Below are 115,343 nucleotides of genomic sequence, written 5' to 3'. Positions count from 1 at the left end.
TGGCGCGGCGTGCTAGCGGAGCACACGCCACCACTGAGAGCGGCGGCGAAGCGAAGAAGGCGGGCGGCGGGTGTTGGTTCAGCAAGAAGCGCAGTGGCGGAGCTTGGGGAGTGCTTCAACGCCAACAAGCAAAGCTGTGATAATTTGGGTACGCGGAGCGTGCTGGTGGCGCGCCGCGGTGCAACGACGACGGATGCCGGATGGCACTCTCACGCAGAAGATCGAGCTGCAAGAACTCGAAGAGCCGCTCCAGAAAATCCGGCAAATTCAAAGAGTTTCACAGCCATGCGCTTCACCATCCCGTCGGGTTTTTCGGATTGCTCGAAAACTGTCCTAATCTGTCAAGCCCAAGGGCAGATGGGGCACTAAGTCTTGGAGACGCAGGCGCAGGCTGGCGTTCGCTACGCGTTGGGCGCGGCGGCGCTCTTTGGAGCAAGCACTCCGGCAGCGAAACTGCTGCTCAAACATCTCTCGCCCTTAATGTTGTCTGCTTCCCTGTACCTGGGAGCCGCCATCGCTCTCTCGGCCTATCGCTTGCTCGGTTGGTCAGCTTCGCGCGAGACGCCAATAGGTCGGGACGATATTCCCGCGATCGCCGGAATCATCTTCTTTGGCGGAATTCTCGGACCGGTGCTGATGCTCTATGGTCTGCAACGAATCTCGGCATTCACCGGGTCGCTTCTGTTGAATCTCGAAGGCCCGTTTACGGCACTGATAGCCGTTGGCCTTTTAGGCGAACACCTCGGTACCCGTGAGAAGCTTGCGGCCACGGCGATCATGCTGGGCGGAATGCTGGTCAGTCTTGAGCCCGGTTACTTAGGTGGCAGTTGGCTAGGTGCAGTAGAGGTCGCGGGAGCGTGCCTAAGTTGGGGCGTCGATAATAATCTGACGCGGCATCTTTCGTTGCGCGATCCGGTTGCGGTCGCCCGTATCAAGACCTCCGCCGCCGGCCTGTGCGTGCTGGCGCTGGCCCTCTTGCACGATGGCGCGAGAATACCCGCACTGACGGCCTTGTTGCTTGCCGGCTGCGTGGGCGCCCTCTGTTATGGCCTCAGCATAACTCTGGACGTCAAAGCGCTTCGGATGCTCGGTGCGGCCCGGGAAGCCGCATACTTTGCGACAGCTCCTTTCGTTGGAGCTCTGTTTTCGCTGGTCGTGTTTCGTGGGCTCCCCAACCCATCTGAACTCGCGGGGACAGTGCTGATGATTGCCGGTGTACTGGTTTTAGTGCGCGAAAAGCACGCCCATTTGCACCCGCACGAAGCAATGCTCCACGAACATCTCCACGTGCACGACGACCATCACCAGCATGAGCATGACGAGGTCGTCGCCGAGCCACATTCGCATGCACACGTACATGAACCATTGACCCACGCTCACTCTCACACCCCCGATCTGCACCACCGCCACCGGCACTGAACTGATCGAAGGTCTTCATCAACGCCGTTGGTGGGCGTCTCCAGCAGCCGCTCGACGCGTCGGAAAGAAGCTACTTCGGCTCTGTGATTCACTTGATGCACAGGGGGCTTGCAATTGTATCGACGAACGCCGATCTTGAGCCTATGGCTGAGAGGGGCGAACCGCGCTGGCTGCTGCTCATCCATCAGATCCCACCCAAGCCGGACTACTTCCGGGTCAAGGTCTGGCGTCGCCTGCAAAAGATAGGCGCCGTCGCAATCAAAAACTCGGTCTATGTCCTGCCGAAGAACGATCAGGCGCTTGAGGATTTCCAATGGACGCTGCGCGAGATCACGGAAGGTGGGGCTGAGGGTTCGATATGCGAGGCCGATTTCATCGATGGCCTGTCGAACGATCAAGTCGAGGTGCTGTTCAGAGCCGCACGCGATGCGGACTACGCGGCGATCGCAGAGGAGGCGCGCGAGCTCGCGCGGGCGCTGCAGCCGCGCAGCAAATCCAATGTCGATCACGGACCGAGCCTGCAAACTGCGGTTGAACGTTTACGTCGGCGACTTTCCGAAGTGGTTGCGATCGATTTCTTCGATGCCCTCGGGCGCCAACCTGCCGAGGGGCTAGTTTCCGAACTGGAGGCGCGCTTTGGCGGGGCCGCGCGGGAGCAGCCGGCTTCCCGCGCCAACGCCGCGGAGTTTCGAGGCCGCGTTTGGGTGACCCGCAAGGGCATCCACGTGGACCGTATGGCGTCGGCGTGGCTGATTCGCCGCTTCATCGACCCGAAGGCGGAGTTCAGGTTTGTGGCTGCGCGAGGTTATCGGCCACAGAAGGACGAGATCCGCTTCGACATGTTCGAAGCTGAGTTCACCCATCAGGGCGACCGGTGCACCTTCGAGGTTCTACTCGAGCGAATGGGGCTGGGCACGGCTCCGCTGCGAGCGATCGCCGAAATCGTCCACGATATTGACTTGAAGGATACAAAGTTCGGGCGCCCCGAGGTCGCAGGCATCGATCGGCTCATTACCGGCATATGCACTGCTCACAAAGATGACGACACCAGGCTCGTGCGAGCCGTCGCACTCTTCGATGATCTCCACGAATCGTTTGCAAGACGGAGCCGATAATGTTGCAACGCTTACCAGGCGTGCTTCTCGCGGCTGCGCTTTTCTGGACGACGGTTGCTCGAGCGCAAACGCCCGGCGATCAGCTTCAGCAACCTCTCACGCTCAAAGAAGCTGTCAACTACGCGCTCGCGCACCATCCCCGCCTGCGCACCCAAATCGGGCTCGAAGAGGCGGCAGCGGCGAAACTCGGCATAGCGCGCTCGGAATATATACCCACAGGCTACGTCGGCCTTCAGGAAAACCGTGCGACCGGAAACGTCGTGCCGGGCGCGCACTTCAACATGGAGGGGATCCCGCCGATCGCCGGTCCGCCGCGAGACCGCGTATTCGACTCCGGAATGTGGGGTAGCACCGCGGGCCTTTCTCTCTCGTACGATATCGCCCATCTGACGCAGAAGATGGCGCTGGTCGACGCTTCCTTGGCCGACCGACGCAGCGCGCAGGCTGGTGTCGACGCAGAAGCGCTATCGGTGGCATTTGGCGCGGCGGATGCATTTGCAGCGGCGGTCCAGGCCGACCGACAACTCGCAGCAGCACATGCTGCGCTCAAGCGAGCACAAGTGTTCCAGAACACAGTGGATGCTCTGGTTCGCAGCGGTCTGCGCCCTGGTGCCGATGCGGCACGCGCCGCGGCTGAGACGGCCGCCGCCGAGCGGAATCTGATCAAAAGCGAAGAGCAAAAGGGGCTCAGCGAAGAGCAGCTCGCAGAGGCCTTGGGAGCGGCGGGCGAACCCGTTCAGATCGTGCCTGGCCGGTTAGCTACCCGACTCCCGCCTGAGGAAGCGTCCGCGGTGTCCATTTCGGTTCACAATCCGTCAATCGTATCCGCTGAACAGTCCGTCCATGCCGCGCGCGACCGCGAGCACGCGGCAATCCTCGAATATATCCCCCGAATCGAGATAGCAGCGGCACTGTTTGGCCGTGCTAACGGATTGTTCACCGGTGGCGCTAACCTGGGTTTCGCCCAGGGCGTCGTTCCCGACACACCGAATTGGGCGGCCGGAGTGGTGATCACCATACCGATCCTCGAATACCCGGCAATTCGCGCGCAGGCCGATCTGGCCAAGGCTGAAAAGAAAATAGCGTCAGCCCACCGCAGCGAGATCGTTCAGCAGATTCAGACCCAGGTTGATTCGGCCCGCACTATCCTGAAGGCCGCTTTTCGAACCGCAAAAGAGACGCAAATCGAACTCGACTCAAGCCATGCGGCGGTGGAGCAGGCGGAGGCCAGATACAGGGCGGGGCTCTACGGTGTCGATCCGGTGGCGGAGTCTCTTCGACTGCTCGCGCAGGCGGAGGCAGACGATGCCGTAGCCCGGGTCGAGGTCTGGCGCGCGAAGTTGTTGTTGGCGCGCGCGGTTGGCGACATGGGGCCATTGCTTAAAAGCATCGATGAAGCGACCAGGGAGAATCGTTAGCGATGTGGCTGGTGAGGTTGGCGCTTAGACGCCCGATCACAATCGTGGTCCTCGCGTTCGCGACCATCCTCGCGGCCTGGCTCGCGATCCGGAGGGCTCCGGTCAACATTTTTCCGAGTCTCGGCGTGCCCGTGATCTACGTGGTCCAGCCGTACGCAGGCATGACCCCGAGCCAGATGGAGAGCTACTTCGTCACCTACTACGAGTATCACTTCCTTTATGTCGCCGGTTTGGAACGCATCGAATCGCAATCAATCCAGGGCGCCGCGATGCTCGAGCTGTACTTTCGTCCGGGCACCGACATGTCACAGTCGATGTCGCAGGTGGTGGCGCTGACCTTTCGGGCCACCGCCTTCATGCCCGCCGGAACACTGCCCGCATTTATTCTGCGCTACGATGCTGGTTCGATCCCTGTGGGGCAGCTGGTTTTTTCCAGCGAGACGCGCGGCCAGTCCGCGATCCAAGACCTTGCGCTTTATCGCGTCCGCCCGCTCCTGGCGACACTTCCCGGGGTTGCCGCGCCGCCGCCGTTCGGCGGCAAGGTGCGCACGATAGTGGTCGACCTCGACCCCAACCGTATGCAGGCCTACCGCGTGTCGCCGCGCGACGTGGCGGCCGCGCTTGCCAAGGCCAACCGCACGCTTCCTTCCGGCAATGTACGGGTCGGAGATTACGCGGCGATCGTTTCCGTTAATGCGGTAGTCAGAGATCCTCGAGAACTACAAAACGTGCCGCTGCGCACCGGCGCCGGGCCAACGGTGTTCATTCGCGATGTTGGGCGCGTGGTTGATGGCGCGGACGTTGTCTATCAAAGCGCGCTGGTGAACGGCAGGCGCACAGTTTACATGCCGGTAATCATGCGCGCTGGCGCCTCGACGCTTGATGTTGTGAACGCCGTAAAGGGCGCTCTGCCGAAGATGCGTGCGCTTATACCGCCTGACATTCACATCGGATTTGAGTTCGACCAGTCGATCTACGTTAAGAGCGCGATCACTGACCTGATGTTGGAGGGTATCCTCGGGGCCTTGCTTACGGGCCTGATGGTTTTGGTCTTCCTGCGTGATTGGCGCTCCGGGGTCATCGTCATCCTGACCATACCGTTTTCGATTCTTGCAGCCGTGGTGGCGCTCCGGCTTGCGGGCGAATCCATCAACATCATGACCCTCGGAGGGCTTGCGCTGGCGGTCGGGGTTCTGGTCGATGAAGCCACGGTTGCGATCGAGAACGTCCACGCACACCTGGCACTCAAGAAAAAGCCTGCGCGAGCCGTTATCGATGCGATGGCGGAAGTTATTGAACCGCGCTTTCTGGCGATGCTGTGCGTCCTGGCCGTCTTCATTCCCTCGTTTTTCATGGTAGGCATCGGCCGTGCCCTGTTCCCTCCGCTCGCGCTGGCGGTGGGGTTTTCGATGATTGCCTCCTATCTGTTGACTGCCACCCTGTTGCCGGTGCTGACCGTCTGGTTGCTTGCGAAAACCGGTTGGGAAGAGCGAGACGAAGAAACTGTCTTTGCCCGTTGGCAGGATCGCTATTCCGAGCTCGTGCGGCGCTTTGTCGCCAGCCCGCGACTTGCCGTCGGGACCTATGCTGCGATATCGCTGCTCGCCCTGCTTGTGATCGGTGAAAACCTTGGGACGCAGCTGTTTCCCGTCGCGCAAACCGGCCAGTTCCAGATTCGGATCCGGGCACCCGCCGGCACCCGATTGGAGCGGACAGAGGATATCGTGCGCCAGGTCGACCGCATCATTCGTCAGGAGGCGGGCGACCAATCCGTGCTTATCACACTCGCTACGGTCGGCAATGCCCCTTGGGAATACCCCATCAATCTTATTTTCTTATGGAACGGAGGACCGCAAGAGGCCGTTCTGCTTGTGGCCTTGGATAAGGACGCTGCGCTCTCCATACCTGCGCTTGAGGAAAGATTACGGAGCAGGCTTGCCCGGCGCCTGCCCGATGTGAGGTTCTCGTTCGAATCGGCGGACATAGTATCTCAGATCCTCAACCTCGGTTCCCCGACCCCCGTAAGGATTACGGTGTCCGGGAACAATATCGCGGAAGTCCGCGGCTTCACTGCGAAGATAGAAACCGCGCTCAGACAGATTCCTTCGTTGCGAGACGTTCAACTGGCGGAAGCGCTGGACTATCCGACCGTCGACGTTGAGATCGATCGAGTCCGAGCCGGACAACTCGGCGTCAATGTCGATCAGGTGGCCGCATCGGTGGCCGACGCGACATCCTCGAGCCTGCTCATCAGCCCGAGCTTCTGGATCGATCCGAAAAGCGGTGTCCCGTATCGCGTTGGGGTCTTTGTGCCGCAACACCTGATGGCGTCCGCTGACACACTGCGCCACCTGCCTGTGATGACCGACGGCGCTCCGCGGCCCCTGATCGACGATGTGGCATCGCTGGCTCCTGGGAGGAGCTTTGGTCAGATCGACCACATCAATAATCAGCGTACTCTCAGTGTGGTGGCTAATGTTGAAGGCGGCGACCTGGGCCGTGCCGCCACCGCGATCGAGCGAGCGGTCGCGAACGTTGGAGCCCCTCCACGCGGCGTTACGGTCGCTACGCGCGGCCAGATAGAGCAGATGCTGTCCACGCTGGCGAGCCTGCGCGAGGGTCTATTGCTCACGATAGTTGTTATTCTGCTGCTGCTGGCTGCGACCTTCGAATCGCTCCGCGATTCGCTGGTTGTGGTCTCGACGATCCCCGGCGTGCTCGTCGGCGTCGTTCTGACTCTGTTCCTTACCGGCTCAACCCTCAACATTGAGTCTTTTATCGGCGCGATAATGGCCATCGGCATTGCGGTGGCTAACGCACTCTTGCTCGTGACGTTTGCACGCCAGCGCCGGCGCGACGGAGACGCCGCGGCTCTCGCGATAGCCGCCGCGGCCCACGGACGCCTGCGCCCGATTCTTATGACTACGCTCGCCATGATCGCGGGCATGATTCCGGTGGCATCGGGACTTGGCGCAAGCGGCACGCAAACTTCCCCTCTCGGGCTCGCAGTGATCGGCGGCCTCGGTGCCTCGTCGTTTTCAACCCTCTTTATTTTGCCTGCGGTGTTTGCCCTGCTCTCCGGGAAAGGACCTGCAAAATCTGATTCACTCGATCCCGACGATCCGGAAAGCGTCAACTACGACGGCCGTGAATCATGAAGCGTTGGCTTGCACTGTTGATGATGCTTCTCGCCGCTTGCGACCATTCCGCCGCTCCGGGCGTTCGTCCGTCCGACGCAGCAAGTGCTCCACGAGCGGTGGAGGTCGTGGTCGCGGTTTCGCGGAGAATCTCCGTGACCGAAGAGCTTCCCGCCGAGCTCGTTCCCTGGGAGGTCGTCGCGATCTATCCAAAGGTGCGCGGCTTTGTTGCAGAAATCCCGGTCGATCGCGGCTCGATCGTTCATCGGGGACAGCTGCTCGTAAAGCTCTCCGCACCCGAGTTGATTGCTCAAACGGCAGAGGCAGAGGCGGCTCTGCGCAGCGACCGATCGACCTACGGACGGCTGCTCGACGCCTCCAATACCAAAGGGGCCGTATCCGAAAATGAAATCGAAATATCGCAACAGATTGTGGCGGGGGACCGGGAGCGGGTCCGTTCCTTGAAGTCGCTGGCGGACTATTTGGTAATCACGGCACCTTTCGATGGTATTATCACCGAACGCAACGTACATCCCGGCGCGCTGGTGGGCCCGCCGGCAGAGCCGCTCGCCAGCGCTGTTCCGATGCTGCGCATTGAGCAGATCGCGCATCTTCGGCTGACGGTCCCAGTGCCCGAAGCGGACGCCGGCGCGGTTAGCGCGCGCGCCAAGGTGACATTCCATGTCAGGGCGTATCCGGGTCGCGAATTCTCGGGGACCATCAGCAGGGTGTCACACTGGGTTGACCCGAGCACGCGCACGATGGCTGTGGAGGCTGATGTCTATAACAACGATCACCTGCTCGATCCTGGAATGTTCGCGCAAGTCCTGTGGCCGATTCGGCGCCAAACGGCATCGGTGCTGGTTCCTGCTTCGGCCGTGGTCGAAACCGCCGACGGCGTTTTCGTGGAAGTCGTTGAAGCGGGGCGGGTGAAGAGAATTTCTGTCCAACGCGGTAAAGCCAGCGGCGAGTGGGTCGAAGTGTTCGGGTCTCTCAATGCCGGCGACCGGGTGATCATGCACGGGTCAGAGGAGCTCGTCGACGGCGCACACGTGATTTGTCGCGAGAGAAACGCGACGAAAAATCCCGGATGATTCGTAGACACCGGCCGCGACCCGCGTATCGCGTCATTTGAGAGATGAGGATCTACCGCTCCCCCTCGGGCTCGCAGTCCTGGAGTCAGCTGATCTTGCTGCCAGTTAGGAGACAGGGACGGAGCCCAGCGGTCAGACGCTGACAGTGGTCCCGCGGTAGTAGTGCCGCAGGATTTCAGTGTAGCTCCTGCCCTGGTTGGCCATCACGGCGGCGCCGAGCTGGCACAGGCCGACGCCATGGCCCCAGCCGGCGCCGCTCAGCAAGAAGCCGCCCGCCTGTTTGTCAACGACGAAGGCGGAGCTGTAAAGATGGGTGCGCGATAAAGCCCTGCGAATCTCCAGCTCCTTGCCGATGATTACGTAATCGCGCTCGCCGACGAGCTTCAGCCGATATATTCGGCCTGACGGCCCGCGCGCGAGCGCCTCTATATCGCGAATGGGGCCGAGGTTAACCCCAAGCTTCGCCGCGACCAGATCGCCGAGTTGCTCGGGCGTGTACGTGACGTGCCAGCGATAGAAGTCGCGGGTTTCCTGATCGAATCCGGGCAACACACGCGCCAGCAGTTCCGAATCGCTGGTATTACAGTAAGCGGGCGGGCTGGAGCGTATCCATTTTTGGGGATCGCAATCGTACGGTGGCGCCGGGCCATCACGAACTGATTCGAGATAGGGAATATCTTTCTCTTCCCAGGCGGTCGCATAGCGCTCGGTGATTCCGCCACAGCATTTGGAAAATCGCGCATCGCAGATAGCGCCATCATAACGAAGAAACTGGCGGGCGGTCGCGCGGGCCGCGTCGGCCGCGGCGGCGGAGAACGCCTTCGTGATACCCTGGTAGCGTTGGCAGTGATCGTCGGCGCAGACGTCAAAGTCGGCATGCGCCTCGCGGCCGGACCAGCGAACGATTTCATGTGAATCGGAAGAGGAAGTGTGCGGTTCGTGAACGCGCTGCGGGCTTGACTTTGGAAACCATAGCCAGCTGCGTGAAATCACCGCATGCGCCTTAAGCAGTTCGAGCGGGCAGGACGCGCTCATCTCGGAGGAGATCACGCTCGTTACATACTCCTCCAGATCCACATCGTTGATTACCGTCAGGCCGCCCTCTCGCTTGACCAGGCGCAGAGCCCCCCGAAATGCTTGCCGCTCCTTGCGTTCCCAATGAAATCCGATTCCGATCGTGACGTCATCAAGCATGAAGGCGCAGGCTGACGGATCGGACGGTGTGAGAGTGACCTGAGAAGTGAACCGATGGCGTCCCGGTCCGTACGTCCTGGCGGAATGATCGGTGAAAGTGCCGAGCAATTCCACTTCGACGGCCGGCCGCTTTTCGACCAGCCCGACAGAAACCCTCATCGCTCGCCCTCCAGCCGCGCCGCAACTTCCCGAAATTCGGGGTCGGGCAAGGTTATTTCGCGGAAAACCGAAGCGATGGCATCGCCGGTGATTCGCCTGAAATCGTCCGCCAGCGGGACTACGAATATTCCGCACAAATCGATCGACGCGGGGCTCACCGTCAGTTCGCCTGTATAGAAAACTTGCGGCCGATGTTTCCGTCGCGGAAACAGATACGCAACCCATTCTCCGCCTTCACGAAAGACCGCCAGGTTGAGGAGCGGTTCGGTCCGTCTGCCGGTCGCTTGTGCAAGTAGTTCGATGGCATGATTCATCCGATCGATCAGCGCGGAGCGCTCTGAACCGCGAAGCAGAAGTACATTCCTCACGTAATGCGGCACGGTCGGGCCGCGCATGCCGGCGGTATCCTTCTCGATTGGAAACAGTGTCCGCGCGCCCGCCTGGAAGTGCATATGGTCCGGCGCGGAAGCTCCGCATTCGGGCCCGTTGTAGATGACGAAATAGCCGGCGAGGGCGGCGGCAAGGTCCAGCATAGCCCCGAGACTGTCCGCGATACGCTGCGCGCGATGCTCCGCGTGCGAGATCGTCAAATGACGATCCACGATCGGAAACGGATTGCAGTAGATCGTGAAGTTCTCGTCGAATCGCACACCCTCTTCCTCCGGAGGAAGGTTCTCATCGCACAGGAAACAGCGGCGCTTTGCCACCGACACCGGATCGACCGGCGCGGTAGTGCTGCCCACGCGATGGGGAATGTGGCGGACGAAGACGTCGAACCGGCCGATCCGAAGCCGTCGCGTCTCGGCGCGCGCGAGACCCTTCAGGGCCTCTGCGAGCAGCGGCCAGGTCCGCGCCTGGCGCTCAAACAGCTTCTCTATCTGATTGACCATTCCCGCGTGCGGGCTTGAATTTCGATGCTGCGCAGCCAGTCCTTGTAGAGATCGTATCGATTCGCGATCTCCCGCGGGAGCGCGCTGTCGCTATTGCCTTCCCAGCGGCGGCAGAGATAAAGGGACTCATAAACGCGGCCGACCTCGTAATCGCGGCAGATGCGTAGCGCTACCGCGTAGTCCTCTCCATAGCTGACGTCGGGGAAGCCGATGCGGCGCACAATCGAGGTATCAAATGCGCGCGGCGCGCCGAGGCCGTTTATACGCAATGCATTGTTTCTGCCGTTTTCGCGGGTCCATTCGCGGTGATCCACCAGGCCGGGCGGCAGCTCTTTGAGTGAAAAATCGACCACCGTGTAGGAGCCCACTACCATCGCGTAGGGGCCTGCTTCCAGTTCTGCGACGATCCGGCTGAGCGCGCCATCGGTCGCGTACAGGTCGTCGGAATCGAGCTGGATGGCGTATTTGCCGCAGTGCTCTGAATAGATTGCCTCGTTCCAGCATCCGCCGATACCAAGGCCGCGCCGCTTCGGAATGATGTGCTTGAGCCGCGAGTCGCGGAGGCTGCGCAGGATCTCGGTCGTTCGATCGGTCGAGTGATTATCGACAACTATCACGTTGAATTCGAAATCGGTCCGCTGGCTGAGCACACTGTTGATGGCATCTCGAATGGTACGCTCGCGATTGCGGACCGGTATGACGACACTGGCTGTCACCGGAAAGCTTTCGCGCGCGGCGGGAACCGCCTGAAAAGCGGGCGGTAGCCATGCGCCGATCCGCTTTAGATGTGCGGTCGCAATCCGCTCCATTTCGATCTGGTAGTCGCGATTGCGCGGATCCACATAGTCGAATTGCTTCTGAGCCGCGGCGGATGTATCCGCGAGCGACGTCGCGTACAACGGCTCGGGTATGTGCACGACAGGGGACGTTTCCGAGATCCTCAGGCGCAGGTCGTAGAGTCCTCCCCATTTCCAGCAGCCGTCGAGCCCGGCATGCCGGGCCGCCTCAACTGAAATGGCGACTAACGGACCGAAGTCGAAAGTGTCGCGGATGCTTCCCTTTTGATAGTCGATGTGCGGATGGCCGAACGCGTCGGCGTAGACCCAGCCGGCCCCGGTCTCGCGCAGCACCTGTATCGCGCGATCGAACATGCGCGGGGCCGGGTCAACAGTCACGCGCGGGTCGCCGATGAAGAGGACGTCGGAATCGGCGTGGTCGAGGAGCTGTTGGATGGTCGCGGATGTGTAGTCCTTGGGGTAGACGATTGTCACGTTCGGCTCCGGCCCGCGACTGGCTTGGCTGTTTGCGCACGGGTTGATCGCGACTGTCGCCGCGGCGCGCGAACCGCGCCCAGTGGGCGTGCCACGATAACGCCGGCCATCCGGTTCTCCCTAAGGAATTCGCCCAACGGTTGTTCAACGACACGGCCACGGCTGCGCGACGCGTGACGCATCATAAGTCGCCCGCCCTGTCGCACGACGATACCCGCATGAAAGACGTCAAGATGTTTGCGTGTGGAGACGAAGAAGATAAGGTCGCCGGTATGCAGAGGGCACGGGGGACGGCGAAGCGCGTGCTTAGGCAGAGACCTTAGGCGGATCCGCCGGGCAGGAAGGTCCGAAAGAATATTGAGAGTGCGCGCCGTTTCTACTGTACGAACGGCGGGCATTGAAAGCGTGCGTAGTATACCCTGCCGTTGATTGTTGCGAATCCAGAACGTCATATAGTGGTTGCGCCGCTTCCATTCTATACGGCCCTGCTCATAGCGGATCCTGCGCAGCCATTTGACAAAATCGGCTGGTGTCGCGGAGCGCGCGAGCGCCAGGACCGTCTCGAGGTACGTGACGCAATCGAAAGCGTCGAGGGATGCGGTGAACACCTCGGGGGTGTCAGCGGATCCGATCAGAGGATCTGACTTGTACGCCCGCCCGAGCAAGCGCCGGGAGAGAGCGTCGATTCGATCTTCGATGCCGCGATAAGGCCCGGCTTGCAACAAGAGCTGCTCCACCCGGCGCCGGTCAGGAGCTCGCGGTCGTGCAGGCTTCATCGAAGTAAGGCGAGCTTCGCAGCGATCGAGAGCTATCATTCGGGAGCCGGCGGCTCAAGCAGCAACGCGAACCCGCGAGGGTCATGGAAATCCGGCCGTTCGCCCCAGTGGCGAAGCGCCCAGTAGGAGATGCCATCGGTGGTTTCGATCACTGCCGAGAGGCCGACCCGAAGGAAGGCGTGCGGGTGTGTGAGCCGGAGGAAATCGAGGCGAACGACCGCGTCGAGCTCAAAGCTGCCTGGAGCGGAGCGGATGGTAATGTACGGTTGGGATGTAGCGTTCGATATCGAAGATCGGTCGCGATAGTTGCGGTAGGCGTAGGCGGCCCACTCGCAAGACGGCGCAAAGTTGAACTCGTGATAAGCCGATTCTCCGGCGGCCGCGACGAAGGCTTCGAAACAGGTGCGCCGCCACAGCTCCATGCCGATCCGCGGCGCGACCGGTGAGGGCAGCCGAATGCGAGCGAGATCGCCGTCCAGACGAAACGTCATTTGGAGCTCGGCGGCCAATCGGCGCGCGCGCGCCCCGACGGCGCGCACAGCTCCGGGCTGCGCGGAAGGGTGGCACTTGAGCCCGATCCAATCTTCAACGGCCATGATCGATGGCGACACGAATTGCGATCAGGAGACGCCTGTCGCAGTTCATCACCTGTCGCTGTCGCGCTTGAGTACCTCGATGATTCGCTCGCGATCCACCGCGATCCTGACCCCTGCGCGTTCCTGCTGAAGCAGCATCGCGGCGCGCGAGTCGCGCTCGCCCCATCCGCGATTGAGGGCCTCGGTCAATTCGTCCCACGCCAGATTTGCCATCGGCATCGGCACGTTCAGTTCGCGCCCGAGCGCGGTGGCCAGCGAGACGTCCTTATGTGCCAGGCGCAGCGCGAAGTCCGGCGGGTCGTAGTTCGCGGGCAGAAAATGCCGCCGCAGTGAATCAAACGTGCGCGTCCTGCCCAGTGCGCCTTGCCGCACGGCTTCCCACAGCGTCAGCGGCTCGACGCCGGCCTTAACGCCCATCGTGAAAACTTCCGACAGTGCGCGATTGAGCATGTAGCCCGCGCAGTTATGGACCAGCTTGGCGACGGTGGCGGATCCGATTGGGCCGACATAGCGCGCGCGGTCTCCGATCGCGTCGAGCACTGAGCGATGATGGTCGAAAATACTCTGTTCGCCGCCCACCCAGATTGCTAGCCTCCCGGTTGCGGCGCCGCTCGGTCCGCCGCTTACCGGCGCATCGAGCATGTGCGCGCCGCGCGCGGCGAACGCCGCATGGATCCGCTGCACCAGGCCGGGAGAGTTCGTCGACAGATCGAAGTAGGCGCTGCCGCGCACAGCGCCGGCCAGGATGCCGTCCGTGCCGAGCGCAACCGCCTCAACGTCGGCCGGCAGCGGCAGCGAAGTGAATACGACGTTGCAGGCCTCGGCCACCCGCCGCGGCGTATCGGCCCATCGCGCGCCGGCCTCGAGAACGGTGCCGGCGGCGTCGCGGCGCAGGTCATTGACCATCAGGCGGTAGCCGGCCTTCTGGAGATTGGCAGCCATCCTGGCGCCCATCGTGCCAAGCCCGATGAAACCGATCTGCATGTGGCGCTCTTCGTCGTTCCCGTGCATCGTGACGGAGTTGCTATTTCTCGAAGACTTCCTTTGCGACGAACGCAGCGGTCATAGCGGTCGGCCACCCTGAGTAGAATGCCAGGTGAGTAATCACCTCCGATATCTCGTCCTTGGTCAGGCCGTTGTCGAGTCCGCGGCCGATATGAATGCGGAGCTGCTCGGGACGGTATAGCGAAACCAGCGCCGCGATGGTGATGAGGCTGCGGTCGCGCTTGGAGAGCGCCGGGCGCTCCCACACGTCGCCGAAGAGGACATTTTCGGTAAGCTCGATGAGCTTGGGAACTACGTTGCGGACTTTCTCCCGGGGGGACGATGCTTCAGCCATGATGTTTTCCTCCGTTGCGGGGGCGTCGCCGACAAATCTTCAAGAGAGGACGCCTGATCGCGACACTTCTACCGCCACGCTATCCGCGGCACAAGCCGGGCCCCGGGTGCAACGTTGCCGACGACGCGGAGAGAGCTGCCGCCGACGCCCCAAAAGCGCCCCGCCGCGGGCAACCCATATGCGCGCGCTTCTGGTATAAAGACGAAGGCGAGGCGTCCGGGGATGCGGGCGCAGGCGGCCCCGAAATTCTCCGCCACGGAGGATTGGGAACATGGGCGAAATTCTCGCTGTCGGTCTCACTCACTACCCGCCGCTGGCCGGTCGCGACGAGGCGATGGCGACAATCCTCAAGCAGATGCTGCGCAACCCTGCGCTGCCCGAAGACAAGCGCCGGGTGGAGAACTGGCCGGCCGCGATGCGCGAGGAGTGGGACGACGACGGGGGCGCGCGTGCCGCGCGCCGCCATCGCGAGGCGATGCTCCCGTGGTTCCGCAAGCTGCGCGCGCGGATCGACGACTTCAAACCCGACTTCATCCTGATCTGGGGTGACGACCAGTACGAGAATTTCCGCGAAGATGTGATACCGCCTTACTGCGTGTACGCCTACGACACAATCGAGTTCGCCCCGCGCGGACAGAACGTGTGGAACGAGCCGGCAGACAAGAAATTCTGCGTACCGGGTTATCCAGTGGCTGCCAAGCGCCTCGCCGCCGGACTGCTCGAGGCGGGGTTTGACACCGCGTACGCCTACAAGCCGCTTCATCACTCGTTAGGCCACGCCTTCGCCAACGCCATTTTCTACCTTGACTACGACCGCACAGGATTTTCCCACCCTTTGGTGCCGTTCGCGATCAACTGCTACGGCAGGCGCGTGGTGGCCCAGCGCGGTGGCCTGCCCGTGTTCGATCATCCGCCGAGCGAGGCAGATCTTGATCCGCCCTCGCCCTCGCCGCGGCGGCTTTTTGACCTCGGCGCGGCAACGGCGAAGATCCTTTCGGCGAGCCCGTGGCGCGTCGTGCTGATGGCGTCGTCGAGCTGGTCGCACGCCTTTCTCACCGCCAAGAATCATTTCCTTTATCCCGACATCGCGGCGGATCGGATGCTCTACGACGCTCTGCGCACCGGCGATTACGATGTGTGGAGAAGCCGCAGCCTTGAAGCGATCGAAGACAGTGGTCAGCACGAGGTCCTCAACTGGATGTGCCTGGTGGGCGCGCTTGCCCAGTTGAACCGGCGCCCGGCCGAGATCGATTTCGTCGCGACCTGGATCTTCAATTCGTCGAAATGCTTCATGGTGGCGTGAACTGTTAACCGCTGCGGCGCGCGGCGCCCGCCGTGCGCCGGCTGGAATGAGTCGGCAGGAGGTGCTGAGCGATGCTAAAGCCGATTCTCTCGGCCGATTCGCACGTCACCGAGCCGCCCGACGCTTATCCGTCGCGTATCGATCGCCGCTTCAAGGATCGCTCGCCGCGAATGGCGCACGACGCGCGGCGCGGCGACGTCTATCTGATCGACGGCATCAACCGGCCCATCTCGGTCACTCTGCTGTCGGCGGCGGGAGTCGATCCTGCCGAACTGCCTGCGATCGAAGCGCGCAACCGCGGCTGGCTGCAGCCCGGCGGATGGGATCCCGAGGAGCGCATCGCCGCCCAGGAGCGCGACGGCATCGCGGCCGAAATCCTCTACCCCAGCGTCGGCATGCTGCTGTGCAAGCATCTCGACTTCGACTATCGCAAGGCGTGCATGGATGCCTACAATCTGTGGCTGGCGGAGTTCTGCGCGACCCACCCCGAGCGCCTCATCGGCGTCGGCCAGGTGTCGCTGCGGACGGTGGACGACTCGATCGCCGAGGCCCGCCGGATAAAGGAACTCGGCCTGCGCGGGATCATGCTGCCCGGATGGCCGGCCGAGGAGGACTACGACAGCAAGCTTTACGATCCTTTCTGGGACGCCTGCGTGGACCTCGACCTGCCGCTGACCTTCCATCATCTTGCCGGCCGCAGGGATCCCAACGAGCCGACCGACAGCCCCTACGCGGACGGCAATCGCGGCGTCAACACCAGGCTCAACGGCTGGATGAACCTGGTGCGCGGCAACCAGGATTTGCTCGCGATGTTCGTCCTCGGCGGGGTGTTCGAACGCCACCCGCGGCTCAAGCTGATCTGCGCCGAGGCCGACGCCGGCTGGGCGCCGCATTTCACCTACCGGATGGATTACGCATACAAGCACCATCGCCATCACATCAGGACCGAACCGCTTTCAAAACTGCCGAGTGAGTATTTTCATCAGAACATTTATCTTACCTTCCAGTGATCCTCGTCCGCGGCGAGGACGGCGCCGTGCGCGTGCTCCTGAACACCTGCACTCATCGCGGAGCGATGGTGTGCCGCCAGCCGTGGGGCAATGCGCGCAGCTTTCAGTGCCCCTATCACGCATGGACGTTCAGTACGCACGGCGACCTGATCGGAATACCGGGGGAGGATTCCTACAGCGCGGCCTTCGACCGCAAGGAAATGGGACTGGCGCAGCCGGCGCGGGTGGGCAGTTATCGTGGATTCATCTTTATCAACTTCGATCGTTCAACTCCCGGGCTGACTGACTATCTTGCCGGAGCTAGAGAGTATCTTGACCTTGTGTGCGATCAGTCGGAGTCGGGAATGAAGGTGGCCGACGGCGCGCAGGCATACAGCATCCGCGCCAACTGGAAATTGCTGGTCGAGAACAGTTTCGACGGCTACCACGGGCTGCCGACCCATCAGCGCTACATGCGTTTCCTTGAAGAAACCGGGGTCGATCTCAAGGGCGGCCTGGCACGGCGGCGCCAGCGTGCCGCAGATCTCGGCAACGGCCATGCGGTCATCGAATACGAAAGCCCGTGGGGACGGCCGATCGCGCACTGGGTCCCTGCCTTCGGCGAGCTAGCAAAGGCGCGGATTGAACAGACGCGCAGTCGCCTCGAAGGCCGATTTGGGACGGAACGCGCGGCGCGAATGTGCGAAACGAGCCGCAATCTTGTCATCTTTCCCAATTTGGTCGTCAACGACATCATGGCGATCACCATCCGCACCTTTTTCCCGGTCAAGCCCGACTACATGGAGGTCAACGCGTGGTCGCTGGCGCCCGCCTACGAGCACCCCGACGACGCCGCGCTGCGGCTGGACAACTTCCTGACCTTTCTCGGACCAGGCGGATTCGCCACGCCCGACGACGTGGAGATGCTGGAGACCTGCCAACGCGGTTTTGTCAACCGTGAGGTCGGATGGTCGGACATCTCGCGAGGGATGGAGCGCGAGCGTCCGTCGGTGTCCGACGAACTTCAGATCCGAGTGTTCTGGAGGCGCTGGAACGAGCTGATAACCGCTCCGCAGACGCGCCGCGCGCGGCGCGCCGCCTGAGCGCGATGGGAACCCAAGCCACCCGCCAGGAGGTCGAGGAGTTCCTTTACGCGGAGGCCGCGCTGCTCGACGAGTGGCGGCTGGAGGAATGGCTCGAGCTGTTGACCGAGGACGCTACCTACCTCATTCCGCCGACCGACCTTCGCGGCGGCGATCCCACCAACACACTATTCATCCTAGCCGATGATATGGTACGAATTCGCTCGCGGGTGCGGCAGTTGCTGGGCAAGTCTGCGTGGGCCGAGCAGCCGCATTCGCGCACGCGCCGGATAGTGAGCAACGTCCGGATCGTCGAAAACGGCGCCGATAGTATCAGAGTAACCGCGAACTTTGTGGTTTACCGGATGCGCTACGAGCTGGTCGACACCTATATCGGCCGCTACGAGTACAAGCTCGTGCGCCAAGGCGAGCGGCTCAAGATCCGAGAGCGCAAAGCGATCCTCGATCTCGAAGCGCTGCGCCCCCACGGAAAGGTCAGCTTCATCCTGTAGCGCGATCGCCGCGCGGCGCCCGCGCGCCGCAAGGGAGAAGCCGCGATGCACGCCATCGATATGCACAACCACATGATAGCGCCGGAGGTGATCGCGTTCCTCGCGCGCGAGGGCGAGCGCTACGCGACGCGGATCGTCGAGCGCGACGGCCGTCGCTTCTTCCTGATCCGGGAATCCGCGCTGCGGCCGATCGACGGTCCCCTCTCCGACGCCCCGGCGCGCCTGGCCGACATGGAGCGCGAGGGGATCACGACGCAGGCCGTCTCGTGCGTACCGTTCCTGATGTACCCGGAGGTCGCGCCGGATCTGGGAGCGGCGATCGCACAGGTTAACAACGATGCGCTAGCTGCGATCGGCAAGCGCAGTCCGGAACATTTCGTTCCGCTTGCGTCGGTTCCGTTGCAGAATTCGCCGGCCGCGGTCAAGGAGCTGGAACGCGCGGCGCGAATCGGGATGCGCGGAGTCGAGATCCCGCCCAGGGTTGGAGCGCGTCAGCTCGACGAGCCCGAGTTCGAGCCGTTCTGGGCGGCAGCGGAAGCGCTCGGGATGGCCGTATGCATTCATCCGTTCGAGGCCGCCCCGCAGGGCGCGCTCGCTCGCTATTTTCTGGGGAATCTGGTCGGCAATCTCTATGACACCGGCCTGGCGGCGGCGTTGCTGATCTACGGCGGCGTGCTGGAACGGCATCCGGCTCTGCGCGTGGTGCTGTATCATGCCGGCGGCGCGCTGCACGCGGTCCTCGGTCGCCTCGACATGGGCTTTCGGCTCGTGCCCGAGTGCCGAAAGGCGATACCGCGGCCGCCTTCCACCTATGCGAGGCAGTTCAGCTTCGACATTATCGCGCATAATCGCGCGATGCTCGCGCATCTCGTGAACGCTTGCGGCGCCGAGCGCTTCGTGATCGGCACTGACTATCCGCTGCCCGCCGGCATCGCTCATCCGATCGCCGAGGTCAAGGCGCTCGGGCTGGAGCCCTCCGACGAAGAAAAGATTCTGAGCGGCAATGCCCGCCGCCTGCTGTCTCTCCCGGCAAAATAGGGAAAACCGAAAAATGCAACTGAGCTTCGGCACCAACCGCTTCCACTTCCTCGACCCGCACCGGCTGATTCAGTCGTGCAAAGAAACCGAGGCTGCCGGATTCGACCATCTGTGGTTTCCCGACAGCCAGCTCCACGCCGGTGATGTTTTCGTCAATCTCCTGACCGCCGCGCAAAATACGGAGCGCGCTCATGTCGGCACGCTGATAGTCAATCCGGTGACGCGGCATCCGAGCGTCCTCGCCGCGAGCATCGCCGCCGTCGATCGCTACGCGCCCGGACGCGTGATGCTCGGTGTCGGCGCGGGTGACACGGCCGTGCTTCAGGTCGGGCTGCGGCCCGCGCGGCTGGCCGGGATGGAGCGTGCGGTCACAATCGTGCGAACCCTGCTCGCCGGCGCGGCCGTCGAGCTGGGTTGGAGCCGGCCGTCGCGGCTAGACCAGCCGCGCGCGGTGCCGGTGATCGTTGCGGGAGGCGGGCCGAAGATGCTGCGGATGGCGGGCCGCAGGGCCGACGGCGTGGTGATGCGCGTCGGCACCGACCCCGAACTGATCGAGTGGGCCCACGCCGAGTTTTGCGCGGGCGCGCGCGAGGCGGGCCATGATCCGGCGTCGCTGTTCGTCGCGCTGCATTTCCATACCGTGCTCACCGACGACACAGCGCTGGCCGCGGCGCGCGGTCGCGTGATGGCGGCGGGCTATTACGAAGTCAATCGCGGGCTGTGGGACCGCCTCGGACTGAAATGGCCATGCGCGCCGCTTGAGGAAATCTTCAAGAGCCTGTGGCCGGACTTCCATCACGCCAGCGACATGGCGCTGGCGGCGCGGATGGTCGCGGAAATTCCGGTCGAGATCGCGCGGCGCTTCTGCCTGATGGGCAGCGGCGCGGAGGTGCGCGATCAGCTGGAGCGAGTGCTGGCGCGGCTGTCGTTTGCGCCCCGCCATATCATCCTTCAGCCCAACCTGCCGGGCGCGGCCTTCATCGCCGCCTGCGGCCGCGACGTGATTCCGGCCTTTCGCTAGGCGCGCTCGGATGGCGGCGCGCAGGCGGCGTGCCGGATGCTTTGCCCGCCCACGCGCATCTGCGTAGGCTTCTCCGTATGGATACGACCGCGCTTCGCACTCACGTCGAACAGTTGTGGGATCGATCGATCCTGGGTGAGCTCACCGAGTACATCCGTATTCCCAACAAATCGCCGGCCTTCGACCCCGAATGGCAAGCGCACGGGCACATGGAGCGGGCGGCGGCACGTTTCGCCGATTGGGCGCGGCGTCATGCGCCGGCCGGCGCGACGGTCGAGATCGTGCGGCTTGAGGGGCGCACGCCGGTGCTCTTCATCGACGTCCCCGGCAGTTCGGCCGATTGCATCCTGCTATACGGTCATATGGACAAGCAGCCCGAGATGACCGGGTGGGGTGAGGGGCTGGGGCCATGGGAACCGGTCGTGCGCGGTGAGCGGCTTTACGGGCGCGGCGCGTCCGACGACGGCTATGCGATGTTCGCCGCGCTCGCCGCGCTTGGCGCTTTGCGCGCGCAAAGCGTCGCGCACGCGCGCTGCGCGATCCTGATCGAGTCCTGCGAGGAAAGCGGCAGCTACGATCTGCCCCACTATATCGACCATCTCGCCGGCCGCATCGGGAGCCCCAGCCTCGTGATCGCACTGGATTCGGGTTGCGCCAGCTACGACCAGTTGTGGTGTACGACCTCCTTGCGCGGGCTCGCCGGCGGTACGCTCACGGTCGAGGTGCTCAGCGAAGGTGTGCATTCGGGCGACGCCGGCGGTGTCGTGCCCGACAGCTTCCGCATCGTGCGCCAGCTCCTAAGCCGAATCGAGGACGAGACGACCGGCGCGGTGACCCAGCGCGAGTTTCACGCCGAGATCCCAGCTGCGCGGCGCGAGCAGGCGCAAGCGGCGGCAGCCGCGCTGGGCAGTTCGTGGTATGAACGGTTTCCGTTCGTCGCCGGCGCCCGCCCGCTGAGTTCCGACCCGGCCGAGTTGATTCTCAACCGCACCTGGCGGCCGGCGCTCGCGGTTATCGGCGCCGACGGCCTGCCGCCGCTGGCGAGCGCCGGCAACGTGATGCGTCCGATGACGGCGCTGAAGCTTTCGCTGCGATTGCCACCGACATGCGACGCCGAGGTCGCCGCGCAGCGCCTCAAGACGCTGCTCGAACATGACCCGCCTCACGGCGCGCGGGTGAGCTTTGTACCCAACTGGGCGGCCAACGGATGGGACGCGCCGGCGCTTGCACCGTGGCTAGGGCGCTCGATGGAAGAGGCGTCGCGCGCGTACTTCGGCGCGCCGCCCGCCTTCATGGGCGAAGGCGGAACCATTCCGTTCACCAACATGCTCGGCGAGCGCTTTCCCGACGCGCAATTCCTGGTTACCGGCGTGCTCGGCCCGCATTCCAACGCTCACGGTCCCAACGAGTTTCTGCATATTCCGACCGCCAAGCGCGTGACCTGCTGCGTGGCCAAGGTGATCGCGGATCATTTCCGGCGTCGCGGTGGATGATCCTCGAAAGCCGCTGCACCGCTCGCGATTTGCCGGGTAAGAACGGAGACGGTATACCCGAACGTGCGATCGTGCGTGGGCGAGGCGGATGACTGCCGCACGATGGCGGCCTGAAGTCGTCCGGACGTCCGAGGAGAACGACCATGGCAGGAGCTGCTGAAAGATCGATGGAAAGCGCGGCGCGCGAGTCGGCCGCCGCGGGCGCCCGGATCTCCGGCGGCAACCTCGTTGCCAAGGCGCTGCGCAACGAGGGCGTCGATACGATCTTCACGCTCTGCGGCGGCCACATTATCGACATCTACGACGGCTGCCTCAACGAGGGCATCCGGATAATCGACGTCCGCCACGAGCAGGTCGCGGCGCACGCGGCCGATGGCTACTGGCGCGTCAGCGGCAAGACCGGATGTGCGGTCGTCACCGCGGGGCCAGGAACGACCGACGCGGTGACCGGCGTGGCCAACGCGTTTCGCGCCGAGAGCGCGATGCTGCTGATCGGAGGGCAGGGACCGCTCAGCCAGCATCGGATGGGCTCGCTCCAGGATTTGCCGCACGTCGACATGATGCGCCCGATTACGAAGTTCGCGGCTACGGTGCCCGCGACCGAACGCGTCGCCGACATGGTGAGCATGGCCTTTCGCGAGTGCTACCACGGCGCGCCAGGCCCATCGTTCCTGGAAATCCCGCGCGACGTCCTCGACGCCACAGTGGACGCCGCCAAGGCGCGGATTCCCGCCCCTAACCGCTATCGCGCCTCGACCGCGAGCGCGGGTGACCCGCGCGACATCGAGCGCCTCGCGGACATCCTGGTCAAGTCCTCGCGCCCCTGCGTCCTGCTCGGAACGCAGGTATGGACGTGTCGGGCGAGCGCGGCGGCGGCCGAGTTCTGCCACCGGCTCAACCTGCCGGCCTACATGAACGGCGCCGGTCGCGGCACGCTGCCGCCCGGCGACCCGCATCATTTCCATCAGACCCGTGGTTACGCGTTCGAGAAGGCCGACGTGATCGTGATCGTCGGCACGCCGTTCGACTTCCGAATGGGCTACGGGCGGCGACTGCGCGCGGAGGCGACGGTGGTCCAAATCGACCTCGACTACCGCACCGTGGGCAAGAACCGCGACCTATCGCTCGGCCTGGTCGGCGACGCAGGCGCGATCCTCGCCGCGGTCACGCAGGCTGCCAGCGGACGCGCCGACAACGGCGCGCGCCGGCGCGACGGTTGGCTCCGCGAGTTGCGCGAGCAGGAGCGCAAAGCGGCCGAGGCGATGCGCCCACGTCTACTCTCCGATGCGCGACCGATTCATCCGCTGCGCCTGGCGCACGAGCTGAATCAGTTCCTCACCGAGGACACGATCTTCATCGGCGACGGTGGCGACGTGGTGACCTTTGCGGGCGGCGTGATCCAGCCCAAGGCGCCGGGCCACTGGATGGATCCCGGACCGCTCGGCACGCTCGGCGTCGGCACGCCGTTCGCGATGGCGGCGAAGCTGGCGCGGCCGGAGAAGGAAGTGGTCGGCCTGTTCGGCGACGGCGCCTTTACGCTGACTGGATGGGACTTCGAGACCTGCGTGCGCTACAACCTGCCGTTCATCGGCGTGATCGGCAACAACTCGCACATGAATCAGATCCGCTATGGGCAGACGGTCAAATACGGCAAGGAGCGCGGCGAGGTCGCCAATCGCCTGGGCGACGTGCATTTCGACGAGTTCGCCAAAATGCTCGGCGGATACGGCGAGGAGGTGCGCGAGGCGAAGGATATCGCGCCGGCGCTGCGCCGGGCGCGCGAGTCCGGCAAGTGCGCGCTCATCAACGTGTGGGTCGATCCCGAAGTTTACGCGCCGGGCACGATGAACCAGACGATGTACAAGTGACGGCGCGCGGAGACTTGCGAGGCGAGCGATGGAAAAGGCGTTGACGGGAGTTCGGGTCCTCGACATGACCCACGTGCAGTCGGGCCCGAGCTGCACCCAGATCCTGGCCTGGCTCGGCGCCGACGTGATCAAGGTCGAGATGCCGGGGCGCGGCGACATCACCCGCACGCAACTGCGCGACTTGCCGGGCGTCGATAGCCTGTATTTCACGATGCTCAACTGCAACAAGCGCAGCATCACCCTCAACATCAAGGCCGAGCGAGGCAAGCGCATCCTCGGCGAGTTGATCAGGCGCGCCGATGTGCTGGTCGAAAATTTTGGCCCCGGCGTGCTCGAGCGCGAGGGCTTCGGATGGGAGCGTGTGCACGAGCTTAACCCGCGCATGATTTACGCGTCGATCAAGGGCTTCGGCCGGGGGCCGTTTTACAATTCCAAGGCCTATGAGACGATCGCGCAGGCGATGGGCGGCGCGATGAGCACCACCGGATGGGAGGACGGCCCGCCGACCAGCACCGGTGCGCAGATCGGCGACTCCGGTACCGGCATCCACGCCGTCGCCGGGATCCTCGCCGCGCTCTACCAGCGCGAGCGCAGCGGGCGCGGCCAGCGGGTGGAGGTCGCGATGCAGGACGCGGTGCTCAACCTGTGCCGGGTAAAGATGCGTGACCAGCAGCGGCTCGCACATGGGCCGCTGACGGAATATCCCAACCGCAGCTTCGGCGACACGGTGCCGCGCTCAGGCAACGCGTCCGGCGGCGGGCAGCCAGGAGCGGCGCTGCGATGCCATCCGGGCGGCCCCAACGATTACTGCTACGTGATCATCCAGCCGCAGATCTGGCCCGCGCTCGCGCGCACGATCGAACGCCCCGAGCTCGCCGCCGATCCGGCCTACGCAACCCCCGAGGCGCGGCTGGGCCATCTCGACGAGGTCTTCGGCGTCGTCGAGGAGTGGACGATGCGACACTCCAAGCACGAGGTGATGCGCGCGCTGATGGAAGCCGACGTGCCGTGCGGGCCGATCCTCTCGATGAAAGACCTGATCGAAGACCGCGCGCTGGCCGAGCGCGGGCTGATCGTCGAAGTTCCGCATCCCGCGCGCGGCTCGTTCAAAACCGTCGGCTGCCCGATCGTACTGTCGGACAGCCCGGTCGAGATCGAACGCTCGCCGCTGCTCAGCGAGCATACTGCGGAAGTTCTGCGCGAAGTGATGGGCTACGGCGAAGCGGAGATCGAGAAGCTGCGCGTCGAAGGCGTAATCTGAACGACGCGCGGCCGCCGCCGCGCGCGGCGGGTCAGAACCGCATCGCGCGCGGCGTATCGTCAGGCGGCAGGCTGCGCGGCAGGATCGCCCAGAATATGCTCCCCTTGCCGGGTTCGCTCTGGACGCCGACCCTGCCGCCTTGGGCCTCGACGATACGCTTGGTCAACGCGAGGCCGAGGCCCGTGCCTTGGTGCCGCTTGTTCAGGCCCGAATCGAGCTGGCGAAATTCAGTGAACAGATGCTGGATATCGGCGGGGCTGATACCTTCGCCGCAATCCTCGACTTCGAGCCGGAACCAATCCTCGCCGTGCGGGCGCACCCGAACCGTGACGCAGGAGCCGTCACTCGCGAACTTCAGCGCATTGGAGAGGTAGTTGTAAAGCACCTGCTTGAGCCTAGCCGAGTCGACCATCAGGCGGCCGAGCTCGGGTGCAACCTCGGCTTTGACGCGGATGCGCCGCTGGGCCGCAATGCCGCGCAGTACGCCCTGCACCTCCTCGATTAGCTCGACCGGCGCCGTCGCCTCGGGTGCGAACTTCATCCTGCCCGCTTCGACCTGGGCCAGGTCAAGGAGATCATTGATCAGATGCAGGAGGTGGCGCGCGCTCGAGAGGATGTTGGCGAGACTCTGATCGTACTCGGCGGAGCCGGGCGTGATGCGCCCTTCATACAGCAGCTGGGCAAAGCCGATGATGCCGTTGAGCGGCGTGCGGACCTCGTGCGACATGTTGGCGACGAAAGCCGACTTCAGCCGCGACGCCTCCAGCGCCTGATCGCGCGCGCGCCAGTTCGGCCTGCACGCGCTTGCGCTCCGAGATGTCGCGCACGGTGCTCGAAACCAACAGGCCCTCGTCGGTCGCGAGCGGGCTTAGACTGACCTCGACCGGGATTTCGACCCCGTCGCTGCGCAGCGCGAAGAGCTCCATCCCGCCGCCCATCGCGCGCGGCTGCGGGTCCTTGAAGTAGTTATCGCGCAGCTCCACGTGGCGGCGGCGAAAGCGTTCGGGTAGCAGGACCTCAATCGGCTGGCCAAGCAGTTCTTCGCGCGAATAGCCGAACAGCCGCTCGGTCTGCCCGTTGACCAACACGATCGCGCCCTGCGCATCGACGATGATCATCGCGTCCGGCGCCGACTCGACCAGGCCGCGGAAGCGGGTTTCCGCGCGCTCGCGCTCGGCCACCTCGCGCGCCAGCCGGCGGTTGGCCGCCTCAAGCTGCGATTTGCTGGGCACGATCAGCGCGCGCAGGCCGACCGCCATCAGGACGGTCGCGCAGGCGAGCAGCGCGGCCAGCCACAGCGGCAGCGGATAGCGCACCAGGTCTGCGGCAGACTCCCACATCACACTCATCCCAAAGAGCGCCTGCGCGACGCCCTCTCCAGCATTGCGCGGCACGCGCACCGACGCGACGTGCGGCGGTCGCGATGCCAAGCTGGGCAGAAGTATGGGAAAGGCGGGGGCGCTTCGCACAGCGCGGCGGGAAAAATCGCGCTTAGGCGGCGCGCCGCAAACGAGTGGGCACAATCCTGAGCTTCAGTGCGGTGGAGGCGTGTTGGCGAGCAGCGCCGACCATCCGAGCACTCCCACCACAAGCGCGCACTCGATCCCAACGTTGCGCAGCAGCGGATACAGCGCATCGGCGTCGGCCGTTCGCGCGGCCAGGCGGTACCGATTGTAGGCGCCGATCGCGATTACGACCGCCACGGTGGCGAGCTTCACGAGCAGCGTCCGCCCATAGGCCGCGTACAGGTAGCGATGCGGGTCGAGGCCGAGCGCTTCATAAGCGTTGAAGCATCCGGTTGCGACCAGCGCCGCCACGCTCCATCCGGCCAGCCGCGAGACGCGCGGTACGGTCTGATAAAACCATCGTTCAGGCAACGGATGCGGTACGCATCCAAGGCACAGCCCCGCAAGCGCGCCCAGCCACATCCCGGCCGCCACCTCGTGCACGAAATAGAGCGCGACGGCGGCCATGCCGCGGTCGATCGCATGGCTTCCCAGCGCGCGCATCAGGAGCATCGCCGCCACGATCAGGAAGAGCAGGAGCAGCCGGCGCGCGCCGGCGCCGGGGATCCACGCGAAGACCGCGAGCGCGAATGCTGCGCCCATCCGCCATGCCCACAGTCGCCCCGCGTGGGTGTGCCCAAGCACCAGCGGCATGTAAGCGACCGCCGCGCGCATCGATACTCCCGCCATGTCGGCCGCCGCATTCGCAAAGGCGAGCGGCGAAAGCGCAAGAGCGGCAAGCGCGAGCCATCGCGCGAGCGTCGCGATGCGGCGACCGGCCGCAGCGCTCGCCGAATCGTCCGCCGGCGCGATTATCAGGGCGAAGGCCGCAGTTCCGAAGATCGCGATGGTGCAGGCGAGCAGCGGCCATTCAAAAAGCGCCGCCTCGCCCATCGGGCTCATCGCGCCCATCGCGTCCATCCCGTTCACCGCCGCTCGCCTGCGACCGTACCTGCGACCGTAAAGGTGTACGAGCCTTCGCTGCGATGGCCGTCCTCGGCCAGGACTGCCCACTTGACCGTGTAGTCGCCGGGTCCCAGCGGTTTGAGCATCACCACCAGCTGACGTCGATTTGCCGTCACCCGAGGCTTGCTCGCGGTTTCATCGTGACCGGCGTCGTCGAAAACCATCAGCGTCGCGAACAACGACTCGATCGGCGCATCGAAGGTGATCGCCACTTCTGAAGGCGGCTTGGTGAACGTTGCGCCGACGCGGGGCCGCTCTACGGTCGGAAAGGCATGAGCGCCGGCCCGGGCGGGCACGAGGAGAGCGCCCGCGAACAGAGCGCCTGCGAAGATTGAAAGCGCGCGCGCGTTCACATTGGCGTCCAGTTGGCCCAGGGAAGGATATCGTCGATGAACAGGTCAACGAGGCCGATCAGGGTCGCCTGGTTGTCGCGGACCGACGCGCGGTTGAGCGCGAACCGGGTCGCCACGCTAAGCTGGAGGTAACGGCCCATGAATGCAATTCCAGGAGTGATGAGAATCTCAGGGAAGGGTTCGCCCGGCGGTCCCGTAATCAACTGGTCGTAGTTGAACTCGGTGTACACATACAGATTGCGCAAAGGCCATCGAAGCCCGATATCCTTCACATGGTTGCTGAGATACGGCAATGAGTATTCGATCACGTTGTCGGCAAACATTTCGTGCCACGCGGCTCCGCCCAACGCCGGAACGTATCCGACGTCGCCTTGGAACCCGAACGGCCGCAGGTACTTGAGCAGCCCGCGGTTCGGCAGGTCGCCCCATCCCTTGGCCCACAGAAGCACCGGACCCAGCAGGGTGTGATTCTGTTCCTCGGTTGACGGGCTGCCCGTTGGCAGAACCAGCGCGGCTGCCAGGGAGAGCCGTAGTTGGTGCTCGGGCACCGTGAGGAACGCCCACTTGGGAAAAAGTTCGAGACCCTCGAAACCGCTCAACGCCGCTTCGCCGCGGGGCGATAAGTGGCTCCACCCGCTTCCGATCTCGAGGCTGACCAGGGGGCTGTCGGCAGGCCAGAACGCCGTATCTTCGGGAGCGTTGATCAAAACCTTCTCCAGCGAGAAACCGAGCGAAAACTGACGCCCTTCCCTGGTCCACAAGTACTGCGGCCTGAGAATGTCGAATTCATTTTTGGGATTCGCATCCTCCGCGACCATCGGTTCCAGAAATGTATAGTCGCCCACCGTGCCATGGGCGAAAACACGCGCCGGCATTGCGCTGACGATAAGCGACAGGAGGGCGCAAAGGCGCCTCATTGATCGTTCCTCCGCAAAGGCGGTCACGCCGACGGCCGTGCCGCCGCACTCGTGTACGGGCGCAACGCGCGGACCCGCGATTCCGGGCCCACGGTTGATCGTGACTAAAAGGGTTACGCTCTTAGACGCGCGCTTTTGGGAGGCGGTGGATCGGGTGCGTCGGCAGTGCGCGCGCGCAGCGTCGGAGCCGGCGCGCACGCGCGGCCGCGTTCCGGCAACCAGGCATTTGTCGCCGGATGTACGGTCATCACCGCCAGCATCGGAGCCGGCGAGCGGTCGAAGCTGTGCAACGGATGGCAGATATTAATCGTGAAGGCGGGCGCGCCGTCGCGGACCACGGTTACGCCAAGCATCAGTGGCATCCCGCCGAGCAACACCGCCAAGGCGAGCACGACCGCCGCGGTACGATCGGGGCGGGCGAGCTTCAAAACAGCGCCCTCCCACGCTTGAGGTCGGAAACCTTTATCTGCGCGGTGTTTCCGCGCTCGCTAAGCGGCAAGCTGACAGGCACGCAGGAGGCCTCGCCCTCGGTCATGTGATCGATTGCGTAGCGGTTGCCGCACAGGCGGCAGATGAGCATGCCGCCGGCGACCTCGTAGCCCTGATGGAACTTGAAGCACTGGCGGCAGGCGTCGAACACCGAGCGGACCCTACCGTCGCTGCCGCGCGCCAGCAGAAAACGCAGCCGCTCCCCGGCGTCGTCGCGAAAACAGAACCGCACAGCCTCGCCCCGCACCAGGCGCGCGAGCGAAATCGTCAGGACGGCGTCGCCGTGCACTTCGGCGCATCGCGGGCGCAGGGCCGGCAGCGCCACAAACGCGAGCAGCGCCGTCGCTGCGAACGCTCCGAGGACCAGCTTTTTCCCGCCCCGCTTTGGCATCGACTTTCGACCAACCTTTATCCTTGCCGCGGAAAAAGCAAGGAAGCAACGTTCGACGCAACCCGTTCAACCGCGAAGCGATACGCGAGGCCAGAGGTGCGCGCCCGTTGACGGCGACCATGCTGGCGCGCCGGCCGTCGGGCTGGGCGAAGCGACGGGCTTGAGGCCGACCTCCGTAGCCAGCCCCAGCCGCCGGCTCATCGCGATCGCGGCCTTCGCCCAATCGATCGAGGCGTCGAGCTTCTCCGCTTCGGCAAGCCGGCGCACGTGGTCCATCTGCACGGACTTGCGCGAGTAGACGTCGCGATGGACTTCGAGGAAGATTCGGCCGTCGTCGAGTAATCCCAGGATCACCGGCTCGTAGATTATCTGCCCGCTCTCGCCGAGGCCGACGGCGTCGAAGAGGGCGCTCGCGTGCTCTGGATGCAGCCGGATGCAGCCGTGGGTGCGAAAGTCGTAGATCGATTGCGGCGCGATCGTGGCGTGGATCCCGACCGCCGGGATGCTCAGTGCGAGGTAACAGTCTCCCAGTGGGTTTTCCGGACCGGGCGGTACGCTTTTCTTCACCACCTTGCCCAAGCGCGCCATTTCGCGCTGAATCGACACCGGCACATGCCAGGTGGGGAATTCTCGCCGCTCGAGCACTTCGAAGGGGCCGCGCGGCGTCGGCCAGTCGGGTTTGCCGACGCTCACCGGATAGGCGCCGGCGACCTTGCCGCGGCGAAAAAAGAACAGCATCCGCTGCGGCACGTTGATCAGGATCCCCTCGCTTAGGGCAAGCGGGATCAGATGGCGATTGTCGATTTGCAGGGTCTGGCCGGCGATCAGGCGCGCGTTGGCGCGCAAGCCGTTGAGCTCGGCGAGCACCGCCGGATCGATACCGTAGTGCGAGCCGATACTGCGCAGCGAATCGCCGCGCGCGACCGTGATCTCGAACCGGCCTCCGGTGAGATAGCGTGCGAGCGGCGGCCGGATCGCCGCCTGCAGCAGCGGTGTAGCCGTGGAGCGCGCCGCGGGCGTCTGAGCCGCGCTCGGCGTTCGGACGCCGACGGGGGAGTCGACCGCGGCCGGCGTCTGTGCAAGCGCCGGTGCGCCCATCGCCAGCAGTGCAAGCGCCGCCGCGGCTTGTGCCCGTCCTGCGAGCCTCGCCGCTCGGCCCCGAGCCCTCCCGCGAAAAACGCGTATTGCTTCGTGCGGGCGCATCCGCCAGGCCCGCTTCGTCAGTGGCTCATCACGGAACCGCCGCCCGCGCCCGAGCGGTGTAGCAGGAAGCACCAGGGTGCGACGAAGACGAGCACTATCGCCATCATCCGGTAGATATCGTTGTAGGCCAGCAGCCAGGCCTGCGCCTGGAGTGATCCGTACAGCATCCCGAGCTGCTGATGCTGGCCGCTGATTATCTGGTTCAGATAGTCGAAGCGCGGCGCGCCGGGCATCGCCAGATGATCACGGCTGATCCGCCAGGCATCGAAGATCGAAAAGTGCTGCACCAGGTAGGTCTGATGGACTTGCTCCTGTGCGGTGAGCATGTTGCTTACGGTCGAAACGCCGAAGGCGGCGGCGGTGGTGATCACCATGTTGAACAGGCTGGACGCGAAGCCCATCCGCGCCGCCGGGATTTCAGTGAGCGACGCCGCGGTCAGAGCCGGAAACACCGAGCCGAGGCCAAAGCCGAAAATCAGGATCGGCACCAGGAGATTCAGCATTCCGACCGACAGGTCCCAGTCGGCCATCCGGAACGCCGCCCATCCCGCGATCAGGAAGCCGCCGACCACGAACGGGCGGGTGTCGACGCCACGGCGCGAAATCTGGCCGATGCTGACCAGGGCGACGATTGCGCCGAGTCCGCGCGGCGCCACCGCCAGTCCCGACATCCACGCGTCGTAGCCCATCAGCTCCTGGGTGAAGAGCGGGTTGAGCAGGTTGATCCCGAAGATCACGAACGATTGCGCGGCGGTGAGCAGCACGCCGAGCACGAACGAGAAATACCTGAACACCCGCAGGTCCAGGATCGGTTCGGCGCAGCGCAGCTCGTGGATCGTCAGCGCCACCGCCGCCAGCGCCGAGCCGGCGGTGAAATAGCGCACCCACGGCGCGGCAAACCAGTCCGAGCGCTGGCCCCGATCGAGCACGATCTGGAGCAGCCCGATCGCGGCGACCAGCAAAGCGATGCCCAGATAGTCGACGCGGCCGCGGCCGCGGCGCTCGCGCAGATGCGCCGGGTCGTGGACGAAGCTGGAAACCATCAGCAAGGTGAGTGCGCCCGCGGGAAGGTTGATGTAGAAATTCCAGCGCCAGCTCCAGTGGGTGGTAATCCAGCCGCCCAGCGTCGGCCCGAGAATTGGACCGACCAGGATGCCGATGCCCCAGGTCGACATCGCCAGCGTATGCTCGGCGGGCGGAAAGGTTTCGAGCAGGATCGCCTGCGACAGCGGCATCATCGCCGCCCCCGCCGCCCCCTGGAGCAGGCGGAAGACCACCATCTGGCCCAGGCTCTGGGCCACGCCGCAAAGCCCAGAGGCGGCGACAAACATCGTGACCGAGAACAGGAAGTAGCGCTTGCGCCCCAGGCGCGCCGCAACCCATCCCGTCATCGGGATCATGACCCCGCTCGCGACCAGGTAGCTGGTGACCACCCAGGTGATTTCGTCCACGCTGGCGGCGAACGAGCCCTGCATGTAAGGGAGCGCGACGTTTACGATCGAGCTGTCGAGCACGGTGAGAAACGCGCCCAGCATCACCGCGCCCGCCACCAGCCACTTGTGCGGGTGGTACTCGTCGGCGCGCGGCGTGTTGCTCAGCGAAGAAGCGACCATCGCGCGCGCGGCCTCAGACCTGGATAAGCTCGATCACGGTGCCGTCAGGATCGGTCAGGCAGACGAAGCCCTCCGGGCCATTGGGCGTGTCGAACACCTGCGGCTCGGAAAGAAACTGCACGCCGCGGGCCTTGAGTTCCTCGTAGTCGGCGAGCAGGCTCCTGGTGCGCAGCGCAATACGGCAGATACCGGCGTGAAACAGATGCGGGTAGGCACGCCCTTCGGTGGGCGGATTCTTCCATTCGATCAGGTCGAGGCGAGTCGCGCGCGGATTGTCGCCCAGGATCATCAGCACCGCGCGCCCACGGCATTCGCTCGCGCCCAGTCCGCGTGCCATTTTCCGATTGCCGCCCTCGCCGAGGTCACGGATCACGCGAAAGCCGAGCGTCTGGTAGAACTCGAGCGAGCGCTCGAAGTCGGTGACGTTGATGTTGACGTGAAAGATCGACCGGATGTTTGGCATCGGCGTATCTCCCGCTGGCGGCGACGCCCGGCGCGCTTGTGATCGCGGACCCAAATCGCACTATACTGCGCTCGAGCATCGGCGCGCCAAGAAAAGCAACCCAAGGCGGCGTCCGGGTTTTCCCACCTCGCTGCAGGTGGGTGAGGTGCTCGCGCCGCGCCTTTGATGAGGAGGGTTCATCAGCGATGCGACTGGTCAGCTTCGAAAGCGAAGAGAAGCGCGAGCGGCTGGGCGCCGCCGCCGACGGCCTGATCGTCGATCTCAACCTGGCCTGCCGCGCGGCGCTCGCGGCGCGCGGCGAGCGGCGCGCCGCCGAGCTTGCCGACGCCGCGCTGCCGCCGGCGATGCTCGCCTTCCTCGCCGCCGGCGAGCGCGCGATGGGCGCGGCGCGCGAGGCGCTCGCGTATGTCGCTGGGATCGGCCGCGCCGCCGCGCTGGAGCGTGGAGTAGCGCGCGCGGCCGAAGGGGTGCGCCTGATGGCGCCGGTGCCGCGCCCGACCAAGCTCATCCTGGTCGGTCTCAACTACCGCGACCACGCCGAGGAGGCCGGGCTCAAAATTCCCGAGGTGCCGACCTTTTTCTCGAAGTACCCGAACTGCGTCGTGGGTCCCGGCGAGGCGATCAGGATTCCGCGGGTCTCATCGATGATCGACTACGAGGGCGAGTACGCCTTCGTCATCGGCCGCGGCGGCCGCGACATCCCGCGAGAGCGTGCGATGGAATATGTCGCCGGCTACACCATCCTCAACGATGTGAGCTGCCGCGATTACCAGATGCGTACCGGGCAGTGGATGATCGGCAAGACCTTCGACACGTTCGCGCCGATGGGGCCGCACCTGGTGACGCGCGACGAAATTCCTGACCCGCACAACCTCGAGCTCGCGCTCTATCTCAACGGCCAGCGCATGCAGCACTCCAATACGCGCAACCTCATCTTCAAAACCGAAAACCTGATCGCGTTTCTCTCGCAGGTCTTCACGCTCGAGCCGGGCGACGTGGTCTCCACCGGCACCCCTTCAGGGGTCGGCTTCGTACGCAAGCCGCCCGTCTTCATGAAGCCGGGTGACCGCGTGCGAATCGAAATCGAGGGCCTCGGCGCGCTGGAAAGCCCGGTCGAGGCCGCGTAGCCGCCGGCTCGGCGCCGCCGTGCCGCGCGGTCTTCTCCGAGCTAACCAGGGAAAGCGCTAGGCTTGCGCGCAGAGGCGGGCGGAGTCCTGGCCGGCAGCCGCTGAAACGATACGCGAGCTGTCAAGCGCCAGCCAGTATACCGAAATGTAGGCGAGCAGCACTGACAATGTGAGCCCTTGGCCAATCCATACCCAGGCCCGAAATGCGCTGTCGGTCGGCATGGCTCCCATTGTGACATACAAGGCGATCGTCAACCCGTAACTAACTATCATCATTCCAATCGCTCGGCCGCTGCACATTCCTTGATTTGCTGCGGCGACGAGTTCGCCGAAGGGGATAAAGAGCAGAACCAGGTAGTGCGTCCAAGCCATCGGTGAAAGCAGGATCGCAGCTACTATCCACACCGAAAACCCAAAGCGATGCGAGGAAAGTGTCGCTTTCGCAGTGAAGGCCAGCAGGGCAAACTCCGCGGCGCCGATTGCCGCGTAGCGAAAGAACTCCAGCCAGTTGCTGAGTTTCATACCGAAACAATACCAAAAGAAGCGAGAGACGAATGTGTGAAGAGTAACCGTCGCCGGGTTTGCACCGAGTCGGGTAGCGTAACCGATGCCTTGAATCCAATTTTCACAGAAACCGGTTCCCAGCACTAGAACAGTTACAAGGGCTATGATCGTAAGGAAGGCCACCTCAGATGCGAATGCGCGCCATCGACCCAGCAGCAACAGATATGCAGATAGCGCCAGTGGATATGCCCGGAGGGCACCCGCCGAGGCGAGCAGGGCGCCGGCGGTCGCGTCATTACCATTCTCCAGGCACAGGAGCATTAACACGAGCAGGATCAAAACCAGCAGTTGCGTCTGAGCCGTCAAGAAATGTTCCGCCAGCGGTGGGTAGAGCAGGATCAGCGCGCCCAACGCAGATGCGCCATGGCCGCTGCGCTGAAGGAGCAGGAACATGGATACACTGAGCGCGATGATACTCAGGGCAAACCAGATCCAATAGGCCACCTGAGGCGGAAAATGCGTCAGCGGTTCAAACGCCAGAAGGAAGGTTGGCGTATAGGGTAGCTGAGCCTGATGTTTGATGTGAAGTTGAAGCCTTTGTGCGAGCGGCTCCAGATTCCCTGTGTAAGGACTGACGCCCGCACGCACCGCAGTGGCCGCAGTGTAATAGAGGCTGAAGTCAATGTCGGTCACTCGGCCGGGCAACAACGTGAAGATCCAAACGAGATGAGCTATTGCGAGAGCCCATAGGAACGCTACGATCGCGGGGTTTGTCAGGGCGGAGGCCAGGCCTCGGAGCGAGATGCCGCGTCGTGCCGCCTCTGGGTTGCCAGGTGGCTGACGCACCAGCGGGTTGCCCGCAGCCTTCCTCATTGCATCCCCTCTTCGCACTTCCTGCAGTCGAGCGCGACGCCGAGGCGGCTGTGGCGGCCGTGCTCGGTGACCACCCACGGACGATTCTGCCAGGGCGGGCGATGGCGCACGTGCTGGGTATGGCCGCATTCGAGGTCGGCCACCCAGTCGCCGTCATCGTCGCGATGGAACCCGACGATCTTCTGCCTCACGCGTCGCCCCGGCTCAGGATCCGTTCAGCGGCCGGTCACTCGCCGACCTTGGCTGCAGTGGGTTCGTCGAAGATCGATTGCTGCGCGGGAACGCTTTCGTCTTCGGCCGCTTGGAGTTCAGCGGGGCTGAACAGGCCGTCGCGTTCGGCGTACGGTTTGAACTTCGCGTAGAGTTCGACGAGCTTGGCCTGGTAGTACTCCACGTTCTCGTCGGGATGCGCGGGGTCGTATTCGCTCGCAAGGCGCGCCGCCGCGGCGACCTTGACCCGCGGCCCGCGGCCGGTGACGTAGTACGATACCTGGTCGCCGCTCAGGTAGGGCCGTTCGGCCTTGAGCGCCAGCTCGTAGGCGGCCGACACGTTACGCCGTTTGCCGCCAATCTTGTCGCGATAGACCTCGGGCGAGTCCTGCAGGGTTTCGGTCTTCATCAGGTCGCGGATTCCCAAGGCGTGGCGCGCCAGGCGCTGATGGTAGTCCTGATGCAGCGCAGGGAGGTCGCCGCCGCGCCCCTCGAGCAGCAGGCGGAACATCGCTTCCATGAAGCGGCGCTGGAATCGTTCCAGTCCGCGCGAGCGCAGGCCCGAGCCGCGAATCGTCATCTCACCGTCCTCTTCGAGCAGCACGTAGTTCTTCATCTTGTAGCTGAACATCGCTGGGTAGCGGCCGTCGACTTCGAGCCGCGCGCCCTCAGGCATCGCGGCGCCGATCCTTCCGATCAACTCCTGCGCCGCAGTCTCGTCATCAACACCTGAGGGCGCCACGAAATAGATGCCGTCGGTGTCCACTTCGATCACCTGGGCGCCGGCGGCCTCGAGCGCCGCGACCGCGGCCTGGATGAGCTCGCGTCCGCGGCGGGTCACGGCGTTGGCCTGGACGAAGTCGTTGAAGTGGCCGAGCGCAAAGCCGAGATAGCCGTAGAACGAGTTAATCAGGATTTTGAACGTCTGCTGAAGGGCTTCGAGGTTGCGCCGCGCGGCGCCGTCGAGCTCGCGCACCGCCGCCTTGGCCTGGACGCGGAAGCTGCGCAGGTCGCCGAGCATCCTGAGGAAGACGCCGAGGCGGTCGCCCGCCGGCGCGTGCCCGTAATGCAGCATCAGCGACGGATAAAGTGAGGTCACGTCGCAGTGGAGCACGCGCCGCGCCACTCCGCATCGGCGGACCTCGGTGTAACCGCCCATCACTTCGCTCGGCGGCTGCGGCAACGGAATCGAATGGCGCCGTGCCAGATACGCGCGCATCATCAGCGCGTCGATCTTGGTCGCGTTCCCGCGCAGGACCACGTTCTGGTAGGAGTAGGGGAAAATCTGCGCCTGCACGAAGTAGCTCGGCGCGAGCAGCTCGGCGAGCGCGGCCGTCTCGCGCACGTCGTCGGCGGCGTAGGCGTACAGCTCCTCGGGCCGGTGGTCGAAATATTCGCTGATCCGGGCGGGATCGATATAGACGCGCTCGGGCGCGGCGATCCGAAAGTGCTGCGCCAGCTCCTTGAGGCCGAAGCCTTCGAGTTCGCGGCTCGCAATATCGTAGTGCTGGGCGAGAATCCAGGTGTCGACGATGCTGCGGCCGGGAATGTCGTAGCGGCGGTAGGCGATCGTGCGCTCGGCAATTTGCAGGCGCGAGGCGCGCGCGCTCATCTCGCCGCCGCCACGCCCCAGCGCGAGGCGCACCCGATGGCGGCGGGCGCGCGCCTCGAGGTATTCGAGGTCAAAGCGGAAAAGGTTGTGACCCTCGATTACGTCGGGGTCGCGCGCGGCGACGATCCGCACTAACTCCTCGAGCATCGCGCGCTCGTCCATCCGGTCGCCGCGCAGCACCTGCTCAAAGCCACTCGAGTCGCGCAGCGCGATCGCGATTATGCGGTCGCCGTCGCGCGCGGCGGAAGGGAACTCGAAGCCCCGGCTGATGTAGGTTTCGATGTCCAGCTGCATCCGGCGCAGGTCGCCGAACTCCATCCCGATGAAGAACGTCGCGCCGGTCAGGATCAGGTACTGCTCCACCGGGTCGGCGAGGATCAGGTAGGGCGCGTCGGGCGCGCCCGGCGACTTTCCGGTGGCCTTGCGCAGATGGCGGCGCGCGGCATCGAGCGCATCGGTGCGTTCGAACGTCGCGAGCCATCGCAGCGCGAAATCGCCGGCGAGGCGCTCGAGCTCGTGCGGCGCGCGCAGCCCCTTGAGCATCGCGGCGTCGGCGAGCAGCGCGAAGAGCTTGATCGGGCGGCGCTCGTGGACCAGCGCGCCGCCGCTGCGGCGGAAAATTTCAAGCGCGCCCGGCGAGGCAACTTCGATGGCTACGATTCCTGGTTCCGCCGGGTCGCCGAAGAGCAGCCGGTTGTCGTAAAACTGCCGGCTTATCTCCTGATAATGGCTCATCGCGGACTTCCGGAAAATTGTGGATCGCGCGCGCCGCCGTCACAATCACCCGTAGAGCGCGCGGCCTCGCGCATCAGCGCCGCTCCGGTCGCTGTGACTGCCGTTTCGGCCCCCGCGGGCGTTCAGATTGCGCCCAACCATCCCAAGCCCACGATAAACATGATGTACGCGATCCCGCCGGCCATCAGGGTAGGCGTGCCGAGTTCGCCGTCGCGCAGGTTGACCCATAGCAGCGCGGCCGAGGCGATTCCGATCGCACCGCCCAACAGCTCCGGCCCTGTCAGCCGCCACGGGGTGAAGGCGAGCCCGAGCGCCACCGGGATACAGCTTTGGAAGACCATCGCACCGGTGATATTGGCCAGCGCCAGGTTGTCTTTGCTTTGGCGAATCCAGACCACCGCGTTGTACTTTTCGGGCAGCTCGGTGGCGAGCGGGCTCAGAATCAGCGAGAGCACGCCGGGGCTCACATTTGCGTGTTCGGAAAGAAAGATGATCTGTTGAACGAACTCGCGCGCGCCAAAAAGAATTGCGACGACCCCGATCACCACTTGCGCCGCGACTGGCGGATTACGCGGATTTAAAGGCTCTCCGCGCAACAGCAGCTCCAGGTACAGCCCGTGCTCGACCTCGCTTCCGGCGTCGCGCGCGATCCGCAGCACCACGGCGGCGTAGCCGACGTAAGCGACGAGGAGCAGCGCGGCGAGGAGGTAGCGCACGTTGAGCCCGAGATGCACCACTCCGACCGCCAACCCGAGCATGAAGACCGGGAGGAAAAAGCCGATGTCGCGCCGGGCGTCGATACGCGGGACACGCAGGGCAATCCGTCGGCGCCGGTCGCGGAAGGCCAGCGCGGCAATTCCCATGACGAACAAAGCAATCGTCGAGAGCATCAGCGGCGCGCCGATAATCGCACCTACCCCGACCTCGCTATGGGCGCCGGGCGCCCCGCCCCCCATCACCAGCGCAACGGCCGGAATCAGCGTTTCCGGCAGGGCGGTGCCGACGGCGGCTAGCAGGCTGCCCACGGCAGCCTCGGACAGGCGCATCCGCTCGCCGGCCCATTCCACGCCATTGGTGAACATTTCGGAGCCGGCAAGGATTACGACGAAGCTCGCGAGCAGAATTACGATATGGGCGGGCAACCGAAGCTTCCTTGCGCGATTTTCCCTTTGGGAGTCTGGGTAACCAGGTCCGAGAGCACGACGTATGAACTTTGCAGGAAGTCGGCAAGGCGGGCAACGTCTGTCCGGACCTTTGCTACAAGCTAGCGCCGGAAAGAGAGGGGGCAGTGCGAAGCGGCGCGCGAGGTGTTACCTTTATAAAGAGTGGGCTGGGAGATGAGTGGCGATAGGCGGTCGGGGAAGTCGCATGGGATAAGTCCCCGTTTTGACATCGATATCGACCGTCCATATAATAAGTTACTTTGCCTGAATCGGTCTCTCCAAATAGCGCCGTTGTGCTAAAGCGGCTTATCGCGCCTGCCCCGGGGCTCCGACTGAGCGTATGGGCACCGATGGACCGGCGGCGGTGGACGCCCCGGACGGACCCGTAAACGAAGATGAAGCAAAAGTACGAAGGTAAGGACCTTCAGAGCCTGGTCGATCTCGGCCGTGAGCAGGGCTACCTGACGTTCGAGCAGGTCAACGACTTTCTGCCCCAGGACGTCGCCTCGCCAACCGATCTGCGTGCGGCCCTGGAGAGCTTCGAGGACATGGATATCAAGGTCCTCGAGGAAGTTCCCGCCGAGAGCGCCGAGGCCGAACTCGAAGCCGAGCCCGAGAAGGAGGCCGACGAAGAGGCGGCCGAGGCGCTGAGCGATTCCTCCGATCCCGTGCGCCTGTACCTCAAGGAGATGGGCAACTTCCAGCTCCTTTCGCGCGAGCAGGAGGTTGAAATCGCCAAGCGCATCGAGGCCGGCGAGCAGGAAGTCGAGGAGGAAGTTCTCAAGTCGCCGGTCACGCTGGACTTTCTGATTGACCTCGGCGAACGGGTAGAGGCTGGCGAGGCCGACCTGCGCGACATCTTCGAGGAGTCCGAAGAGCCCGCCGACAGCGAGGAGGAGCGCGGGCCGGAGGCCAACGAGAAGCTGGTCAAGAAGCTGCACGACGCCACCCGCAAGCTCAAGGACCTGCGCGGCAAGCTTGAAGAGATCGAAGAGGAGCTGCGCGCGCGGCCGGGGCCGCGGCGCAAGCCCAAGCTGGAGCGCCGCTATGCGCGGCTGCGCGAGCGGGTCAAGGCGACCTTGCTCGGGATGGGGCTTTCGCGCCACGTGCAGGACGCCGTGATCGCCGAGATGCGCCATCAGCTCGACCAGTACAATCAAGCCCACCAGATCATCCAGCATTACGAGGAAGCAACCGGCCGCTCGCGCAACCAGCTGCTCAAGGAAGCGGCCGAGGCCGAGGACCGCCGCCACCTGCTCAAGGTCAACGGTACGCGCGAGAACCTGCTCGACATTGCGGCGCGTCTGCGTGAAGCGCATCGCACGATGAAGGCGATCGAACGGCGGGTGAAGGCCAGCGGCGACGAGTTCGCGCACTCGCTGGAGACCATCGCCGCCGGCCAGGACAAGAGTCGACGCGCCAAGAAGGAGCTGACCGAGGCCAACCTGCGCTTGGTGGTCAGCCTCGCCAAGCGTTACACCAACCGCGGTCTCGGTTTCCTCGACCTCATCCAGGAAGGCAATATCGGCCTGATGCGCGCGGTGGACAAGTTCGAGTATCAGCGCGGCTACAAGTTCTCGACCTACGCGACCTGGTGGATCCGGCAGTCGATGTCGCGGGCGATCGCCGACCAGGGCCGCACCATCCGCATTCCCGTCCACATGGTGGAGACGATCAACAAGCTGTTGCGTGTCACCCGGCTGCTGGTGCAGCGGCTCGGCCGCGAGCCCGGCCCCGAGGAGATCGCCGAGCAGATGGAGATGCCGCTGGACAAGGTCCAGAAAGTTCTCAAGATCGTCAAGGAGCCCATCTCGCTCGAAACCCCGATCGGCGACGAAGAGGAAAGCTCGCTCGGCGACTTTGTCGAGGACGAACTGGCGCCGTCGCCGGTGGAGGCGGCGATCCAGGGCAATCTGGGCGAGCAGACGCGCAAGGTGCTGGCGACGCTGACGCCGCGCGAGGAGCAGATCCTGCGCATGCGCTTCGGGATCGGGCAGAAGACCGACTACACGCTGGAGGAAGTCGGCAAGCAGTTCGCGGTGACGCGCGAGCGCATCCGCCAGATCGAGGCCAAAGCGCTGCGCAAGCTGCGCCAGACCGGGCGCTCGCGTAACCTCGAAGGCTTCATGGAGCGCGAATAGCGCCGGTAGCTGCTCCCCGCAGCAACCGCCTCCTGCCGCGCTCAGAGCGGCGGCCCGCCATAGACGGTGAAGGTTATACCGTCGGCGGTTACATTCAGCATGACTTCGCGTCGCTTGAGCAATCGCGCAAGCTCGGGATACAGCGCCAGCGCGGCGCTGTAGTCGCTGCCCGTTACAGCGAAAACCTTTGGCGCGCGTTGAAGCCGCGCCACCGCGCGCTCGAACTCGGCGGGCAGGGTTTCGTAGGGAATAAGATAGGCGCCGAGCGGTGGGGCGAACTCCTCGAACATGATCGCGGCGCATCCCTGGAAGCTCACCACCGCGGTGCCGTCTCCTGCGCTGGCGGCCAGGACTTTCGCCCACGCCGCGCGCTCCGCGTCCGAAGCCCACAGTCCGCCGGTTGGCCGGTCCGGCGCGGTCGAGCGCCAGTCATGGATTGCCATCTCTACGTGCGCGGAATTGCCGACTAACGCCAACAAAGCAAGGAGAGCGGCAATTCGACCCGCCGTCGCACCCGAGAGGCTCGTCGCCCCCGCACCCATCACCAGGATATAAGAGTAGTACTCCCACGAACTTGCTCCGCCGAAAAACTCGGTGATGAATGCCAAGTGGAGCAGCGCGCAGGTGAAAACGAATTCGTCGGCGGGGCTGGGCGTGCGGCCGCCAAGCATAGCCCCTCCGAGGCGCCAGCCGGCGCCGACCCCCGCTAGCAGCAGCCAGACGGATGCCGCTATCCAGAAGCCGGAGATTGTCAGGAGGTAGAAATCTATTCCCCCTCCCGGGTGATACCAGAGGCCGCGGCCGCCGCTGAGGACCGAGCCGTAGCCGAAAAACCTGTAGATCGCGCGGCCCGAGGTAGGAAACAGCGTCCCGATGAGCGACGGGACGCCATAAACTGCCGCGAGAAGCGCCCCCAGGATGGCGCCGGTCGCCGCGGCGGGCGCGAGCGCAGCCAGCATCTCGCGCCAACGGATTCGGGTGCTTGCTGCGCTGTCGCCGCGCGATGCCTCCCTCGCGATTAGGAGCAGCATGATAAAGCCGTATACGTAGCCCATGCTCGGCTTGACCAGGCAGGCGGCGGTCGCCAGCGCCAGCGCGCGCGGTCGGCGGCCGGCCGCATGTTCGGCCAGAGCGTTGCAGAGCACCGATGCCTCCAGCGCGTAAATGAAAGACTGGTAAGACGGCAGAATCGCAAACGGGAGTGCGGTGACGACCAGAGTCACGCCCACGACGCCCAGGCGCATCGCGCTCACGAACCGCGCCATCCCCCATCCAGCGGCAAGCCCGCACGCAAGCATCGCCAGCTCGTCCGCTCGGGGGCTGAGTCCGAAGAGGTAGAACCAGCCTTGGCCAACGAGGATTGCCAGCAAGCCGTAGGGATAGCCGAAATCGACGGCGGGGCGGCTGCCGTGTGCGGCGAGATAACAGACGGTAAGAAAGCTGCCGCGGTCGCCGAAAGCGTAGGCGTTGAAATTGAGGTCGAGCGGCAGGCGGATTATCGCGAACAGCGCTATCACCGCGCTGAACAGCAACCAAAGCTTAAGAACGCTGCGGCGCCGGGGCGCCGCGGCCCACAGCGCTTCGACGAACAGCGGCTGGCCGCCCGCCGCGATCTCGCCGCCCGTCACTATCCCCTACCTCGGTCCGCGCTAGCCGATTGCCTTGGCCGCGCGCAGACGCGCCAGTTCGTCAGCGCTGAAACCCGCCGCTGCAAGGACCTCGGCGGTATGCTCGCCGAGCAGCGGCGGACGGCCGACCCGCCCAGGCGTCGCCGATAGCTTCACGCCGAGTCCGGTAGTTTTGATTTCCCCGTGCACCGGATGGGCCAGGCGGAGCAGCATCTCGCGCGCCGCGGTCTGCGGATGGTTGAACATCTCCTCGATCGTCAGGATCGGGCCGGCTGGGATGCCGCTGAGGTTGAACAGCTCGATCCAGTGATCAGCCGGATAGGCCGCCAGCGCATGGTTGATCTCGGCGGTCAGCGCCGCGCGGTTTTTGATTCGATGGCCCAGCGAGTCGAAGCGCGGGTCGCTGACAAGCTCGGGCCGGCCGATTACCTCGGCCAGCATGCGCCACATCGCATCGTTGCCGCAGGCGATATTGAACGGACGATCGGCCGCCACATGGACGCCGTGCGGAGCGGAGAGCGGATGGTGATTGCCGGCGGGGCTGGGCGTACGCCCGGTGTCGAAATAGATTCCCGCTGACCAGGTCAGCACGCTGACAATCGCTTCGAGCAGCGAAGTCTCGACGCGCTGGCCGCGGCCGCTGCGAGCGCGCGCGTGGAGCGCGAGCAGGATGCCCTGGGCGGCGAAAATCCCACCGAGCAGGTCGCAGATCGCGATCCCGACCCGCAGCGGGCCGCTTTCCTCCGTTCCGGTCACGCTCATCAGCCCGGAGAACCCCTGTGCAATCTGGTCGAAACCCGGGAAATCGCGCATCGGGCCGCTCGCGCCGAAGCCCGAGACCGAGCAGGTGATGATGCGCGGGTTGCGCGCCGCTAGTGCGTCGTGTCCCAAGCCCATCGCCTCCATCACGCCGGGCCGGAAGTTGTCAATCACGACGTCGGCATGATCGACGAGGCGGAGCACAACGTCCCGACCAGCAGGATGCCTGACATCAATCTGGACGCTCTTCTTCGAGCGGTTGGTGCTCATGAAGAAGTAGCTGTCCCTGCCGCTGTAACCGCCCATCTCGGCGCGCGCGCCAATCACCGGCTCGATCTTGAGGACTTCGGCGCCGAAATCGCCGAGAATTTGCGTGCAGAACGGTCCCGCCAGGTAGCGGGTCAGATCGATCACCGTGATTCCGGCAAGCGGGGCGGTTGCCTCAGGCATTGTTGACCCACCTCATCTCGGACGTGCGGCACTCAATTCCAGCACGACCATATAGGAGGCCAGGCGCGGGCGAAAAGGGGACCGTTTGGAAGCCTCCCGATTGGCGACGCCTGGCACGGCAGGTGCTTATCGATCTGGCTGTGGGCCGCGATACTTCCGGCGGGTGCACGCGCAAGAACTCAAGCTTATCCGAGGACGAAACCGCCTTAAGCAAAAGGCGTCTTAGTGTATAAGTAAGAGGACGGTTTCAAGCCGTCCGCGCCCGTCGGATAGGCCTCCGGATTAATAATGACTTTTCCCCTATCCAAGACCGCCCGCAGGCTCGTGATGGTCGTTGTGCTGGGCCTGGTCGCCGCAGCCTTCTACCTGCTGCGCCGCGACGGCGGCGAAACCCGCTACGTGACCGCAGCAGCGACGCGCGGTCCGGTGGTCCGCAGCGTGAGCGCGACCGGCACCGTCAACCCGGTCATCACGGTCCAGGTCGGCAGCTACGTGTCCGGGCCGATCCAGGCATTGTACGCGGACTTCAATTCGCCGGTTAAGGCGGGCCAGCTGATTGCCAAGATCGACCCGCGCCCGTTCCAGGTGAAGGTTGATGAGGCGCGCGCGGCGGTCGCCAACGCCCAGGCACAGCTTAAGAAGGACGAGGCCGACCTCGCCTACAAGAAGCTGAGCTGGGAGCGCAACGAGCGGCTGGCACGGGAAAACGTCGTCTCGCAGGACATCGCGGACAACGCCCGCAGCGTTTATCAGCAGGCCGTGGCGCAGGTGGCGCTGGACAAGGCCAACATCCAGAACCAGCAGGCGCTTTTGCAGGAGGCCGAGGTCAACCTCAACTACACCAACATCATCTCGCCGGTTGACGGCACGGTGGTCTCGCGCAACGTCGACGTTGGCCAAACCGTCGCCGCCAGTTTCCAGACCCCGACCCTGTTCCTGATCGCCAAGGATCTGACCCGGATGCAGGTCGATACCAACGTCAGCGAATCCGACATCGGTGGCGTCCTTCAGGGCGCGACCGCCAGTTTCAAGGTTGATGCCTTCCCCGACCGCACCTTCGCCGGCACCGTGGGCCAAGTGCGCCAGGCGCCGATCACGGTACAGAACGTCGTCACTTACGACGTGGTGGTCAACGTGCCCAACCCCGAGTTGCTGCTCAAGCCCGGAATGACGGCCAACGTGACGATCGTTATCGCCAAACGGGATAATGTGCTGCGTGTGCCGGTCGAGGCGCTGCGCTTTTCTCCACGTGGCGCCGAGCGAACCGCGACCGGCGCGTCCGGTCTCGCGCTCGTCGACCGCGGCGCTACCAACCGCGAGGATGCGGCCGGCGCCGGCCATGAGCCGGCGGGCGGCGCTGCGGTCGGCTCGGCCGAGCCAGTCGGCAACGCTGCACGCGTATGGAAGTTCGACGGCGGACGGCTGATCCCAGTCGCGATCCGCACCGGGCTCGACGACGGGGTCAACGTCGAGGTGCTGGGCGGCGACCTGCGTGAACGCGATAGCGTGGTGGTTGACGAGACCGGCCCCAGCGTGCGGCCGAAGACCACCACGCTGCGCTTTCCGCATTAGGCTTGCCAAGCCGCGATGTCGAAGGTCATCGAAGTCGCCGGCGTCACCAAGACCTACCGGGTGGGTGAGGTCGAGGTGCGTGCGCTGCGCGGGGTGGACCTCTCGATCGAGGCGGGCGAGTTCGTCGCCATCATGGGCGCGTCGGGCTCGGGCAAGACCACCCTGATGAATATCCTGGGATGCCTCGATCGGCCCGACAGCGGCCGCTACCTGCTGGAAGGCGTGGACGTGGCGGCGCTCGGCGACGAGGAGCTGGCCGCCGTACGCGGCCGGCGGATCGGTTTCGTTTTCCAGAATTTCAACCTGCTCGCGCGCGCCAGCGCGCTGGAGAATATCGAGCTGCCGCTGTTCTATTCGCGATGGAGCGCCGAAAGCGAAAGGCGCGCCCGCGAGCTGCTCACGACTCTGGGTCTGGCCGGTCGCGAGAGCAACCATCCCAATCAGCTCTCTGGCGGCCAGCAGCAGCGCGTCGCGATCGCGCGCGCGTTGATCAATCGGCCCGCGATCCTGCTCGCCGACGAACCGACCGGCAACCTCGACTCGGCCACCTCGGTCGAGATCATGGAGTTGATCCGCCGGCTCAACCACGAACAGCGGATCACCGTGATCGTTGTCACCCACGATCCCGATATTGCGGCCTACACCGACCGCGTCGTCACTTTCCGCGACGGCCATATCGTCTCCGACGAGCGCCGCACGGCGCCAGCATCGGGCGCAGCGCCGGCGACCACAGCGCCCGCCGGCGCTTCACGCAGCGCCGAATTCGCGTCCGGCGGCGCGCGCGGCGAGGCGTGGTCATTCGCCGCGATGGCGCTGGCGGCGGCGGCGCGGGCGCTGCGGCGCAACAAGATGCGCGCGGCGCTGACGATGTTGGGGATCTTTATCGGGGTGGCGGCGGTAATTGCGATGGTCGCAATCGGCGATGGCGCGCGTTACGCGGTGCAGCAGCAGATCCAAAGCCTCGGCACCAACATGCTGGTGGTGCTGCCCGGTGCGACCACTTCCAACGGCGTGCGTGCCGGGCTTGGCAGCACTTCGACCCTGACAGTGGCCGACGCGCGCGCGATCCGCAAACAGATACAAGCGGTTTCCGCGGTCAGTTACGCGGATCGTCAGGTCGCGCAGGTCGTATACGCCGATCAGAACTGGAGCACCAGCATCAACGGCGTTACTCCGTCCTACCTCACGATCCGCGACTGGCCGGTGGTCCGCGGGCGCGGCTTTACGGTCGAGGAGACCCATACCGCGGCGCCGGTATGTCTGCTCGGCCAGACGGTCGCCAACAATCTCTTCGGCCAAGGCGTTGACCCGATCGGGGCGACGATCCGAATCAAAGGCTTTCCGCTGCGTGTGATCGGCGTGCTCGGCGTCAAAGGCCAGTCGAACTGGGGCCAGGACCAGGACGACGTGGTGCTGATGCCCTTCGATACCGCCGAACGTAAGGTGCTCGGCGCCTCGCAGGTCAGCGCAACCATACCCGCGACCACGACCGGCGCGAGTAACCCGGTGCTCAACCCGTATGTCGGAGTGCCAACTACCAACGCCAACAGCACGGTCTACCAGTCGGCCACCACCATCATCAGCCCCTTCGGCAGCCCGCCCAAGATCTCCGGCATCGTCAACATGATCTACCTTAAAGCTGACAACGCTCAGGACGTGGCCGCCGCGCAGGCCCAGGTTACCCAGCTGCTCCATCGCCGGCACAATATCCCGCCCGGCCAGGACGACGATTTCACCGTGCGCAGCCTGAGCGAGATCGCGCAGGCCTCCGAGAGCGCAAGCCGTGTGATGACGCTGCTGCTGGCCGCGGTGGCGTCGATCTCGCTCATCGTCGGCGGTATCGGGATCATGAACATCATGCTGGTCTCGGTCACCGAGCGCACGCGCGAGATCGGGATCCGGATGGCGGTTGGGGCGCGCCGCGTGCATATCCTGCTCCAGTTCCTGGTGGAGGCGGTGCTGCTGAGCGTGCTCGGCGGCGGGGCGGGCGCGCTGTTGGGCATCGCGGTCTCGGAGCTTATCTCGGCGCTCGCCGGATGGCCGACGCTGGTGTCGCCGGCGGCAGTCGTCGGCGGGTTCGTTTTCTCGGCCGCGGTCGGCGTCTTCTTCGGTTACTATCCGGCGCGGCAGGCCTCGATGCTGCGTCCGATTGAGGCGCTGCGCTACGAATGACATAGCCGCGGCGCGGGTGTTACGATGCGCTATCTCGGCGCGCGGAGGACACGGCTGTGCCAGTGATGCGCATCGGACACGTTTCGGTCCGGGTGACCGACCTCGAAAAAGCCCGCGACCACTACGCCAACGTCGTCGGCCTCTACGAAACCCATCGCGACGCTGACGGCACGACCTGCTACAAGGCGTGGGACGAATGGGATCGCTACAGCCTGATCCTTACGCTTGGCGAGAAACCCGGCGTGAACTATATCGCCTACAAGGTCGAGCGCGACTGCGACCTCGACGCGATCGGTGAGAAGGCGTCAGGGGCGGGCGCCGCGGTCGAGCTGCTGCGCGCCGGCGCAATCCCCTTCGTCGGCCGCGCGCTGCGCATCGCGCTGCCCTCCAGCCACAAGCTGGTGCTGTTCGCCGAAAAAGAGGCGGTCGGCAAAAACGTCGGCACGCTCAATCCCGACCCGTGGCCGGACGATCTGAAGGGCGCGGGCGCGATGCATCTGGACCACTGCCTGCTGGTTGCGGAGATCGAGCCGGCGCAGGGGATCAATCGGGTCGCCGACACCTGCCGCTTCTTCATCGAGGTTCTGGGGTTCCAGCTCACCGAGCAGGTGATGGTGGGGCCAGGCAATTCGATCCAAGCGGGCGCGTTTCTCTCGTGCTCGAGCAAGCCGCACGACATCGCGATAATCGGCGGTCCGCGCCCGGGCTTCCATCACTTTGCCTATTACCTGGATAGCTGGAACGACGTGCTGCGCGCGGCCGACGTGATGTCCAAGCACAGGGTCAAGATCGACGTCGGCCCGACCCGTCACGGAATCACCCGCGGGGCGACCATCTACTTCTTCGATCCGGCGGGCAACCGCAACGAGACCTTCGCCGGACTGGGCTATTTTGTTACCCGGGACATGCCGACGATCACCTGGACCGAGGACCATCTGGGGCCGGCGATCTTCTACCACGGCCGCGCGGTCAATCCCGCCTTCACCGAGGTTTACACCGACGCCACGTGAGCGAGGGAGTTCATTCCTTCATGTCCAGGAGTTTTGTCCCGGCGGGGGGGCGGAGGACGGTCGAGAGCTTCCTACTGACATCCTGTTCCGCGTCGTCCTCATCTTCGCTTCCATCGATTAGTCAGTCGCTGGCTCCGTCGCCAACTCGTTTATGGCAGCCTCACCTGGAGCGAGAAGATCAGGGCTTAGCTTCAGCACCTTGTTGAATTCGTGGAGCACAAGCACGCTTAGGAACGGCAGTTCCGAGGTGTGATCGATCGGTCCGACGCTCGCGATTCCCATCGCGAGGAAGTTGTTGTTGTCGATCAAATCTTCCTTGTAGGGGCCGTGCGGCTTCTTGCGGACGAAGTAGGAGTAGGCGACGTCGGAATTTACCCGAGTCACCACCGAATCCTGCGCCAGGGATACCAGCGTGACGGGGAATCTCGGCACGAAGTGATAAGTATCGGCGGCAACAATCTGGGCGTACAGCGGATTCGTCGGGTCGCGATTCATCAGCGCCTGTGCGTAGGTATCAGTCATCAGCGGCGTCACCGCATTGTTGCTGGTGCTCCATCCGGTCTGGGTTGCCAGCGCGTACGCGAGCGTAAGCACCACCGAGTCATACGGCGTGGGGTTCTGAGGCGCTGTGAAATAGAGTCCGTCGAGATTGTCGCCCGCGCCGCATTCGCTCGTCCCTGACGGGCAGTTATAAAACTTGTCGGCCAGGATTTCCGTCGGCACCACCCCGGAGTAACTTCCGAAGCTGAGCACCAGGTACGCGCTCAGATAAGGCTTGCTCAATGCCGAGACGGTCGGATTCAGGGAGAACCACGGATTGTTTGTGCTCGAGATATTGTCGAACAGGTAAGGCAAGCCGGTGCCCGACAGATCGAAGAACCCCGACATCGGCGCGGCCTTGCGCAGCTTGACGTTTAGGACCGACTCATAGCGCGGATTGGCCTGCATCAGATGCGCCGCCCGCAGTGCATATGCACCGCCTTCGGAATAGCCCGTGATCAGGAGCGGCAGCCGCCGCTTGATTTTGTACGCCGATCTGAGGTAAGCGCGCGCCGCCTTAAGCATCGCCATTCCGCTCTGCGCGTTCTCGCGCGGATAAATCACGTATGGATGCACGTGCGCGAGGTCATCGCCAAGCCCGATGTAGTCGGGCATCACCACTATGTATCCCTGCGAGGCCCATACCGCTGCCATCAGGATACTGTCGGTGTATCCGGCGATGGTATCAGTCGGCGTGAAAGTCGAAGGGACGTTGCTGCGCTGGACGGTTGTGCCGTGAAAATAAAGAATGATTCCCTTCAGGCGGCGGTGTGCGATTTCCGGGATTTCGATCCCGCCTGAAACCGTAACCGGACTGCCATCAACGTTGATCGCGCCGTAGTCGATTTTGACCGCGTCGATCGCTTCAATTCCAAGTGGATTGTTACCGATCGGATTCGCATTCAGGTTGAAGTTCCCGAATTCGGGAACATCGAGATTGGCGATGTTGGCTGCGCACTCCTGACTGGTTAACTGATTGCAGATGAGTTGAGCGTAAAAGCTGTCCAATCCGACCGAGCCGGGCGTCGTCGCCGTCGGGTAAGACGTAACAGGCTGAATGCTGATGAGGTCGCCTTCGCCATGGGTACGGTCGAACGGGAAAGGATAGCTCGCGTAGGACTTTCCCCCGCACGCCGTAATCAGAACCGCAACCAGTGCTATCGTGGAAAGAACCGCTCGACTAGGCGCCCACCGATCACATCCGGATCCGAATTCCACCCTGGTTCCCCCCGCGTATGCTTCATTCTTTACTCAATTATCCCAAACGGTTCGTTTTCGAGGCCAAAGCAGATTTTCATAAACATCTGCGGATTGGCAAGCGCAAAGAATCATCCCGGTTTTGGCTCTGAGCAAGGTTGCATGGGGCGGAATAATCAGCGCGCGAAGTGCTCCTCCGCCAGCGGTAACAACGGCCCCCCAAACGACCGCAAGCCGTCCGCCACTCCGCACCGCGCTGGCTCTATTTCTTTTCCTGGATGCCGCCGCCGAGATCGGGCTTGTCCGCGAGCTCCGAGGCCGGGCGATACTGCGCGCTCGGCTTGACCGGCGGGTTGCGCGAGGGGTCGATGTGCGGCAGACGAGAGCCGCGCCTGGCGGCGGCGTCGATCAGCGCCCGATCGGGACGCCACGGCTCGTCCTCGGCGTTGCGCACGAAGGTGCCGCGGAAGTCGTAGCGCATCCAGTATACCACGCGCATCGCAGCGCCTGCCGGGTCGTCCTTCAGATGCGTGTACAGCCATCGTTCGTTGAAGCGCACGCCGTTTTCCTCCTGCGTGCGCGGCTCGTCGAGGCTGCCGTCAGTGCGATCGGGCGTGCCGAGAAGCGCGACGATCGCATTGCGCGCCGGCGCCCGGTCGCGCTGCGGGCGGTCTTCGCTCATACCTCGAAGCTCTCCGGGAAGGGGCATCGATGCTCGGCGATGTGCGCTTCGAAATCGGGGCGGAACTGGTTAAGGAAGGCGCGCGCCGCCCACGACGCGCCGTCCGCGAGCGCGCAAATGCATTTGCCGTCCATAAACGCGCAGCAGTCGGCGAGCGTCTGGAGGTCCTGCGGCTCGCCCTCGCCGCGCTCGATCCGGCGCAGCATCCTGTAGGTCCACCCGGTGCCCTCGCGGCACTGGGTGCACTGCCCGCAGGATTCATGCTCGAAAAACCGCGCGACCACCAGCGCCGCACGCACCATGCACGTGCGTTCGTCCATCACGATCACGCCGCCGGTGCCGATGAGCGTGCCGGCGGCGCGCAGCGATTCGTGATCCATCGCGACATCGATCTGGTCGCCGCGCAGCACCGGCATCGAGACGCCGCCGGGGATCACCGCCTTTATTGGGCGCCCGCCAGGTACGCCGCCAGCGTAATTGTAGATCAGGTCGCGCAGTCGCACGCCCAGGCGCAATTCGAAAACGCCCGGGCGGTTGACGTGCCCGCTCACCCCGAACAGGGTGTGGCCGGCGGCGTTCTTGACGCCCTCGTCGAGAAACCATTGCGCGCCGCGCATCACGATCGTGGGCACGTGCGCGAGCGTCTCGACGTTATCGACCGTGGTCGGCTGGCCCCACAGCCCGGCGGTCGCAGGGAACGGCGGGCGCTTGCGCGGCTGCCCCTTCTTGCCCTCCATCGACTCGAGCATCCCGCTTTCCTCGCCGCAGATATACGCGCCGGCGCCTTGCTGGATCGTGATGTCGAAGCGGCGGTTGAAGCCGAGCGCGCGCTCGCCAACGATGCCGGCCCGGTAGAGCTCGCGGATTGCCGCGCTCATCCGCTCGAAGGGCTCGACGTACTCGCCGCGGATATAGATGAAGGCGGCGTCGGCCTCGATCGCCATCGCGGCGATCATGATCCCCTCCAGGGGCAGGAACGGGTTGCGCTCCATTAGCTGGCGGTCCTTGAAGGTGCCGGGCTCGCTCTCGTCGGCGTTGACCGCGAGATAACGCGGGCGTCCGTCACGCGGCGGCATGAACGACCACTTGAGCCCGGTGACGAAGCCGGCCCCGCCGCGCCCGCGCAGGTTGGCCTCGCGCACCAGCGCGACCAGGTCCTTGGGCGCCATCTCGCTCGCCTTGCGGACCGCCTGGAACCCGCCGTGCGCGCGGTACTCATCGAGCGTCAGCCAGCACTCGTCGGCGCGCGGCAGCAGGTAGCCGACGACGCCGTCGCCGACGCGCGAGATGATCGGCGCGCCCCGGCGCGCGGCGCGCGCCGCCTCGGGCGAGGCGAGCAGCGAGGCCGTGTACTCGGGCGTGACGTTTTCCAGGTACGGATTGCGGTTGACCTGGATCACCGGCGCGGTCGCGCACGAGCCGAGGCATTCGACCTCGACGATTGCGAAGCGGCCGTCGGCGGCCGCCGTGCCCGACTTGATTCCGAGCCGGCGCTCGAGCTCGCGCACGACGCCGCGCGCGCCGCGCAGGCAGCAGGGCAGGTTGGTGCAGACCTGGAAGACCGCCTGGGCGCGCGGCAGGTTGTAGAGCGAATAGAACGAGGCGACTTCAGCGACCTCGTTGGCGCGCATCGCAAAGATCGCCGCCAGCTCGGCGAAGACGCGGCCGTCGAGCCCGCCCAGCTCATCGCGCGCCAGATGGAGCGCCGCGAGCAGCGCGCCGCGCGGATTGGGAAAGCGCGCGATCTCCGCGCGGATCTTCGTTTGCGTTTCGCAAGACAGACCCATTGCACTTCGCGGCCGCCGCTCAGCGGTCGCACTCGCCGCCGATCATGTTGATCAGGTCGAAGGTCGGCACCACGTCGGCCAACATCCCACCCGTGATCATTTTCTCCAGCGCCGACATGTTGGAAAAGCTCGGCGAGCGGCAGCGGCATTTGTACGGCTTGCCGGTGCCGTCGCTCACGATGTAAAAGCCCAGCTCGCCGTTGGCGCCCTCGACCGCGTGATAGACCTCGCCCGGCGGCACGATCCCGCCCTCTGTGACCAGCTTGAACTGGTCGATCAGCTCCTCCATTCGGTTGAACACGCGCCCTTTGCGCGGCCATCGCATCCGCGGGTCGTCGCAGTTGACCGGGCCGTCGGGAATCTTCTCCAGGCACTGCATGATCATCCGGCGGCTCTGGCGCAGCTCCTCCAGCCGCACCAGGTAGCGATCGAAGTTGTCGCTGTGCTGGCCGACCGGAACATCGAAGTCCAAATCTCCGTACACCAGGTACGGATGGACGCGGCGAACGTCGTAGGGCACACCGCCCGCGCGCAGCAGCGGGCCGGTGACACCATGCGCAACCAGCTCGGCTGGCGCCATGTAGCCGGTGCCCTCGACGCGCTCGCGGAAGACCGGATTCTCCGTCAGCAGCTTGTCGGCGTCCTCGAGCAGCCGAAGCGAGCGGTCGAGCCGCTCGGTCGCGAAGCTCGTGAAGCCCGCGGGCAGGTCGGCAAGCACGCCACCGATACGGATGTAGTTGGTGGTGACGCGTGCGCCGCACAGCGCGTCCAGCAGGTCCATCATCAGCTCGCGCGCCTCGAGTAGGTAGAGAAAAGGCGTCATCGCGGCGAGCTCCAGCCCCATCGCGCCCAGGCACAGGTAATGGTCGCTCATGCGCGAGATCTCGCCCGCGATCACGCGGATGAAGTCGCAGCGCGGCGGCGTTCGCAGATCCAACAGCTTCTCCACGGCCATGCAGTAACCGATGTTGTTCAGGATGGGCGAGCTGTAGTTGAGGCGGTCGGTGTAGGGGATGTTCTGGTAGTAGTAGCCGCTCTCGCACTCCTTCTCGAAGCCGCGATGGAGAAAGCCGACCTGGATGTCGGCGCGCGCCACGCGCTCGCCGTCGAGGTCGAGCACCATCTTGACCGTGCCGTGGGTCGCGGGATGCGACGGCCCGAACTGCAGCCGCATCGGCGGCGTGTGCAGGTCGGACTGGGCCGGCGGTGCGGCAGGCGCTTCAGTGCGGGCGGCGCGGTTGGTTGGCTCCTGGTCCGGCATAGGGCTGAATCGGCTGCTCGTCGTGCTTGGCGTAATCCTTGCGCAACGGATGGCCGACGAACTCGTCGTAGAGGTAGATGCGGCGCAGGTCGGGATGGCCGCTGAAGCGGATGCCGTAAAGGTCGAAGGTTTCGCGCTCCAGCCAATTGGCGCCGGGCCACAGTTCGCTCAGCGTCGCGATCGTCGGGTCGTCGTCGGGCACCCGGCATTTGACGCGGATACGATGGAGATGGCGGGTGGAGACGAAGTGATAGACCACGGCGAAGCGCGGCTCGCCGCCGCGTGCAGGGAGGTTGACGCGGTGGCGCCATTCGCCGCGCCGGCGAATCAGGTTTTGCCTGCGGTCCCAGACCTCGGGCGCGTTGCGGAAATCGTCGGGCTGACCGAAGTAGTCGATCGCGGTGATGTCGAGCAGCATGTCGAAGGCGAGTTCGGGCGAGTCGCGCAGCATCCGCGCGGCCGCGACGATGTTCGCGCGGGCGACGTGGATGCGCTCGTCGCCGCGAAAGCTGCGATGCTCGACGACCAGCGCTCCGAGCCGCGCGATCACCGCCCGGAGCAGCGCGGAGGGCTCGGGGAGCGCCTGCGCCTTGGCGGGTTTCTCTTCAGGGGCGGTCATATTGGTTGCGCAGAAAATCCAGCCGTGTCCTGAGCTGCGCCTCCGGCACCAGCAGATCGGCTTTGTGCCAAAGCGAGCCGCGTCGCGAGTAGCTGGCGATCTCGACCTGCCGGCTCATCACGATCGCCTCCTCCGGACAGGCCTCCTCGCACAGGCCGCAGAACATGCATCGCGACATGTCGATATCGAACACCTCGGGGTAGCGTTCGACCTCATCGGCGGTCTCGGCGGGGTAAATCGTGATGCAGGTGGTCGGGCAGGCCCATTCGCACAGCCCGCATGCCACGCAGCGCTCCTTGCCGTTTTCCATCTGCACCAGCACCGGCATCCCGCGCATCGCGGGCGGCTGGACGAAGCGCTGCTCGGGAAAATGAATCGTGAAGTCCTGGCGGCCGCGCATGAAGCCGAACAGGTTGCGCATCAGGTGGAGCGAGGCCACCCACAGTCCGACCAGCACTGCCCATAGCGAGCGCGGGCTGACGAGCGCGGGCGCCGGCCGTGCGACTGTTACAACTCGTACCGCCATCAGCTATCCATCAGCACGCGCCGGTCGCGCGCGCCTCGACGAGCGGGCACTGCGCGTGGCTGCACGCTCGTCGAGCCTGCCGCCTGCTATGCGGCGGCGCGTTTTACGCGGGCGAAGGGCGCGCGCTAGTCGCAGCCTGTTCGCCCGTGGCCTGGCCCGCCTTGGCCGGCAGCCATCCGCCGCGCACCGCCAGCATCGCAGGAATAAACAGTATCATGCCCGCCGCCGCGACCCACATCCATGAGGCCCATCCGTAATGGCCCGTGACATAAGCAAGGATTGGGCCGGAGATAGCGATCCAGCCGCGGTAAATCAGCTGAAAGAACGACCATCCACTCGCCTGGAGCGCCGGCGAAATATCCTCGAGCAGCTCGGAGTACTGTGCGCACCAAGGGATGAAGGCAAAAGCCACCAGACCGCCGAGCACAAACATCACTGCGGCCAACTCGAAGTGCTGCAGCGGGTTCGAGAACGTTCCAATCCACCAGACCAGCACCGCAAGCGATGCGACGGTGCCGATCAACACAAGCGGCTTGCGAATTCTCAGCCAGTCCGAGAGCAATCCGGCGGGCACAAGCATGAAAAGATTGAGCAGCCAGAAATACGAGGCCATCTTGGCTGCTTCCGCGGGACTATAGTGGAAGGCGCGCGTGAACATCACCGGGAAAAAAGTCTGACTCGTGATCGGCAGGGTGAGGAACCCTACGCATCCGACCACCAGCACCCACACCTCCCAGCGGCTGAGCAATTCCCTGAAGGCGGCGCCACCGCTCGCCGGAACCTCCATCGTCTCCTTGCGAATGTGCTCGGTGGACGATGCCGCAGCTGTCGACTCGCTCTCGACAATGGTAAGTCGAAGGTTGGGATGCAAATCCTTAAGCCATAGCAGCACGGGAATATACATCAGGATCGCAAGAATCCCCATTATCCAGATCTGCGACTGCCACGTGCCAAAGATCGGTAACGTCAAACCGCTTATGAAATTCCACAGAAAAATGCAGCCGACCGCGCCAACCGTGAGTAGACCAAAGGCGGCGCCGCGGCTGACCCGCGGCGACATGTCGCGTGTCAGGCCTCCCAGCGCGCCCCACATCAGGCCTGCGACCAGGTTCATCGCCCCGCGGATTATCACGAAGGTCCAGAGATTGACCATCACGAGGTTGAGGAAGGTGAGCACGATGATCACGGCCAGGCAGACGTCGATGACGATGATGCGGCCGTGGCGATCGGCGAGCGGCCCGCCGATCATCGCCGACGCGCCCGAGAGCAGCACCGCAAAAAGCAGGAACAGGCTGAAGTCTTCAAGCGAAAAGTGCAGTGTTGGAATCCACAGCGGCAGCAGTGGCGCAAACTGGAATTCATAGAACGAGACGATTGTGGCCAGCACCGTGAGCAGCAGCATGCCCCAGCGATGCGCGCCGACCGGATAGGTCTCCAGGGTGCGATGGGTTGCGATGTAGCCCTTGAGACCACCCTGCTGTGCAACTGGTGCGGTCGCCATAGTGTCCCCTTGCCTGCCTGTTAGAGCCGCCATGCCTGCGCACGGCGCGCCGGTTTCCCATTCGCCGACCGTCAGCGTGCGTGCGCCATCACCGCGCCCCGCGCCGCTGCGCTCGTTTGCCCAAGAGTGCGTCAATTGATCCTCCAACGGCAAGCAATTTCGTTATCGTCGGGCGCTTCTTCGGCAGCGCTGCGCATCGCGCGTCGCCGCATCCCAACGTCAGGACTACTCCGCGACACCGCGGAGCATGGCGCCCGAGGCGCCTAACATTTCCAGCGAAAGTCCGGCGAAGACCGGATGCGAGCCGGCGATGAACTTCCAAACCGCCTCCGGCTTGAAGCGCGGGCGCTGCTCACCGTCGAACGCGCCGAGCAGGTGGGTGAATATGTCGCCGTCCGTCAGCCACCCCGGCGGCGTATCGATCGCCTTGAAGATTCGCTGCACGCGCCCGGCATGATTTGTGAACGATCCGTCCTTCTCGGCGAAGGTCGTCGTGGGAAACACCACGGTCGAGCGCGTCAGGCGCGGATCGACCCGCAGGCCGTGCACGATCAGCACTTCGAGCGGCGCAAGCAGCGCGTCGAGCTGCGCCGGCGCGAGCGTGTCGAGCAGGTCGCCGGAGCAGAGATAGAGGCCCTTAAGCCGGCCGCTCTCGGCGGCCCCCGTCAGCTCTCCCATCCCGTCGTCGGCGCCGTTGACCAGCCCCATCTCGCGCACGCCGCGCGCGTTGGGCGCCTTCTCGGCCTTGAGCAGCAAGCCGTCGGCCTTGCCGCGCCGCACCGCCATCGCGACCGTGCCCGCGCCGAACGTGCGCACCAGTTCGCCGAAGCGGAAATTTTCCTCGTTGGTCAGATGCGGCGAGGCAACTGCGCCCAGCGCGTCCGCGCCGTGGCGCGCCTTGAGCGCGGCGAGCGCGTCGGCCGCGCATTTGAGCGCGTCGTCCCATGACACCGGGACGAGCGCGCCGGCGCGCGCGATCATCGGCGCGCGCAGCCGTCCGCCGTCGTTGACGAAGCGATAGTCGAGCCGTCCCCAGTCGCACATCCAGGTGTCGTTGACGGCGTCGTTGCGCCGCGGGAGCAGCCGCCAGATACGGTTGCGGTACTCGCCGATCATGATGTTGCAGCCGTTGGCGCAGCCGGGGCATACGCTGGCGGTTTCCTGGAGGAACCAGACGCGGATCCGGTGATGGAAGTCCTTGCTCTCGAGCGCGCCGACCGGGCAGATGTCGGCGGTGCAGATCGAGTAGTCATTGTCGAGTCGGCGGTCGTAGATGTCGAGCACGGAGCGGTCGCCGAGATTGAAGATCGCAAGCTCGCCGGTCTTGCTGACTTCGCGGCAGAAGCGCACGCATCGGCGGCACAGAATGCAGCGTTCCTGGTCGAGGAGCATCCGCTCGCCGATGTCGATGCGCTTTTCGTGCTTGCGCCGCGGTTCCAACGTGCGCGCAAACCGGCTTCCGAAGCGCATCGAGTAGTTTTGCAACCAGCACTCGCCGGCCTTGTCGCAGATCGGGCAGTCCAGCGGATGGTTGAGCAGGAGCATCTCAAGTACGCCGCGGCGCGCCAGCGCAACTTCGGGGTCTTCGGTCTGCACGACCATCCCGTCGCGCACCTGGGTGTTGCACGAGATCTGGAGCTTCGGCATGCCCTCGATCTTGACCTGGCACAGCCGGCAGCTGCCGTCGATGCTCAGCTTGGGGTGGTAACAGTAATGCGGGATGTCGAGCCCCGCATCGAGCATCGCCTGCAGCAGCGGCGTGCCTTCGGGCGCTTCGATCGCGCCTCCATCAACCGTCACGCGCGCCAACTTCGGCGCGCTAGTCGAGCTTGCGCCCGCTGCCATGGAGCTTCTCCCACAGATGGGGCCGGCGGTCGTTCTGGACGCGGTATTGCAGCTTGATCAGCGCGTCGAGCACGGCCTCAGGCCGCGGCGGGCATCCGGGAATATAGATGTCCACCGGGATGACGCGGTCGATTCCCTGGAGCACGGCGTAGTTGTCGTAGGGCCCGCCCGAGCTGGTGCAGGCGCCGAACGACGCTACCCATTTCGGTTCCGCCATCTGCTCCCATACCCGGCGCAGCACCGGCGCCAGGCGCTGCGTGATGGTGCCGACGACGAACAACAGGTCGGCTTGGCGCGGAGTGAAGCGCGGCAGCGCGGCGCCGAAGCGGTCGATGTCATAACGCGGTCCGGCGACCGAAAAATACTCCATCCCGCAGCACGCGGTGACGAACGGATAGGCGAAGAACGAGTACTTGCGTGCCCATTGGATCGCGTCGTGCAGGCGGGTGAGCGCGAACACGTCGGGAAAGGCCGCGCTCTCGTCAGTCAGCGAATGGCGCGCGACGGCGCCGCGCACCATGAAGGCGGAAAATCTGCGCGAGCGTCCAGCCATCGCGGAACTTTCCCGTGTCCGCCGCGCGCGTTCCCCGGCCGGGCGCGCGGCCGTGCCACAAGGATCAATCCTCTCGCGATCCGCCGCCGGGGGCAAGGGCGACCATGCTTGGCACACGGGACGCTCCCGGCATCGGCTCCCGCAGCGCAAGCGGCGCGAAGGTCTCGGCGGTGATGATCGCGAGCGTGCGCCGCCATCGTTCCGATTAGCGCGCAATAGACCCTGCGCGGGAAATCCTGGCCGTGCCAGGCCGGATGCTCGCAAAGTTTGAGGATGTGCGCCCGCACCGCACTGCAGACACGCACGCATCGGCTTGCTTCATGCGCGGCGCTGTTAAATCTTTGATTGAGCTGGGACCTGCCTGCCTTGCCTTCAGGAGTCGCAGAGGTGGATCATCATCGGATCGTTGCCAGGCTGCTCGGTGCGTTGCTCTTGTTGGGAGCCGGATTCGCGGCCGGCATTGCGACCGTCCGCTTCGGTGCGAACCCGGCCAATGCCGGCGACCACGCAGGCGCGACTATCACGGCGGGCCACGACGCGCCCGACATGGGCGGGGGCGCGGCGGCGCGCCGCACGCCGGTAGTGCTCGCGGTCGACAAAGCGGCACCGGCGGTGGTGAACATCTCAACCGAGCGGACAGTCGAGGTCCAGCCGTTCATTTTTGAGGACCCGTTCTTTCAGCAATTCTTCGGCCAGTTCATGGATCCTCGCGCCTTCGAGCCGCGAAAGGCAAAGCAGACCTCGCTCGGCTCGGGTCTGATCGTCTCGCCGGATGGGCTGGTTCTCACCAATCGTCATGTGATCCTGCGGCTGGCGCAGATCCGAGTGCAGCTCGCCGACGGGCGTACCTTCGACGGTCAGTTGGTCTCGCTCTCGAAGAACTACGATCTGGCGCTGATTCGAGTGAAAACGGAGCAGCCGTTGCCCGCCGCGGTGATGGGCAAGTCGAATACCCTGATGATCGGCGAAACCGCGATCGCGATCGGCAACCCCTTCGGGCTCTCGCACACGGTAACTGTGGGTGTGGTCAGCGCGTTGCATCGGGCGATCCGTGAAGCCGGCTACGGCGATCTCATCCAGACTGACGCCGCGATCAACCCGGGCAACTCGGGCGGCCCGCTGCTGAATGTGGTGGGCCAGGCGATCGGCATCAATACCGCGATCTACGCCCAGGGACAGGGGATCGGCTTCGCCATTCCGATCGATCGCGCGCGGGAGTTCATCAAGGAGTACGAGGAATCGCTCCATGCACGGGCCGGTGAAATCCTCGGCACCGATCGATTCGGGCGCGGCTTGACGGCTGGCTAGCGGATGATAATAATTATCATCCGGTAGGCGGAGCCAAACCGGTGGGCGGCGCAGCGGCCGCATCGCGCGTGCTGCGCCGGCTTCGGGCGGACGCTCCGGGGCGCCGCCGGCGCACCTGTCGCAGCGGCGAAACACACGCATAACGGGAGAAACGAAACGATGAAGAGCCTGAAGGGAACCAAGACCCACGCCAATCTCAAAGAAGCCTTTGCGGGCGAGAGCCAAGCCAACCGTCGCTACCTGTACTTCGCCAAGATCGCCGACGTCGAGGGCCAGCCGGAAGTCGCCGGACTGTTCCGCGACACCGCCGAGGGCGAAACTGGCCACGCGCACGGCCATCTCGACTATCTCAAGCAGGTCGGCGATCCGGTGACCGATCAACCGATCGGCGACACCCTGCTCAACCTCAAGTCCGCAGTACACGGCGAAACTTACGAGTACACCAACATGTACCCGGGAATGGCGAAGGTCGCGCGCGAGGAAGGTTTCGGCGAAATCGCCGACTGGTTCGAGACCTTGGCCAAGGCCGAGAAGTCGCACGCCGGGCGCTTCCAAAAGGCGGCCGACACCCTCTAAGAGGCGGACTTGCGCAATTACGGCCCGCCGGCGCTATGCGCGTTCGGCGGGCCGCCGCTTCCTTGGCGGCCGGTGCGCCGATACCGGCCGCAAGTTAGTAGTGCGCCCACAGGGCTTCAGCCTGTTAAGCAAACTATGAGCGGGTTTCGATGAGTCGTATCCAGGCGCGGCCAACCGACGGGCTCTCCTACAATCCCAACGAACCCAGGTACTGGGAGCCCGACAAGCTTGCCGGCGAACTCGAGCGCGTCTTCGACATCTGCCACGGATGCCGGCTGTGCTTCAATCTGTGCCCGTCGTTTCCGGCGCTGTTTGAGGCCATCGATCGGCAGAGCGGCGGCGACGTGCGTGCGCTGAGCGAGGCGGAGCGCAATCGCGTCGTCGATCTGTGTTACGGCTGCAAGTTGTGCGAGGTGCGCTGCCCCTACACGCCGCGCGACGGGCACGAGTTCCAGCTCGATTTCCCGCGCCTGATGCTGCGCGCGCGGGCGGTCAGGGGACGCGCCCACGGGCTCGCTCTGCGGGAGAAGATGCTCGGCAATCCTGACCGCCTGGGCAAGCTGGGCAGCACGTTTCCGGCGCTTGCCAACTGGGCCTGCCGTAATCCGGTGCAGCGTGCATTGATGGAGAAGCTGCTCGGGCTGGCGCGCGGCAAGCGGCTCCCCGACTTCGCCGACGAAACCCTCGAGGCGTGGCTCAGGCGCACCGGGATTCCCGCCGCGCCGGCCGAGCCGGCCGCCAAGGTCGTGCTCTTCCATACCTGCTTCGTCAACTACTACAACCCCGCGCCCGGGCGCGCCGCGGTTGCCGTGCTGGCGCGCAACCGATGCACCATCGCGTCGCCCGCGCAGAATTGCTGCGGGATGCCGGCGCTCGACGGCGGCGACATCGCCTTTGCGCAGAAGCTCGCGCGCGCCAACGTCGCGGCGATGCTGCCGCTGGTGCGCCAAGGCTACAGGATCGCCGCGATCAATCCGACCTGCTCGCTCATGATGCGCCGGGAATATCCGGAGCTGCTCGACAATGCCGAGGCGCGCGAAATTGCCGCCGCCGTCGCTGACACGAACGAATTGCTTTATGCACTCAGGCGCGAGGGTAAGTTCGACCGCCAGTTCCAGACCACGCCGGGTAAGGTCGCCTACCACGTGCCGTGCCATCTCAAAGCGCAAAACATCGGCTTCCGCTCGCGCGACTTGATGCGCTCGATTCCGGGCGCGGAGGTCGTCACGGTGGACGCCTGCACCGCGCACGACGGCACATGGGCGATGAAGAAGGAATTTTTCGAGCTCTCGATGAAGTGGGGCGAGAGGGCGTTTTCAGGGATGCGGCAGGCCGAGGCGCAGGTGATGGCGACCGACTGCCCGCTGGCCGCGATTCAGATCGAGCAGGCGATCGGCACCCGCCCGCTCCATCCGCTGGAGATCCTGGAGCGCGCCTACCGGAGCGACGGTTTCGCCCAGGCGGTAGCGCCGCCGGCGCCGGTAGCCGCCGAGGAGTGATCGTGTGAAGCCGATAAGCGCGCATGAAGTTCTGCCGGTCACGGTCTACGACCGCGTGCGCCGCATCCTGCGCCCGTTGTGCATCGCGGAAAAGGATCGTCGCCGGCTGGCCGTCGGCGAACATCTGACCCTGCTGTTCGAGAACGAGCGGACTGTCTGGTACCAGATCCACGAAATCCTGCGAGCCGAGCGGATCTTCGAGGACGCCGCGGTCAACCACGAGATTGCTACCTACAACGAGCTGATGCCCAAGCCGGGCGAGCTGGCGGCGACCTTGCTTATCGAGTACGCCGACGCGGTCGAACGGGACGCGGCGCTGACTGCGTTGGTCGGCCTCGAGCGCCACTTTTGGATTGTGATTGACGGGCAGCGTGTCGGCGCCCGCTTCGATTTGCGCCAGATGTCACCGGACCAAATAAGCTCGGTGCAGTTCATCGCCTTTCCGGTCGGCGGCGTGGCCGACGCGGACCGTTTCGGCGCGCTCGCCGCCGCGGGCAGGGTCGCAATCGAGGTGGACCATCCTCACCTTGCCGCGCGAGCCAAGATCGATGGGGCGCTGGCCACGGCGCTGGCGGCCGAGTTGCGTGGCGAGTAGCGGGGGATTTCGCCGCCGTTCAGGCGGCGGCGAGGCTGGCCGCAAAACCGCTCATCCGGGCTGCTCTATCCGGTCGCTTCAGTCCAAATTGGCTGAATAAAGCCGAGATTTCCCCGATATTACAGGCCTCCTCAAAAAGGGGGGAAGGCTTCAGGCGTCTTACGCGGCGCCGGCTTCTATTGCCTCATATGCCTTCTCCAGATAAAGTAATTTATGTTTAAAGAGTCTAAAGATGGCATATCCGATTCAATACCCGCCTGGACGCTTGCCAGTCAAGGCAAAAATATGAGCATTATGGGTGCTCCTTGCACAAATTGTCCGCATATTGAGTGTGCGGAACCAGATTGAAGAGCAGAAATGCTGACAGGCGCGTTCGGCACATCGAATCGCCCGCTGACGGTAGAGAATTTCCAGAGCGTTAGCTGATGTTTCCGACCACCGCCGCCAAGGTCCTGATCTGCGCAGCCGCGTCGTTCGGCTTGGCCGCTGCCTTGACTCCCTTGGCGAAGCTGGTTGCGCGGCGGTTGGCCGTCGTTGCCGAACCGAGCGAGGAATCGGGTCATCCAGAAGCTACGCCCGTTCTGGGCGGCGTCGCCATCGTTAGCGCTGTGATTGCGACATTGGCGATGACGGGGGCGCTACCGCCATGGATGGCGGCCGGGATGCTGGTGTTGCTGACGGTGGGCGTCGTCGATGACAAAATGGCGCTGACGCCCTCGCGCAAGCTGGCGCTGGAGTTGGTCGTTGTCGCCGGATTTCTGGCCTTTGGCCCTCCGCCGCCCGAGGTCACGCGCTGGCCGCTGTTGAACCTGTTGGGCGCCGGCTTCTTCATGACGGCGGTGATCAACGCCTTTAACCTGATCGACGGCCTTGACGGTTTGGCCGCCGGGGTGGGAATTGCGGCGGCGGGAGCGATCGGGGTGGCTGCATGGTGGTCGCAAGACACCGGTCTGGTCTGCGCGACGGCGGCCGCCGCGGGCGCCTTCGCCGCCTTCCTGCTCTTCAATTTCCATCCCGCGTCTATCTTCATGGGCGATTCGGGCGCGCTGCCGATGGGTTTTCTGCTCGGCGCGATGGCGCTGGAGGGTTCGGCGCTCCAAGCCAACTCGCATCTGTCCAAGGCGGTTTTCCCATTGCTGGTGATGCTGGTGCCGCTGTTCGACACCAGCATCGTGACGGTGTCGCGCGCCGCTACTGGCAATCCGATCTCACGCCGCGGCCTTGACCATTCGCACCACCGGCTGCTGATGCTCGGGCTGACGGTGCGCCGCGCGGTGCTGGTGAGTTGGGGCTTGGCCGTGGCCGGCGCGCTGTGCGCGGCGGCGGTCACGCTGCTGAACCATGCCTATCTGCTGAGCGCGCTGCCGTGGGTGAGCGCGGTTATTGCCGTGATCGGTCTGTTCATGGTCGATCTCACGTTCGACGGGCGCGCCCCGGCGGTGGCGTACAGCTATCTGCAAGGCGGCGCGCGCTACCTGCTGAGCCTGGCCTACAAGCGGCGGCTGGCCGAGGGCGTGCTCGATTTGGCGCTGATTCCGGCCGCTTACTTCGGCGCTTCGCTGCTGCGGCGCGACTTTTTGATCAATGATGCGCTGGTCGGGTCGATGATCCGGAGCACGCCGTTGCTGCTGGTGGCGACCTACGGCGCCTTTGGATTGACCGGAGTTTATCGCGGGATCTGGCGTTACGCCGGTCTCGCCGACATCATCCGCTTCGCTAACGGCGCGCTGCTCGCCGGTATCCTGCTCGGATTGGCGACGCTGTTCGTGCCGATGGAGATTTCGGGCTCGATAATCGTCCTCTACGTCATCCTGCTGTTCAACCTGTTGGTGTTCACCCGGCTGTCGTTCCAGGCGCTGCGGCGGGCGATCGCGCTGTTGGCGATGCCGACCGAGCGCGTGTTGATTGTCGGAGCCGGGCGGACAGGCGAGGCGGCAGTACGCTACATCTTCTCCGGCAGCGACCGCTGCACCCGCCTGGTTGGCTTCGTCGATGACGACGCCTTCAAGGAGGGCAAGCTGGTCCACGGCCATTGCGTGCTGGGTCCCATCGACGAGCTGGAGCGGATCTATGCGGCCACCGGGTTCCATCGCATCCTGATCGCCACCGACGATGTCGGCGAAGAGCGGCTGGCAACCGTAGCGGAGTTCGCCAACGCCCGCCATCTGCCGATCGAGCGCTTTTCAATTGGGGTCAGCCAGTTCGTCGCCGCCAGCAACGCTAGCGGTGCTTCGGCCCGCCGCATGCCGGCGGCAGTCGCCCCTTCGGCGCCCGCGATCTAGCGCCACTGATGGCTTTTCCCACGAGCTGTTCGGCGCCTGCGGGCCGGCGCTGGTCTGGACCCCGCCCTTCTGGCATGGTGATCGAGGGCATGGAGCCGACCACGCAGGACGTGCGCCCGGCGGGGGCGCCGCTAACGTCTGAAGGGGGGTCGTGCGACGGCTATGAACCGGGCGCGTAAGCCGGTCAGGGTAGTGCCGAAGGGATGGGGCCGCGAAGTATGGATCGTCAACGGCGAGCTTTACTGCGGCAAGATTCTCGAGATTCGCAAGGGCAAGCGCTGTTCGCTGCACTTCCATAAGCTCAAGACGGAGTCGTTCTACCTGCGCGCCGGGCGCCTGCTGGTGCGAGTCAAGGAGTCGCCCGCTTCCGCAGTCATCGAGGAATTCGAGTTGCAGGCGGGCGAGTGCATGGACGTTCCGCGCGGGCTGGTCCATCAGATGGAAGCGTTGGAGGACGCCGAGCTGTACGAGTTCTCCACCCAGCACTTCGACAGCGACTCGCACCGCCTGGTCCCGGGAGACTAGGCCGGCGCCGGCGGCGGAAACCACGGACGCGGACCACATAGCATGGCAAAAGTCGCGCTGATTACCGGGGTGACCGGGCAGGACGGTTCCTACCTGGCCGAATTACTCATCAAGAAGGGCTATGAAGTCCATGGGATGGTGCGGCGGACTTCGAGCTTCGCTACCGGCCGCATCGACCATTTGCGCCGCGGCTTCGGGCCGCTGGCGGCGGGGCCGCTGGAGCTGCACTACGGCGACCTCGGCGACGGCACCGGGATTCGCGCGATCGTCGAGCAGGTGCGCCCCGACGAGGTTTACAATCTCGCCGCACAGTCGCACGTGCGGATTTCCTTCGACCAGCCCGAGTACACCGCCGACGTCGTCGGCCTGGGTGCGCTGCGCCTGCTTGAGGCGATACGCGACCACAACAAGCGCCACGGCCGCGCGGTGCGCTATTACCAGGCGGGCTCTTCCGAGATGTTCGGGCGGGTGGCCGAGGTGCCGCAGCGCGAGACCACCCCGTTCCATCCGCGCAGCCCTTACGCCTGCGCCAAGGTTTATGCCCACTGGCAGACGATCAATTACCGCGAGGCCTACGGCCTGTTCGCTGCCAACGGGATCCTGTTCAACCACGAATCGCCGCGCCGCGGCGAGAACTTCGTCACCCGCAAGATCACCCGCAGCGCCACCCGCATCAAGCTCGGCCTGCAGGACAAGCTCGCGCTGGGCAACCTCGACGCGCGCCGCGACTGGGGCTTTGCCGGCGACTACGTCGAGGCGATGTGGATGATGCTCCAGCAGGAGCGTCCTGACGACTACGTGATCGCCACCGGCGAAACCCACTCGGTGCAGGAGTTCCTCGAGCGCGTCTTCGACCGCCTCAAGCTCGACTGGCGCAAGTACGTCGAGACCGATCCGCGCTACCTGCGGCCGGCCGAAGTCGATCTTCTTCAGGGCGACGCGGCGAAGGCGCGACGAATCCTGGGATGGCGCCCACGGGTGAACTTCGGTCAGCTGGTCGAGATGATGGTGGACGCCGACCTCGAAGTGGCCCAGCGCGAGCTGCGCGCTCGCGGCCAGTAGCCCGCCTTTCTTCTCTTCACGTCGGCTTTGAGCGGCCGCTCGCGTGTCAGGTGCGGGAAGCGCGCACTCAGGCGACCCCGTAGCAGCGGGCGGCGCTGTTCAGTGAGTGAGCGCACCGATCTCTCGGGCCGCGCCACGGTCGAGCGATTGCTTACAGAACATTGAGTCCGTGTGCACCGGTTTCGCAAATCGGTAGCAGGAACCGACTTATCTCGGCTATAGCGCGCTTTGAGTTAACGTGGCGCTTCGGCTAATCTATAGTGTCTAACTTCGGTCGCTCCCATGCGTCAACGCATTGAGAGGTTCTCCTTGTGACTCGCGCAAAGAGCGAAGTTGAAACCGGCGATACAGATGCCAGAATTAGGCGCGCTGGCTCCCTGAACTCGGCCAAAACCGACTCCGTCGCTCCCATCAGCCAGGACTTCCTTCTTGGGAACACCATGATCGGGTTGGAACGCATTCGCGCTCGCCTACTCGATCTCACAAATCGGAACAAGCTGCTGAATTTTCGGCACACCTTGAGATCTAGCCTGTCGATCGTCGGTGTTCCTCCAGACGCTCTTTTCGACGCGCTGCTCGACGGCACTCCAATCTCATTCAAATCCGTCCCCGAGCCAAAGGGCGCTCCGCCGAAACCGAAGGTCGTAGACCACGCGAAGCAGCTGGGGCTTCCGGTCTCTGTAGACCTGCCTGAACGCTCGATGCTGCCCGTCGTTCCGGGACAGCGGGTCAGGCGAGTTCAGACCCTCCACTACCCTGAGGAGCTTGAAGCAATTCTCCGACGCATATCTTTTGCTGCCAGAACGGCAATCGAGGAGTCCGGAACGAAGTTGCTGCATCTTATCTTCGGATTTCTGGAATGGTACGAGAGCGATAACTCCAATCAATCTCGTCTGGCACCGTTGCTACTGGTTCCCGTCACTATCGAGAGGGCAAAGGCAGCTCAAGCCTCGGCTAGCTTCGCGTTCGAGATCACTTATTCCTTTTCAGATCAGATCGAGGAAAATCTTTCTCTACGCGAGAAACTGAAACGCGAATTCGGATTCGATATGCCTACACTCTTGGATGGGGATAGTCCGGAGAGTTACTTTCGCAAGTTTCAGGGTATACTGGCTGCGAAACCGCAATGGCGACTGCGCCGACGGGTTACTCTTGGCTTGGTTTCATTCGCGAAACTCCTAATGTTCAGAGATCTCGATCCGAAGACGTGGCCCAAGGAAACAGATCTCCTTGAACACCCGCGCATAAGGGACTTCTTCGAGGGAACCAAGGGAAGTGATGCGTCATTCGCGGAGGAATATGACATCGATGCGCTGGAGGATCAGGGCAAGGCTCCCGCGCTGATACATGATGCCGACAGCTCTCAGCATAGTGCGTTGGTCGATGCCATTGATGGAAAAAATCTCGTCATCGAAGGGCCACCTGGCACAGGCAAGTCACAGACCATAACTAATTTGATCGCGTCCACTCTTGCTCAGGGCAAAACGGTCTTGTTTGTGTCGGAGAAGCTCGCCGCACTCGAAGTTGTGCGTCGTCGGCTCGATCAGGCCGGTCTCGGAATCTTCTGTCTGGAACTTCACAGCCACAAAACCGACAAGCGAAAACTGCTGGATGAACTAGAGGAACGCCTCGCCGCAAAGAAGTGTTTCGCTGAGCCGAAGAATTTATCGGAAAAGAGAAAGTTGCTTCTGGACGCTAAGAGGCAGCTTCTGACATACGCCAGACTGATCAACGCGCCCTTTAGCGCGCTCGGCTGTACTGGCTTTGATGTCATATGGCGTCGTGAAAGCTGTCGTCAGGCGCTTAGGTTTGATCCCACGCTGGTTGAAAGCATTAAGCTCGAGCGAGACAGCAGCACTCGCTTATCTAAATTCGACTCCGATCGCGCTCTTCTCGAAGTGTACGGACGGCAGCTACGCGAACTGAACCGAAGGTTCCCGGACCTCCAGAAGCATCCTTGGCGACATATCGCGAACGCCGACCTTAGTTATTCGGGTGAGCAGCAGCTCTGTGCCAGGCTGGCTGAAATCCACTCTCGCTCTAAGTTTCTAATAGAAGCGACGGGGCGCCTGACACGGACCACCGGTATCTCTCTCAACGGCTCGTTAGAGGCGATCACCCGCTTGGTCGAAAAGTGCGAACGACTTCCGGACGTGCAGGCCGGTCCTACGAGAGCCATACTAAGTGTCATACGGAGTGCGAAGGACGAGGCGCAGGTGCGTTCTTTCGTCGACGACGTGATCGAATGGAGAAAACGTTACGCAGCGCTACGCGAGCGGCTGCCAGCGATTCAAGAGCAGCGTGACCCCAAAGTGTTTGAACCACTCCGGCTCGCTTGCTCGCAAGCGATTCAATTCAGGCTGGGACACCTGGATGGATTGGCACTCGCTACTCTAGCTGACGCAGCCGAGGCCGTTCATAGAGCGATGAGATCGACTGGTGTACTCCATCGCGAGTTGTTGGCTCGCTGGCTCCTGGTTTGCGAACGTTCCGGCGCGCTGTCTCGGCTGGTCGGCTTCAGTTATAGAAAGGCCAAACGCGCCTTCAGAAGACACTTCATCTTGCCACCGCGAGCGAGCGGTAAGGTAATAACCGACACGTGCAGAAAAGCGCTTGATGTTTTAAACGCTGTGAGCGAAGAGCGTAAGTTGCCGTACCAAGGTCCCCTTTCGTACGACGAAGTGGGAACCCTTATGGAAACGGTGCACAATATTACGGCAGCGTTCAACCGGTTCAATGTGAGTTCCGGGCGGAACAGTGTTGATGTTCTGGCCGCAATTGACGCATTTAGCTTACACTGCCAAACAGCCGCCGCCCTTGCTGAGCACCCTGCTCGACGGTTGATTGGGAAGCAATTTCAAGGCCCAGACACTGACCTAGCGATAGTGTCAGGAGCGCTGAATGCAATTGAGGCGATCAAACGTCAAGAGATACCTGAAGCCCTCAGATCATGGCTTCTCGCTTCTGACACTGACACCCGTCTTTTGTCGCTCGGAGAGGAATTGGCAACGCTTCGGGGGCAGGTTCGCGCCCTCGATGATGCTCTCACGGCATTCGCGAAATTGGGACAGCTAAATCCCAGAGCTTGGTGGGGGCCCGAGCCCTTGACGCTCGCAGGGCTCGAACGAACGGCGGAGGCTGCCCTAAGGAATACCGATAGCTTGTCAGAGTGGATACAGTGTCAGCGGAGCCGAAAAGAACTGCAGGCGGCCGGGCTCAGTGCGATAAGCGACCTGGCTGAGTCAAAGGTTATCGGCATCGAAGATATGATTCCTGCGTATGAATATATCTTTTACAACACTCTGGCGCGTCAGTTGACGAGGGGCTATCCGGAACTCCTGCAATTCTCGGGCCTTCGACAGAACGCCGTTCGAGAGCGCTTTGTTCAACTCGACAAAGAGCTAATCGAGCTGAACAGACAAGCGGTCGCGTTGCTTGCTAGCCGGCGCCTTGTTCCACCGGGTATCCAATCCGGACCTGTTGGGCAGCGGACGGAATTGTCACTCATAAAGCAGGAAATCGGCAAAACCAGGCGGCACATCCCGATACGACAACTCGTTCAGCGAGCGGGTCGCGCCCTTCAAGCGTTGAAGCCGTGCTTCATGATGGGGCCGCTCTCCGTCGCGCAGTACATAACACCGGGCCATCTTAAGTTCGACTTGGTTGTTATGGACGAGGCTTCGCAATTGAAACCCGAGGATGCAATGGGGGCCATTGCGCGCGGCAGCCAGCTAATCGTTGTTGGGGATCCCAAGCAGTTGCCACCTTCCACGTTCTTCGAGAGGCAATTCGACCCGGATCCGGACGAAGAACCATCGGCGGAGAAGTCCGTCGTGGAGGAGCACGAAAGCGTCCTCGATGTTGCCGCAACGCTCTATCAGCCGATGCGCCAGCTTCGGTGGCATTACCGTTCGCGCCATGACAGCCTGATTGCTTTTTCTAACGCTGAATTTTACCGTAACCGACTTCTGGTCTTTCCTTCCCCGATGTCCAAAACGGCGCACACTGGCATTCAGTTCAGGTACATAGCAGATGGTGTCTATGAGGCTGGGCAGGCAAAGTTCAATCGACAGGAAGCCGAACGGGTCGTGAATGCGGTTCTTAATCACCTTCGGAGTTGCCCCGAATTGTCGCTTGGCGTCGTCGCTTTAAATCACCAGCAGCGCGAACTTATTGATGACCTTTTGACGGAGCGAACGCGACACGACGAAATGGCCCGACTCTTCTTTGAACGGCAAAAGGAAACGGCCGAGCCGTTCTTTGTCAAGAATCTGGAGAACGTCCAAGGAGACGAGCGGGATGTTATCTTCATATCCGTGACCTATGGGCGTGACAAGCATGGAAATTTGTTCCAGAGGTTTGGCCCGATCAACCTTGCGCAAGGCCCGCGGCGCTTGAATGTCCTCTTCACACGAGCAAAACATCGGGTCGTGGTTTTCTCTTCGATAGACCCTGACGAACTTCGGACGGATAGTTCGAGCCCACCTGGGGTTGCGATCTTGAAGGCCTACCTCCGCTATGCCAAGACGGGACAGCTTGAAGCCGAGAAGTTGTCGGAGGTGCGACAACCGCAGAGCGATTTTGAGATCGCCGTAGCCAACGCGCTGAAGCGGCAGGGCTTTGAGTGCGAATCGCAAGTGGGGGTGGCGGGGTTTTTCATCGATATTGCGGTGAGACATCCGCAACAACCGGGCTCCTTCATTCTTGGCATAGAATGTGACGGAGCAAGCTACCACTCCGCGAAGTCGACCCGCGACCGCGATCGGCTTAGGCAGATGATCCTTGAGAATTTGGGTTGGGCCATTCACCGGATCTGGTCTACTGACTGGTTCACGAACAGTAGGCGCGAGATTGAGAAGGTCACTGACCTTATCCGTCAGCTTTCCATGCGGCCGCGCTTTGCCAACGCATCGACCGCCCTGCCGGCGAGAGCAGAAGATGACCGCGGTCAAGTACGCTGATCACGGCTCTGTCCGTAGAGGGCGCAGCTCGGGAATTTTCCGAGGCGACGGTGCCCTGTTGGCAGCTAGTCAGCTACTTTCGCACGTGTCCGAGCGAGCTGGTGGCGTTTTCTTGCAGGTTCCGCCACTGAGCTGAGCTAACGCCTGAAGTCGGCGAATATCCGGGCAGGTTGCCCGGGGATTTCCCGCACCCACCGACATCAGCGCGGCGGGTCGGCTCGCTCTGCCTCGACGCTTCGCGCTGGTGTTCGCACGGCGCGAGTTGCCACCAATGGACATGATTAACTGCACGGTCTTGCACGCCCGCCCAAGCGCCAGCCTCAGTTGCTCAAGGGACTAGCTCCCTTGCTCAATTCGGGTCCTGCTGACCGATGAAGGTGAAATTGTCGAGCCAGGATGGCCTCACAAATTCACACTCTCCTTTGTCTGCGCCTTCGTTGACGGCGAATCCGCGAGGCCCACCGATCCGGCATAGATGCAGGGCCCACAACAATTACGACGCGAGCCTAGCGTCTTCGTTTAACATGCTGGGGCGAAGCCCAGTGGCTGCGCGCGTCATCTTCGATCTGGTCGAAATGATGGTGGACGCCGACCTCGAAGTGGCCCAGCGCGAGCTGCGCGCTCGCGGCCAGTAGCCCGCCTTTCTTCTTGTCACGTCGGCTTTGAGCGGCCGCTCGCGTGTCAGGTGCGGGAAGCGCGCACTCAGGCGACCCCGTAGCAGCGCGCGGCGTTGTCGCCCATCACCTTGCGGCGCGACGCCTCGGGCAGCGCCGCGCAGTGCTCGCGCAGCTCCTCGACCGCGCCCGGAAAGGTGCAGTCGTAGTGCGGATAGTCCGAGGCCCACATCAGGTAGTCATCTGCACCCAATTCGGCAGCGGTCCCAAGTGCTATATCGTCCGGCTCGCACGAGCAGAAGCACTGGCGGTTAAAATATTCGCTCGGTTTGAGCCTCGCCTTCGGCACCATGAAGCCGATCTTTTCGTAAAACTCATCGAGCCGGGCGAGCCAGTACGTAACCCACATTCCGCCGGCCTCCAGGAACGCCACGCGCAGGCGCGGATGGCGCTCGAGCACGCCGCCGCAGATCAGATCCATGCACGCCATCTGCTGCTCCAGCGGATGCGAGATGATCATGCGCTGGAAGAAATCGCGGTAGCGCTCGAAGCCGGCGGTCGGCATGTCGCCGCCGACGGCGCCGTGCAGCGCGATCGTGCAGTCGAGCTCCTCGGCCTCGCTCCAGAAGCGGTCGTAAGCCGGGTCGCTCAGCAGGCGCTCGCCGTACGGATTGGGCCGCACGGCGACCGCGCGCACGCCGTGCTCGCGGACCACCCGGCGCATCTCGGCCGCCGCCGCCGCGACGTCGAACAGCGGCACGGGCGCGATGCTGTAGAGCCGGTCACGGTAGGGCCGGCAGAAGTCAGCCATCCAGTTGTTGTAGGCGCGACAGGCCGCAATCGACAGCTCGATATCGCGCAGCGCGACGTAGCCCAGGCCCAGCGAGGGGAAGAGAAACGAGACGTCGATCCCTTCGGCGTCCATGTCCTTGATGCGGGCGTGGGGGTCGTAGCTGCCCGGACGCAGATCGTCCCAGCTTAACTTGCGCATCCGCTCGGGGCTGAGCCCGCCCGGGATGCACATCGCGGCGGGGAAATAAATTCCTGCGCGGGCCCAACTGCCGGCCCCGAAGCGATCGATGCCCTCGGCGTCCTTGATGATCTTCGGGATGCGGTCGCGGTAGGCCGGCTCGACGTATTCTTCCCACAGGATGCGCGGCTCGACGATATGCCCGTCGGCGTCGATGATTTTCGCCATCGTGCCTCTTCCTGCCTCCCAGATTTCGGTTCTGCCCCGCAAACCCTTCTAACCATCAACGGGGCCGATTTTGCAAATTGCCGGAGGCATCGCTTTGTTGTCGCTTGACTTGCGCCGCGCGGGTCTATATTTAACCAATCAGTTATTTAACTGAACGGTTCAATGCAGCCACGATCCGACTCTTTGAGTGCCACCTTCGCCGCCCTTGCCGATCCGACCCGGCGCGCAATCCTCGCCCGTCTCGCCTCGGGCGAGGCGTCAGTGACCGAGTTGGCCGAGCCGTTCGCGATGAGCCTGCCGGCCGTCTCCAAGCATCTCAAGGTGCTCGAGCGCGCCGGGCTTATCGCGCGCGGACGCGAAGCGCAGTGGCGGCCGTGCCGGCTGGAGGCCGCGCCGCTCAAGGACGTCTCGGATTGGCTGGAGCACTACAGCCGCTTTTGGGAGGAGAGCCTCGATCGCCTTGCGGAATATCTGAACGAAATGCAGACGGAAAAGTCGCAAACGAAGGCAAAAGGTCGCCGCGGCCAGGCCGGAAAGAAGCGATCGGAGCGCTCCGGATGGAGGTCAAAATGAAAACGGTGGATCGCGTAGCGCCGCAAGCCGGCGACGTAATCGTGATGGTCGGCACGGTCAAAGGCGCCTTCATCTTTCACGGCGACGGCGAGCGCCGCGAATTTCGCATCGCGGGCCCCTACTTCAAGGGTCAGTCGGTCTATGCGACGGCCTGGCTTCCCGATTCACGCACCCCGCGGATCCTGATGGCCAACCGGAGCGAGCATTGGGGCGCGGTCGTCAGCCAGTCGGACGATTTCGGCGCAAGCTGGGAGGAGCCGGCCGAAGGCAACATCCGGTTTCCCGCGGGCAGCGGACTTTCGCTCAACTCGGTGTGGGCGCTGGAAGCCGCGCCGCTGCTGGGCCCGGATGTAGTTTTTGCCGGCGCGGACCCCGCCGCGCTGTTTCGTTCCGACGATCGTGGCCGGACGTTTCATCCTGTCGAGGCGCTGCTCAACCATCCCGAGCGCCCGTACTGGGTGCCCGGCTTCGGCGGGCTGTGCCTGCATACGATCCTGCCCGATCCGGGCGACGCCCGGCGCATGATCGTCGGCATCTCTGCGGCCGGCGTTTATCGCACCGACGATGGCGGCAAGTCGTGGATGCGGCGCAACAAGGGCGTGCGGTTGGAGGGCGGCCCGCCGCATGCGCCGCATTTCAGCCCGCAATGCGCGCACAAGCTGCGCTACGACGCGAAGAACCCGGCCCGCGTCTATCTCCAGAATCATCCGGGCGTCTATCGCAGCGACGACGGCGGCGACACGTGGATCGACATCGCTGCCGGCTTGCCATCGCAATTCGGCTTCCCGCTGGTCGCCCATCCGCGCCGCGCCGCTACCGCCTGGGTGATTCCGCTCGAATCCGATCGCTTCCGTGCGCCGATCGAGGGCGCGATCAAGGTCTGGCGTACGCGCGACGCAGGTGCGTCGTGGGAGCCGCTGGGCGACGGACTGCCGCAGCGCCATGCCTACTTCTCGGTCCTGCGCGATGCCTTCGCCGCCGACAGCCTCGGGCCCGCGGGACTTTACTTCGGTACGCGCGGGGGGCAGCTGTTCGCCTCCCCGGACGAGGGCGAGAGTTGGCGCTCGATCGCCGACTGGCTGCCCGCGGTGCTGTGCGTGAAGGCCGCGGTGGTCGCCTGAGCGGCGCTGTGCGCTTTCATCTGCCGGCCGCGTTGCGCCAATGGGCGGGCGGAAGGGAAACTGTCGAGATGGCGCTGCCGGCAGGCGCGCGCGCGACGATCGTCGAGGCATTCATAGCCCTCGGCCGCGACTATCCGGGCCTCCGCCAGCGCGTCCTCGACGACCAGGGCAATATCCGTCGCCACGTCAACGTGTTCGTTGACGGCGAGAACGTTCGCGTCGCGCAAGGCGGAGCGACTCAGGTCAGCGAAGCTTCCGAGGTGTGGATTTATCCCGCACTTTCGGGCGGATGAGCGAGGGTTCCGATGTTCAATCACAGCTATCGCGGCGCCGATTTTGAGCTATGGAATCGTGGTGGGACGTGGTTTTGGAGCACGATCGACCGGCGTGGTAATCGCGGTTCGATCGGCGCCGCCGCCAGCAAGGCGGAAGCGGTGCGCGACGCGCGCCGCTCGATCGAAGAAATCCCCGATTTTCGAGCCGTTCCAGTGGTCGGCTGGAACGGCTGCCTGGCGAATCTTGCGTACCATCTCGCTTCTCTGGACCGGGCGGCTGCCTGATGCAGCGCCCCGAGATTTCAATCGCATCGGAGGGCAAAGAAATGAGCGCACAGACGGCTGTTACGAGCAAATCCGCGGACCGCGAACTCGTCATCACGCGCGTCTTCGACGCGCCGCGGCGCCTCGTGTTCAAAGCCTGGACCGAACCCGAGCACATGATGCGCTGGCGGGGACCTAAAGGCTTCACCGTCAGCGTGCTCGATCACGAGCTTCGGCCGGGCGGCGCCTACCGCATCCATATGCGCTCGCCGGAGGGCACCGACCATTGGCTGCGCGGAGTCTATCGCGAGATCGTCGAGCCTGAGCGCCTGACGTTCACCTGGGCGTGGGAGGACGAGCACGGCAAGCCGCGCCACGAAACGCTCGTAACGGTAACCTTCGCGGAACTCGACGGCAAGACGAGGCTCACCCTTCATCAGGCGGTCTTCGAATCGGTGACCGCGTGCGACGCGCATCGGGCCGGTTGGTCGAGCAGCCTCGAGCGCCTGGCCGACTTCCTGGCAAGTTCCTGATTTGGAGTTCGGGCAAGGCAAAGGGGGATGGAAAATCTGCGCGCGTACTGCGCGGGCACGGACGTGATGACGGCGGTCGGCGCGCAAGACGCGGCACGGTTTGGCGAGTTGCCCGCCAACGTCGCGCCGCTGTGCGCAATCGTCCAGGGCCTGCTGATCCATCGCGACCTGGCGCCGCTCCGCGCGGCATACGAATCCGGCGACCGGTTGCGCGTGCCGCCGGTGGTTTTCAACGCGCTGCGCAATACACCCGAGGCGATCCCGCGCTGCGCCGCACTTGACCCGGCGGGCCGCAATGCGAGCCCTCGTGGGGCCGCCTTATGCTCTGGCCGGCCGCCCGATTACAGTGGCGTTGAAAATTCGCGCGCGGAGCGCTCGCGACACCCGCGCCGACAGGGGGATGCCGATGGACGGTGCCGGAGTGATCGCGCTGTGGGCCGTGCTGTTCCTTGCCGGCCACTTCGTCCTTTCCGCCGGGCCGGTGCGCGCGGCGCTAGTCGGCGCGCTCGGCGAGCAGCCCTTTCGCGGTATCTATTCGCTCGTGGCGCTGGCGACCTTCATCCCGCTGGTCGTCGTGTTTGCCTATCACAAGCACGCGGGTGTGATGCTGTGGAACCTGCGCGGGGCCGTTCCGATACGATGGCTGGTATGGGTGCTGATGCTCGCGGCGCTGGTGATTCTCGTCGCCTCGTTCATCACGCCCAACCCTGCTCAGATCGGCGCACCGGCCGGCCCCGACGCCGCCGCGCCGCGCGGCATTCTCAAGCTTACGCGCCATCCGAGCTTTGTCGCGTTGGGCCTCTTTGGGATTGCGCACATCCTGATGAACGGATGGGCCGGTGATATCGCTTTCTTCGTGACCTTCCCGGTGCTTGGCATCGTCGGCGGATGGCATCAGGACCGCCGCAAGCTGCGCGAGATGGGCGAGCGCTACCGCCGTTTCGTCGAGCAGACCTCGTTTATGCCGGGTGCAGCGCTGCTCAGCGGGCGGCAGCGATGCGATCGGGCGGCAGACATCCCCTGGCTGGGCGTCGCGATCGGGGTCGCGGCTTTCGTCGTGCTGATCGCGCTTCACCATCCACTCTTCGGCGGCTATCCGATGGGCTAAGCCGCTTCGACCAGCCGCACGAGGGGCGCTTGTTCAGTCGATAGCGATGCCGAAGAGGCGGGCGGCGTTGGCGCGGATGCGCTCCGCGAGCGCCGCGGGATCGGCCCCGCGCAGCGCGGCGAGGCGCTCGAAGGTGCGGCGCACGTACGCCGGTTCGTTGCGCTCTCCGCGATGCGGTTCGGGGGCGAGGTAGGGCGCGTCGGTTTCGACCAACAGCCGCTCCTCGGGCACGGCTGCCGCCGCTTCGCGCACTGCGCCCGCGCTCTTGAAGGTCAGGATTCCGGAAAACGAAATGTGGAAGCCGAGCGCAACGAACTCGCGCGCGGCGGGGGCGTCGCCGGTGAAGCAGTGGATAACGCCGCCGGCCGGCGGCATCCCCGCCTTGCGCACGATTTCGCAAAGCCGCCGCTCGGCATTGCGGCAATGGATGACCAGCGGGCGATCCAGCACGCGCGCGAGCTCCAGATGGCGGCGCAGCGCGCGCTCCTGCGCTTCGGCCGCCGAGTGCATGTAGTGAAAGTCCAGACCGCTCTCCCCGATCGCGACCACGCGCGGCGAGCGCGCAAGCTCCGCGAGCGCGGCGATCCGGGCATCGTCACAATCCGAGGCGTTGTGTGGATGGACGCCGACGGCGGCGAAGACCTGCGGATGGTGCTCGGCGATGGCGACCGTCAGCCGGTCGGCTTCGAGCGTGTCGAGCGCGCCCACCGCGACGATCGGCCCGACCTCCGTGGCGGCGGCGCGTTCGAGCACCGCGTCCAGCTCGGGATAGAGCCGTGGGTCGGCCAGATGGCAGTGGGAGTCGACAATCCAGCTCATCGAATTCGCCGGTCCATTTGCCGCGCGATCAGCTTTCGACCAGGACTTTGAGCCCGCGCGTGGCGAGCGCATCGCGGATGCGCTCGATATGGTCGTGGCCGCGCGTTTCGAGCTCGACGGTGACCCGCGCGCTGCCGATCCGGACGTCGCGCCGCGTGCGATCGTGCTGGATCGCGTGCACGTTGGCGCCCTGCTCCGCGACCGCCGCCAGCAGGCGTCCCAGTTCGCCCGGCCGGTCGCGCATCTCGACCGTCATCCTCACCAGCCGGCCGGCCTTGGCCAGTCCGTGCCCGATGATCCGGTCAAGCAGGTTGACGTCGATGTTGCCGCCGCTGGCGACGATTACGACCCGCCGCCCGGCGAGCTGCGTGCCGAGCTTGAGCGCACCCGCCAGCGCAGCCGCGCCCGCGCCCTCGGCGAGCAGCTTCATCCGCTCGAGCATCAACAGCACCGCCTCGCCGATCTCGAAGTCATCCACGGTAACGACGCGGTCGATGCGGTCGCGGATGAGCGCGAACGGGAGGCGGCCGATCCGGCCGGTCGCAAGCCCGTCGGCGATCGTATCGACCGCCGTCGGCACCGTCGCGGGCGCGCCGCGGCTGAGGCTTAAGCTGAGCTGCGCCGAGCCCGCCGCTTCGACCCCGATAAGCCGGGCGTCGGGCGCGCGCGCGGCGAGCGCGACCGCCATCCCCGCAATCAGGCCGCCGCCACCTACCGGCACCAGCACGAAGTCGGGCGTAAGCTCGTCGCAGATTTCCAGGCCGATCGTGCCCTGGCCGGCGATTACGAACGGGTCGTCGTATGCATCAACGAAGAGCGCGCCGGTGCGCGCGCGGATTTCCTCGGCCGCGCGCCGCGCCTCCTGGTAATCGGCACCCGCCAGTTCGACCGTTTGGCCGTAGCTGCGCGTCGCCTCGATCTTGGCGATCGCCGCCGTGGTCGGCATCACGATCGTCGCGCGCACGCCGGCCCGCGCGGCGGCGTAGGCCAGCGCCTGCCCATGGTTGCCGGCCGAGGCGGCAACCGTGCCGCGCACGGCCTCGTCCGCCGACAGCGCAGCGATTCGGTTGTAGGCGCCGCGAATCTTGAACGAGCCGGTCTTCTGGAGATTCTCTGGCTTGACGTAAACCTCGGCGCCGAGCATCCGGCCAAACGTCGCGCTCTGGATTAGCGGTGTGGGCTTGACAACTCCCTTAAGCCGCTCGCGCGCCGCCTCGACGTCTTCGATTCTTACAGTTGCGGGCGTTTCCGGGCTCATCGCAGGATGCACGTCAGTCTGGCTTCGCAATGCGCCGAGGCGCCCGGGTCAGCGGCGACGGTTGCGCGGTGCAAAGCGCCGCTCGCTCGCCGCGCCGAACGCGTTGCCCTCGAATTCGACCTGGCGGCACTCGCCGCTTTGCCAGTCGAGGTCGAGCAACAGGTAGCGTAGGGCGCGGCGCTTGGCCGCGTTAATCAGCGAGGCGACCTGTTCGGGATCGACCGGGTCGATGGTGGCGATTTCGGCAACTTCGAGATGGCTCGTGGCGACGAAGCGGCGCGCGCGCTCCTCGCTGGAAAAGCCGAGGATGCCCGCCCACGACGTCCCTTCCTCCTGAAAGACGATCAACGCGCCGGCGGCGTCGAGCAGCAGATGCAGCTCGGATGCGGGGAACGCGCTCAAGCCGCCTCGATCCGCAGCCGGCCCGCGCGTAACTCGCGCGCGCGCTCGCGCACCAGCGCGGGGTAGGTGTAGTAATGCTCGCCGCTCAGGGCAAGGAAAGAGTCGAGATCGACGCCCTCGAGGTCGAGCTCGCCGATCGCCGCCTCGGCCTCGGCGCGGCCTGCGGCCCGCACGAGCGCGTCATAGATCGCGCGCGTCTGCTCGGAAAGGAAATCGTCGCGCGACGGCAGCGCGCCGGGCCCGAGTTTGCCGTTGTGGTAGTTGTCGAGGATGAAGCGCAGCGCCTTGAGCTCGTGCCGCAGCACGTCAACCTGTTTGAGCGTTTTCGCAGCCATCAGCCGATGAGCTTATCGCCGCCACTTAGGTCAACTCAACGCGCCGGGACTTTGCCCGGCGGTTTGGGCGTCGGTGCCGGCCGGTCGGTTGCCGGACCGGCAGGGACACCCGCCTTAGTGAAATCTCGGAGTCGAAGTGGCGGCAACCGCCCAAAGCGCGCCGCGTCTATTCGTTGCGGGTCAGGCGATGGACGGTGCTGAGATGGCGCAGGGCCTCGCGCTTGCGCCCCATCGCCTCGTACAGCTCGGCGAGGTTGCGGTGGGCGGCGAGCGAGAGTGGATCGCATTCGACGGCGCGCAGGAAGCTGGAAAGCGCGTTCTGGATCTCATTGCGCCGGCGATAGAGCAGCCCCAGCCGCACGTGGACGTCGGCGTTGGTCGGCACGATCGCTGCCGCGCCGAGCAGCGCGCGCAGCGCGCCCGCGAGGTCGCCCTCGCGTTCGAGCAGGCCGGCGAGGTCGATGTGCGCCTCGAAGTTGCGTGGCTCGCGCCCCAGGAGCTCGCTGTACAGGGTGAGCGCGCGCAGGGGGTCGCTCTCAGCCAGCCGGCGCGCCTCCTCGAAGCGTTCGCGCACGCGGGCCGGGCCGAAGCGCTCCTCCACTCTGCCCGACGCCGGCGCGGCGCCGAAGCCAAGCAGCATCTGGCCGCTCGCCACCTCGACCATCACGCCGCGGTCGCGCACGACGATCTGGCCGTCGTGACTAACCAGGCGCAACGAAGTCAGCGGGCGGGCGCCCCCGAACATCCCGCGCGCCCGCTCCAGGCACCGGCGCATCGGTTCCATCCGATGGCGGTTGGGCAGCAGCTCCTTGGCCAGGCGCATCACCAGCAGGTCGTCGAAGCCGAAGCGCATCTGGCGCCCGCGCGTGAGCGGCCGGATGAGCGAGTGCCTGACCCAGTAACGGATGCGGTCGGGGGAAATCGCCAGGATGCGCGCCGCGGCGCGCGTCGAGAAGGTATGCGAGCGCTTAATCGCCCCCTCGTTCGACATCCCCGCCACGCGCCCGAGTATAGAAAGTTCGCCCGCCGCGGCTCAATGCGGGAGGCCGCGATTTGTGAACAGCACGGCTGTTGAAATGCCGGGGAAAACTGCGCGCGCCGCTTCGGACTCCCCGTGCTAGTCGCCCAGCTCCTTAAGCGTGCGCACCATCCGCACCGCCGCCTCGACCGCGTTGCGCACGTTGTCGATCCGGTCGAGCGCTTGCTCGCGGGTCATCCCAGGGCCGGTTATCCCGAGCCCGACCGGCTTGTCGAACTGGAGCGCCAGCTCGGCGGCGGCACGCGCGGCAGCCTGGGCCACGATCTCGTCGTGACCGGTGTCGCCCTTGATCACCGCGCCGATGATCACCACCGCGTCGACGTCCTTGCGCCGCAGCAGCCTCTTGATCGCCGGGCCCATGTCGAAAACGCCGGGCACATGCACGACGTGGCTGACCTCGGCGCCGAGGAAGGCGCAGTGGCGGCGCGCCCGCTCCTCCATCGTGGAGGTCACGTCAAAGTTGAACTCCGACACTACCATCGCGATCTTCACGTGCTCGCGCTCCTCTCTTCCAGATGGATCGCCTCGCGCACTTCGACTCCGCCCGCGCGCAGGTAGCGCTTCAGCTCCGGGATCGTGGCCTCGCCGTAATGCACGATCGAGGCGACGATCGCGGCGTCGGCGCCGCCCGCGGTGAACGCCTCCAGCAGATGGCGCGGCTCGCCGGCCCCGCCCGAAGCGATGACCGGGATGCCCACGGCGTCGGCGATCCTCCGCGTTATCTCGAGATCGTAGCCGAGCTTGGTGCCGTCGTTGTCGATCGAATTGATGCACAGCTCGCCCGCGCCCAGCCGCTCGCCCTCGCGCGCCCACTCCAGCGCGTCGCGGCCGGTGGGCAGCCGGCCGCCGTCGATGATGACCTCGTGGCCCGAGGGCAGCCCGGCGCGGCCGGTGCGCTTCACCTGCATCGAGAGCACGATGCACTGGCTGCCGAAGGCGCGCGCGCCGGCGGTGATCAGCGAGGGGTCGCGCACCGCGCCCGAATCGATCGAGACTTTCTCGGCGCCGGCCAGCAGCACCGCGCGCATGTCCTCCAGCGTGCGGAGCCCGCCGCCCACGCTGAACGGGATAAAGATTTCGCGCGCCACCGCGCGCACCACCTCGAGCATGATCCCGCGCCGCTCGTTGGAGGCCGTGATGTCGTAAAAGACCAGCTCGTCGGCGCCCTGCTCGTAGTAGTAGCGTGCCATCGCCACCGGATCGCCAACGTCCACGTTGTCGAGAAACCTGACGCCCTTGGTGACCTTGCCCGCGCGCACGTCGAGGCACGGGATTATCCGCTTGGCAAGCATCGCTCAGAACCGCTGCCGGCAGAAGTTGTCGAGCAGGCGCAGGCCCGCCGCACCGCTCTTTTCGAGATGAAACTGGGTGGCGACAACGTTGTCGCGCGCGAGCGCGGCGCAGAACGTCACTCCGTGGTCGCTCGTCGCGATCGCAAGCGCCGGATCGTCCGGGATCGGGTAGTAGGAGTTGACGAAATAGAAGTGGGTGTTGTCGGGGATGCCGCGGAAGACCGGATGTGCGCGGGTTTGGCGCACCCGGTTCCATCCGATCTGCGGGACCTTGAGCGGGCGGCCGTCCACCGCCACTGGAAAGCGCGCCACGCGCCCGGCGATGATTCCCAGGCAGCGTGCGTCGTCCTCCTCGCTGCGGTCGAGCAACACCTGGATCCCGATGCAGATGCCCAGAAACGGCTTGCCCGCGCGCGCCACGTCAGTGCGCAGGGCCTCGTCGAGCTTGAGCGCGCGAAGATTTTCCATCGTCGCGCCCGCCGCTCCGACGCCGGGCAGGATGACGCGCTCGGCGGCGCGCACGCGCTCGGGACGGTCGGTGATCTCGCACGGGTGGCCGAGATGCTCGAGTGCGCGCGCCACGCTGGTCAGGTTGCCCGCCTTGTAATCGACGATCGCGATCATCGCGCCACCGGACCTTGCATCATAGCCTGCCCGCGCCGCCCGCGCGACAGCGCCGGCCGGGCGGGGCCAAAGCGGTATAGATGCTCAGCCGCGGCGCAGCGCACGGCCGGGGCGGGCCGCGGTATGGCGGCCGTCGCGTACCACGGCGACCCCGTTGACGAAGACGTGCGCGATCCCATTTGGGTGGCGCTTGGGCTCGTGGTAGGTGCCGGTATCGACGACCGTCGCGGGATCGAAGACGACGAGATCGGCGAACGCGCCGGCGCGAATGACGCCGCGCTCCCTGAGCTCGAACTTCGCCGCCGCCATCCCGGTCATCCGATGCACCGCTGCTTCCATCGTCAGCAGTCCCGCCTCGCGGGCGTAACGGCCGAGCACGCGCGGGAAAGTGCCGTAGAGCCGCGGATGGGGCTTGCCGCCTAGCGGAATCCCATCCGAGCCGATCATGGTCGTCGGATGGCGCATCACCGCGCGCACGTCGCCCTCGTCCATCAGGTCGAGGATCGCGATCGTGCGGCCGCGCTCGTCGGCGTCCACCTTGCGCGCGGCGTCCTCAGCCGGAAGGCCGAATTGCGCGGCAAGCTCGGCGATCGTTTTCCCCTCGTACTCGGGATGCGCCGGTGCGGAGGCAATCAGCACGCGTTCGGGCTCGACGCGCGCGACGCCGCCGCGGTCGCCCTGCGGATTGAGGGCGTTGTTGTGGATCACGGCGGAGAGCACGGTGCTGCCCGAGGTGTAAGGATATTGGTCGGCTGTGACGTCGAGGCCCCGGGCGCGCGCCTCCTCGATGAGCGCGAGCGAGTCGCGCACCCTGCCCCAGTTGCGCCGGCCGGCGGCCTTATGATGGGAGATCTGGACGCGCGCGCCGGCTTCGCGCCCGATGCGGATCGTCTCGCGCACGGCGTCGAGCAGACCGCTCGCCTCGTTACGCATGTGGGTGGCGTAAAGCCCGCCGGCCGCGGCGGCCTCGCGCGCCAGTTCGATTATCTCTTCGGTCGCCGCGTGGCGTCCCGGTTCATAGATGAGCCCGGTGGAAAGCCCGACCGCGCCGGCCTCCATTCCCTCGCGCACAATCGCGCGCATCGCGCTCAGCTCGCCGACGCTCGGCGCCCGCCGCGCCATCCCCGTCACGGCCGCGCGCACCGTGTTGTGGCCGACCAGCGCCGCGACGTTGAGGCTCGGCGGGTCGCGATCGACCGCTTCGAGGTAGCCGCGATAGCCGCGCCATCCGGCGAGCGCCGCCTCGCCGAAGAACATTCCAAAGTGCGCGCGTACCGCGTCGTACGGCGCTGCGCCCATCCCGCAGTTGCCGACGACGTCGGTGGTCACGCCCTGCATCACTTTGAAGTCCATCGCGGGCGTAGTGAAGACGGCGAAGTCGTCGTGGCTGTGGACGTCGATGAAACCGGGTGCAAGCGCAAGGCCGCGCGCGTCGATCTCACGGCCCGCCGCGCCCTCAATTTTCCCGAGCGCCGCGATGCGGTCGGCGCGGATCGCGATGTCCGAGACGAACGGCGGGGCGCCGGTGCCGTCAAAAACCGTCGCACCGCGGATCACGATATCGTAGCGCTCCCAAGTCATGGCGAATTCCTATGCGCGTGCGAAGCGCCCCGGCGAAAGCACGGCTTCGCTGACGCCTGAAGCGGCGAGGTCGCGCGGCACCCCGCGCCCGAGCGCGAGACTTGCGCCAAGCCGCCCCATCGCGGGCGACGTTTCAATCCCGTAGCCGCCCTGGCCCGCGAGCCAGAAGAAGCCCTTCACCTCGGGATCGTAACCGACCACCGGGCATCCGTCGGCGACGAACGAACGCAGCCCCGCCCACTTGCGCTCGATATGCACGATAGGCAGCGCCGCCGCGCGCTGGATCCGATTCACGGCTATCGCCACGTCGAGATCGTCGGGCTGCACGTCGCACGGCTCCATCGGCGTCTGGTCGGCGGGCGAGGCGAGGAGCCGGCCGGCGTCGGGCTTGAAGTAGAAATTCTCGCCGACATCGATCACTGACGGCCAGTTGTCGATCACAACACCGGCGGGCGGCTGAAAGATAAACGCCGTGCGGCGCTTTGGCACCAGCCCGACCGGGCGCGCGCCGGCCAGCGCGGCGACCTTGTCGCACCATGCCCCCGCCGCGTCGATCACGACCGGCGCGGCAAAGTCGCCCGCCGCCGTATGCACGGTCCACGTATCGGATTTGCGCTCGAGCCGAAGGAGGTCGGCGTTCGTGACCAGTGTGCCGCCGCGCGCACGCATCCCCCGCAGGTAGCCCCAGTGCACGGCGTGCACGTCAATATCCATCGCCTCGGGATCGAGCACCGCGCCCGCGAGGTAATCCTCGCGCAGCACAGGGACTCGATCGCGCGCCTCGCTCGGGCTCAGCCGGCGCACGCCGGAGATGTGCCGCGACGCTTCGCGGAACGATTTGTCGAGCGCGGCTAGCTGGTCGGCGCGCCCGATCACCATCATCCCGCGCGGCGCCAGCAGCGGGTATTCGGTGAAGTCTTCGGGCGGACCGAGGAAGAAGGGCTTACTCGCGCGTGCGAGGGCGCGGATAACGTCGGGGCCGTGGGTCTGCACGAAGAGCGCGGCCGAGCGGCCGGTCGAATGATAGCCGGGCTGGCTCTCGCGTTCGATCACCAGGACCTTGGCACCGGCGGAGAGCGCGTAGCCGGCCGAGGCGCCGGCAATTCCGCCCCCCACGATGATGAAGTCGTAGTTGTCCATTCGACGAGGCTGGCTTGCGCCGCGCCGCTTGGGCGCGCGCCGCGCGTGGTTCTCTTATCGCGCCGCGCGGCTCGCCGGATCAAGCGAGCGCGGCGCGATTAAAGAACGCTTCGCGGATGCATAGCCGGTTACCGGCTTCGCTTGCGCGAAGCTGTTCGAGACCCGTTGACTCCGTTCGCGTTGCTCACTTCGCTCAGGGTAGCACCCGGCAACCGGTGGAACTCAGTCCTCGCTTCCGAACTCTTCAGGATAGAGGAGGAGCAAGTCGGCGCCGAGGTTGCGGACCAGGAAACGCTGCGCCGCCGCCATCGTGCGCTCCAGACCGCGGCCGCCGACAAGCCAATGGCCGCGGCCGGGCACGACCGCAGTCGCCGCGCCGATCCGTTCGGCCAGACGAGTCGCGTGTTCCAGAGGCACGAACGGGTCGGAATCTCCGGTCACGATCAGCCGTGGGACGCCGCGCGGGGTCGGCTCGAGACGCACCCTGCCGCGCACGACATCCATCGCCGCGCGCGCGTCGTCCGCTACCAGAGCGCGCACGAGCGCCTGGCGCTGGAACGGTTCGGCATCGGCCATCAGATGGAACAGCGCGGCGCCGCGCGGCGGCGCCAACGCGCGGCCCAGCCACAGCGCGCGCCAATTCGCCGCGCGCATCACCAGCCGCGAGCGCACTCCGGGCAGCATCGGCGCGATCGCAACCGCGGCGCGCACCGGCGCGAGCTCCGCGGCCTTGAGCGCGAGCAGCCCGCCCAGACCGTGCCCGACGAGGACAACGTCGCGGCCCAGTGCGCTGAGCGCCTGTTCAAGGCGCGCCGCAAGGCCCTCAAAGCCTCCTCGCCTGGCGGGCGCGCAATCGAACGCCGCGCGCAGGTCGGGCGTATAAACTTCCCATCCGAGGCTTGCTAGATAGCCGCGCAGGACCGCGAGATGGTCTGCGGTGGTGAACAGCTCGGGAACAAGCACGATGGGCCAGGCGAACTTCAGCGGTTCGGGCCGTTCGTATTCGGCCGGGAAGCGACCAAGCCGCGTGCTCATCGGATCAACGTTGCGCCCGCGAAGCCGCCTGCGGCAAGCCGCGGGTGATACGAGCGACAGAAAAAGAGAGGGCCCCTTTTCAGGAGCCCTCTCCGGTTACGGGGCCAACTCACCCCGGCTTATCCCAGCAGCAAGCCCGGCATCTTTAGCCAGCCTCCGGAAAATCCGGAGGGAAAGCCTTTGGCCCTTACTTCTTCTTCTTCTTGCCAGCCTTCTTCTTCATACTCGTCTTGAGCTTCGATTTGGACTTGGTCGCAGAACTTCTCTTCTTAACTGGCATAGACACCTCCTTCACGATCGCCGCTGCGGGACAAGCACCTCAAACCCTTCGGCGGGCCTCCTCGCGGCCCCTGCCTGCGAGCGGATTATAAGAATGCATCGGATCGAGATCAAGAGAATCGACGATCATTTATAAAGAAATTTTAAAACGGCAAGAAGCTTTGCCGCGCTTCGGCTTTCGCCGGATTAAAATGCCGTTCATTCATAAGCGGCCTTGAAGTTCGACGCAAGCCTTTTTACGATGGCCTCCGTGCGACGCTTAAGCCGGTTTGTGCGCCGCGAGTGGCTGTCGCTCACGCTGGCCGCCTGCGCGGCGCTACTCGCCTTGGACGTCGTCTTCGCCCCACTGGGCCTGCGCGATCTGCTCGCCCTGCGCGCCGAGCGCGGCCGGCTGGAGGTCGTTCACGCACGGTTGCTCGAATCCAACGCCGCGTTGAAGATCAAGCTGCGCCGGCTGCAGGGCGATGACCGCTACCTCGAGCGGCTCATCCGCAAACAGCTCGGCTATGCGCGTTCCGGCGAGATCGTTTACCGCTTTGCCGCGCGCGCGGACACGCAGTAGCGAGCGCCCGCCGCGCAAGTGGGCCCGGTCTGACGCGCGCATCGGCGTTGCTCGCTTGACTGCCGCGCCTGCATGCGGTTTCCTCATCCGCACTCCCTGGCGAGCAGACCCGATGGAAATTCCGCAAGCTTCTCCGCCAGCGGCGTCGGCCGCGACGCCCGGCCGCGCGGCGCGCCTGGTCCTGTTCATCACGGTCTTCTTGGATCTGCTCGGCTTCGGCATCGTGATTCCCTTCCTGCCGATGTATGCAGAGCGCCTGGGAGTCGGCGCCGGCGCGATCGGCCTGATTCTCGCCGCGTACTCGGCGATGCAGTTCATCTGTGCGCCGCTGCTCGGGCGGCTCTCCGATCGGATCGGGCGGCGTCCGGTGATCATGGTCGGCCTGTTCGGTTCCTCGCTGAGCTACGCGATTTACGCCTTTGCGGACTCGTTCGCCGGGCTCTTGATCTCGCGCGCGGTGCACGGCGCGTGCGCGGCGACGATTTCGACCGCGCAGGCCTACGTCGCCGACACTACCGAGGAGGCGAAGCGTGCGCATGCGATGGGAATGATCGGCGCGGCGTTCGGGTTGGGCTTCGTGCTCGGGCCCGCGCTGGGCGGTCTGCTTGGCGCAAGCAGTCTGCGCCGCCCCGTGCTGTTCGCCGCTGCGTTGACGTTTGCCAACTTGATCTTTGCGGCGGTGCGCCTGCCTGAATCGCATTGGCAGGACAGACACCCGCAGCCGCACCGAGCTGTGGCAGGATGGCGGCCGCCGCTTTTGCGCAGTCTCCAACGCCATCGCGCCATCGCGCCCTTGCTGGCGGTCGCCTTTCTGCTGACATTCGCGATTGCCGCGCTGGAGGCGACGTTCGCGCTGACGGTGCCGGCCGTTTACGGCTATGCGGCGGCGGGCGTCGGCGGGTTGTTGGCCTTCGCGGGCCTGACGCAGGCGTTTGCGCAGGGCTACCTGATCGGCAAACTGGCACCGCGCACCGGCGAATCGATTCTCCTGGCTGCAGGCGCAGCGTTGCTTGCCGCGGGGCTCGCCCCGTTCGGAAGCTGGCCTTCGCACACGGCGCTCTATGCGATGCTGGTGCTGATCGCGTTCGGCTACGGATTCGGCAGCACCGCGGCCGCCGCGCTTATCTCGCGCCGCACCGGCCGCGAGCTTCAGGGCGAAGCGTTGGGGCTGAACCAGTCGGTGCTGTCGCTCGCGCGCATCGTGGGGCCGCTGGCGGGGGGAGTCCTGTACCAGGCGATGGGGCCGGCGGCGCCTTATCGGGGCGCCGCCGTGGTGGCGGCCGTGGCGATGGCGCTTGCGCTTGGGATGGGCCATAGTCGAGCGGTTTGAGAGAGGAGCGGCGCGATGGTCGTCAAAGGGCTCATCGGATGGGTGATCGTGTTCCACCTCTTCGGCGTCATCATCTGGGTGGGCAGTCTGCTGCTGATCGAGTCGATGCTCTCGCTGGTGAGCGAGGAGGTCGGCGCGGCACGCGAGCGAATCATCCTCATCTCGCGCCGGCTATTCCAGGTGGCGTGCAATATCGGCGCGGCGGCGACGGTCTTCTTCGGGATTCTGCTGATGCTGCTCGAACCGGACGCCCTGATGATGGGCTGGCTGCACGTCAAGCTGCTGCTGGTCGCCGTGTTGCTCTACCTTCACTACCGGCTCTACCGCCGCATCATGAAACTCGAAAACGATCCGGCTGCCGCCTCGGCGCGGGAATTCAAGATCGCGCACGGGATCGTCAGCCTGCTCCTGCTGGCGATTCTAGCGCTCGCGGTGCTCAAGCCGTTCTAGCGCAGTGCGACGCATGCTCGTCGGCTGCGCACAGGGCTCGCGGCAGCGGACCGAGCGAACGCGGCGTGCGGGGTTAGCGGCGGACTTGGAGGACGCGGCCGCTCGCGCGCAGGCCTTCCAAGCCGGGAATTTGGCGCGGAATGCGACGGTTGATTCTTGGCACGATCGGGAACGGGTTGCGGAATTGCAGGCAGCGGCCGTCGAAGGACTCGTAGCTTACGGCGGTTGCGACCTGCACCGTCATCTCGAGCGCCAGGCCTTCGAGCACCATCGGCTGGGCCCACACCTCGCTGCCGTCCAGCGCCCGGGTATATTGCGAATTGATCGGGTCGCCGACGCGGGAGAAGTTCTTGTACAGGAAAGAAGTGTCACGCGGCTTGATCATTACATAGGCGAGGATCGCGCGAGCATTGATCAAACCCCCAAGGATAAAGCCCGCGTGGCGCGCGATTCGCGCCGCGCCCGGCGCCAGCGCCCACAGCTCGCCGCACTCGACCACGCTTTCGGGCGCCAAGTAGCTGAGGTCGGGGCGCGGATAACTTTGTGGAAACATCGCCAGGTTATGAATGATGAAGCCGCCGAGCATCTGGTCCGGCTCCATGCCTTCTTCGTCAAACAGCGCCCAAACCTGGCCGTAAGTCAGGTGAATTTCACCGAGCACCGACAGCGGAGTTTCGCTGAAGCCGAGGCCCTTGGAGGCGCGCGCGCGCGCCAGGCACTCGGCGAATTCGCGTCGCTCGGTGGGCGTGGTTTGAAGACGTAGTTGCACGGCGTGCTTTCAGGTTTCCTTGGCCTGAAACGTTATCTATGCAGAATTCTTTTTAGCCTAATGTTGCGTGTTTGCAAAGGCTTTTGATGCGACTTAGCAACCTTTTGGTCGCCTAGAGACCTATTTCCCCACTATTTTCGCGGATCTTTTTCCGGGCACGCCCGTTGCTCAAAGCCTCGATTGACGGACCAGGAGCCCGCCATGCGCCGGATTTCTCTGCCCTTTCACGCCAACACCATGGACGGCCACGACGCTGGGGTGGACTCTAACCTGAAACACACACTGGCGGACAACGCCTGGGCCGTGTTGCTGGCGCGGGTCGGGATCGCGATCATTCTCGTCTCGCAGCCACTCTTCATTATCTCCGAGTTACGGCTGGAGGGCGCGGGCGGCGTCGACCCGTTGCTGCTGACCGGGTTCCATCTGTTCAATTTCACCGCCGCCCTGATCGGCCTGAGCCTGAGCTGGACGCGGCGCTTTCACGATCATTGGCGGGCGGCGCTGTTCAGCCTGTGCTCGATGATCATCCTGAGCTCCACCGTGCTCAGCATCGCAACCCCCGGCGGTCGCCACGAGGCGCTGTTCGTTTCGCTCCTGCTCATCATGCTGGGCACCGCGCTGCTGGTGCCGTGGGAAGCGCGCTGGCAGTTCGCGATGGGCTGCGTGAGCGTACTTGCACTGGGTGCCAATACGGTGTTGGCGCACAATCCCGACCCAAACGCGCTCTATCATTGGCTCGGCCTGGTAACCGCGGCGTGCCTTGCGCAATGCGCGACGGCGTTCGGTGTGCGCTACCGCGAACGCACCCAGCAGTACCAGTCGTTGCGCGAGCGCGAGGCGCAGCTGAGCGAGAGCGAGGAAAAGTTCCGCCGCGTCTTCGAAACCAGCTCCGACGTGATCGTGATCACTGCGGTGGCCGATGGCAGGATCCTCGACGTCAATCAGGAGTTCGTTGACCGCACTGGTTACAGCCGCGAGGAAGTCATCGGCCGCAAGCCCTCGGAGCTCGACCTCTGGGTTGACCCAGAACAGGTCAAGATGCTCTCGGCCGCAATCAGGGCGGCCGGTTTCGTGCGCAACGTCGAGGGCAATTTCCGGATGCGCGACGGGGAGCCGGTCAACGCCCTGATCTCCTCGGTGCAGGCGCGGATCAACGGCCAGGATTGCGTGATCAGCGCGCTGCGCGATGTGACCCAGCTGCACAAGGCGCACGAGGAACTCGTCGCCGCGCGCGAGGCCGCGCTGGCTGCTTCCGAGGCCAAGACCCAGTTTCTCTCCTGCATGTCGCATGAGATCCGCACCCCGCTCAACGTTATCCTCGGCTCGGCCGATCTCCTCGCCGAAACGCCGCTGGTCCCCGAGCAGCGCCATTTCGTCGAGCGCGTCGTCAAGAACGGCGCCACCCTGCTCGAGCTCCTCAACAGCATCCTCGACCTCACCCGCGTCGAAAGCGGCCAGCTCAGCCTCGAAGAAACCCCCTTCGATCCGGCCGAGGTGGCCGAACGCGTCGCCGACACGCTCGCGATCCGCGCCAATGAAGGCAAGGTCGACCTGGTGGTGCGGGTGGCGCCTGACGTTCCGGCCACGGTGCTGGGCGATTCGCTGCGCCTCAACCAGGTGCTCACCAACCTGGTGGGCAATGCGCTCAAGTTCACCGAGCGCGGCGAGATCGTGGTCACGGTCGAGCGCGACCGCGACAGCGAGGCGGGGGGCGCGCTGCGCTTTGCGGTGCGCGACACCGGCATCGGCATCCCGGCCGACAAGCTCGAAAGCATCTTCTCGCCTTTTGCGCAGGCCGACTCCTCGACCACCCGCAAGTACGGCGGCAGCGGCTTGGGGCTGGCGATCGTCGAGCGCCTGGTGCGCTTGATGGACGGGCGGGTGTGGGTCGAAAGCGAAGTCGGCAAGGGCAGCACGTTCTATTTCACGGCCCGCTTCGCGCTGCCCGAGGGGGCCAGCGACGCCGCGGTTCAGCCCCGCAGCGACGCACTCAGGGGCGTCCGCGTGCTGGTGGTGGACCACAACCCCACGTGCAGGCTCTCCGCACGGGACATCCTCGCCGCGCATGGTGCCGAAGTGACTGAGGCCGCCGACGCGGGCGCGGCGCTCGAAGCTATCGGCCAGGCGGCGCGGACCGCGTCCGGCGGCTTCCAGCTCGCGATCGTTGATTTTTCTCGCCCCGAGGCCGGCGGTTTCGAATTGGCCTGCCGGCTGGGCACGCGCAGGCAGCGTTCGGCCGTTCCAATTGTCGCCGTTCTTGGCGCGCACGAGCTTTCCGCGGGCTTCGCGCGCCTGCGCGAGATTGGCCTCGAACACTACGTGGTCAAGCCGCTCAAGCGCTCCGACCTTCTGGCCGCCGCCCTCGCCGTGAGCAGCAAACGCCCCGCCGACGGCGCGACTAAGGCGCGGGATGACGGGAACGTCGTTAAGCCGGCCGCCGCCGGGACAGCGCACGCGCTGGCCTCCGCAGTGCAGGAACCGGCCGCCACAATCGTGCCGCCGGTCCTCGATGGCGCTGCTCCAGCCAAGCCCGCCGATCCGCCCTGCCGCATCCTGCTCGCCGACGATTCGGTGGACAACCGCCTGCTCATCCGCGCCTACCTCGGCAAGACCGGCTATGGCCTGGATGAGGCGGAAAACGGACAGGTCGCCGTGGAAAAGCTCAAGAGCCGGCGCTACGACCTGGTCCTGATGGACATCCAGATGCCGGTGATGGACGGTTACTCGGCGGTGCGCCAGATCCGGCAGTGGGAGCGCGAGAGCGGCGCGCGCCATACCCCGATCATTGCGCTGACGGCTTCGGCCTTCGACGAAACCGTGCGCAAGGCGGAGGAGGCGGGATGCGACTCGCATCTCGGCAAGCCGCTCAAGCGGGCGACGCTCCTGCGCGTGATCCGCGAGACCGCGCTCGAGAACGCGGATGAGCAACCCGCCTCGGCGGCGGCCTGAGCATCAGCGCCCGGCGCTGCCGTCGAACGCGCGGTCGGCCGCCTCGAGCGACTTGCCGCGCGCGATCTCGTAGCCCATCGATTCGAGGATCGTCTCGAGCGCGTTGAGGATGAGCATCACGTTCTCGCGCCGTGACGATTCGCCCATCAGGCCGATCCGCCATACCTTGCCGCGAAAAGGCCCCAGTCCGGCGCCGATCTCGACGTTGAAGAGTTCGAGCAACTGCGCGCGCACCTTGGCGTCATCGATCCCGGCGGGCACGCTGACTGCGGTGAGTTGCGGCAGGCGGTAGCCTTCTTGAGCGGCGAACTTGAGGCCCATCGCCGCGAGCCCTGCCTGGAGCGCGGCGGCGTTGGCGCGATGGCGCGCGAAGCGCGCGTCGAGCCCCTCCTCGATCACGATCCGCAGCGCCTCGTACAGCGCGTAGTTCATCGTGATCGGCGCGGTATGATGGTACAGGCGCTCGGCGCCCCAATACTTCTCGATCAGCGCGAGGTCGAAGTACCACGAGCGGCAAGGTGTCTTGCGCGCGCGCACCGCCTGCATCGCGCGCTCGCTGAAGGTCACCGGCGCCAGTCCCGGCGGCGCGCCGATTCCCTTCTGCGTGCAGGAATAGCAGGCGTCGATCTGCCAGCCGTCGATCTCCAGCGGCACGCATCCCAGCGACGTCACCGCGTCCACCGCCATCAGCGCGCCACGCGCGTGCGCCATCTTCGAGATCTCCTCGATCGGCTGATGGACACCGGTGGAGGTTTCCGCGTGCACGATCGCGACCAGCTTGGGCGTCTTGGCGGCAGCAAGCGCCTGCTCGATCTTTGCCGGCTCGACGATTCGGCCCCATTCGGCGTCCACCCGATGGAGCCGGGCGCCGAGGCGCGCGGCGAGGTCGGCCAGGCGGGTGCCGAAGGCACCGGCGACGCCCACGATGACCTCGTCGCCCTCCTCGACCAGGTTGGCCAGCACGGCTTCCATCCCGGCCGAGCCGGTGCCGGAGACCGGGAAGGTGATCTCGTTGCAGGTGCGGAAGACGATGCGCAGCATCCGCTTGAGCTCTTCCATCACCTTGACAAAGTCGGGGTCGAGATGGCCGACCACGGGCGAGAGCATCGCCTTCATCACCCGCGGATGGACATTGGAAGGGCCGGGGCCGAGGAGCACGCGCGCCGCCGGCTGGAGTTCCGGAAACGACTGATTGGCCAACGCAGTTTTCCCTTTCGAAGCGCCGGTGCGCGTCACGGTCGTCCGCGTCACACCGGCACGGATTGCGTTCATTATCAACTACCTGCTCGCCCCGCAAAAGCGCTCGCGACGTTGAAGGTCGTCTTCCGTAACATGCCGATGCGCCGGTCGTGCTAAAGTGGCTGGCCGTGGAGGACGCCGCTATCCAGGCCGCCCAGTCCGCCGCGTCGCTCGCCGACGAGCTTACCGCGATAGTCGGCGCCGACGGTGTCGTCTCGCGCGCAAGCGAGCTCAGCGTCTATGAGTGCGACGGCTGGACGATCGCGAAGAACGCGCCCGACCTGCTGGTGCTCCCGCGCACGACCGCGCAGGTAAGCCGCGTGCTCGCCGCGCTCGACCGCCGGGGACTTGCCTTCGTGCCACGCGGCGCGGGCACCGGGCTTTCCGGCGGATGTCTTCCGCTGGGGGCGCCTGTGATGGTCTGCACGTCGCGGATGAACCGGATCGTCGCCATCGACCTCGCCAACCGGCGCGCCGAGGTCGAAAGCGGCGTGGTCAACCTCAATGTGACCAACGCGGTCGCCGCCGCCGGCTACTTCTACGCGCCCGATCCCTCCTCGCAGGCGGCCTGCACGATCGGCGGCAATATCGCCGAGAATTCCGGCGGGCCGCATACGCTGAAGTACGGCGTCACCACCAACCACGTGCTCGGCGTCGAGCTGGTGCTGGCGGGCGGCCAAGTGGTCGAGCTGGGCGGGCCGACCGAGGAGCGCTGCGGCTACGATTTGGTCGGCGCGGTCGTCGGCGCCGAGGGCACCGCAGGAATCGTCACCCGCGCGACCCTGAGATTGCTGCGCGAGCCCCAAGCACATCGCACGTTGCTTGCAGTCTTCGCCGACGTGGACGGCGCGACCCGCGCAGTTTCGGCGATCATCGCGGCCGGAATCATCCCCGGCGCGATCGAGATGATGGACCAGCTTATCATCCAGGCGGTCGAGGCCGCCTTCAAGGTCGGCTTTCCGCCCGACGCCGGAGCGGTGCTGATCGTCGAACTCGACGGCCTGGAGGCTGGGCTTGGCAGGCGCGCCGACCAGGTCGCGCACCTCCTGACTGAGAGCGGGGCGTCGGAAGTCAAACTTGCGCGCGACGCAGCCGAGCGGGCGCTGTTGTGGAAGGCCCGCAAGCGCGCCTTTGGCGCGGTCGGGCGGCTCGCGCCCAACTATGCGACCCAGGACGGCGTGGTCCCGCGCACCCGCCTGCCAGATATCCTGCGCGTGATTTCGATCCTAAGCCGCCATTTCAAATTGCCGATCGGCAACGTCTTCCACGCCGGCGACGGCAATATCCATCCGATCGTGCTCTACGACGAGCGTGACCCTGACCAGGTGCGGCGCGCGATCGAGGCCGGCCGCGAAATCCTCAAGGCGTGCGTCGAGATGGGGGGGAGCTTAAGCGGCGAGCACGGGATCGGCGTGGAGAAGCAGCAGGAGATGCCGCTTCTATTTACGCCCGACGACCTGCTCGTGATGAGCGAGCTGCGGCGGGTCTTTGACCCCGCCGGCCGCGCCAATCCCCACAAGGTCATCCCGCAGCCGGGCGCCTGCGTGGAGGTCGCCGCGCCGCGCCGCCAGGTTGCGCTCTAGCGATGAGGCGCACCCGTCCGCACAGCCGGCAGCATGCGGCCCGAGGCCTCCGGTCGGTCCGTGGCTGAAGTCGAGATTTCCCGCGTTGAAGGTAGGATGCGCTCGCTGCTGGGCGCCGAGCGCGTGCGTGCGCCGCGCGGAGGTGAGGCGCTCGCCGCGGCGCTGATCGTCGAGCCGCGCGACGCTGACGAGGTCGCCGAAGTCGTGCGCGTCTGCGAGGCCGAACGGATCGCGCTTGCGCCGCTCGGCGCCGCACGGACGCTAGCTGAGATCCGCCGCGCACCAGTAGCGCTTGGAGTCTCGCTCGCCCGGATGAACCGTATCGTGACCTACGAGCCCGAGGACATGACGGTGACGGTCGAGGCGGGAATCGCATTGGGCGCGCTCAACGCCCGGCTGGCGGCCCACGGCCAGCGCCTGCCGCTTGATCCGCCCGATCCGCAGGCGGCCGCAGTAGGCGCGCTGCTTGGCGCGGCGCACAGCGGCCCGCTTCGGCTCTCGGAGGGAACGCCGCGCGACCTCTTGATCGGCGTGCGCTTCGTTGGCCACAGCGGTCGCCTCGTGCATGGCGGCGGGCGCGTGGTCAAAAACGTCGCAGGCTATGATTTGATGAAGGTGATGACCGGGTCGTTCGGCACGCTGGGCATAATCCACGAGGCGACCTTCAAGGTGCGGCCGCTTCCCGAAGACTACACGACGGGCCTGACGGCGTTTAAAAGCACGGCCGCCGCGTTCGCCGCGGCCGCGGCGCTTAACGACGCGCTGCCGCTGGTCCATCTGGAGGTGCTCAGCCCTGCGCCGGCCGCGCGCTTCGGCTACGCGGGTGCGTTCCTGACGCTCACCGGATTCGCCGGTAATCCGTCTGAAATAGCTTACCAGCGTGGGCGTATCGCCGAGCTCGCATCCGGCGCGGAGTTCATCGAAGGCGCGCGCGCCAACGAGAATTACGAACTGCTGCGCGATCTCGAACTGGCGCCGACGCCCGGCGGCGCGGCGGCGATGGTCGCGCGGCTTGCGACGCCGCCGGCCGAGCTGGCGCGATGCGTCGAGGCGTGCGCGGCGGAGTTTCGCGCACATGCGGGAAGCGGTGTCGCCGAAATCTTCGTCGGCGGCGACTTGAGCCCGGCCGAGGCCCGCAAGGCGCTTGCGCGATGGCGCGCGGCGGCCCACGCGGTGCGCGGCAATCTGCGGCTGCTTGCCGCTGCACCTGCGTTGCGCGCGCATCTGGACTTCTTTGACGAGCCGCCCGCCGGCGCGCTCGGGCTGATGCGCCGGATGAAGACGGTTTTTGACCCTGCGGGAATCTTCAATCCCGGATGCTTCGCCGGGGGCATCTGATGGCGGACGCATCGAGCAGCGCGGCGGCGCGCGCGCTTGCGGACGAGCAGCCTGTGAAGCCCGGCGCGCCTGCCGTTCGCGCCGCGCCGGCGCGCGACGTCGTCGATTACGACCTGCTCTTCGATTGCGTGCACTGTGGGCTGTGCCTGGAGTCGTGCCCGACCTACCTCGTGACGCGTGCCGAGATGGATTCGCCGCGCGGGCGCGTTTACCTGATGAAGGCGCTCGCCGAAGGGCGGATCGCGCTCGACCGCGACGTCGTGCGCCATTTCGACGCCTGTCTCGGATGCCGCGGATGCGAGACCGCCTGCCCCTCGGGAGTGCATTACGGGCGGCTGCTGGAGCGCGCGCGCGACTACGTCGGCCGCAATTACCAGCGCGCTCTTGGCGACGGCTTTCGTCGCGCAGCGATGCGCGCGATCTTTCCCTTTCCGGCGCGCCTGCGCGCGCTGCTCTGGCCGCTGCGCGTCGCCGAGCGGATGGGGCTGCGCGACGTGGTGCGCCGGCTTGCGCCGCGCGGACTGCGCGAGTGGATAGACCTCGTCCCGCCGCGCCAGTTCGGGGCGCCGCTCTATCCTCAAGCACCGGCGGCGGCGAAGCCGGACGCACCGAGCGCGGTGGTTCATCAGGGATGCGTCGCGCAGGTCTTGACGCCGTCAGAGAACCTCAACAGTGAGCGCGCGCTTGCGGCGGCGGGCTACCGCGTGGTGCGGCTCGGGCACACGGTATGCTGCGGCGCGCTTGACCTGCATGACGGCAATCTGCGGCGCGGGCTGGAATTCGCCCGGCGCAACGTGCGCGCGCTCAGGGCGAGCGGCGCCGAGGCGATTGTCTGCGCGGCCTCAGGATGCGCCGCGGCGATCGCGTCGTACGGCGAACTGCTGAAGGACGATCCGGAACTGGCGGCGGACGCGCGCGCCGTCTCCGCACGTACCAGCGACCTCGGCACGCTATTGCTCGCGCGCGGCGGCGCGGTAGGAAAGCTGGAGTGCGTCGTGACCTACCATGACTCGTGCCATCTGGTGCACGGGATGGGCGTGCGCGAGGCGCCGCGCAAGCTTTTACGCTCGGTCCCGGGCGTGCGGGTGGTCGAGATGGCGGAGTCCGATTTGTGCTGCGGCTCTGCCGGAAGCTACAACCTGCTCGAACCTGCGATGGCGCACGAGCTGGCGCGGCGCAAGGCCGACAATATCGAGGCGACCGGCGCCGATTTCGTCGTGCTTGGCAATCCCGGATGCGAATTCCAGATAGCCGCCGAGCTCCGCCGGCGCGGCTCGCGCGTGCGGGTGATCCATCTCGCCGACTTTCTTGCACTCGCCGCGGCCGGCCCGTGATTCCTCGAAGTGTTTAGAGCCTGCGCGCTATAGGGACTGCGGCATGCGCCGCACCATACGGCACACGCCGGCCGACCTGACGGGAGCGGTTGGTCGATGGCGAAGCGCAAACTCGAGGTAGCGATAGTCGGCGCCGGAATCGGCGGCCTCGCCGCGGCCGGCGCGCTGCGCCGCGTCGGGATCGAGGTCCGGATCTACGAGCAGGCAGGCCGCTTTGCGCGCGTCGGCGCGGGAATCCAGCAGAGCCCCAACGCGGTCAAGGTGCTGCGTGGCCTCGGACTCGAAGACCGTCTGCGGCGGGCGGCCTTCTACCCGCACACCTCGCTCAATCGCGAGTGGGATACCGGCGCGATCACCAACGCGTACCCGCTGGGAGGCGAAATCGAGGAGCGCTTCGGCGCGCCCCATCTGCTGCTCCATCGCGGCGACCTCCGCGACGTGCTCGCGTCGATCGTGCCCGCCGAAATCATTCAGCTCGGCAAGCGGCTGGTCGGACTCGACCAGCGCGGCGACCGGGTCACCCTGACTTTCGCCGACGGCGGGCGTGCGCAGGCCGACGCCGTAATCGGCGCCGACGGCGTTCATTCGTTGGTGCGCGAGATTCTGCTCGGCCCCGAGAAGCCGCGTTTCACCGGGCGCGTCGCCTATCGCACGACATATCCCGCGGCGCGATTAGGCGAGCTGGAGGTTGACGACAGCACCAAGTGGTGGGGCCCCGATCGCCATATCGTAATCTACTACGTCAGGCCCCGCCGCGAAGAGATCTATTTCGTCACCAGCACGCCCGAGCCCGACTTCGAGGTCGAGTCATGGTCGATGAAGGGCGACCTGGGGATGCTGCGCGAGGCTTATGCCGGGTTCCATCCGCAGGTCCAGGCGGTGCTCGCGGCCTGTCCGGAAGTGCACAAGTGGGCGCTGGTCGAGCGCGACCCGCTGCCGCGATGGGGCGAGGGCAGGGTCGTCCTGCTCGGCGACGCGTGCCATCCGATGACGCCGTACATGGCGCAGGGTGCGGCTATGGCGGTTGAGGACGCCGCCGTCCTCTCGCGCTGTCTTGACGGCGTCGATGCCGACGGCGTTGCGCCGGCACTCAGGCGCTACGAACGCAGCCGGAGCGAGCGGACCTCGAAGATCCAGCTCACGTCGCGGCTCAACACCTGGATGCGCCATCACACCGACCCGTCGTGGGTTTACGGCTACGACGCGTGGACCGCTCCGCTGGCCGAGGCGTGACGGAGGGCGTCCGCCTCCAGGCTGCGTGCTGTGAAATTCTCAGCGATTGAGCGGCTGACCACGCTTCGCTAGCAGTGTGGCGAGGCGGTCAACCCCCCTGTGGCGTAGGATCGATTCATGGTTAAATTTTGATGTCCGGTTTACAGGAGGACTTTGTGCGGGACATTAGTTCGCTTCCTGCAAAGGCTCGTGGATTCGTCATGTTTGCCTTGTTCGCCGCCGCGCTTTTGGCGGGCGGCGTCGGCTTCGCTGACACCCAGGTGGCCGTCAGTGCCGAGCCGCAAATGTTCAAGATTCTGAGCTCCGACGGCCAGCAGGTGCTGGGCCATGCCGTGTACCACGTGCGCCCGGCGCCCGACGGTGCGGTCGTAATCGGAGAAAACCGCTACCTCGACGGCGAGCGCGACGTCGAGCATGACGTCATCAAGATCCCCACCAGCGGCGAGCTTCCGACCCTGGTAAGATTCGAACGCGCCTTCTTCAACGCCGACGGTTCGCGCAAGTACGCAAGCCGCGCGGACCTGGGAGCGGGCAGCGCCGTCTGTATCAGCTACGAGAATGGCCGCGAGCGCACGATGAATCGGCGCATGGAATTCGCGCCCGACACCTACGCCGGCGCGAGCGCGGTGGTCGCGCTGGAACACGCGCTACGCCGCGGGATACGCGCGATGGGCTTCCATTTCTTTGATTGCGCGCCCGGGCCAACCGTGGTCGCAGTGACTGCGGATCCGCCTGCCGAGGGCCGGAGCTGGCGCTTCTATCCGTCGAGCCGACTGGCGCAGGTTGACGTGACGGCGGAGCTGGGATGGCTGGGTTCGCTGGTCGAGGGCCTGGTACCCCATCGCGACGTTTGGTTCGACCGCGGCCCGAACGGCGGGTGGGAATACGTCGGCGGCACCGTCCAGCGCTACTTCGCCGGCGGTCCGCAGGTGCTCCTGGTGCGTGAGGCGGCGGCCCACTAGCGCCTCCGCGAATTTGCGATTTCCCGATCAGCGGCGAGCGCGTTCGCGCCCGCGCTCGACCTGAGGGGAGCACGACTCGCGTCCCGCTTAGGGGTTACGGGTAACGACGATTCCACTCCCGCGCAGCATCGGCGAGCCGTCGATCGCGCACACCGCCGCCGCGCCCGGCACCTGTCGGCGCTCGGCGCGGTCGGTGACCTGGAAGACCGCCTCGGCAATGTGTCCCATCCCGTGCAGCCGCCCTTCGCTGAGGCTGCCGCCGAAGGTGTTGACCGGCAGCTCGCCCTCGAGCGCGATTCGCCCGTCCTGGATAAACTGCCACGCCTCGCCGCGCCCGCAGAAGCCCGCAGCCTCCAGCCAATAGAGCGCCGAAGGACTGAAGCCGTCGTAGAGTTGAGCGGCGTCCATGTCCGACGGGCCCATCGCGGCCGCCGCCCACAGCTTGTCGGCGAGCGATTTTCCGCACGCGACGTAATCGTCGAGCGTGTAATAGAGCAGGGCGCGGCGGCCGGCGGTGTTCTGTCCGTAGCCGGCAAGGTAGGCGGGCGGATGGCGCAGGTCGCGCGCACGCTCGCTCGTGGTCATCACCAGCGCGACGCATCCTTCGACCGGCACGTCGCAATCGAACAGGCAGAAGGGCTCGGCGATAAGCCGCGCCTTGAAGTAATCCTCGCGCGTCATCGGTTTGGTGTAGAAGAACGCGCGCGGGTTGAGATTGGCGTTGCGCCGCGAGTTGACAACGAAGCTGCATAGGTGCTCGCGGGTCGCGCCGTACAGATGCATGTAGCGCCGCCACGCCATCGCGTGCGACTGGATGATGCTGATCGCGCCCCACGGCGCGAGGAACTGCGCGTCGCCCGCGGCGCGCGCGGCGCCGAACGCGCCGTAGCGGCGTGGTTGATGGAGCGCGCGCCAGATCAGCACGTAATCGCAGGCGCCGGCGAGCAGCGCGTTGGCGCCCTCGATAACCGGCGCCGCGATCATCCCGGTTTCGATCTGCGCGTACCAGCGGACGTCCAGTACAGGCGCCAGATGGTTGATGATCCACGCCACGCTGACGATATCGACGCCGTCGCGGCTGCCCGCGCCCAGAAATGGCGCTTCGGGATAGGTGGCGAGCCCGTCAATCTGCGTGGGGCTCAGCCCGGCGTCGGCGACCGCCGCGCGGCAGGCGTCCAGCGCGAGCAGCCCCAGCGGGCGCTTCGACTCGCGCACCAGCTCGGAGTAGCCGATCCCAACGATCGCGGTCTTGCCCTTGCCTGCCCACATCGCCCCGTGCCCTCTCTCACACCGGCCTGAACTGCGGAATCACGAGGTCCGCCCCACGCTCTTCGAAGCAGACTTCGACGCGGCCGCCGATGCGGATTTTGCCGAGCTCCGCGTGCGGCAGGGTGGCGACCATGAACAGCATCGGTTGTTCGTCGAGCTCGACCACGATATTGACGTAGGGAATCTCGCTCTCGAAGCCGGCGACGTTGGGCTGATGCATCACGGTGTAGGTGTAAATGGTGCCGCGGCCGGAAAGCGGCGCGAACTGCAGGTTCGGCGATGAGCAGCGGTCGCAGGTCGGGCGCGGCGGATGGTTGTAATAGCCGCACTCGGAGCATCGCTGGGCGACCAGCCGGTGCTCGCGCGCCGCGTCCCAGAACGGCTGCGAGAGTTCGTCGGGAACCGGAACCGGTTTTTCGTTCGGCAGCGCCATGGCGCGTTCCAATCGCGGATCCTGCGTGCGACGCCCGCGTCGCGCCGGCGAATCCGCATCCGTCTATAGCAGGTTTGCCCGCGCGAGTGTCAGCGCCGCGCGCGCTTTTCCGCGGTCGGCGCCGTGCAACGAGCGACCGGCGCAGGCGGCGCTGGCGCCTCGGGGAAGTAGCGCCACCGCATCCATGCCGCCACGTCAACGAGGCCGATCATCACCGGCACCTCGATAAGCGGGCCGATCACTGCGGCGAAGGCCGCGCTGCTGTCGATGCCAAAGGTTGCGACGGCGACCGCGATCGCGAGCTCGAAGTTGTTCGAGGCCGCGGTGAAGGAAAGCGCGGCAGTCCGAGCATAATTCGCCCCCGCCTTGCGGCTCAGCGCGAAGGAGAGCGAGAACATGGTCACGAAGTAGAGCACGAGCGGGACCGAGATCCGCGCAACGTCGAGTGGCAGCCGCACGATGGCGGCGCCCTTGATCGAGAACATCACCACGATCGTGAACAACAGGAAAATCAGCGTGAGCGGACTGATGCGAGGAACGAACTCGCGCCGGTACCATTCCCTGCCCTTACGCGCAGTCAGGATCTTCCACGTCGCGAAGCCGGCGGCGAAGGGGATCCCCAGGTAGATGCCGACGCTTGCCCCGATTTTGCCGACCGTAATGCGAACCGCGGCGCCGTCCAGTCCCAGCCATCGCGGGAGCACGGTGATGAAGGCGAAGGCGTAGAGTGAGTAGAAGAGCACCTGGAAGATCGAGTTGAAGGCGACCAGCCCAGCGCAGTACTCGCTATCGCCTTCGGCGAGATCGTTCCACACGATAACCATCGCGATGCATCGCGCGAGACCGATCAGGATCAGCCCGACCATGTACCCGGGCGAATCGCGCAGGAACGCTACCGCAAGCGCGAACATCAGCAGCGGACCGATAATCCAGTTTTGCACCAGCGAGAGGCCCAGGATTTTCCAGTCGCGAAAGACGTCGCCCAGCTCGTCGTAGTTAACTTTCGCAAGCGGCGGGTACATCATCAGGATGAGCCCGAGCGCGATCGGGATCGAGGTCGTGCCCAGGCTCAGCGCGTCGAAGGCCGCCTTCACTTCGCCGAAGGTCTCGCCCAATGCGACGCCCGCCGCCATCGCAAGGAAAATCCAAAGCGTTAGGTAGCGGTCGAGAAACGACAGCCGGCGCATCACGGACGGCTGCGAAATTGTCGCGACTGCACTCATCGCAGGCACCTGTCGGGATTGATCCGTCTGCGCGCCGATCAGCGCTCCGATCCACTGCGGCCGCGGGTCTCGCCAACCTCTCGAACATGCCGCTGCAGCGTTAGCCGGTCGAGTGAATCTATCGGCAGACTGGTGAAAATTTTGATTCGGCGCTCCAGTTCGGTGTAAACGCGCAGAAAGAAACGGCGCCTCGCCTCAGCGGGGCCGGCGAACGCCGCAGGGTCGGCGACACCCCAGTGCGCGGTGATCGGCTGCCCCGGCCACAGCGGGCATGTCTCGCCCGCGGCCTGGTCACATACGGTGAAGACGAAGTCGAGCGGGGGCGCGCTCGGGCGCGCGAACTCCTCCCAGCTTTTGCTGCGCAGGCCGGAAGTTTCGTAGTTCAGGCTTGTGAGCAGCTCGAGTGTCAGGGGATGGATGACGCCCGTTGGATGGCTGCCCGCGCTGAAGGCGCGAAAGCGCCCGCCGCCCCATCGGTTGAGCGCACACTCGGCCATGATGCTGCGCGCCGAATTGCCGGTGCACAGGAACAGCACGTTGAACACGCGCTCAGCCATCGTTGCGCGTCCGCCGTGCCCGCCCTTGAGGCGTGTTGCGCGCCGCGGCCCGTTTCACCACCCGCCCGGCCGCCTGATTGACCGCCGCGGCGCAGGGTTCCGGTTGGCACAGGCCGGGACGCCCGCCGCAGCAATGGTCGGTCAGGTAGCCGAGCAAGCCGTTCATCGCTTCGTAGTCGGCGAAATAAATAATCGAGCGGCCCTGACGGCGCGAGGTTACGAGCCTGGCGAAGCGGAGCTGATTGAGATGGAACGACAGCGTGGGCGCCGCCAGGCTGAGGCGCCGGCCGATTTCACCGGCCGCCATCCCATGCGGCGCAATGCCGATCAGCAGCCGGAAGATGTCGAGGCGGGTTTCCTGGGCGAGCGCGCCGAGCGCCGCGATTGCCGCGGCTTTGGTCGGTAACAGTTCCATATTTCCAGAGCTATAGAAATATATCGCACAACGCGCGCGCCGGCGTCAACTGCGACCCGGGGCCGGAAATCTAGCTCAGGTATCCAGCGTGGCGCAGGTATTCGGCGAGCAGCACCGCGCCGCGCCCGGCGCCCATCGCCGCGTTGTGCGTCACCAGCAGGTATTTCACGCCGTTGGGCAGGACCTCGTCGGCGCGGATGCGTCCGACCGAGGTGGTCATCCCGCGCTCGGCGTCGCGGTCGAGCCGCGGCTGCGGACGCATCGGGTCGCGATGCACGGTGATCATGTGGTGCGGCGAGTTGGGCAGGCCAAGTGCGGTGAACTCGCGGCCGAAGCTCTCGAAGGCTTCGCTCACCGCCTCGGGCGAGGCCGCGCGCTTGAGCGCCACCGCGACCGCCTCGGTGTGACCGTTGAGCACCGCGGCGCGAGTGCAGGTCGCGCTCACCTTGACTGGCAGTTCGGCGATTCCGCCCTCGCCCATCCGGCCCAGGATCTTGCGCGTCTCGATCGTGATGCGCTGCTCTTCGTGCGGGATGAACGGGACGATGTTCTCAACGATGTCGAGCGCAGGCAGGTCGCGTCCGGCGCCCGAAATCCCCTGCATCGTGGTGACCATCGCGGCCTCCACGCCGAAGCGCGCGTCGAGCGCCTTGAGCGTCACCGCAAGGCCCGTCGCCGTGCAATTGGGCAACGTCACGATATAACCCTTCCATCCGCGGCGCCGGCGCTGCTCGCGCACGATCGCCAAATGGTCGAGGTTGACGCCGGGAATCACCAGTGGCACGTCGGGCTCCATCCGATGCGGTCGGGCAGTGCTGATGGTGGGCACGTGCGCGGCGTAGAGCGGCTCCAGCTCACGCGCGGCCTCCGATTCGACCGCGGCGAAGACCACGCCGATGCCGTTCACACGCATCGACCTGGCGTCCTGGACTTCGAGGCCCAGCGCCGTTGTCGGCGGTTCGCATCCGCCGACGTACCATCGTCGGATTCCGCTCGCGGCGTCGGTGATGGCTTCGCCAAAGCTTTTGCCGGCCGAGCGCTCGGAGGCGGCGAGTGCGGCGATTTCGAAGAAGGGATGGCCGTCGAGGGCGGCGAGCACCTGTTGGCCAGCGATTCCGGTGGCTCCAACGACCGCGGCTTTGATCTTCATCTCGAGCTCGAAGCTGTCGCGAACCGTGCGCCTTGCGCCGCGCGCGCGCGCGGGCCCGCGCCCCATCCGGAACGCGCTCCAAAGCTTACAGAATATAGATACGGATGGACGCGATCCATACTGGGGCGCAGCTCACAGGCGGCGCAGCAGCCAGTCGCGCACGGTGCCATATAGCTCGTCGCCGGCGTGGGTGAAGCGATGGTCAGCGCCATCGAAGAGCTGGAGCGTGCGCGGCTCGCGCGCGCGTTCGTAAAGTATCTGCGAGCATTCATGCGAGAGGATCGTGTCGGCGGTGCCGTGCAGCAGGAGCAGCGGGCGCGGCGCAAGCTCGCCGACCACGTGAGCGCCGGCAAGCTGGCTGGAGAGCGCGATGACGGTGGTGACCGCCGGGGCGAGCGTGCCCGCATTGATCGCGACCGCGCCGCCGAAGGAATGGCCGATGAGCGCCGCGCGCGCGTAGCCGATGCTCTTGAGAAAGGTCAGCCCGGCCATCGTGTCGACGACGCACTCGCCGAACTCGTTGGGCATCCGGTAATTCAGCCGCGCCACGCCGATCCCCAGCGGCGGCAGTTCCAAGCCCATCCGCGCGTAAAGCAGCGCCGGGCCGTCGAAGCCGCCGATCGCGCCGCAAATACAGAGCGCTATGCGGCCGGGCGGCTCGGCGCCATGAAGTACGAGCGGGATGTCGCCGCGGGTGGTGCGAATCTCAACCCGCCGCGCGCATGCGATTTCCTCACCCGAGTTTACGCCGAGGATACGCAGGCTGATTTCGTCTTCGCCGACCATCAATTGCGTTTCCGCCGGCCCGCGCCGCTCACACGTAGAGCGCGGCGAGACGGCGCAACTCGGCGGCGTAGCTTTCGGGCTTGAGCTGGGCGCCGATCAGCATCAGGACGCATCGATGGGCGCCGGCGGCGGCGTACTGCTTGAGCCCGGCCTGCACCTCGGCGCGCTCGCCGCGCAGCTCGCGGCGCATGATCGTGATATCGAGGCGGCCGAAGTCGGTGCCTGCGGCGTCGCATTCGGCGCGCAGCTTGCGCAGCTCATCGCTGAGCTGCGCGGGCGAGAGAAAGATCGGGCACCAGCCATCGCCCCAGCGCGCCACCCAGCGCAGCGCGTTCTTGTCCTTGCTCCCGATGATGATCGGCGGGCCGCCCTTGCGCGCGGGCTTCGGATAGCAGCGCACGGGCGGGAACTTCACGTAACGGCCCTCAAAGGAGGCCTCCTCTTTGGTCCACAGCTCGCGCATCGCGGCGACGTGCTCGCGCGTCTGGGTCCAGCGATGGTTGAAATCGACGCCGAGGATCTCGGACTCCTCGCGCAGCCATCCGGCGCCGATACCGAGGAGCAGGCGACCGCCCGAGAAGCGGTCGAGCGAAGCGGCCTCGTTGGCGGTGAGCAGCGGGTTGCGCTCGGGCACCAGCAGCACGCCAGTCGCCAGCATCAAGCGTTTGGTCGCGCCCGCCGCCATCGCCATCGCCACGAACGGATCGCACATGTGGTAATAGACGTCGGGGATCTGCCCTTCGCCCGGGCGCGTTTCCGGCAGCGGCGTTGAGGTCTGGACCGGCATCACCGAATGGTCGGGCAGCCAAAGCGACTCGAAGCCGAGTTCCTCGGCGGTGCGTGCGAGGTCGGCGGGATTGACGGTGCGCTCGTTGGGTGCGACCAGCAGTCCTATTTTCATGGTGTCCTCGAATAGCCTGGCGAATCGTCGTCCATCCCAGCCGTGCGACTTAACCCTTGGCCCCTTCCCTTAAGGGAAGGGGGAGAGATCAGGGCGCCCGCATCGTCGATCCGACGACATTCCTATTTCTTCGGGGCAGTGACCTCCTGGAAGGCGCGGATCGCCTCGACCGCAGTTGGCACTCCGCTGTACTGCGAAAGGTGGAATATCATTTCCTTGAGCTCGGCCTGGGTGATGCCCAGGTTGAGCGCGCCACGCATGTGGACGCGCAGCTCGGCGCCGCGCCCGAGCGCCATCAGCGCCGCCATCGTGATCATCGAGCGAGTCTTGATCGGCAGTCCCGGGCGGGCCCAGATCTTGCCGAACAGCTCGTCGTTGAGGAACTTGCCGAAGTCGGCATCGAAAGAGCTGAGAAACTCGTCGCCCGCCTTGGCCGCCTTTTCGCCCCACAACTGGGTGCGGATAGCCATTCCCTTTTCGCGCGCATCGTCAGCCATTGCGATTCTCCTTATCGTTAGTAAGTTAGTTAGTCAGTAGCGGTACACCCGGTTCAGGAAGAGGTGCGTACCTTGACCCCGGCGCGCTCTTCCTGGACCATGAACGCCGCCGCCGCGTCCTTTTCGCCCCAGCCCTTGTTGAGCGCCTCGAGCAGGTCCTGCTCGGCGTGCACCGCCAGCGGCATCGGCACGTTCAACTCGCGTGCGAGCTCGGTGGCGAGCCCGAGGTCCTTGCGCGCGAGCTTTAGCGCGAAAGTCACGTAGTCGAAGTTGCCGCGGAAGATCATGCGCGGCAGCGCCGCGTTGAGCACCATCCCCTGCCCGTAGGCGCCGCCCTGCACCGCGCGCAGGAGGGCCTCGGGCTTGACGCCCGCCTTGACTCCCATCGTGAAGGCCTCGGCCAGCAGCTGGGTGGTGCAGATCGCGATCATGTTGTGGACGAGCTTGGCGACCGAGCCGGCGCCGATCTCGCCGATGTAGGTCACCTTGTCGCCGATCGCGTCGAGCGCCGGCTTGACCTGGTTGTAGTCGGCCTCGCTCCCGCCCACCATCACTGCCAGCGTCGCCTTGCGCGCGCCGACCACGCCGCCGCTCACCGGCGCGTCGAGCATCCGGATGCCCTTGGCCTTGAGCGTGGCATGGAGCTGGCGCACCACGGTGGGCGAATTGGTCGAGAGGTCGACGTAGAGCGTCCCTGGCGCCATTGCGCCGATCAGCCCGGCCTCGCCCAGCACCACCGCCTCGACCTCGCGCGGCCCGGGTAGCGAGGTGAAGACGACCTCGGCCTCCTTGGCGGCTGCCGCGGCGCTGTCGGCCCACTTGGCGCCGCCGGCGATATGGGGTTCGGCGACCTGACGGCGGATGTCGTGAACGGTGAGCTGATGGCCCGCCTTGAGCATGTTGAGCGCCATCGAGCCGCCCATGTTGCCGAGCCCTATGAATCCGATTCGCATACCCGACCTCCCGTGGCGAAAAAAGCCGGGGCATTGCGCCCCGCGACGAAAAGCTGCGACGATCCAGCCCCCTTAAAGCATCGCCGGCGGAATCCCGCAAGGAAAACGAGCAGATGCGCCGCCCGCAGACCGGGGCGGCGGTTCAGTCCATCGTCAAGGCACTTCCGGGCACCTTCACGCCTTAACTAACCGATTGGTCGGGCGATTGACTTTCCACCGGGACTTGTATAACCGTATTGAGCCTGAAGGCCTTATCCAGAGCGGCGGAGGGACTGGCCCGATGATGCCGCAGCAACCGGCCCGCCCAGGGTGCTGGTGCTAATTCCGACGGGGCGAACGCGCTCCGGAAGATAAGGCGAGAGTCGTCGCACCCTCGTCCTTGTCTTGGGAAGAGGGTCTTTTTTTAGGCCCTTCTTCGATGGCGCTGCCGGGCTGGATATTGGGCGGGAGCGCAGAATCACTTGAGAAGCCAGAAGAGCCCGGGCAACGAATCGCGAGCGGTCGAAGGGTCGGTCTTGGTCGTCGGGATGGGCGGTCTCGGCGTGCCGGCCGTATGCGGACTGGTGCGCGGCGGTGTCCGACGGTTAGGGCTGGTCGATCCGGACCCGGTGGAGCTTTCCAACCTCGCCCGCCAGGTCATCTATGGCGCCTCCAGCCTCGGGCGGTTGAAGGTCGAGGCCGCAGCCGAGCGCCTGCGCGAAGGGTCCGAATCGGTTGCGATCGAGACCTGCCCGTTCGCTCTGTCACCAACCAACGCGCGCGGCCTTGTCCGGCGCTATGACTTCGTGATCGACGCGACCGACGATCCTGCGGCCAAGTTTCTGATCAACGATGTTTGCCTCGCGCTCGGCAAGCCCTTCGTATATGCGGGCGTGCTCGGGATGACGGGCCAAGCAATGACGGTGCTTGCGGGGCGCACGGCCTGTTTGCGCTGCCTGTTCGAGGAACCGCCCGATACGGCCGAAATCGCGAGCTGCCGCGAGGCGGGAATTATCGGTCCGGTCGCCGCGGTGATTGGCGAGATCGAGGCCGCCGAGGCAATCCGCTGGCTTGCCGGCGGGGCGCCGGAGCTGGCGGGAAAAATTCTGACTTATGAGGCGGGCGCGCATGGACGGATCCGCGTGACGCCGGTCAACGTGCGGGCGGGATGCGGATGTGCGGGCGCCGCGGTGCGCGGCGCCGAGCGTCCGGCCGCAGCGCGCAGCCAGTGAGGAACATGCGATGAACTACGTCACCAACCTGAAGTGCCGCGAGTGCGGGCAGGAATACCCGGTCAAGCCGCTGCACGTATGCGAAGACTGCTTCGGCCCGCTCGAGGTCGGCTACGACTACGCCGGGATTCGCGCGGCGGTTTCGCGCGCGACGATCGCGGCGCGCCCGCATAACCTCTGGCGTTACCGCGAGCTGCTGCCGGTCGAGGGCGAGCCCGATGCCGGCCCGTTTTCCGGCTTCACTCCGCTCCTGCACGCGCGCCGGCTGGGCGCCGAGCTCGGGCTTAAGCGGCTCTATATCAAGGACGACACGGTCAACCATCCGACGCTCTCCTACAAAGACCGGGTGGTGTCAGTGGCGATCACCAAGGCGCGCGAGTTCGGTTTCACCACGGTGTCGTGCGCGTCCACCGGCAACCTGGCGACGGCGGTTGCCGCGCATGCCGCGCGGGCCGGCTTGCGCTCGGTGATTTTCATGCCCGAGGGGGTCGAGACCGGCAAAATCGTGGGCTCGGCGATCTACGGCGCGCAGGTGATCACGATTCGCGGCAATTACGACGACGTCAACCGGCTGTGCAGCGAAATCGCCGACAAGTACGGGTGGGCTTTCGTCAATATCAACCTGCGCCCGTACTACACCGAGGGGGCCAAGACCTTCGGCTTCGAGGTCGCCGAGCAGCTCGGATGGCGCCTGCCCAACCATATCGTGCTCCCGACCGCCGGCGGCACCATCCTGCCTAAGGTCGCCAAGGCCTTCCGCGAGCTGCGCGAGGTCGGCCTGGTCCACGGCGGCGAGTGCAAGGTGTACTGCGCGCAGGCGGCCGGCTCGGCGCCGGTGATCCATGCGCTGCACAAGGGCACCGACCTCATCACCCCCGTCAAGCCCGACACGATCGCCAAGTCGATCGCGATCGGCAATCCGGCCGACGGCTTTTACGTCCTGCGCGCGGTGCGCGAGTCGAACGGATGGGGCGATAGCGCGACCGACGCCGAGATTATCAACGCGATCAAGCTGCTCGCCCGCACCGAGGGCATCTTCGCCGAGCCCGCCGGTGGGACGACGCTGGCCGTCGCGCTCAAGCTGCTTGCCGCGGGGCGCTTCAAGCCCGACGACAGCGTGGTGGTGTCGATCACCGGCAACGGCTACAAAACGCTGGAGGCGGTGGCAAAATCGATCGAGGAACCGTTCGTGATCGAGGCTCGGCTCAAGGACTTCGACGCGCTCTACGAGCGGCTGGGCAACGGCAAGCGGACGATGGCCGGCGCGGCTTGATGGGGCGCGGGCGCGCTTGTAAAGCCGGGCGCGGAAGCATAAGCATCAGACCAACTCTAGGAGGTACGGTTTCGACCATGTCAGTCAGGGTACGGGTTCCGACGCCGTTGCGCAGGTTCACCGGGGGCAGCGACGAGGTCGCCGCGGCGGGCGAGTCGGTGCGCGCGATTATCGAGGACCTCGAACGGCGCCACCCGGGAATCCGCGAGCGCCTGCTGGACGACAAAGGCGAACTGCGCCGCTTCGTCAACATCTACGTCAACGGCGACGACATCCGCTTCCTCAACCAGCTCAACTCGAAGGTCAAGGATGGCGACGACCTTTCCATCGTCCCAGCTATCGCCGGCGGCTGCTGAGCAGGAGTACGTGCCGACCGCGCGCGCGCACAGCGTGCTCGAGCTGATCGGCAACACCCCGCTGCTCGAAATCACCCGCGTCACCCAAGGCCTGCTGCGCCCCGGGGTGCGGGTCTTCGCCAAGCTGGAAGGGGTCAACCCGGGCGGCTCGGTCAAGGACCGGCCTGCGCGCAAAATGGTCGAGCTCGGCCTTCAGCGCGGCGAGTTGCGTCCGGGCAAGGTGATTATCGACTCGACCTCGGGCAACACCGGAATCGCGCTGGCGATGGTGGGCGCGGCGCTCGGCTATCCGGTCGAGCTGGTGATGGCGGCCAACGTAAGCCGCGAGCGTAAGAAGATTATCGAGGCCTTCGGCGCGCGACCCATCTACTCCGACCCGCTGGAAGGCTCCGACGGCGCGATCGTGCTCTGCCGCAAGCTTATCGCCGCGAATCCCGAGCGCTACTTCAAGCCCGACCAGTATAATAACGAGGCCAACCCGCTGGCACACTTCGAGACCACCGGACCCGAGCTCTGGCGCCAGACCCGCGGCCGGGTCACCCATTTCGTCGCCGGCATCGGCACCGGCGGCACCATCATGGGAACCGGGCGCTATCTCAAAGCGCAGAACCCGGCGGTGAAGGTTATCGCGGTCGAGCCCGACGACCCGATGCACGGGCTGGAGGGGCTCAAGCACATGGCCTCGTCGATCGTCCCTGGCATCTACCACGAGCGCGAGCTCGACGGCAAAATCCAGGTCAGCACCGAGGACGCCTACGAGATGGTCTATGCGCTGGGTCAGCTTGAAGGCGTGCTGGTGGGACAGTCGTCGGGCGCGGCGATGGTGGCGGCGCTGCGGGTCGCGCGCGGCCTGCGCGAGGGATGCGTGGTGACGGTGTTCGCCGACTTTGGCGACAAGTATCTTTCGACCAACCTGTGGATCGGATGGGAGCAGTGGCGCAGGGAGCGCCTGCTGAAGCTCGTCAGCAAATGGAACGCGTCCGCGAGCGTTACTACCTGACCTACCCCAAGACGCTGATTCGCGAGCCGCTTCTCTACCACCTGGTCAAGAAGTTCGACCTGGTGTTCAACATCCGCGGCGCCAGCGTTTCGGAGGAGATGGGCCTGGTCGCGGTCGAGTTCGAGGGTACCAGCGAGCAGATCGAGCGCGCCCTGGCATGGTTGCGCCAGAGCGGCGTCACGGTCGAACCGATCGAGAAGAACGTTATTGAGTAGGCGCGGCTCGCGCCCCGATGATTCTCAACGACCAGCAGATCGAGCGCTACAGCCGCCAGATCATCGTTCCCGGCGTCGGCGGGCGCGCGCAAGAGCGCCTGCTCGGCGCGCATGCGGCGGTCGTCGCTGAGCCCGCCGACGCCGAGGGGGCGCTCGCCTATCTGGCCGGCGCGGGCGTGGGCCGGATAACGAGTTATCCGCTCGGCGCGCGCGAGGCGTACGAACAAAGGGTCGCGCACCTGCGCGACCTCAATCCCGAGGTGACGGTCATGCTTGCCGGCGGCGCCGAAGGCGCGCGCCGCGACGCCGACGCGCTAACCTTCCCGGGACTGATCCTGGCTCTCATTGGCAGCGCGCGCACGGCCGAAATTGCGGAATCCGTCTGTCGCGCGCATCGCCACGCTCAGGCAGTGATCGCGCGGCTCGATACGCCGGCGCTGGTCGCGGTGCTTCCCGCGCCGCCGCCGTGTGCGCTATGCGCCGACGCGGAGGTGCTGCGAGCTCCCGGCGAGCGCGCCGCGAATGCGGGTGCGGTTGGGATGGTTGCCGTGACGGAGGCATTCAAGCTGCTCGCGGGGTTGGAGGAACGTCCTGCGCCGCGGCTGTTCGAGTTTACCGGCTACGCCACGACGCCGCGCGCGCTGGCACGCCGCGCCGGCGGCGCGCGATGCGCATGCCAGGCGCAATGAGCGGCTCGCCCGCCAACGAGGCTGGGCGCGCCGCACGCGCCGCGGATACCGCGCTCTGGATGTTTGACTTCGACAACACCCTGGCGCCGCTGGAGCCGGCGGTCGATTGGGCGGCGAGCAGGCGCGAATTGCAGGCATGGCTAGCCGAACGCGGTGTCGCGCCAGCGCTTTTCGAGGAATTTCCGCGCGGCAACCTGGTGCTGTACGAGGCGTTGCGGGCGCGGCTTGAGGCGGGCGGCGCGGCCGCGCGCTCCGTGCTGCCTTCGTCCGATGCGGCTGCGGCAGCTTACGACCGCCACTCGCACGGCGCGCTGCTCCGCGGCGCCTCCGCGATTATCGAACGCTACGAACTGGCGGGTGTGGGCGCCCTTGCGCCCGCGCCCGGCGCGCTCGAGTTGCTCCGAGCGCTCAACGCCGCAGGTTGTGCGGTGGCGGTTGTGACTTCCAATTCGTCCCGCACGATCCGAGCCTGGCTAACGTCGCATCGAGCCGAGGCGCTGGCTCGGGTGATCGTCGGCCGCGACAGCGGGCTTGCGCTCAAGCCCTCGCCCGCGACGCTCAGGCGCGCGCTGGAGCTGTGCGCCGTCACCCCTGCCGAGGCCGTCTTCGTCGGCGACAGCGAGGCGGATTTCCGTGCGGCGGCGGGTTCGGGAGTGCGCTTCTACGGGATTAATGCTCGGGCGGAGGGGCGCGAGCGGCTTTTTGCACTCGGCGCTGCCGAGGTATTTACGTCGCCCGCCGCTCTCGCGGCGCATCTGGATCTCCAGGCACGCGAGACAGCGCTGAAGCCCCTGAAAGCAATGAGTTAGCGGCTCTTGCGTTGAGAGCAGGAGTTACATAACTTAATCAGTTTGTTTAGTCATTTATTTTAGGGAGGCGGCATTCGCGGGCGATGAGCGAGGGATTCACGTTGTGGTTCACGGGGTTGTCGGGAGCGGGGAAGTCGACGTTGGCGGGGATGGCGGCGGAGGAGCTGCGGGGGCGGGGCTACCGGGTGGAGGTGCTGGACGGGGACGAGGTGCGCAC

At 65.4% G+C, this 115,343-nt stretch carries 104 protein-coding genes and 1 riboswitch; of the genes, 49 read left to right on the top strand and 55 right to left on the bottom strand.

Translation table 11 applies throughout. The features are described 5' to 3' along the window. The first annotated feature begins 372 nt into the window (after positions 1–372). The 5 genes from VFB33_02575 to VFB33_02555 all read left to right on the top strand — a co-directional run bounded on the left by VFB33_02575 (position 373) and on the right by VFB33_02555 (position 8,183). Positions 373–1,419, top strand: coding sequence for a DMT family transporter (locus VFB33_02575; GenBank protein HZO80553.1), 1,047 nt, complete (start codon positions 373–375; stop codon positions 1,417–1,419). A gap of 143 nt (positions 1,420–1,562) precedes the next feature. Next, the gene (locus tag VFB33_02570) at positions 1,563–2,534 is read left to right on the top strand and encodes a chromate resistance protein ChrB domain-containing protein (protein ID HZO80552.1); all 972 of its coding nucleotides are present in this window, start codon (positions 1,563–1,565) and stop codon (positions 2,532–2,534) included. Further along, positions 2,534–3,952, top strand: coding sequence for a TolC family protein (locus VFB33_02565; GenBank protein ID HZO80551.1), 1,419 nt, complete (start codon positions 2,534–2,536; stop codon positions 3,950–3,952). Before VFB33_02570 ends, VFB33_02565 begins: the two co-directional genes overlap by 1 nt. A 2-nt stretch (positions 3,953–3,954) precedes the next feature. Further along, complete coding sequence (locus VFB33_02560) at positions 3,955–7,110, top strand: efflux RND transporter permease subunit (protein HZO80550.1); 3,156 nt, start codon at positions 3,955–3,957, stop codon at positions 7,108–7,110. Further along, positions 7,107–8,183 (top strand): efflux RND transporter periplasmic adaptor subunit, encoded by a 1,077-nt coding sequence (locus VFB33_02555; protein ID HZO80549.1) that lies wholly within the window; start codon positions 7,107–7,109, stop codon positions 8,181–8,183. Before VFB33_02560 ends, VFB33_02555 begins: the two co-directional genes overlap by 4 nt. Before the next feature lie 132 nt (positions 8,184–8,315). Here the strand turns inward: VFB33_02555 and VFB33_02550 are convergent, their stop codons facing one another. The 6 genes from VFB33_02550 to VFB33_02525 all read right to left on the bottom strand — a co-directional run bounded on the left by VFB33_02550 (position 8,316) and on the right by VFB33_02525 (position 14,408). Further along, positions 8,316–9,536 carry a SpoIID/LytB domain-containing protein gene (locus VFB33_02550; protein ID HZO80548.1) on the bottom strand — a complete coding sequence of 407 codons (1,221 nt, stop codon included), beginning with the start codon at positions 9,534–9,536 and terminating at the stop codon, positions 8,316–8,318. Next, on the bottom strand, positions 9,533–10,426 hold the full coding sequence (locus tag VFB33_02545) for a DUF4922 domain-containing protein (protein HZO80547.1): 894 nt from the start codon (positions 10,424–10,426) through the stop codon (positions 9,533–9,535). Before VFB33_02545 ends, VFB33_02550 begins: the two co-directional genes overlap by 4 nt. Next, positions 10,411–11,697 carry a glycosyltransferase family 2 protein gene (locus VFB33_02540; protein HZO80546.1) on the bottom strand — a complete coding sequence of 429 codons (1,287 nt, stop codon included), beginning with the start codon at positions 11,695–11,697 and terminating at the stop codon, positions 10,411–10,413. The genes VFB33_02545 and VFB33_02540 overlap by 16 nt, the downstream gene beginning before the upstream one ends. Before the next feature lie 811 nt (positions 11,698–12,508). Then, on the bottom strand, positions 12,509–12,964 hold the full coding sequence (locus VFB33_02535) for a DOMON-like domain-containing protein (protein ID HZO80545.1): 456 nt from the start codon (positions 12,962–12,964) through the stop codon (positions 12,509–12,511). Positions 12,965–13,117: 153 nt separating this feature from the next. Then, entirely contained in the window at positions 13,118–14,080 is a 963-nt protein-coding gene (locus VFB33_02530; GenBank protein ID HZO80544.1) for an NAD(P)-dependent oxidoreductase, read from the bottom strand. A gap of 13 nt (positions 14,081–14,093) precedes the next feature. Next, positions 14,094–14,408, bottom strand: coding sequence for a carboxymuconolactone decarboxylase family protein (locus VFB33_02525; GenBank protein HZO80543.1), 315 nt, complete (start codon positions 14,406–14,408; stop codon positions 14,094–14,096). A gap of 271 nt (positions 14,409–14,679) precedes the next feature. On the opposite strand from VFB33_02525, the gene VFB33_02520 reads away from it, so the two are divergent. The 9 genes from VFB33_02520 (at position 14,680) to frc (ending at position 24,975) form a co-directional block, all read left to right on the top strand. After that, entirely contained in the window at positions 14,680–15,711 is a 1,032-nt protein-coding gene (locus tag VFB33_02520; GenBank protein HZO80542.1) for a hypothetical protein, read from the top strand. A gap of 71 nt (positions 15,712–15,782) precedes the next feature. After that, on the top strand, positions 15,783–16,721 hold the full coding sequence (locus tag VFB33_02515; GenBank protein HZO80541.1) for an amidohydrolase family protein: 939 nt from the start codon (positions 15,783–15,785) through the stop codon (positions 16,719–16,721). Positions 16,722–16,747: 26 nt separating this feature from the next. Further along, positions 16,748–17,803, top strand: a complete 1,056-nt coding sequence (locus VFB33_02510; protein ID HZO80540.1) for an SRPBCC family protein — start codon at positions 16,748–16,750, stop codon at positions 17,801–17,803. Between the two features lie 5 nt (positions 17,804–17,808). Continuing rightward, a complete protein-coding gene (locus VFB33_02505) occupies positions 17,809–18,294 on the top strand; it encodes an aromatic-ring-hydroxylating dioxygenase subunit beta (protein ID HZO80539.1) in 486 nt (161 codons plus the stop codon). 45 nt (positions 18,295–18,339) lie between these two features. Then, the gene (locus VFB33_02500) at positions 18,340–19,332 is read left to right on the top strand and encodes an amidohydrolase family protein (GenBank protein ID HZO80538.1); all 993 of its coding nucleotides are present in this window, start codon (positions 18,340–18,342) and stop codon (positions 19,330–19,332) included. A 13-nt stretch (positions 19,333–19,345) separates the two neighbouring features. Beyond that, positions 19,346–20,353 carry an LLM class flavin-dependent oxidoreductase gene (locus tag VFB33_02495; protein HZO80537.1) on the top strand — a complete coding sequence of 336 codons (1,008 nt, stop codon included), beginning with the start codon at positions 19,346–19,348 and terminating at the stop codon, positions 20,351–20,353. Between the two features lie 77 nt (positions 20,354–20,430). Then, complete coding sequence (locus VFB33_02490) at positions 20,431–21,846, top strand: M20/M25/M40 family metallo-hydrolase (GenBank protein ID HZO80536.1); 1,416 nt, start codon at positions 20,431–20,433, stop codon at positions 21,844–21,846. Between the two features lie 143 nt (positions 21,847–21,989). Next, entirely contained in the window at positions 21,990–23,714 is a 1,725-nt protein-coding gene (locus VFB33_02485) for a thiamine pyrophosphate-binding protein (GenBank protein ID HZO80535.1), read from the top strand. A gap of 28 nt (positions 23,715–23,742) precedes the next feature. Then, the gene (frc, locus tag VFB33_02480) at positions 23,743–24,975 is read left to right on the top strand and encodes a formyl-CoA transferase (protein HZO80534.1); all 1,233 of its coding nucleotides are present in this window, start codon (positions 23,743–23,745) and stop codon (positions 24,973–24,975) included. Between the two features lie 31 nt (positions 24,976–25,006). Here frc and VFB33_02475 read toward each other — a convergent pair whose 3' ends face one another. From VFB33_02475 to VFB33_02430, 10 genes are all read right to left on the bottom strand, one after another. Next, positions 25,007–25,702, bottom strand: a complete 696-nt coding sequence (locus VFB33_02475) for a HAMP domain-containing sensor histidine kinase (protein HZO80533.1) — start codon at positions 25,700–25,702, stop codon at positions 25,007–25,009. Further along, positions 25,641–26,324, bottom strand: a complete 684-nt coding sequence (locus VFB33_02470) for a PAS domain S-box protein (protein HZO80532.1) — start codon at positions 26,322–26,324, stop codon at positions 25,641–25,643. The genes VFB33_02475 and VFB33_02470 overlap by 62 nt, the downstream gene beginning before the upstream one ends. Positions 26,325–26,507: 183 nt before the next feature. Next, entirely contained in the window at positions 26,508–27,401 is an 894-nt protein-coding gene (locus VFB33_02465; GenBank protein ID HZO80531.1) for a CopD family protein, read from the bottom strand. A gap of 5 nt (positions 27,402–27,406) precedes the next feature. Beyond that, positions 27,407–27,742, bottom strand: a complete 336-nt coding sequence (locus VFB33_02460) for a copper resistance CopC family protein (protein ID HZO80530.1) — start codon at positions 27,740–27,742, stop codon at positions 27,407–27,409. A 53-nt stretch (positions 27,743–27,795) separates the two neighbouring features. Further along, positions 27,796–28,716 carry a hypothetical protein gene (locus VFB33_02455; GenBank protein HZO80529.1) on the bottom strand — a complete coding sequence of 307 codons (921 nt, stop codon included), beginning with the start codon at positions 28,714–28,716 and terminating at the stop codon, positions 27,796–27,798. Between the two features lie 113 nt (positions 28,717–28,829). Continuing rightward, positions 28,830–29,144: a hypothetical protein gene (locus VFB33_02450; protein ID HZO80528.1), complete on the bottom strand. Its 315-nt coding sequence runs from the start codon at positions 29,142–29,144 to the stop codon at positions 28,830–28,832. Next, positions 29,141–29,596 carry a Fe-S-containing protein gene (locus VFB33_02445; protein ID HZO80527.1) on the bottom strand — a complete coding sequence of 152 codons (456 nt, stop codon included), beginning with the start codon at positions 29,594–29,596 and terminating at the stop codon, positions 29,141–29,143. Before VFB33_02445 ends, VFB33_02450 begins: the two co-directional genes overlap by 4 nt. Before the next feature lie 66 nt (positions 29,597–29,662). Further along, the gene (locus tag VFB33_02440; protein HZO80526.1) at positions 29,663–30,694 is read right to left on the bottom strand and encodes a L,D-transpeptidase family protein; all 1,032 of its coding nucleotides are present in this window, start codon (positions 30,692–30,694) and stop codon (positions 29,663–29,665) included. A 122-nt stretch (positions 30,695–30,816) separates the two neighbouring features. Beyond that, positions 30,817–32,412, bottom strand: coding sequence for a DHA2 family efflux MFS transporter permease subunit (locus tag VFB33_02435; protein HZO80525.1), 1,596 nt, complete (start codon positions 32,410–32,412; stop codon positions 30,817–30,819). A 13-nt stretch (positions 32,413–32,425) separates the two neighbouring features. After that, the gene (locus VFB33_02430) at positions 32,426–32,875 is read right to left on the bottom strand and encodes a VOC family protein (protein HZO80524.1); all 450 of its coding nucleotides are present in this window, start codon (positions 32,873–32,875) and stop codon (positions 32,426–32,428) included. A gap of 185 nt (positions 32,876–33,060) precedes the next feature. Here VFB33_02430 and VFB33_02425 point away from each other — a divergent pair, with 185 nt between their 5' ends. Next, positions 33,061–34,002 carry a fumarylacetoacetate hydrolase family protein gene (locus tag VFB33_02425; protein HZO80523.1) on the top strand — a complete coding sequence of 314 codons (942 nt, stop codon included), beginning with the start codon at positions 33,061–33,063 and terminating at the stop codon, positions 34,000–34,002. Positions 34,003–34,059: 57 nt separating this feature from the next. Here VFB33_02425 and VFB33_02420 read toward each other — a convergent pair whose 3' ends face one another. The 4 genes from VFB33_02420 to VFB33_02405 form a co-directional block, all read right to left on the bottom strand. Then, entirely contained in the window at positions 34,060–35,379 is a 1,320-nt protein-coding gene (locus VFB33_02420; protein ID HZO80522.1) for a glycosyltransferase family 87 protein, read from the bottom strand. Continuing rightward, positions 35,376–35,570 (bottom strand): DUF3565 domain-containing protein, encoded by a 195-nt coding sequence (locus tag VFB33_02415; protein ID HZO80521.1) that lies wholly within the window; start codon positions 35,568–35,570, stop codon positions 35,376–35,378. The genes VFB33_02420 and VFB33_02415 overlap by 4 nt, the downstream gene beginning before the upstream one ends. Before the next feature lie 35 nt (positions 35,571–35,605). Beyond that, positions 35,606–37,936, bottom strand: a complete 2,331-nt coding sequence (locus tag VFB33_02410) for a DNA polymerase domain-containing protein (protein HZO80520.1) — start codon at positions 37,934–37,936, stop codon at positions 35,606–35,608. Between the two features lie 122 nt (positions 37,937–38,058). Further along, positions 38,059–39,078 carry a hypothetical protein gene (locus tag VFB33_02405; protein HZO80519.1) on the bottom strand — a complete coding sequence of 340 codons (1,020 nt, stop codon included), beginning with the start codon at positions 39,076–39,078 and terminating at the stop codon, positions 38,059–38,061. Positions 39,079–39,494: 416 nt separating this feature from the next. Between VFB33_02405 and rpoD the strand changes: the two genes are divergently transcribed. Next, positions 39,495–41,240, top strand: coding sequence for an RNA polymerase sigma factor RpoD (rpoD, locus tag VFB33_02400; protein HZO80518.1), 1,746 nt, complete (start codon positions 39,495–39,497; stop codon positions 41,238–41,240). Positions 41,241–41,281: 41 nt separating this feature from the next. Here rpoD and VFB33_02395 read toward each other — a convergent pair whose 3' ends face one another. Together VFB33_02395 and VFB33_02390 are read right to left on the bottom strand one after the other, a co-directional pair. After that, entirely contained in the window at positions 41,282–42,868 is a 1,587-nt protein-coding gene (locus VFB33_02395; protein ID HZO80517.1) for a hypothetical protein, read from the bottom strand. 21 nt (positions 42,869–42,889) lie between these two features. Further along, the gene (locus tag VFB33_02390) at positions 42,890–44,077 is read right to left on the bottom strand and encodes a CoA transferase (GenBank protein ID HZO80516.1); all 1,188 of its coding nucleotides are present in this window, start codon (positions 44,075–44,077) and stop codon (positions 42,890–42,892) included. A gap of 288 nt (positions 44,078–44,365) precedes the next feature. Between VFB33_02390 and VFB33_02385 the strand changes: the two genes are divergently transcribed. The 3 genes from VFB33_02385 to VFB33_02375 all read left to right on the top strand — a co-directional run bounded on the left by VFB33_02385 (position 44,366) and on the right by VFB33_02375 (position 48,831). Continuing rightward, positions 44,366–45,649 carry an efflux RND transporter periplasmic adaptor subunit gene (locus VFB33_02385; protein HZO80515.1) on the top strand — a complete coding sequence of 428 codons (1,284 nt, stop codon included), beginning with the start codon at positions 44,366–44,368 and terminating at the stop codon, positions 45,647–45,649. Between the two features lie 15 nt (positions 45,650–45,664). After that, positions 45,665–47,821, top strand: a complete 2,157-nt coding sequence (locus VFB33_02380) for an ABC transporter permease (GenBank protein HZO80514.1) — start codon at positions 45,665–45,667, stop codon at positions 47,819–47,821. Positions 47,822–47,886: 65 nt separating this feature from the next. After that, a complete protein-coding gene (locus VFB33_02375) occupies positions 47,887–48,831 on the top strand; it encodes a catechol 2,3-dioxygenase (GenBank protein HZO80513.1) in 945 nt (314 codons plus the stop codon). 117 nt (positions 48,832–48,948) lie between these two features. Here VFB33_02375 and VFB33_02370 read toward each other — a convergent pair whose 3' ends face one another. The 9 genes from VFB33_02370 to nuoB all read right to left on the bottom strand — a co-directional run bounded on the left by VFB33_02370 (position 48,949) and on the right by nuoB (position 59,342). Further along, positions 48,949–50,589 (bottom strand): lipase family protein, encoded by a 1,641-nt coding sequence (locus VFB33_02370; protein HZO80512.1) that lies wholly within the window; start codon positions 50,587–50,589, stop codon positions 48,949–48,951. Between the two features lie 241 nt (positions 50,590–50,830). Beyond that, the gene (locus VFB33_02365) at positions 50,831–51,250 is read right to left on the bottom strand and encodes a hypothetical protein (protein ID HZO80511.1); all 420 of its coding nucleotides are present in this window, start codon (positions 51,248–51,250) and stop codon (positions 50,831–50,833) included. After that, positions 51,247–53,037, bottom strand: a complete 1,791-nt coding sequence (gene nuoF / locus VFB33_02360; GenBank protein ID HZO80510.1) for an NADH-quinone oxidoreductase subunit NuoF — start codon at positions 53,035–53,037, stop codon at positions 51,247–51,249. Before nuoF ends, VFB33_02365 begins: the two co-directional genes overlap by 4 nt. A gap of 19 nt (positions 53,038–53,056) precedes the next feature. After that, positions 53,057–54,298, bottom strand: coding sequence for an NADH-quinone oxidoreductase subunit D (locus VFB33_02355; GenBank protein HZO80509.1), 1,242 nt, complete (start codon positions 54,296–54,298; stop codon positions 53,057–53,059). Further along, positions 54,258–54,917, bottom strand: coding sequence for an NADH-quinone oxidoreductase subunit C (locus VFB33_02350; protein ID HZO80508.1), 660 nt, complete (start codon positions 54,915–54,917; stop codon positions 54,258–54,260). The genes VFB33_02355 and VFB33_02350 overlap by 41 nt, the downstream gene beginning before the upstream one ends. Continuing rightward, on the bottom strand, positions 54,904–55,443 hold the full coding sequence (locus VFB33_02345) for an NADH-quinone oxidoreductase subunit I (protein HZO80507.1): 540 nt from the start codon (positions 55,441–55,443) through the stop codon (positions 54,904–54,906). The genes VFB33_02350 and VFB33_02345 overlap by 14 nt, the downstream gene beginning before the upstream one ends. Before the next feature lie 103 nt (positions 55,444–55,546). Further along, a complete protein-coding gene (locus VFB33_02340) occupies positions 55,547–57,097 on the bottom strand; it encodes an MFS transporter (protein HZO80506.1) in 1,551 nt (516 codons plus the stop codon). Between the two features lie 72 nt (positions 57,098–57,169). Beyond that, entirely contained in the window at positions 57,170–58,789 is a 1,620-nt protein-coding gene (locus VFB33_02335) for a molybdopterin-dependent oxidoreductase (GenBank protein HZO80505.1), read from the bottom strand. Then, entirely contained in the window at positions 58,764–59,342 is a 579-nt protein-coding gene (nuoB, locus tag VFB33_02330; protein HZO80504.1) for an NADH-quinone oxidoreductase subunit NuoB, read from the bottom strand. Before nuoB ends, VFB33_02335 begins: the two co-directional genes overlap by 26 nt. Before the next feature lie 387 nt (positions 59,343–59,729). Between nuoB and VFB33_02325 the strand changes: the two genes are divergently transcribed. The 8 genes from VFB33_02325 to VFB33_02290 all read left to right on the top strand — a co-directional run bounded on the left by VFB33_02325 (position 59,730) and on the right by VFB33_02290 (position 72,150). Beyond that, a complete protein-coding gene (locus VFB33_02325; protein ID HZO80503.1) occupies positions 59,730–60,650 on the top strand; it encodes a trypsin-like peptidase domain-containing protein in 921 nt (306 codons plus the stop codon). Between the two features lie 159 nt (positions 60,651–60,809). Further along, complete coding sequence (locus tag VFB33_02320) at positions 60,810–61,226, top strand: rubrerythrin family protein (protein ID HZO80502.1); 417 nt, start codon at positions 60,810–60,812, stop codon at positions 61,224–61,226. A 149-nt stretch (positions 61,227–61,375) separates the two neighbouring features. Continuing rightward, positions 61,376–62,725, top strand: a complete 1,350-nt coding sequence (locus tag VFB33_02315; GenBank protein ID HZO80501.1) for an anaerobic glycerol-3-phosphate dehydrogenase subunit C — start codon at positions 61,376–61,378, stop codon at positions 62,723–62,725. A gap of 4 nt (positions 62,726–62,729) precedes the next feature. Continuing rightward, positions 62,730–63,320, top strand: a complete 591-nt coding sequence (locus VFB33_02310; GenBank protein ID HZO80500.1) for a DUF3501 family protein — start codon at positions 62,730–62,732, stop codon at positions 63,318–63,320. A gap of 425 nt (positions 63,321–63,745) precedes the next feature. Beyond that, on the top strand, positions 63,746–65,602 hold the full coding sequence (locus tag VFB33_02305; protein HZO80499.1) for a hypothetical protein: 1,857 nt from the start codon (positions 63,746–63,748) through the stop codon (positions 65,600–65,602). Positions 65,603–65,764: 162 nt separating this feature from the next. Further along, the gene (locus VFB33_02300) at positions 65,765–66,127 is read left to right on the top strand and encodes a cupin domain-containing protein (protein HZO80498.1); all 363 of its coding nucleotides are present in this window, start codon (positions 65,765–65,767) and stop codon (positions 66,125–66,127) included. A gap of 42 nt (positions 66,128–66,169) precedes the next feature. Beyond that, entirely contained in the window at positions 66,170–67,189 is a 1,020-nt protein-coding gene (gmd, locus tag VFB33_02295) for a GDP-mannose 4,6-dehydratase (protein ID HZO80497.1), read from the top strand. Between the two features lie 311 nt (positions 67,190–67,500). Continuing rightward, complete coding sequence (locus VFB33_02290; protein ID HZO80496.1) at positions 67,501–72,150, top strand: DUF4011 domain-containing protein; 4,650 nt, start codon at positions 67,501–67,503, stop codon at positions 72,148–72,150. Between the two features lie 702 nt (positions 72,151–72,852). Here the strand turns inward: VFB33_02290 and VFB33_02285 are convergent. After that, entirely contained in the window at positions 72,853–73,962 is a 1,110-nt protein-coding gene (locus tag VFB33_02285) for an amidohydrolase family protein (protein ID HZO80495.1), read from the bottom strand. A gap of 162 nt (positions 73,963–74,124) precedes the next feature. On the opposite strand from VFB33_02285, the gene VFB33_02280 reads away from it, so the two are divergent. The 6 genes from VFB33_02280 to VFB33_02255 all read left to right on the top strand — a co-directional run bounded on the left by VFB33_02280 (position 74,125) and on the right by VFB33_02255 (position 77,836). After that, positions 74,125–74,535, top strand: coding sequence for a metalloregulator ArsR/SmtB family transcription factor (locus VFB33_02280; GenBank protein HZO80494.1), 411 nt, complete (start codon positions 74,125–74,127; stop codon positions 74,533–74,535). Next, positions 74,532–75,656: a hypothetical protein gene (locus VFB33_02275; protein HZO80493.1), complete on the top strand. Its 1,125-nt coding sequence runs from the start codon at positions 74,532–74,534 to the stop codon at positions 75,654–75,656. Before VFB33_02280 ends, VFB33_02275 begins: the two co-directional genes overlap by 4 nt. Beyond that, the gene (locus tag VFB33_02270) at positions 75,629–75,949 is read left to right on the top strand and encodes a ubiquitin-like small modifier protein 1 (GenBank protein HZO80492.1); all 321 of its coding nucleotides are present in this window, start codon (positions 75,629–75,631) and stop codon (positions 75,947–75,949) included. The genes VFB33_02275 and VFB33_02270 overlap by 28 nt, the downstream gene beginning before the upstream one ends. Before the next feature lie 12 nt (positions 75,950–75,961). Continuing rightward, on the top strand, positions 75,962–76,216 hold the full coding sequence (locus VFB33_02265; GenBank protein HZO80491.1) for a hypothetical protein: 255 nt from the start codon (positions 75,962–75,964) through the stop codon (positions 76,214–76,216). After that, complete coding sequence (locus VFB33_02260; GenBank protein ID HZO80490.1) at positions 76,216–76,728, top strand: SRPBCC domain-containing protein; 513 nt, start codon at positions 76,216–76,218, stop codon at positions 76,726–76,728. The genes VFB33_02265 and VFB33_02260 overlap by 1 nt, the downstream gene beginning before the upstream one ends. 406 nt (positions 76,729–77,134) lie before the next feature. Next, positions 77,135–77,836, top strand: a complete 702-nt coding sequence (locus VFB33_02255) for an NnrU family protein (protein HZO80489.1) — start codon at positions 77,135–77,137, stop codon at positions 77,834–77,836. A gap of 33 nt (positions 77,837–77,869) precedes the next feature. On the opposite strand, the gene VFB33_02250 is transcribed toward VFB33_02255, so the two are convergent. The 11 genes from VFB33_02250 to VFB33_02200 all read right to left on the bottom strand — a co-directional run bounded on the left by VFB33_02250 (position 77,870) and on the right by VFB33_02200 (position 87,361). Beyond that, the gene (locus VFB33_02250) at positions 77,870–78,655 is read right to left on the bottom strand and encodes a TatD family hydrolase (GenBank protein HZO80488.1); all 786 of its coding nucleotides are present in this window, start codon (positions 78,653–78,655) and stop codon (positions 77,870–77,872) included. Positions 78,656–78,683: 28 nt separating this feature from the next. Next, entirely contained in the window at positions 78,684–79,913 is a 1,230-nt protein-coding gene (gene ilvA / locus VFB33_02245) for a threonine ammonia-lyase (protein ID HZO80487.1), read from the bottom strand. 48 nt (positions 79,914–79,961) lie between these two features. Further along, positions 79,962–80,315: a hypothetical protein gene (locus VFB33_02240; GenBank protein ID HZO80486.1), complete on the bottom strand. Its 354-nt coding sequence runs from the start codon at positions 80,313–80,315 to the stop codon at positions 79,962–79,964. After that, a complete protein-coding gene (locus VFB33_02235; GenBank protein ID HZO80485.1) occupies positions 80,312–80,650 on the bottom strand; it encodes a hypothetical protein in 339 nt (112 codons plus the stop codon). The genes VFB33_02240 and VFB33_02235 overlap by 4 nt, the downstream gene beginning before the upstream one ends. 166 nt (positions 80,651–80,816) lie before the next feature. Then, the gene (locus VFB33_02230) at positions 80,817–81,641 is read right to left on the bottom strand and encodes a tetratricopeptide repeat protein (protein ID HZO80484.1); all 825 of its coding nucleotides are present in this window, start codon (positions 81,639–81,641) and stop codon (positions 80,817–80,819) included. 126 nt (positions 81,642–81,767) lie between these two features. Beyond that, a complete protein-coding gene (gene ribH / locus VFB33_02225) occupies positions 81,768–82,181 on the bottom strand; it encodes a 6,7-dimethyl-8-ribityllumazine synthase (protein ID HZO80483.1) in 414 nt (137 codons plus the stop codon). Next, entirely contained in the window at positions 82,178–82,981 is an 804-nt protein-coding gene (gene hisF, locus VFB33_02220; protein HZO80482.1) for an imidazole glycerol phosphate synthase subunit HisF, read from the bottom strand. Before hisF ends, ribH begins: the two co-directional genes overlap by 4 nt. A gap of 3 nt (positions 82,982–82,984) precedes the next feature. After that, the gene (gene hisH, locus VFB33_02215; protein HZO80481.1) at positions 82,985–83,605 is read right to left on the bottom strand and encodes an imidazole glycerol phosphate synthase subunit HisH; all 621 of its coding nucleotides are present in this window, start codon (positions 83,603–83,605) and stop codon (positions 82,985–82,987) included. Between the two features lie 84 nt (positions 83,606–83,689). Beyond that, on the bottom strand, positions 83,690–85,186 hold the full coding sequence (locus VFB33_02210) for a D-aminoacylase (GenBank protein ID HZO80480.1): 1,497 nt from the start codon (positions 85,184–85,186) through the stop codon (positions 83,690–83,692). 9 nt (positions 85,187–85,195) lie between these two features. Then, the gene (locus VFB33_02205) at positions 85,196–86,326 is read right to left on the bottom strand and encodes an FAD-binding oxidoreductase (GenBank protein ID HZO80479.1); all 1,131 of its coding nucleotides are present in this window, start codon (positions 86,324–86,326) and stop codon (positions 85,196–85,198) included. A 222-nt stretch (positions 86,327–86,548) separates the two neighbouring features. Further along, positions 86,549–87,361, bottom strand: coding sequence for an alpha/beta fold hydrolase (locus VFB33_02200; GenBank protein HZO80478.1), 813 nt, complete (start codon positions 87,359–87,361; stop codon positions 86,549–86,551). A gap of 520 nt (positions 87,362–87,881) precedes the next feature. Between VFB33_02200 and VFB33_02195 the strand changes: the two genes are divergently transcribed. The 3 genes from VFB33_02195 (at position 87,882) to VFB33_02185 (ending at position 89,982) form a co-directional block, all read left to right on the top strand. Beyond that, the gene (locus VFB33_02195) at positions 87,882–88,202 is read left to right on the top strand and encodes a septum formation initiator family protein (protein HZO80477.1); all 321 of its coding nucleotides are present in this window, start codon (positions 87,882–87,884) and stop codon (positions 88,200–88,202) included. Positions 88,203–88,314: 112 nt separating this feature from the next. Then, positions 88,315–89,532 (top strand): MFS transporter, encoded by a 1,218-nt coding sequence (locus VFB33_02190; GenBank protein HZO80476.1) that lies wholly within the window; start codon positions 88,315–88,317, stop codon positions 89,530–89,532. Between the two features lie 15 nt (positions 89,533–89,547). Further along, positions 89,548–89,982, top strand: coding sequence for a CopD family protein (locus VFB33_02185; protein ID HZO80475.1), 435 nt, complete (start codon positions 89,548–89,550; stop codon positions 89,980–89,982). A 73-nt stretch (positions 89,983–90,055) separates the two neighbouring features. Here VFB33_02185 and VFB33_02180 read toward each other — a convergent pair whose 3' ends face one another. After that, positions 90,056–90,751, bottom strand: a complete 696-nt coding sequence (locus tag VFB33_02180; protein HZO80474.1) for a hypothetical protein — start codon at positions 90,749–90,751, stop codon at positions 90,056–90,058. Between the two features lie 201 nt (positions 90,752–90,952). On the opposite strand from VFB33_02180, the gene VFB33_02175 reads away from it, so the two are divergent. Further along, on the top strand, positions 90,953–93,700 hold the full coding sequence (locus VFB33_02175) for a response regulator (protein HZO80473.1): 2,748 nt from the start codon (positions 90,953–90,955) through the stop codon (positions 93,698–93,700). 3 nt (positions 93,701–93,703) lie between these two features. Here the strand turns inward: VFB33_02175 and VFB33_02170 are convergent, their stop codons facing one another. After that, the gene (locus VFB33_02170; GenBank protein HZO80472.1) at positions 93,704–94,900 is read right to left on the bottom strand and encodes an alanine--glyoxylate aminotransferase family protein; all 1,197 of its coding nucleotides are present in this window, start codon (positions 94,898–94,900) and stop codon (positions 93,704–93,706) included. A 149-nt stretch (positions 94,901–95,049) separates the two neighbouring features. On the opposite strand from VFB33_02170, the gene VFB33_02165 reads away from it, so the two are divergent. The 5 genes from VFB33_02165 to VFB33_02145 all read left to right on the top strand — a co-directional run bounded on the left by VFB33_02165 (position 95,050) and on the right by VFB33_02145 (position 101,389). Beyond that, entirely contained in the window at positions 95,050–96,522 is a 1,473-nt protein-coding gene (locus VFB33_02165; GenBank protein ID HZO80471.1) for an FAD-linked oxidase C-terminal domain-containing protein, read from the top strand. A 96-nt stretch (positions 96,523–96,618) separates the two neighbouring features. Then, a complete protein-coding gene (locus VFB33_02160; GenBank protein ID HZO80470.1) occupies positions 96,619–97,860 on the top strand; it encodes an FAD-binding oxidoreductase in 1,242 nt (413 codons plus the stop codon). Further along, a complete protein-coding gene (locus tag VFB33_02155) occupies positions 97,860–99,194 on the top strand; it encodes a heterodisulfide reductase-related iron-sulfur binding cluster (protein HZO80469.1) in 1,335 nt (444 codons plus the stop codon). The genes VFB33_02160 and VFB33_02155 overlap by 1 nt, the downstream gene beginning before the upstream one ends. A gap of 96 nt (positions 99,195–99,290) precedes the next feature. Then, positions 99,291–100,427 (top strand): FAD-dependent monooxygenase, encoded by a 1,137-nt coding sequence (locus VFB33_02150; GenBank protein HZO80468.1) that lies wholly within the window; start codon positions 99,291–99,293, stop codon positions 100,425–100,427. Between the two features lie 200 nt (positions 100,428–100,627). Beyond that, positions 100,628–101,389, top strand: a complete 762-nt coding sequence (locus VFB33_02145) for a hypothetical protein (GenBank protein ID HZO80467.1) — start codon at positions 100,628–100,630, stop codon at positions 101,387–101,389. A gap of 87 nt (positions 101,390–101,476) precedes the next feature. Here VFB33_02145 and VFB33_02140 read toward each other — a convergent pair whose 3' ends face one another. From VFB33_02140 to VFB33_02095, 10 genes are all read right to left on the bottom strand, one after another. Continuing rightward, the gene (locus tag VFB33_02140) at positions 101,477–102,658 is read right to left on the bottom strand and encodes a hypothetical protein (protein ID HZO80466.1); all 1,182 of its coding nucleotides are present in this window, start codon (positions 102,656–102,658) and stop codon (positions 101,477–101,479) included. A gap of 16 nt (positions 102,659–102,674) precedes the next feature. Then, positions 102,675–103,091: a Zn-ribbon domain-containing OB-fold protein gene (locus VFB33_02135; protein HZO80465.1), complete on the bottom strand. Its 417-nt coding sequence runs from the start codon at positions 103,089–103,091 to the stop codon at positions 102,675–102,677. Between the two features lie 89 nt (positions 103,092–103,180). Then, a complete protein-coding gene (gene arsB / locus VFB33_02130; GenBank protein HZO80464.1) occupies positions 103,181–104,314 on the bottom strand; it encodes an ACR3 family arsenite efflux transporter in 1,134 nt (377 codons plus the stop codon). Between the two features lie 38 nt (positions 104,315–104,352). Further along, entirely contained in the window at positions 104,353–104,871 is a 519-nt protein-coding gene (locus VFB33_02125) for an arsenate reductase ArsC (GenBank protein ID HZO80463.1), read from the bottom strand. Next, the gene (locus tag VFB33_02120) at positions 104,864–105,286 is read right to left on the bottom strand and encodes a metalloregulator ArsR/SmtB family transcription factor (protein HZO80462.1); all 423 of its coding nucleotides are present in this window, start codon (positions 105,284–105,286) and stop codon (positions 104,864–104,866) included. The genes VFB33_02125 and VFB33_02120 overlap by 8 nt, the downstream gene beginning before the upstream one ends. 70 nt (positions 105,287–105,356) lie before the next feature. Further along, positions 105,357–106,502 (bottom strand): aspartate-semialdehyde dehydrogenase, encoded by a 1,146-nt coding sequence (gene asd / locus VFB33_02115; GenBank protein ID HZO80461.1) that lies wholly within the window; start codon positions 106,500–106,502, stop codon positions 105,357–105,359. Positions 106,503–106,568: 66 nt separating this feature from the next. After that, a complete protein-coding gene (locus VFB33_02110) occupies positions 106,569–107,222 on the bottom strand; it encodes an alpha/beta hydrolase (protein HZO80460.1) in 654 nt (217 codons plus the stop codon). Positions 107,223–107,250: 28 nt separating this feature from the next. Continuing rightward, positions 107,251–108,123 carry an LLM class F420-dependent oxidoreductase gene (locus VFB33_02105; GenBank protein HZO80459.1) on the bottom strand — a complete coding sequence of 291 codons (873 nt, stop codon included), beginning with the start codon at positions 108,121–108,123 and terminating at the stop codon, positions 107,251–107,253. Between the two features lie 122 nt (positions 108,124–108,245). Then, positions 108,246–108,620: a carboxymuconolactone decarboxylase family protein gene (locus VFB33_02100; GenBank protein HZO80458.1), complete on the bottom strand. Its 375-nt coding sequence runs from the start codon at positions 108,618–108,620 to the stop codon at positions 108,246–108,248. Positions 108,621–108,673: 53 nt separating this feature from the next. Next, on the bottom strand, positions 108,674–109,573 hold the full coding sequence (locus VFB33_02095) for an NAD(P)-dependent oxidoreductase (GenBank protein ID HZO80457.1): 900 nt from the start codon (positions 109,571–109,573) through the stop codon (positions 108,674–108,676). Between the two features lie 248 nt (positions 109,574–109,821). Continuing rightward, a riboswitch (SAM riboswitch) is annotated at positions 109,822–109,930 on the top strand. A 104-nt stretch (positions 109,931–110,034) separates the two neighbouring features. Between VFB33_02095 and VFB33_02090 the strand changes: the two genes are divergently transcribed. The 7 genes from VFB33_02090 (at position 110,035) to VFB33_02060 (ending at position 115,126) form a co-directional block, all read left to right on the top strand. Continuing rightward, positions 110,035–110,784 (top strand): HesA/MoeB/ThiF family protein, encoded by a 750-nt coding sequence (locus tag VFB33_02090; protein HZO80456.1) that lies wholly within the window; start codon positions 110,035–110,037, stop codon positions 110,782–110,784. Positions 110,785–110,794: 10 nt separating this feature from the next. Continuing rightward, on the top strand, positions 110,795–112,057 hold the full coding sequence (locus tag VFB33_02085) for a threonine synthase (GenBank protein ID HZO80455.1): 1,263 nt from the start codon (positions 110,795–110,797) through the stop codon (positions 112,055–112,057). 77 nt (positions 112,058–112,134) lie between these two features. Next, positions 112,135–112,413, top strand: a complete 279-nt coding sequence (locus VFB33_02080; GenBank protein HZO80454.1) for a ubiquitin-like small modifier protein 1 — start codon at positions 112,135–112,137, stop codon at positions 112,411–112,413. Then, positions 112,367–113,413: a cysteine synthase gene (locus VFB33_02075; GenBank protein ID HZO80453.1), complete on the top strand. Its 1,047-nt coding sequence runs from the start codon at positions 112,367–112,369 to the stop codon at positions 113,411–113,413. The genes VFB33_02080 and VFB33_02075 overlap by 47 nt, the downstream gene beginning before the upstream one ends. Beyond that, positions 113,383–113,628, top strand: coding sequence for an NIL domain-containing protein (locus tag VFB33_02070; GenBank protein ID HZO80452.1), 246 nt, complete (start codon positions 113,383–113,385; stop codon positions 113,626–113,628). The genes VFB33_02075 and VFB33_02070 overlap by 31 nt, the downstream gene beginning before the upstream one ends. Positions 113,629–113,645: 17 nt before the next feature. After that, the gene (locus VFB33_02065; GenBank protein ID HZO80451.1) at positions 113,646–114,317 is read left to right on the top strand and encodes a ThiF family adenylyltransferase; all 672 of its coding nucleotides are present in this window, start codon (positions 113,646–113,648) and stop codon (positions 114,315–114,317) included. Continuing rightward, entirely contained in the window at positions 114,302–115,126 is an 825-nt protein-coding gene (locus VFB33_02060) for an HAD-IA family hydrolase (GenBank protein HZO80450.1), read from the top strand. The genes VFB33_02065 and VFB33_02060 overlap by 16 nt, the downstream gene beginning before the upstream one ends. Positions 115,127–115,343 lie beyond the last annotated feature (217 nt).

This window comes from Candidatus Binataceae bacterium, assembly GCA_035650475.1.
Taxonomy (GTDB): Bacteria; Desulfobacterota; Binatia; order Binatales; family Binataceae; genus JAKAVN01.
This window is presented reverse-complemented; position numbering and strand designations above follow the sequence as displayed.

Excerpts from the sequence above, each read along its gene's own strand:
- VFB33_02570 (HZO80552.1), top strand. The coding sequence starts at position 1,563 with ATGGCTGAGAGGGGCGAACCGCGCTGGCTGCTGCTCATCCATCAGATC.
- VFB33_02565 (HZO80551.1), top strand. The coding sequence starts at position 2,534 with ATGTTGCAACGCTTACCAGGCGTGCTTCTCGCGGCTGCGCTTTTCTGG.
- VFB33_02560 (HZO80550.1), top strand. The coding sequence starts at position 3,955 with ATGTGGCTGGTGAGGTTGGCGCTTAGACGCCCGATCACAATCGTGGTC.
- VFB33_02555 (HZO80549.1), top strand. The coding sequence starts at position 7,107 with ATGAAGCGTTGGCTTGCACTGTTGATGATGCTTCTCGCCGCTTGCGAC.
- VFB33_02550 (HZO80548.1), bottom strand. The coding sequence starts at position 9,536 with ATGAGGGTTTCTGTCGGGCTGGTCGAAAAGCGGCCGGCCGTCGAAGTG.
- VFB33_02545 (HZO80547.1), bottom strand. The coding sequence starts at position 10,426 with ATGGTCAATCAGATAGAGAAGCTGTTTGAGCGCCAGGCGCGGACCTGG.
- VFB33_02535 (HZO80545.1), bottom strand. The coding sequence starts at position 12,964 with ATGACGTTTCGTCTGGACGGCGATCTCGCTCGCATTCGGCTGCCCTCA.
- VFB33_02530 (HZO80544.1), bottom strand. The coding sequence starts at position 14,080 with ATGCACGGGAACGACGAAGAGCGCCACATGCAGATCGGTTTCATCGGG.
- VFB33_02525 (HZO80543.1), bottom strand. The coding sequence starts at position 14,408 with ATGGCTGAAGCATCGTCCCCCCGGGAGAAAGTCCGCAACGTAGTTCCC.
- VFB33_02520 (HZO80542.1), top strand. The coding sequence starts at position 14,680 with ATGGGCGAAATTCTCGCTGTCGGTCTCACTCACTACCCGCCGCTGGCC.
- VFB33_02515 (HZO80541.1), top strand. The coding sequence starts at position 15,783 with ATGCTAAAGCCGATTCTCTCGGCCGATTCGCACGTCACCGAGCCGCCC.
- VFB33_02505 (HZO80539.1), top strand. The coding sequence starts at position 17,809 with ATGGGAACCCAAGCCACCCGCCAGGAGGTCGAGGAGTTCCTTTACGCG.
- VFB33_02500 (HZO80538.1), top strand. The coding sequence starts at position 18,340 with ATGCACGCCATCGATATGCACAACCACATGATAGCGCCGGAGGTGATC.
- VFB33_02495 (HZO80537.1), top strand. The coding sequence starts at position 19,346 with ATGCAACTGAGCTTCGGCACCAACCGCTTCCACTTCCTCGACCCGCAC.
- VFB33_02490 (HZO80536.1), top strand. The coding sequence starts at position 20,431 with ATGGATACGACCGCGCTTCGCACTCACGTCGAACAGTTGTGGGATCGA.
- VFB33_02485 (HZO80535.1), top strand. The coding sequence starts at position 21,990 with ATGGCAGGAGCTGCTGAAAGATCGATGGAAAGCGCGGCGCGCGAGTCG.
- frc (HZO80534.1), top strand. The coding sequence starts at position 23,743 with ATGGAAAAGGCGTTGACGGGAGTTCGGGTCCTCGACATGACCCACGTG.
- VFB33_02475 (HZO80533.1), bottom strand. The coding sequence starts at position 25,702 with ATGTCGCACGAGGTCCGCACGCCGCTCAACGGCATCATCGGCTTTGCC.
- VFB33_02470 (HZO80532.1), bottom strand. The coding sequence starts at position 26,324 with ATGAGTGTGATGTGGGAGTCTGCCGCAGACCTGGTGCGCTATCCGCTG.
- VFB33_02465 (HZO80531.1), bottom strand. The coding sequence starts at position 27,401 with ATGGACGCGATGGGCGCGATGAGCCCGATGGGCGAGGCGGCGCTTTTT.
- VFB33_02455 (HZO80529.1), bottom strand. The coding sequence starts at position 28,716 with ATGAGGCGCCTTTGCGCCCTCCTGTCGCTTATCGTCAGCGCAATGCCG.
- VFB33_02445 (HZO80527.1), bottom strand. The coding sequence starts at position 29,596 with ATGCCAAAGCGGGGCGGGAAAAAGCTGGTCCTCGGAGCGTTCGCAGCG.
- VFB33_02440 (HZO80526.1), bottom strand. The coding sequence starts at position 30,694 with ATGGGCGCACCGGCGCTTGCACAGACGCCGGCCGCGGTCGACTCCCCC.
- VFB33_02435 (HZO80525.1), bottom strand. The coding sequence starts at position 32,412 with ATGGTCGCTTCTTCGCTGAGCAACACGCCGCGCGCCGACGAGTACCAC.
- VFB33_02430 (HZO80524.1), bottom strand. The coding sequence starts at position 32,875 with ATGCCAAACATCCGGTCGATCTTTCACGTCAACATCAACGTCACCGAC.
- VFB33_02425 (HZO80523.1), top strand. The coding sequence starts at position 33,061 with ATGCGACTGGTCAGCTTCGAAAGCGAAGAGAAGCGCGAGCGGCTGGGC.
- VFB33_02420 (HZO80522.1), bottom strand. The coding sequence starts at position 35,379 with ATGAGGAAGGCTGCGGGCAACCCGCTGGTGCGTCAGCCACCTGGCAAC.
- VFB33_02410 (HZO80520.1), bottom strand. The coding sequence starts at position 37,936 with ATGAGCCATTATCAGGAGATAAGCCGGCAGTTTTACGACAACCGGCTG.
- rpoD (HZO80518.1), top strand. The coding sequence starts at position 39,495 with ATGAAGCAAAAGTACGAAGGTAAGGACCTTCAGAGCCTGGTCGATCTC.
- VFB33_02390 (HZO80516.1), bottom strand. The coding sequence starts at position 44,077 with ATGCCTGAGGCAACCGCCCCGCTTGCCGGAATCACGGTGATCGATCTG.
- VFB33_02385 (HZO80515.1), top strand. The coding sequence starts at position 44,366 with ATGACTTTTCCCCTATCCAAGACCGCCCGCAGGCTCGTGATGGTCGTT.
- VFB33_02380 (HZO80514.1), top strand. The coding sequence starts at position 45,665 with ATGTCGAAGGTCATCGAAGTCGCCGGCGTCACCAAGACCTACCGGGTG.
- VFB33_02375 (HZO80513.1), top strand. The coding sequence starts at position 47,887 with ATGCGCATCGGACACGTTTCGGTCCGGGTGACCGACCTCGAAAAAGCC.
- VFB33_02365 (HZO80511.1), bottom strand. The coding sequence starts at position 51,250 with ATGAGCGAAGACCGCCCGCAGCGCGACCGGGCGCCGGCGCGCAATGCG.
- nuoF (HZO80510.1), bottom strand. The coding sequence starts at position 53,037 with ATGGGTCTGTCTTGCGAAACGCAAACGAAGATCCGCGCGGAGATCGCG.
- VFB33_02355 (HZO80509.1), bottom strand. The coding sequence starts at position 54,298 with ATGCCGGACCAGGAGCCAACCAACCGCGCCGCCCGCACTGAAGCGCCT.
- VFB33_02350 (HZO80508.1), bottom strand. The coding sequence starts at position 54,917 with ATGACCGCCCCTGAAGAGAAACCCGCCAAGGCGCAGGCGCTCCCCGAG.
- VFB33_02345 (HZO80507.1), bottom strand. The coding sequence starts at position 55,443 with ATGGCGGTACGAGTTGTAACAGTCGCACGGCCGGCGCCCGCGCTCGTC.
- VFB33_02335 (HZO80505.1), bottom strand. The coding sequence starts at position 58,789 with ATGGCAGCGGGCGCAAGCTCGACTAGCGCGCCGAAGTTGGCGCGCGTG.
- nuoB (HZO80504.1), bottom strand. The coding sequence starts at position 59,342 with ATGGCTGGACGCTCGCGCAGATTTTCCGCCTTCATGGTGCGCGGCGCC.
- VFB33_02320 (HZO80502.1), top strand. The coding sequence starts at position 60,810 with ATGAAGAGCCTGAAGGGAACCAAGACCCACGCCAATCTCAAAGAAGCC.
- VFB33_02315 (HZO80501.1), top strand. The coding sequence starts at position 61,376 with ATGAGTCGTATCCAGGCGCGGCCAACCGACGGGCTCTCCTACAATCCC.
- VFB33_02305 (HZO80499.1), top strand. The coding sequence starts at position 63,746 with ATGTTTCCGACCACCGCCGCCAAGGTCCTGATCTGCGCAGCCGCGTCG.
- VFB33_02300 (HZO80498.1), top strand. The coding sequence starts at position 65,765 with ATGAACCGGGCGCGTAAGCCGGTCAGGGTAGTGCCGAAGGGATGGGGC.
- gmd (HZO80497.1), top strand. The coding sequence starts at position 66,170 with ATGGCAAAAGTCGCGCTGATTACCGGGGTGACCGGGCAGGACGGTTCC.
- VFB33_02285 (HZO80495.1), bottom strand. The coding sequence starts at position 73,962 with ATGGCGAAAATCATCGACGCCGACGGGCATATCGTCGAGCCGCGCATC.
- VFB33_02280 (HZO80494.1), top strand. The coding sequence starts at position 74,125 with ATGCAGCCACGATCCGACTCTTTGAGTGCCACCTTCGCCGCCCTTGCC.
- VFB33_02275 (HZO80493.1), top strand. The coding sequence starts at position 74,532 with ATGAAAACGGTGGATCGCGTAGCGCCGCAAGCCGGCGACGTAATCGTG.
- VFB33_02265 (HZO80491.1), top strand. The coding sequence starts at position 75,962 with ATGTTCAATCACAGCTATCGCGGCGCCGATTTTGAGCTATGGAATCGT.
- VFB33_02260 (HZO80490.1), top strand. The coding sequence starts at position 76,216 with ATGCAGCGCCCCGAGATTTCAATCGCATCGGAGGGCAAAGAAATGAGC.
- VFB33_02255 (HZO80489.1), top strand. The coding sequence starts at position 77,135 with ATGGACGGTGCCGGAGTGATCGCGCTGTGGGCCGTGCTGTTCCTTGCC.
- VFB33_02250 (HZO80488.1), bottom strand. The coding sequence starts at position 78,655 with ATGAGCTGGATTGTCGACTCCCACTGCCATCTGGCCGACCCACGGCTC.
- ilvA (HZO80487.1), bottom strand. The coding sequence starts at position 79,913 with ATGAGCCCGGAAACGCCCGCAACTGTAAGAATCGAAGACGTCGAGGCG.
- VFB33_02235 (HZO80485.1), bottom strand. The coding sequence starts at position 80,650 with ATGGCTGCGAAAACGCTCAAACAGGTTGACGTGCTGCGGCACGAGCTC.
- VFB33_02230 (HZO80484.1), bottom strand. The coding sequence starts at position 81,641 with ATGTCGAACGAGGGGGCGATTAAGCGCTCGCATACCTTCTCGACGCGC.
- hisF (HZO80482.1), bottom strand. The coding sequence starts at position 82,981 with ATGCTTGCCAAGCGGATAATCCCGTGCCTCGACGTGCGCGCGGGCAAG.
- hisH (HZO80481.1), bottom strand. The coding sequence starts at position 83,605 with ATGATCGCGATCGTCGATTACAAGGCGGGCAACCTGACCAGCGTGGCG.
- VFB33_02210 (HZO80480.1), bottom strand. The coding sequence starts at position 85,186 with ATGACTTGGGAGCGCTACGATATCGTGATCCGCGGTGCGACGGTTTTT.
- VFB33_02205 (HZO80479.1), bottom strand. The coding sequence starts at position 86,326 with ATGGACAACTACGACTTCATCATCGTGGGGGGCGGAATTGCCGGCGCC.
- VFB33_02200 (HZO80478.1), bottom strand. The coding sequence starts at position 87,361 with ATGAGCACGCGGCTTGGTCGCTTCCCGGCCGAATACGAACGGCCCGAA.
- VFB33_02195 (HZO80477.1), top strand. The coding sequence starts at position 87,882 with ATGGCCTCCGTGCGACGCTTAAGCCGGTTTGTGCGCCGCGAGTGGCTG.
- VFB33_02190 (HZO80476.1), top strand. The coding sequence starts at position 88,315 with ATGGAAATTCCGCAAGCTTCTCCGCCAGCGGCGTCGGCCGCGACGCCC.
- VFB33_02185 (HZO80475.1), top strand. The coding sequence starts at position 89,548 with ATGGTCGTCAAAGGGCTCATCGGATGGGTGATCGTGTTCCACCTCTTC.
- VFB33_02175 (HZO80473.1), top strand. The coding sequence starts at position 90,953 with ATGCGCCGGATTTCTCTGCCCTTTCACGCCAACACCATGGACGGCCAC.
- VFB33_02160 (HZO80470.1), top strand. The coding sequence starts at position 96,619 with ATGCGCTCGCTGCTGGGCGCCGAGCGCGTGCGTGCGCCGCGCGGAGGT.
- VFB33_02155 (HZO80469.1), top strand. The coding sequence starts at position 97,860 with ATGGCGGACGCATCGAGCAGCGCGGCGGCGCGCGCGCTTGCGGACGAG.
- VFB33_02150 (HZO80468.1), top strand. The coding sequence starts at position 99,291 with ATGGCGAAGCGCAAACTCGAGGTAGCGATAGTCGGCGCCGGAATCGGC.
- VFB33_02145 (HZO80467.1), top strand. The coding sequence starts at position 100,628 with ATGTTTGCCTTGTTCGCCGCCGCGCTTTTGGCGGGCGGCGTCGGCTTC.
- VFB33_02140 (HZO80466.1), bottom strand. The coding sequence starts at position 102,658 with ATGTGGGCAGGCAAGGGCAAGACCGCGATCGTTGGGATCGGCTACTCC.
- VFB33_02135 (HZO80465.1), bottom strand. The coding sequence starts at position 103,091 with ATGGCGCTGCCGAACGAAAAACCGGTTCCGGTTCCCGACGAACTCTCG.
- arsB (HZO80464.1), bottom strand. The coding sequence starts at position 104,314 with ATGAGTGCAGTCGCGACAATTTCGCAGCCGTCCGTGATGCGCCGGCTG.
- VFB33_02125 (HZO80463.1), bottom strand. The coding sequence starts at position 104,871 with ATGGCTGAGCGCGTGTTCAACGTGCTGTTCCTGTGCACCGGCAATTCG.
- VFB33_02120 (HZO80462.1), bottom strand. The coding sequence starts at position 105,286 with ATGGAACTGTTACCGACCAAAGCCGCGGCAATCGCGGCGCTCGGCGCG.
- asd (HZO80461.1), bottom strand. The coding sequence starts at position 106,502 with ATGGGGCGCGGGCCCGCGCGCGCGCGCGGCGCAAGGCGCACGGTTCGC.
- VFB33_02110 (HZO80460.1), bottom strand. The coding sequence starts at position 107,222 with ATGGTCGGCGAAGACGAAATCAGCCTGCGTATCCTCGGCGTAAACTCG.
- VFB33_02105 (HZO80459.1), bottom strand. The coding sequence starts at position 108,123 with ATGAAAATAGGACTGCTGGTCGCACCCAACGAGCGCACCGTCAATCCC.
- VFB33_02100 (HZO80458.1), bottom strand. The coding sequence starts at position 108,620 with ATGGCTGACGATGCGCGCGAAAAGGGAATGGCTATCCGCACCCAGTTG.
- VFB33_02095 (HZO80457.1), bottom strand. The coding sequence starts at position 109,573 with ATGCGAATCGGATTCATAGGGCTCGGCAACATGGGCGGCTCGATGGCG.
- VFB33_02085 (HZO80455.1), top strand. The coding sequence starts at position 110,795 with ATGAACTACGTCACCAACCTGAAGTGCCGCGAGTGCGGGCAGGAATAC.
- VFB33_02080 (HZO80454.1), top strand. The coding sequence starts at position 112,135 with ATGTCAGTCAGGGTACGGGTTCCGACGCCGTTGCGCAGGTTCACCGGG.
- VFB33_02075 (HZO80453.1), top strand. The coding sequence starts at position 112,367 with ATGGCGACGACCTTTCCATCGTCCCAGCTATCGCCGGCGGCTGCTGAG.
- VFB33_02070 (HZO80452.1), top strand. The coding sequence starts at position 113,383 with ATGGAACGCGTCCGCGAGCGTTACTACCTGACCTACCCCAAGACGCTG.
- VFB33_02065 (HZO80451.1), top strand. The coding sequence starts at position 113,646 with ATGATTCTCAACGACCAGCAGATCGAGCGCTACAGCCGCCAGATCATC.
- VFB33_02060 (HZO80450.1), top strand. The coding sequence starts at position 114,302 with ATGCCAGGCGCAATGAGCGGCTCGCCCGCCAACGAGGCTGGGCGCGCC.